107 protein-coding genes, 1 tRNA gene and 1 other RNA gene (1 of these 109 running past the window's edge) are annotated in these 115,343 nt (G+C 30.6%); 46 read left to right on the top strand and 63 right to left on the bottom strand.

Annotation, left to right across the window (positions count from 1 at the left end; translation table 11 throughout):
• From ACSHW5_RS04140 to ACSHW5_RS04100, 9 genes are all read right to left on the bottom strand, one after another.
• Window positions 1–64, bottom strand: partial view of a heme-binding domain-containing protein gene (locus ACSHW5_RS04140; protein WP_435674843.1) — the beginning only. The gene continues 389 nt to the left of window position 1, outside the view; only the first 64 of its 453 coding nucleotides appear in the window; it begins with the start codon at window positions 62–64; its stop codon lies off the left edge, out of view.
• Window positions 65–655 carry a DUF3347 domain-containing protein gene (locus ACSHW5_RS04135; RefSeq protein ID WP_435674842.1) on the bottom strand — a complete coding sequence of 197 codons (591 nt, stop codon included), beginning with the start codon at window positions 653–655 and terminating at the stop codon, window positions 65–67.
• 2 nt (window positions 656–657) lie between these two features.
• On the bottom strand, window positions 658–1,875 hold the full coding sequence (locus ACSHW5_RS04130; protein WP_435674841.1) for a TolC family protein: 1,218 nt from the start codon (window positions 1,873–1,875) through the stop codon (window positions 658–660).
• A complete protein-coding gene (locus ACSHW5_RS04125) occupies window positions 1,875–5,579 on the bottom strand; it encodes an efflux RND transporter permease subunit (protein WP_435674840.1) in 3,705 nt (1,234 codons plus the stop codon). The genes ACSHW5_RS04130 and ACSHW5_RS04125 overlap by 1 nt, the downstream gene beginning before the upstream one ends.
• Before the next feature lie 110 nt (window positions 5,580–5,689).
• On the bottom strand, window positions 5,690–6,106 hold the full coding sequence (locus ACSHW5_RS04120) for an HYC_CC_PP family protein (protein WP_435674839.1): 417 nt from the start codon (window positions 6,104–6,106) through the stop codon (window positions 5,690–5,692).
• Between the two features lie 92 nt (window positions 6,107–6,198).
• A complete protein-coding gene (locus tag ACSHW5_RS04115) occupies window positions 6,199–7,449 on the bottom strand; it encodes a site-specific integrase (RefSeq protein WP_435674838.1) in 1,251 nt (416 codons plus the stop codon).
• A gap of 237 nt (window positions 7,450–7,686) precedes the next feature.
• A tRNA-Ser gene (locus tag ACSHW5_RS04110) sits at window positions 7,687–7,771 on the bottom strand.
• 77 nt (window positions 7,772–7,848) lie between these two features.
• Window positions 7,849–8,373, bottom strand: a complete 525-nt coding sequence (gene rimM / locus ACSHW5_RS04105) for a ribosome maturation factor RimM (protein WP_435674837.1) — start codon at window positions 8,371–8,373, stop codon at window positions 7,849–7,851.
• A gap of 19 nt (window positions 8,374–8,392) precedes the next feature.
• The gene (locus ACSHW5_RS04100; RefSeq protein ID WP_435674836.1) at window positions 8,393–8,926 is read right to left on the bottom strand and encodes a 30S ribosomal protein S16; all 534 of its coding nucleotides are present in this window, start codon (window positions 8,924–8,926) and stop codon (window positions 8,393–8,395) included.
• A 491-nt stretch (window positions 8,927–9,417) separates the two neighbouring features.
• Between ACSHW5_RS04100 and dnaE the strand changes: the two genes are divergently transcribed.
• From dnaE to ACSHW5_RS04070, 6 genes are all read left to right on the top strand, one after another.
• On the top strand, window positions 9,418–13,755 hold the full coding sequence (gene dnaE / locus ACSHW5_RS04095) for a DNA polymerase III subunit alpha (RefSeq protein WP_435674835.1): 4,338 nt from the start codon (window positions 9,418–9,420) through the stop codon (window positions 13,753–13,755).
• Window positions 13,756–13,837: 82 nt separating this feature from the next.
• Entirely contained in the window at window positions 13,838–15,151 is a 1,314-nt protein-coding gene (locus tag ACSHW5_RS04090) for a D-arabinono-1,4-lactone oxidase (RefSeq protein ID WP_435674834.1), read from the top strand.
• A complete protein-coding gene (locus ACSHW5_RS04085; protein ID WP_435674833.1) occupies window positions 15,151–15,804 on the top strand; it encodes an HAD family hydrolase in 654 nt (217 codons plus the stop codon). Before ACSHW5_RS04090 ends, ACSHW5_RS04085 begins: the two co-directional genes overlap by 1 nt.
• A 137-nt stretch (window positions 15,805–15,941) precedes the next feature.
• Window positions 15,942–17,009, top strand: a complete 1,068-nt coding sequence (locus ACSHW5_RS04080) for a peroxiredoxin family protein (protein WP_435674832.1) — start codon at window positions 15,942–15,944, stop codon at window positions 17,007–17,009.
• Window positions 17,010–17,011: 2 nt separating this feature from the next.
• Entirely contained in the window at window positions 17,012–18,040 is a 1,029-nt protein-coding gene (locus tag ACSHW5_RS04075; RefSeq protein WP_435674831.1) for a TlpA family protein disulfide reductase, read from the top strand.
• 419 nt (window positions 18,041–18,459) lie between these two features.
• Window positions 18,460–20,295 (top strand): RICIN domain-containing protein, encoded by a 1,836-nt coding sequence (locus ACSHW5_RS04070; protein ID WP_435674830.1) that lies wholly within the window; start codon window positions 18,460–18,462, stop codon window positions 20,293–20,295.
• Between the two features lie 59 nt (window positions 20,296–20,354).
• Here ACSHW5_RS04070 and ACSHW5_RS04065 read toward each other — a convergent pair whose 3' ends face one another.
• From ACSHW5_RS04065 to rpsL, 36 genes are all read right to left on the bottom strand, one after another.
• A complete protein-coding gene (locus ACSHW5_RS04065) occupies window positions 20,355–21,269 on the bottom strand; it encodes a dimethylarginine dimethylaminohydrolase family protein (RefSeq protein ID WP_435674829.1) in 915 nt (304 codons plus the stop codon).
• A gap of 68 nt (window positions 21,270–21,337) precedes the next feature.
• A complete protein-coding gene (locus tag ACSHW5_RS04060) occupies window positions 21,338–22,624 on the bottom strand; it encodes a citrate synthase (RefSeq protein ID WP_435674828.1) in 1,287 nt (428 codons plus the stop codon).
• 181 nt (window positions 22,625–22,805) lie between these two features.
• Window positions 22,806–24,092: a phosphopyruvate hydratase gene (eno, locus tag ACSHW5_RS04055; RefSeq protein ID WP_435674827.1), complete on the bottom strand. Its 1,287-nt coding sequence runs from the start codon at window positions 24,090–24,092 to the stop codon at window positions 22,806–22,808.
• A gap of 275 nt (window positions 24,093–24,367) precedes the next feature.
• Entirely contained in the window at window positions 24,368–25,486 is a 1,119-nt protein-coding gene (carA, locus tag ACSHW5_RS04050; RefSeq protein ID WP_435674826.1) for a glutamine-hydrolyzing carbamoyl-phosphate synthase small subunit, read from the bottom strand.
• Window positions 25,487–25,591: 105 nt separating this feature from the next.
• On the bottom strand, window positions 25,592–26,065 hold the full coding sequence (rplQ, locus tag ACSHW5_RS04045; protein WP_435674825.1) for a 50S ribosomal protein L17: 474 nt from the start codon (window positions 26,063–26,065) through the stop codon (window positions 25,592–25,594).
• Between the two features lie 58 nt (window positions 26,066–26,123).
• On the bottom strand, window positions 26,124–27,116 hold the full coding sequence (locus ACSHW5_RS04040) for a DNA-directed RNA polymerase subunit alpha (protein WP_435674824.1): 993 nt from the start codon (window positions 27,114–27,116) through the stop codon (window positions 26,124–26,126).
• A gap of 93 nt (window positions 27,117–27,209) precedes the next feature.
• Window positions 27,210–27,815, bottom strand: a complete 606-nt coding sequence (gene rpsD / locus ACSHW5_RS04035) for a 30S ribosomal protein S4 (protein ID WP_435674823.1) — start codon at window positions 27,813–27,815, stop codon at window positions 27,210–27,212.
• Window positions 27,816–27,940: 125 nt separating this feature from the next.
• Complete coding sequence (gene rpsK / locus ACSHW5_RS04030) at window positions 27,941–28,324, bottom strand: 30S ribosomal protein S11 (protein ID WP_299012248.1); 384 nt, start codon at window positions 28,322–28,324, stop codon at window positions 27,941–27,943.
• Between the two features lie 78 nt (window positions 28,325–28,402).
• Window positions 28,403–28,768 (bottom strand): 30S ribosomal protein S13, encoded by a 366-nt coding sequence (gene rpsM / locus ACSHW5_RS04025; RefSeq protein ID WP_435674822.1) that lies wholly within the window; start codon window positions 28,766–28,768, stop codon window positions 28,403–28,405.
• Entirely contained in the window at window positions 28,768–28,884 is a 117-nt protein-coding gene (ykgO, locus tag ACSHW5_RS04020; RefSeq protein ID WP_004568720.1) for a type B 50S ribosomal protein L36, read from the bottom strand. The genes rpsM and ykgO overlap by 1 nt, the downstream gene beginning before the upstream one ends.
• Window positions 28,885–28,959: 75 nt before the next feature.
• Complete coding sequence (gene infA, locus ACSHW5_RS04015; RefSeq protein ID WP_004568721.1) at window positions 28,960–29,175, bottom strand: translation initiation factor IF-1; 216 nt, start codon at window positions 29,173–29,175, stop codon at window positions 28,960–28,962.
• Window position 29,176: 1 nt separating this feature from the next.
• A complete protein-coding gene (gene secY / locus ACSHW5_RS04010; RefSeq protein ID WP_435674889.1) occupies window positions 29,177–30,499 on the bottom strand; it encodes a preprotein translocase subunit SecY in 1,323 nt (440 codons plus the stop codon).
• A 13-nt stretch (window positions 30,500–30,512) separates the two neighbouring features.
• Window positions 30,513–30,962, bottom strand: coding sequence for a 50S ribosomal protein L15 (gene rplO, locus ACSHW5_RS04005; protein ID WP_435674821.1), 450 nt, complete (start codon window positions 30,960–30,962; stop codon window positions 30,513–30,515).
• Window positions 30,963–30,975: 13 nt separating this feature from the next.
• Window positions 30,976–31,158, bottom strand: coding sequence for a 50S ribosomal protein L30 (gene rpmD, locus ACSHW5_RS04000; protein ID WP_435674820.1), 183 nt, complete (start codon window positions 31,156–31,158; stop codon window positions 30,976–30,978).
• Between the two features lie 11 nt (window positions 31,159–31,169).
• Window positions 31,170–31,694, bottom strand: coding sequence for a 30S ribosomal protein S5 (gene rpsE, locus ACSHW5_RS03995; RefSeq protein WP_435674888.1), 525 nt, complete (start codon window positions 31,692–31,694; stop codon window positions 31,170–31,172).
• 3 nt (window positions 31,695–31,697) lie between these two features.
• Window positions 31,698–32,048 (bottom strand): 50S ribosomal protein L18, encoded by a 351-nt coding sequence (gene rplR, locus ACSHW5_RS03990; RefSeq protein WP_435674819.1) that lies wholly within the window; start codon window positions 32,046–32,048, stop codon window positions 31,698–31,700.
• Between the two features lie 11 nt (window positions 32,049–32,059).
• Window positions 32,060–32,605, bottom strand: coding sequence for a 50S ribosomal protein L6 (gene rplF / locus ACSHW5_RS03985; RefSeq protein WP_435674818.1), 546 nt, complete (start codon window positions 32,603–32,605; stop codon window positions 32,060–32,062).
• Between the two features lie 9 nt (window positions 32,606–32,614).
• The gene (gene rpsH / locus ACSHW5_RS03980; RefSeq protein WP_435674817.1) at window positions 32,615–33,013 is read right to left on the bottom strand and encodes a 30S ribosomal protein S8; all 399 of its coding nucleotides are present in this window, start codon (window positions 33,011–33,013) and stop codon (window positions 32,615–32,617) included.
• Window positions 33,014–33,176: 163 nt separating this feature from the next.
• Entirely contained in the window at window positions 33,177–33,446 is a 270-nt protein-coding gene (gene rpsN, locus ACSHW5_RS03975; protein WP_331365201.1) for a 30S ribosomal protein S14, read from the bottom strand.
• A 3-nt stretch (window positions 33,447–33,449) separates the two neighbouring features.
• A complete protein-coding gene (gene rplE, locus ACSHW5_RS03970; protein WP_435674816.1) occupies window positions 33,450–34,001 on the bottom strand; it encodes a 50S ribosomal protein L5 in 552 nt (183 codons plus the stop codon).
• 5 nt (window positions 34,002–34,006) lie between these two features.
• A complete protein-coding gene (gene rplX, locus ACSHW5_RS03965) occupies window positions 34,007–34,309 on the bottom strand; it encodes a 50S ribosomal protein L24 (RefSeq protein WP_435674815.1) in 303 nt (100 codons plus the stop codon).
• A 13-nt stretch (window positions 34,310–34,322) separates the two neighbouring features.
• Complete coding sequence (gene rplN, locus ACSHW5_RS03960; RefSeq protein WP_068451523.1) at window positions 34,323–34,691, bottom strand: 50S ribosomal protein L14; 369 nt, start codon at window positions 34,689–34,691, stop codon at window positions 34,323–34,325.
• Window position 34,692: 1 nt separating this feature from the next.
• Window positions 34,693–34,950 carry a 30S ribosomal protein S17 gene (rpsQ, locus tag ACSHW5_RS03955; protein ID WP_018943599.1) on the bottom strand — a complete coding sequence of 86 codons (258 nt, stop codon included), beginning with the start codon at window positions 34,948–34,950 and terminating at the stop codon, window positions 34,693–34,695.
• Between the two features lie 20 nt (window positions 34,951–34,970).
• Window positions 34,971–35,162, bottom strand: coding sequence for a 50S ribosomal protein L29 (gene rpmC, locus ACSHW5_RS03950; protein ID WP_435674814.1), 192 nt, complete (start codon window positions 35,160–35,162; stop codon window positions 34,971–34,973).
• A gap of 11 nt (window positions 35,163–35,173) precedes the next feature.
• Window positions 35,174–35,605, bottom strand: a complete 432-nt coding sequence (gene rplP / locus ACSHW5_RS03945) for a 50S ribosomal protein L16 (protein ID WP_435674813.1) — start codon at window positions 35,603–35,605, stop codon at window positions 35,174–35,176.
• Between the two features lie 22 nt (window positions 35,606–35,627).
• A complete protein-coding gene (rpsC, locus tag ACSHW5_RS03940; protein ID WP_435674812.1) occupies window positions 35,628–36,356 on the bottom strand; it encodes a 30S ribosomal protein S3 in 729 nt (242 codons plus the stop codon).
• Window positions 36,357–36,368: 12 nt separating this feature from the next.
• On the bottom strand, window positions 36,369–36,773 hold the full coding sequence (gene rplV, locus ACSHW5_RS03935; RefSeq protein WP_435674811.1) for a 50S ribosomal protein L22: 405 nt from the start codon (window positions 36,771–36,773) through the stop codon (window positions 36,369–36,371).
• Window positions 36,774–36,779: 6 nt separating this feature from the next.
• Entirely contained in the window at window positions 36,780–37,058 is a 279-nt protein-coding gene (gene rpsS, locus ACSHW5_RS03930; RefSeq protein ID WP_435674810.1) for a 30S ribosomal protein S19, read from the bottom strand.
• Between the two features lie 7 nt (window positions 37,059–37,065).
• The gene (rplB, locus tag ACSHW5_RS03925) at window positions 37,066–37,890 is read right to left on the bottom strand and encodes a 50S ribosomal protein L2 (RefSeq protein ID WP_435674809.1); all 825 of its coding nucleotides are present in this window, start codon (window positions 37,888–37,890) and stop codon (window positions 37,066–37,068) included.
• 9 nt (window positions 37,891–37,899) lie between these two features.
• Window positions 37,900–38,190 carry a 50S ribosomal protein L23 gene (gene rplW, locus ACSHW5_RS03920; RefSeq protein WP_435674808.1) on the bottom strand — a complete coding sequence of 97 codons (291 nt, stop codon included), beginning with the start codon at window positions 38,188–38,190 and terminating at the stop codon, window positions 37,900–37,902.
• 9 nt (window positions 38,191–38,199) lie between these two features.
• Complete coding sequence (gene rplD / locus ACSHW5_RS03915; protein ID WP_435674807.1) at window positions 38,200–38,829, bottom strand: 50S ribosomal protein L4; 630 nt, start codon at window positions 38,827–38,829, stop codon at window positions 38,200–38,202.
• Window positions 38,829–39,446: a 50S ribosomal protein L3 gene (gene rplC, locus ACSHW5_RS03910; RefSeq protein WP_435674806.1), complete on the bottom strand. Its 618-nt coding sequence runs from the start codon at window positions 39,444–39,446 to the stop codon at window positions 38,829–38,831. The genes rplD and rplC overlap by 1 nt, the downstream gene beginning before the upstream one ends.
• A gap of 341 nt (window positions 39,447–39,787) precedes the next feature.
• A complete protein-coding gene (gene rpsJ / locus ACSHW5_RS03905) occupies window positions 39,788–40,093 on the bottom strand; it encodes a 30S ribosomal protein S10 (RefSeq protein WP_004568745.1) in 306 nt (101 codons plus the stop codon).
• Window positions 40,094–40,111: 18 nt separating this feature from the next.
• Entirely contained in the window at window positions 40,112–42,229 is a 2,118-nt protein-coding gene (fusA, locus tag ACSHW5_RS03900) for an elongation factor G (RefSeq protein ID WP_435674805.1), read from the bottom strand.
• A gap of 5 nt (window positions 42,230–42,234) precedes the next feature.
• On the bottom strand, window positions 42,235–42,714 hold the full coding sequence (gene rpsG, locus ACSHW5_RS03895; protein ID WP_435674804.1) for a 30S ribosomal protein S7: 480 nt from the start codon (window positions 42,712–42,714) through the stop codon (window positions 42,235–42,237).
• Between the two features lie 138 nt (window positions 42,715–42,852).
• Window positions 42,853–43,227, bottom strand: a complete 375-nt coding sequence (rpsL, locus tag ACSHW5_RS03890; protein WP_018943587.1) for a 30S ribosomal protein S12 — start codon at window positions 43,225–43,227, stop codon at window positions 42,853–42,855.
• Between the two features lie 538 nt (window positions 43,228–43,765).
• Between rpsL and ACSHW5_RS03885 the strand changes: the two genes are divergently transcribed.
• The 8 genes from ACSHW5_RS03885 (at window position 43,766) to rlmB (ending at window position 58,467) form a co-directional block, all read left to right on the top strand.
• Entirely contained in the window at window positions 43,766–45,157 is a 1,392-nt protein-coding gene (locus ACSHW5_RS03885; RefSeq protein ID WP_435674803.1) for a hypothetical protein, read from the top strand.
• A gap of 124 nt (window positions 45,158–45,281) precedes the next feature.
• Complete coding sequence (locus tag ACSHW5_RS03880) at window positions 45,282–48,521, top strand: SusC/RagA family TonB-linked outer membrane protein (RefSeq protein ID WP_435674802.1); 3,240 nt, start codon at window positions 45,282–45,284, stop codon at window positions 48,519–48,521.
• Window positions 48,522–48,533: 12 nt separating this feature from the next.
• Window positions 48,534–49,973, top strand: coding sequence for a SusD/RagB family nutrient-binding outer membrane lipoprotein (locus ACSHW5_RS03875; protein WP_435674801.1), 1,440 nt, complete (start codon window positions 48,534–48,536; stop codon window positions 49,971–49,973).
• A gap of 830 nt (window positions 49,974–50,803) precedes the next feature.
• Window positions 50,804–53,869: a SusC/RagA family TonB-linked outer membrane protein gene (locus tag ACSHW5_RS03870; RefSeq protein ID WP_435674800.1), complete on the top strand. Its 3,066-nt coding sequence runs from the start codon at window positions 50,804–50,806 to the stop codon at window positions 53,867–53,869.
• A gap of 13 nt (window positions 53,870–53,882) precedes the next feature.
• Window positions 53,883–55,331 (top strand): RagB/SusD family nutrient uptake outer membrane protein, encoded by a 1,449-nt coding sequence (locus ACSHW5_RS03865; protein ID WP_435674799.1) that lies wholly within the window; start codon window positions 53,883–53,885, stop codon window positions 55,329–55,331.
• Window positions 55,332–55,350: 19 nt separating this feature from the next.
• On the top strand, window positions 55,351–56,256 hold the full coding sequence (locus tag ACSHW5_RS03860) for a hypothetical protein (protein ID WP_435674798.1): 906 nt from the start codon (window positions 55,351–55,353) through the stop codon (window positions 56,254–56,256).
• Between the two features lie 18 nt (window positions 56,257–56,274).
• A complete protein-coding gene (locus ACSHW5_RS03855) occupies window positions 56,275–57,633 on the top strand; it encodes a hypothetical protein (protein WP_435674797.1) in 1,359 nt (452 codons plus the stop codon).
• Window positions 57,634–57,714: 81 nt separating this feature from the next.
• Window positions 57,715–58,467 (top strand): 23S rRNA (guanosine(2251)-2'-O)-methyltransferase RlmB, encoded by a 753-nt coding sequence (gene rlmB / locus ACSHW5_RS03850; RefSeq protein ID WP_435674796.1) that lies wholly within the window; start codon window positions 57,715–57,717, stop codon window positions 58,465–58,467.
• Window positions 58,468–58,495: 28 nt separating this feature from the next.
• Here rlmB and ACSHW5_RS03845 read toward each other — a convergent pair whose 3' ends face one another.
• Window positions 58,496–59,167, bottom strand: coding sequence for a rhomboid family intramembrane serine protease (locus ACSHW5_RS03845; protein ID WP_435674795.1), 672 nt, complete (start codon window positions 59,165–59,167; stop codon window positions 58,496–58,498).
• Window positions 59,168–59,243: 76 nt separating this feature from the next.
• Here ACSHW5_RS03845 and ACSHW5_RS03840 point away from each other — a divergent pair, with 76 nt between their 5' ends.
• Window positions 59,244–60,515, top strand: coding sequence for a replication-associated recombination protein A (locus ACSHW5_RS03840; protein WP_435674794.1), 1,272 nt, complete (start codon window positions 59,244–59,246; stop codon window positions 60,513–60,515).
• A 58-nt stretch (window positions 60,516–60,573) separates the two neighbouring features.
• On the opposite strand, the gene ACSHW5_RS03835 is transcribed toward ACSHW5_RS03840, so the two are convergent.
• The gene (locus tag ACSHW5_RS03835) at window positions 60,574–61,386 is read right to left on the bottom strand and encodes a hypothetical protein (protein WP_435674793.1); all 813 of its coding nucleotides are present in this window, start codon (window positions 61,384–61,386) and stop codon (window positions 60,574–60,576) included.
• Between the two features lie 258 nt (window positions 61,387–61,644).
• On the bottom strand, window positions 61,645–62,331 hold the full coding sequence (locus tag ACSHW5_RS03830) for a YjjG family noncanonical pyrimidine nucleotidase (protein WP_435674792.1): 687 nt from the start codon (window positions 62,329–62,331) through the stop codon (window positions 61,645–61,647).
• Window positions 62,332–62,404: 73 nt separating this feature from the next.
• Here ACSHW5_RS03830 and ACSHW5_RS03825 point away from each other — a divergent pair, with 73 nt between their 5' ends.
• The 3 genes from ACSHW5_RS03825 to ACSHW5_RS03815 are packed head-to-tail and all read left to right on the top strand — an operon-like array spanning window position 62,405 to window position 66,705.
• Complete coding sequence (locus tag ACSHW5_RS03825; protein WP_435674791.1) at window positions 62,405–63,541, top strand: glycosyltransferase family 4 protein; 1,137 nt, start codon at window positions 62,405–62,407, stop codon at window positions 63,539–63,541.
• Between the two features lie 3 nt (window positions 63,542–63,544).
• Window positions 63,545–65,437 (top strand): asparagine synthase (glutamine-hydrolyzing), encoded by a 1,893-nt coding sequence (asnB, locus tag ACSHW5_RS03820; RefSeq protein WP_435674790.1) that lies wholly within the window; start codon window positions 63,545–63,547, stop codon window positions 65,435–65,437.
• Between the two features lie 2 nt (window positions 65,438–65,439).
• The gene (locus ACSHW5_RS03815) at window positions 65,440–66,705 is read left to right on the top strand and encodes an oligosaccharide flippase family protein (RefSeq protein ID WP_435674789.1); all 1,266 of its coding nucleotides are present in this window, start codon (window positions 65,440–65,442) and stop codon (window positions 66,703–66,705) included.
• On the opposite strand, the gene ACSHW5_RS03810 is transcribed toward ACSHW5_RS03815, so the two are convergent.
• The 4 genes from ACSHW5_RS03810 to ACSHW5_RS03795 form a co-directional block, all read right to left on the bottom strand.
• Entirely contained in the window at window positions 66,685–67,590 is a 906-nt protein-coding gene (locus tag ACSHW5_RS03810; RefSeq protein WP_435674788.1) for a hypothetical protein, read from the bottom strand. The two genes, ACSHW5_RS03815 and ACSHW5_RS03810, sit on opposite strands and share 21 nt — an antisense overlap.
• Before the next feature lies 1 nt (window position 67,591).
• Complete coding sequence (locus ACSHW5_RS03805; protein ID WP_435674787.1) at window positions 67,592–68,896, bottom strand: polysaccharide deacetylase family protein; 1,305 nt, start codon at window positions 68,894–68,896, stop codon at window positions 67,592–67,594.
• Between the two features lie 235 nt (window positions 68,897–69,131).
• Complete coding sequence (locus tag ACSHW5_RS03800; protein WP_435674786.1) at window positions 69,132–70,628, bottom strand: hypothetical protein; 1,497 nt, start codon at window positions 70,626–70,628, stop codon at window positions 69,132–69,134.
• A 41-nt stretch (window positions 70,629–70,669) separates the two neighbouring features.
• The gene (locus ACSHW5_RS03795) at window positions 70,670–71,257 is read right to left on the bottom strand and encodes a hypothetical protein (protein ID WP_435674785.1); all 588 of its coding nucleotides are present in this window, start codon (window positions 71,255–71,257) and stop codon (window positions 70,670–70,672) included.
• A 352-nt stretch (window positions 71,258–71,609) separates the two neighbouring features.
• Between ACSHW5_RS03795 and ACSHW5_RS03790 the strand changes: the two genes are divergently transcribed.
• The 11 genes from ACSHW5_RS03790 (at window position 71,610) to ACSHW5_RS03740 (ending at window position 80,457) form a co-directional block, all read left to right on the top strand.
• Window positions 71,610–71,762, top strand: a complete 153-nt coding sequence (locus ACSHW5_RS03790) for a hypothetical protein (protein ID WP_435674784.1) — start codon at window positions 71,610–71,612, stop codon at window positions 71,760–71,762.
• Between the two features lie 117 nt (window positions 71,763–71,879).
• Complete coding sequence (locus tag ACSHW5_RS03785) at window positions 71,880–72,794, top strand: IS1595 family transposase (protein ID WP_435674783.1); 915 nt, start codon at window positions 71,880–71,882, stop codon at window positions 72,792–72,794.
• A 92-nt stretch (window positions 72,795–72,886) separates the two neighbouring features.
• Window positions 72,887–74,476: a tetratricopeptide repeat protein gene (locus ACSHW5_RS03780; protein WP_435674782.1), complete on the top strand. Its 1,590-nt coding sequence runs from the start codon at window positions 72,887–72,889 to the stop codon at window positions 74,474–74,476.
• A 182-nt stretch (window positions 74,477–74,658) separates the two neighbouring features.
• Window positions 74,659–74,916 carry a hypothetical protein gene (locus ACSHW5_RS03775; RefSeq protein ID WP_435674781.1) on the top strand — a complete coding sequence of 86 codons (258 nt, stop codon included), beginning with the start codon at window positions 74,659–74,661 and terminating at the stop codon, window positions 74,914–74,916.
• 9 nt (window positions 74,917–74,925) lie between these two features.
• On the top strand, window positions 74,926–75,201 hold the full coding sequence (gene yidD / locus ACSHW5_RS03770) for a membrane protein insertion efficiency factor YidD (protein ID WP_435674780.1): 276 nt from the start codon (window positions 74,926–74,928) through the stop codon (window positions 75,199–75,201).
• Between the two features lie 20 nt (window positions 75,202–75,221).
• On the top strand, window positions 75,222–76,133 hold the full coding sequence (locus ACSHW5_RS03765; protein ID WP_435674779.1) for a hypothetical protein: 912 nt from the start codon (window positions 75,222–75,224) through the stop codon (window positions 76,131–76,133).
• Window positions 76,133–77,095, top strand: a complete 963-nt coding sequence (locus tag ACSHW5_RS03760; protein ID WP_435674778.1) for a hypothetical protein — start codon at window positions 76,133–76,135, stop codon at window positions 77,093–77,095. The genes ACSHW5_RS03765 and ACSHW5_RS03760 overlap by 1 nt, the downstream gene beginning before the upstream one ends.
• Window positions 77,096–77,098: 3 nt before the next feature.
• Window positions 77,099–77,719, top strand: coding sequence for a hypothetical protein (locus tag ACSHW5_RS03755; RefSeq protein ID WP_435674777.1), 621 nt, complete (start codon window positions 77,099–77,101; stop codon window positions 77,717–77,719).
• Window positions 77,716–79,074 (top strand): hypothetical protein, encoded by a 1,359-nt coding sequence (locus tag ACSHW5_RS03750; RefSeq protein ID WP_435674776.1) that lies wholly within the window; start codon window positions 77,716–77,718, stop codon window positions 79,072–79,074. Before ACSHW5_RS03755 ends, ACSHW5_RS03750 begins: the two co-directional genes overlap by 4 nt.
• 3 nt (window positions 79,075–79,077) lie before the next feature.
• On the top strand, window positions 79,078–79,887 hold the full coding sequence (locus ACSHW5_RS03745; protein ID WP_435674775.1) for a hypothetical protein: 810 nt from the start codon (window positions 79,078–79,080) through the stop codon (window positions 79,885–79,887).
• Between the two features lie 156 nt (window positions 79,888–80,043).
• The gene (locus tag ACSHW5_RS03740) at window positions 80,044–80,457 is read left to right on the top strand and encodes a hypothetical protein (RefSeq protein WP_435674774.1); all 414 of its coding nucleotides are present in this window, start codon (window positions 80,044–80,046) and stop codon (window positions 80,455–80,457) included.
• Between the two features lie 72 nt (window positions 80,458–80,529).
• Here the strand turns inward: ACSHW5_RS03740 and radC are convergent, their stop codons facing one another.
• Complete coding sequence (radC, locus tag ACSHW5_RS03735) at window positions 80,530–81,216, bottom strand: RadC family protein (protein WP_435674773.1); 687 nt, start codon at window positions 81,214–81,216, stop codon at window positions 80,530–80,532.
• Window positions 81,217–81,317: 101 nt separating this feature from the next.
• Window positions 81,318–83,576 (bottom strand): tetratricopeptide repeat protein, encoded by a 2,259-nt coding sequence (locus tag ACSHW5_RS03730; protein WP_435674772.1) that lies wholly within the window; start codon window positions 83,574–83,576, stop codon window positions 81,318–81,320.
• Between the two features lie 183 nt (window positions 83,577–83,759).
• Here ACSHW5_RS03730 and trkA point away from each other — a divergent pair, with 183 nt between their 5' ends.
• The 6 genes from trkA to ACSHW5_RS03700 all read left to right on the top strand — a co-directional run bounded on the left by trkA (window position 83,760) and on the right by ACSHW5_RS03700 (window position 92,329).
• Window positions 83,760–85,106 carry a Trk system potassium transporter TrkA gene (trkA, locus tag ACSHW5_RS03725; RefSeq protein WP_435674771.1) on the top strand — a complete coding sequence of 449 codons (1,347 nt, stop codon included), beginning with the start codon at window positions 83,760–83,762 and terminating at the stop codon, window positions 85,104–85,106.
• Between the two features lies 1 nt (window position 85,107).
• Window positions 85,108–86,610, top strand: a complete 1,503-nt coding sequence (locus tag ACSHW5_RS03720; RefSeq protein WP_435674770.1) for a TrkH family potassium uptake protein — start codon at window positions 85,108–85,110, stop codon at window positions 86,608–86,610.
• Between the two features lie 192 nt (window positions 86,611–86,802).
• Window positions 86,803–89,796, top strand: coding sequence for a lamin tail domain-containing protein (locus ACSHW5_RS03715; protein WP_435674769.1), 2,994 nt, complete (start codon window positions 86,803–86,805; stop codon window positions 89,794–89,796).
• A gap of 54 nt (window positions 89,797–89,850) precedes the next feature.
• On the top strand, window positions 89,851–90,018 hold the full coding sequence (locus tag ACSHW5_RS03710) for a hypothetical protein (RefSeq protein ID WP_435674768.1): 168 nt from the start codon (window positions 89,851–89,853) through the stop codon (window positions 90,016–90,018).
• A gap of 84 nt (window positions 90,019–90,102) precedes the next feature.
• Window positions 90,103–91,242, top strand: a complete 1,140-nt coding sequence (locus ACSHW5_RS03705) for a hypothetical protein (RefSeq protein ID WP_435674767.1) — start codon at window positions 90,103–90,105, stop codon at window positions 91,240–91,242.
• Window positions 91,232–92,329 carry a nucleotidyltransferase family protein gene (locus ACSHW5_RS03700; RefSeq protein WP_435674766.1) on the top strand — a complete coding sequence of 366 codons (1,098 nt, stop codon included), beginning with the start codon at window positions 91,232–91,234 and terminating at the stop codon, window positions 92,327–92,329. Before ACSHW5_RS03705 ends, ACSHW5_RS03700 begins: the two co-directional genes overlap by 11 nt.
• Here ACSHW5_RS03700 and ACSHW5_RS03695 read toward each other — a convergent pair.
• Window positions 92,313–93,665, bottom strand: a complete 1,353-nt coding sequence (locus ACSHW5_RS03695; RefSeq protein ID WP_435674765.1) for a UDP-N-acetylmuramate--L-alanine ligase — start codon at window positions 93,663–93,665, stop codon at window positions 92,313–92,315. The genes ACSHW5_RS03700 and ACSHW5_RS03695 overlap by 17 nt on opposite strands.
• 174 nt (window positions 93,666–93,839) lie before the next feature.
• On the opposite strand from ACSHW5_RS03695, the gene ACSHW5_RS03690 reads away from it, so the two are divergent.
• Entirely contained in the window at window positions 93,840–100,466 is a 6,627-nt protein-coding gene (locus ACSHW5_RS03690) for a carboxypeptidase-like regulatory domain-containing protein (RefSeq protein ID WP_435674764.1), read from the top strand.
• A gap of 98 nt (window positions 100,467–100,564) precedes the next feature.
• Window positions 100,565–101,047: a hypothetical protein gene (locus tag ACSHW5_RS03685; protein WP_435674763.1), complete on the top strand. Its 483-nt coding sequence runs from the start codon at window positions 100,565–100,567 to the stop codon at window positions 101,045–101,047.
• A gap of 22 nt (window positions 101,048–101,069) precedes the next feature.
• Here ACSHW5_RS03685 and ACSHW5_RS03680 read toward each other — a convergent pair whose 3' ends face one another.
• Genes ACSHW5_RS03680 through ACSHW5_RS03670 form a run of 3 tightly spaced genes read right to left on the bottom strand, consistent with a single transcriptional unit; the run spans window position 101,070 to window position 103,030 of the window.
• Window positions 101,070–101,426 carry a TfoX/Sxy family protein gene (locus ACSHW5_RS03680; protein WP_435674762.1) on the bottom strand — a complete coding sequence of 119 codons (357 nt, stop codon included), beginning with the start codon at window positions 101,424–101,426 and terminating at the stop codon, window positions 101,070–101,072.
• Window positions 101,427–101,434: 8 nt separating this feature from the next.
• Window positions 101,435–101,953 carry a DUF4136 domain-containing protein gene (locus ACSHW5_RS03675; protein WP_435674761.1) on the bottom strand — a complete coding sequence of 173 codons (519 nt, stop codon included), beginning with the start codon at window positions 101,951–101,953 and terminating at the stop codon, window positions 101,435–101,437.
• Between the two features lie 42 nt (window positions 101,954–101,995).
• Window positions 101,996–103,030, bottom strand: a complete 1,035-nt coding sequence (locus ACSHW5_RS03670; protein WP_435674760.1) for a M20/M25/M40 family metallo-hydrolase — start codon at window positions 103,028–103,030, stop codon at window positions 101,996–101,998.
• Window positions 103,031–103,098: 68 nt separating this feature from the next.
• Between ACSHW5_RS03670 and kdsA the strand changes: the two genes are divergently transcribed.
• Window positions 103,099–103,917, top strand: a complete 819-nt coding sequence (gene kdsA / locus ACSHW5_RS03665) for a 3-deoxy-8-phosphooctulonate synthase (RefSeq protein ID WP_435674759.1) — start codon at window positions 103,099–103,101, stop codon at window positions 103,915–103,917.
• Between the two features lie 253 nt (window positions 103,918–104,170).
• Window positions 104,171–105,124 carry a transglutaminase domain-containing protein gene (locus ACSHW5_RS03660; protein WP_435674758.1) on the top strand — a complete coding sequence of 318 codons (954 nt, stop codon included), beginning with the start codon at window positions 104,171–104,173 and terminating at the stop codon, window positions 105,122–105,124.
• Between the two features lie 13 nt (window positions 105,125–105,137).
• Here ACSHW5_RS03660 and ACSHW5_RS03655 read toward each other — a convergent pair whose 3' ends face one another.
• Complete coding sequence (locus ACSHW5_RS03655) at window positions 105,138–105,515, bottom strand: DUF1801 domain-containing protein (RefSeq protein ID WP_435674757.1); 378 nt, start codon at window positions 105,513–105,515, stop codon at window positions 105,138–105,140.
• A gap of 48 nt (window positions 105,516–105,563) precedes the next feature.
• On the opposite strand from ACSHW5_RS03655, the gene ACSHW5_RS03650 reads away from it, so the two are divergent.
• The 6 genes from ACSHW5_RS03650 (at window position 105,564) to ACSHW5_RS03625 (ending at window position 109,586) form a co-directional block, all read left to right on the top strand.
• Entirely contained in the window at window positions 105,564–106,118 is a 555-nt protein-coding gene (locus tag ACSHW5_RS03650) for a hypothetical protein (protein WP_435674756.1), read from the top strand.
• Between the two features lie 84 nt (window positions 106,119–106,202).
• Window positions 106,203–106,811 (top strand): hypothetical protein, encoded by a 609-nt coding sequence (locus ACSHW5_RS03645; protein WP_435674755.1) that lies wholly within the window; start codon window positions 106,203–106,205, stop codon window positions 106,809–106,811.
• Window positions 106,812–106,837: 26 nt separating this feature from the next.
• Window positions 106,838–107,134, top strand: coding sequence for a winged helix-turn-helix domain-containing protein (locus ACSHW5_RS03640; protein ID WP_435674754.1), 297 nt, complete (start codon window positions 106,838–106,840; stop codon window positions 107,132–107,134).
• 53 nt (window positions 107,135–107,187) lie between these two features.
• Window positions 107,188–107,661: a Coq4 family protein gene (locus ACSHW5_RS03635; RefSeq protein ID WP_435674753.1), complete on the top strand. Its 474-nt coding sequence runs from the start codon at window positions 107,188–107,190 to the stop codon at window positions 107,659–107,661.
• A 2-nt stretch (window positions 107,662–107,663) separates the two neighbouring features.
• The gene (creD, locus tag ACSHW5_RS03630; protein ID WP_435674752.1) at window positions 107,664–109,052 is read left to right on the top strand and encodes a cell envelope integrity protein CreD; all 1,389 of its coding nucleotides are present in this window, start codon (window positions 107,664–107,666) and stop codon (window positions 109,050–109,052) included.
• Window positions 109,053–109,166: 114 nt separating this feature from the next.
• Entirely contained in the window at window positions 109,167–109,586 is a 420-nt protein-coding gene (locus tag ACSHW5_RS03625; protein ID WP_435674751.1) for a DUF2809 domain-containing protein, read from the top strand.
• Between the two features lie 35 nt (window positions 109,587–109,621).
• Here the strand turns inward: ACSHW5_RS03625 and ACSHW5_RS03620 are convergent, their stop codons facing one another.
• The 4 genes from ACSHW5_RS03620 to ACSHW5_RS03605 form a co-directional block, all read right to left on the bottom strand.
• Complete coding sequence (locus ACSHW5_RS03620; protein WP_435674750.1) at window positions 109,622–111,634, bottom strand: thiol-activated cytolysin family protein; 2,013 nt, start codon at window positions 111,632–111,634, stop codon at window positions 109,622–109,624.
• A gap of 245 nt (window positions 111,635–111,879) precedes the next feature.
• Window positions 111,880–112,755: a mechanosensitive ion channel family protein gene (locus ACSHW5_RS03615; RefSeq protein ID WP_435674749.1), complete on the bottom strand. Its 876-nt coding sequence runs from the start codon at window positions 112,753–112,755 to the stop codon at window positions 111,880–111,882.
• Window positions 112,756–112,811: 56 nt separating this feature from the next.
• The gene (locus ACSHW5_RS03610) at window positions 112,812–113,036 is read right to left on the bottom strand and encodes a DUF3820 family protein (RefSeq protein WP_435674887.1); all 225 of its coding nucleotides are present in this window, start codon (window positions 113,034–113,036) and stop codon (window positions 112,812–112,814) included.
• Window positions 113,037–113,242: 206 nt separating this feature from the next.
• Window positions 113,243–114,448 (bottom strand): NAD(P)-dependent oxidoreductase, encoded by a 1,206-nt coding sequence (locus ACSHW5_RS03605; protein ID WP_435674748.1) that lies wholly within the window; start codon window positions 114,446–114,448, stop codon window positions 113,243–113,245.
• Between the two features lie 344 nt (window positions 114,449–114,792).
• Between ACSHW5_RS03605 and ssrA the strand changes: the two genes are divergently transcribed.
• Window positions 114,793–115,186: a transfer-messenger RNA gene (gene ssrA, locus ACSHW5_RS03600) on the top strand.
• Window positions 115,187–115,343: the final 157 nt, after the last annotated feature.

The following is a 115,343-nucleotide window of genomic DNA, read 5'->3' as shown; positions in this document are numbered from 1 at the left end:
GAATAAATTGTATTCCCACTGAAGCAACCAAAAAAAGCAATGCTATGATTTTAACAGTTTTCATTTAATTTATTTGCTTTTTTACACTACCACATTTTAACATTCTTGCACCATAATATGGATTCTTGATGTCCTTAATTTCACTCAACCAAAAACCACCTTTGTTGTTATTAGCCATTGGACAAAAGTCTTTGTAAAGTGTTTTTTCTGTACCTAGCAATGCTACCAAATCAATAATATCTGTGCTTAAAGCAAGAAAATGTTCTCTTTGATGCTTTAGATCACTTTTTATAATATGCTCTGCGTGTTCTTTAGCACTTTCCATAATTTCCATATATTCTTTGTGAGTTTCAGCTGATAATTTTGTCATTTCAAAAACTGAAAATGCTTTTACTAAAGCAGTTCCTCCTTTTGCAGCGTTCTTATTATTATCAGTTGCTAAACCATTTTTAATTTCAATATAAGCTCCTATAATTAATGTTGTTGCGGTATTCTTTTGATTATTTACTTCAATTGCTCTTACATCTTTTTTGGATGATTTATTATGATGCATCTTGCTATGGTCGTGCTGTGCATTAATAACATTAGTTACACTCATTACTAATGCAATTAGTACTGTTGATAAAATCCTTGTATTTATTTTTAAGTTTTTCATTTTTATTGTTTTAAATAATTAATAATTGTTGATTGTATGTAATACTTTCTAATTGACTCTACTTGATTTAACTGAAACTTTAATTGTAATTCTTGAATGTCTAAAACATCATTGAAATCTATTGCACCAGTTTCGTAATTTTTAATTAAAATGTCCTGAGCATTTTTAGCTTGCATCAAGTTTTTAGCTTGCGTTTTATAACTAATACGAGCCGAAATTCTATCATTTACAGCTTTGTCTAAACGCATTATAAGTTTATTAAGACGATCTTGTTTCTGAGCTAAAATTTCTTGTTGTAGTAATTGGTTTTGTTTGGTTTTAGATTTGTATTTGCTGTTGAATATTGGAATTGATATGGATAGCATTGGCATTATGATATCTTTACCATTTTCACTAAAATCTAAACTTGGACGCTTTTCTACATTTATATAATCTAACCCAAAACCAATCATAGGACTGCTTTCTTTTTGGTTTAATAATTCAGACTGTTCTACTGAATAATAAAGCTTATCGAATTTTAATAACTCAGGATGTAATTTTAAAACCTTTGAATTATCATCAAAAGATTCTGATGGAATTGACAACTCATTAACAACAGTAACTTTTACAGATTTATCACGATTTAAGAGTTTATTAAAAACAGTCTGTTCCGCAATAAATTGTTGGAACAAAACTTCTAATAATTGTTGCAATTCATTTTGACGCATTTGTAATCTTAAAACATCTACTAAAGAAGCATTCCCAACTTCAACAGATGTTAAGGCTAAAGTTTCATAGGTTTTTAACAATTCAATATTTTCAATCAATACTTTTTGTTTTGCTTTATTTGCAAACAAATTGTAATACGATTGTGATACAGATGTCATTAATTTACGTTTTGAAATTACAATATCTTCATACTTTGCTTTGGCTAATGAACCCACATAATTCTCACGAGCAGCAATCGTATTAAACCAAGGGATCATTTGTTTTGCAGATACCTTAAAGCGTTGAGCTCCTGTTCTTGTTTCTGGTTCACTCACAAAATAACCTACACCAAATTCAGTATTCGGAATTGTATTCACTTCATTTATTTTTTCAGAAGCAATTTTATACCTTAATTCGAATTTTTGAATCTCTGGATTATTTGTTAATGCAACTTCAATAAGGTTCTCTAACTGTTGTGCTTTCGCAAAAGCGGAAACAAACAATAAACAAATTAAAATTTTTATATGTTTCATTATGCTGTTTTTTTAAGTTGAATTTCAGCTTTCCAGCTGTATAGTACTGGAACAATAAATAAGGTGATTAGTGCAATTAACATTCCTCCAAAACTAGGGATAGCCATAGGAATCATAATATCACTACCACGACCTGTTGAGGTTAAAACAGGTAATAATGCTAAGATTGTTGTCGCTGTAGTCATCAAACAAGGTCTGATTCTTTTTTCTCCGGCTTCTACAATAGATGCTCTAATTTCCTTTTTGTTTTTAGGTGTGTCTCTTTCAAAAATTTGAGTTAGGTATGTTGCCATTACAACACCATCATCAGTTGCAATACCAAACAACGCTATAAAACCGACCCATACCGCTACACTTAGATTAATAGGATGCATTTGGAATAATTCTCGAAGATTTTCTCCGAATAAGTTGATGTTTAAAAACCAATCTTGACCATATAACCAGATCATTATAAATCCACCTGAAAATGCAACTGCAATACCTGTAAAGACCATTAAAGATGTTCCTACTGAACGAAATTGAAAGTATAAAATTAGAAATATAATTGCCAATGCTAGCGGCACAACAACAGACAGTGTTTCTTCTGCTCTTAATTGATTTTCATACGTTCCTGTGAATTTGTAGTTAATTCCTTTTGGTACAATTAGCTCACCATTATCTATCTTTTCTTGAATGAGAGCTTGGGCATTTTCTACTACGTTTACTTCAGCAAAACCATCTAACTTGTCAAATAATACATAACCAACTAAAAAAGTATCTTCACTTTTAATTACTTGTGGACCTTGTTCATATCTAATGTTTGCTAATTCACTTAATGGGACAGAACTTCCTTTTGCAACGGGTATGTAAATTTGCTTTAAATCTTCTGGATTACCACGTAATTCTCTTGGGTATCGAACACGGATACCATATCGTTCTCTACCTTCAACAGTTTGGGTTAAGACCATACCACCAACAGTTATTTTAAGAACATTTTGGACTTCTTCGATAGTAATTCCATAACGTGCAATTTTCTCTCTATCTATATCAATTAATAAATAGGGTTTACCAACAATACGATCTGCAAAAACAGCTTCTTGTTTCACACCTTCTGCTTGCTTTAAAATATCTTCCAATTGAATACCAAAATTTTCAATTTGTTTTAAATCTTGCCCTTTTACTTTTATTCCCATTGGTGCACGCATACCAGTTTGTAACATTACCAAACGTGTTTCAATAGGTTGTAATTTTGGAGCAGAAGTAACACCAGGAAGTTTTGTTACTCTAACAATTTCTTTCCAAATATCATCAGGTGATTCAATTTTTGGACGCCAGTTTCTATAAAATTCACCATCATTATCTTCAATTAATTGAGAATTTTTAATACTACTGAAAGTAGTATTCTCAGAATTGTTAGGGTTTGCTACGAATTGACCATTTTTTAAAGCAAACAAACCTTCATCATTTACTTTATATCTCTGTCTCTTTCCATTTTCATTCAATGCGTATTCTGACTTGTATTGAATAACATTTTCATACATTGATAATGGAGCAGGGTCTAAAGCAGATTCTGTTCTACCTGATTTACCAACAACTGTTTTTATTTCTGGAAGAGTTGCAACAGCCATATCTAATTGTTGCAATACTCTTTTGTTCTCTTCAACACCAGAATGAGGCATTGAAGTTGGCATTAATAAAAACGAACCTTCATTTAAGGATGGCATAAATTCTTTACCAGTATTTTTCATAATGAAAACACCTGCAATTACAATAGCAGTAGGAACAGATAAGAATAATAATTTATGATCTAAACACCACTTTAAAATACGAGTATAAAACTTTATGAATAATGAGAAAACACCTAATAAACCAAAACAAATAATACTTACAAAAATCAGGTTCCAAAAGATACTTTTATCAACTCCTAATGGTCTCCAATATTCTGCTAATAGAATTACAATTGCTGAAACAGAAATAATAATATTAACAAGGTTTGCTTTCTTTTTATTTATTTTTTCTTGAAGTTTTAAGACTCCAGTAATTCCAAAACCTATTAAGATAATTCCTAACCAATAGCCATATAACATAGCTATAAAACCGACAATTATTAAGATGCTATTTACTACATAACTAAAACTCTTTTTTACGGTTTTCTTTCTGAATAAAAACGCTGCGAAAGGTGGAATTAAAAATAAGGCAACAATTATAGAAGCTGTTAAAGCAAATGTTTTTGTAAATGCTAATGGTCGGAAAAGTTTTCCTTCTGCACCAATCATTGTAAATACAGGTATGAAACTGATAATCGTTGTCATTACTGCTGTAATAATTGCACCAGAAACTTCTGCGGTTGCATTATAAACCACTGTATTTATTGGTAGTTTTCCATCATCTTCATCTAGGTGACGAATAATGTTTTCTGAAAGTATGACGCCAACATCAACCATCGTTCCAATAGCAATTGCAATACCAGAAAGTGCTACAATATTTGCATCTACATTAAATATTTTCATCGCAATAAATACCATTAACACAGCAACAGGAAGCAGGCCAGATATTAAAATAGAAGCTCTTAAATTAAAAACCATAATCATAATAACTAGGATTGTTATCATAATTTCTAATGTTAAAGCTTCGTTTAGCGTTCCTAAGGTTTCTTGGATTAGTTCTGTTCTATCATAAAATGGAACAATAGTTACTTGTGATGTTCTACCATCTGCTAAAACTTTAGAAGGTAAACCTGAACTTAATTCGTTAATTTTTTCTTTAACGTTATTAATAACTTCCATAGGATTTGCACCATATCTCGCTACTACAACAGCACCTACAACTTCTGCACCTTCTTTATCTAATAAACCTCTACGAGTTGCAGGGCCTAAAGACACTTTACCAATATCTTTAATTTTTATAGAAGTAAATTTTTCTGAAGTTACTACTGCATCTTCTATATCTGAAATCGATTTTACATACCCTAAACCACGCACTAAATATTCAGCTTGATTGATTTCTAAAGTTTGAGCACCTATATCCTTATTACTTTGTTTTACAGCTTTTACCACTTGACTTAAAGTGATATTATACTGTCTCATTAATTCTGGATTGACATCAACTTGATATTCCTTTACATATCCACCAATAGAAGCTACTTCAGAAACCCCGCTTGCAGAGGATAAAGCATACTTTACATAGTAATCTTGAATACTACGTAATTCTTGTAAATCCCAACCACCAGTAACATTTCCTTTTTCATCTCGACCTTCTAAAGTGTACCAAAATATTTGACCTAAACCAGTTGCATCAGGCCCTAAAGCAGGATTAACACCTTCAGGTAATAACCCACTTGGTAATGAATTTAGTTTTTCTAGAATTCGACTTCTACTCCAATAAAACTCAATATCTTCTTCAAAAATGATGTAGATACTAGAGAAGCCAAACATAGAAGAACTACGAATGGTTTTTACTCCAGGAATTCCTAGTAAAGAAGTTGTTAAGGGATAGGTAATTTGGTCTTCAATATCTTGAGGAGAACGACCATCCCATTTGGTGAATACTATTTGTTGATTTTCGCCAATATCAGGAATTGCATCAACAGCAACAGGATCACTTGGTAAAAATCCTGTGTCCCAATTAAAAGGCGCATTTACAGTTCCCCATCCTATAAATAGGAAAAGTAATAGAACTGCTACTAGTTTATTTTCTATTAAAAATTTTATACTTTTATTTATCATTTTTTTGATAATTAAACAATTAGACTATGGTGTTCGAAAAAAACACCGAATACAGCAAATTATCCTTATAACTATGCAGTTATAGGACAAAACGGTCTATTGTTTAAAAATCAAATTAAATAACTCTCGTCAATCTTGTAGATCTGATTTGTGACGATGGGTGGTGCGTATTCTTCAAAAGAAGACACCTTTTTATCTAAACCTTCAAATAGGTTTATATAAGAATAAATGAATGAAGCAATAAATACCTTTTGCTCAAAAGAAATTTTATCTACTGAAGATTGTAGTTCATCTTGAGCATTTTTTACAATTTGTTGATCACTGCAGCAGTCTATGTTTAAACTTGAGCAATCAGACAAAGAAGATGTGTTTTGAACTTCCATACCACAAGAAGTGGCTTTTTCAAAAATAGCTGTATCCACAAGGGTATCACCACAAAAATGTTTTGTGATAGCAAACGAAGTTGTAGAAAATAACACTACAAACGACATTAAAACAGCTAATATTTTATGTGATAACTTTGACATTCTAAAAACAAAGGTACGAAATAGTAATAAAAAAGATTAAAATTAATGTTGAAAAATTTTTTATTAATTTAGTGAATAGGATTATATATAAATTAATTAGTTGCTCTTTTAGTAGAAAAACCTTCATTACGTTTTCTAAATTTATCTTTTAGAACTTCCATATCCTCACTAACTTTTCTATCAATTATTTTAGCATAATGCTGTGTTGTTTTCAAAGATTTATGCCCAAGCATTTTACTAACAGATTCTATTGGAACACCATTAGTAAGTGTTATAGTGGTTGCAAAAGTATGACGTGCTAAATGGAAAGTTAAGTTTTTATTTATTTCGCATATATCAGCAATTTCTTTTAAGTAAGCATTCATTTTTTGATTACTTAAAATTGGTAATAACTTATTTGAATTTAAAACATCAGAATCCCCTTCATATTTTTTTAAAATTATTTCTGCAGAAGGCAATAATGGTATATTACTTTTGGTTTTAGTCTTTTTTCTGGTTGTTTTTATCCAACGACCACCATCAATACCAATCACAATATTATCTTTATTCAAAGCTTTTACATCTGCATAAGCTAAACCAGTAAAGCAGCTAAACACAAAAATATCTTTCACTAAATTTAAACGATGTATAGAGAATTCTTTTTCAATTAATCTTTGAATTTCTTCTTCATCCAAAAATTCTCTTTCTACTGTCTTTAAAATGCCTTTCCAATTAAAAAACGGGTCTTTAACTATCCAATCATTAGCGTAAGCAATTCTAACAATTTTCTTAAAATTAGTAATGTATTTTATTGTTGTATTGTGTGCACATTTTTTTTCTGTTTTCAAATAATATTCAAATCCTGTAATAAATTTATTGTCAATCTCGGTTACTGGTATATCTTCAATTTTATATTCGTGATTGATATAATTTTTTAAATGTTTTTTTGCTGTTTTATATCTTTCTGAAGTACCTAAAGCATAATCTTTACCAACTAACTTTTCCATTTGAATATTATGATTTTCAAAAATTTCTAAAGTCATTTTTCGAACCTCATTTTTACCCTGGTAAATATTTCTAATATTAATAGCAGTAATTAATTTATTTTCTTCTACTAATCTTTGGTGTATTTTATAAATTCGATTAGCAATACTATCAATATATTTATTAAGTTGTTGAGCCTCTCCAGAAGAACCTTTCATTTTGCCAGCAGAGGAACTCCACTTTTGAACATCAACCTTTCTTGAAATACTTAATTCGGCTCTTTTACCATTTACAGTAATCCTTAAATAAATATTTGCTTTTCCATTTTTGTCTGCTTTACTACGTTTGATGTAGAAAATGAATGAGAATAAATGTTGCATAGGTGTCAGTTAACTATTATAGCATAAATATACGAAAATTAAATTAAAAAAACTCATAACTAATTAAATATCAGTATATTTAGTTTGATTCGGTGTCAGTTATAAATTTAAAAAATAGACCCCTAATTAGCATCTTACACAACAATTTTTGATGATTTTGATTGGTATGCTTTAAATAGAAAAAACCCTACAAACATAGCGTTTGTAGGGTTTTGACTCTAATTAGTACTCTTTTAGCAGAGAGGAAGGGATTCGAACCCTCGATACGTTGCCGTATACACACTTTCCAGGCGTGCGCCTTCGACCACTCGGCCACCTCTCTAAATACTGAACAACTTTCAGTAATGTATAACATTACCACTCACACATTTTATAGCGTAATTTAGCAACCTTATTATCTTACAAATACAATGCTATCAACCCTTCCGGAGTATCTACATGTATTGTATTATTCTCTCTATCTACTTTTTTAATGAACTCATCAACCATAGGAATAAAAATTTCTTTTCCATCCCTATCAATTTCAAAAAGTGGCTGTGCAGCTTTATCGTTTATATGTACAATAGTTCCCACTTCACCAAAATTTGCATCAACAACGGTAAAACCAATTACTTCATGAAAATAAAATTTATCTCCAGTTAATTTTGGCAACATAGTAGAAGGTAAATAAATGCCACATTTTAAAATAGCATCTGCTTCTTCTTCAGAATAAACATCTTCAAACTGAACACGTAATTGATTTCCTTTGTGAAGCGAACTTTTTTCAATAAAAAATGGAACCAGGTTTGTGCCAAACTCGACATAAACTGATTCCATTTCTGTGTACAACTCAGGTTCGTCAGTATCTAATTTGATAACAACTTCACCCTTAAAACTATATTTTGTAACGATTTTGCCTAAATAAAAACAATCTTCTTTACGCATTTTCGTATAAATTTATAATTTATTCTGATGCTTTTTCTTGTGCTTCATCAATAGTTTCAGGAGCCGCTTCAACTTCTTCAACTACTTCTGCAACCTCTTCAACAACTGGTTTAGCTGCTTCAATTCTTGCTTCGTTTACTGCTTTTTCTGCTGCAAATGCTGCTGCTTTTGCTTCAGATTGTGCTTTAGACAAACCTGCTTCTTTATCAGAAACTTTAGTTGCTTTTTCTTCTATCCAAGCTGCAAATTTTGCATCTGCTTGTTCTTGAGTTAAAGCCCCTTTTCTTACTCCACCAACTAAATGATTTTTCAACATAGCTCCTTTATAAGATAAAATTGCTTTTGCAGTATCAGTTGGTTGCGCACCGTTTTGTAACCAAGTTACGGCAACATCAACATCTAAATCAATAATTGCTGGGTTTGAGTTAGGATCATAAGTACCTATTTTTTCTAAGTATTTACCATCTCTTTTTGCACGTGCATCAGCGGCAACTATCCAATAGAATGGTTTCCCTTTTTTACCGTGTCTTTGTAATCTAATCTTTACAGACATAATTTGTTAATTTTTTAAGGTTCTCGACCTTGATTATTAATAATCCTACCATCTCGTGATAAGTGGGCGCAAAAGTACAAAAACCTTTTTAACTAAAACTCTAATTTTTAATATTTTTTTGGGCGTTACCACAAGGGTCGGGCTTTCGCTACTCGCTTCCCACAAAAAATGTGGGAGAGCTCAAACAAACCGCTCTATCCCTAACGCAAATGCAGTATTAAGTATTAAGTATTAAGTATTAAGTATTAAGTATTAAGTATGCAAAATTAAAAATTCTACCTAAACAAACCATAAAACATTAAAACTTTGAACCTTGAAACTTTGAAACTTTGAACTTGAACCTTTGAAACTTTGAACTTTGAACCTTTGAACCTTGAATTTTAAACAATAAACCTAAAACCGTTAATAACTTATCCTCATAAATTCCAACAAAAAAATGTAAATTTACAGTCCGTTTAAAACGAACATCCTCATTACAAAAAAAGCCATTTATGTACTTAATATTTGATACTGAAACCACCGGTTTACCTAAAAGTTGGAATGCTCCAATTACAGACACAGACAACTGGCCAAGGTGTATACAAATTGCATGGCAATTGCATGATGAGATGGGTAATGTATTAGAACACAATAATTTTCTAATTCAACCAGACAATTTTAACATTCCGTATGATGCAGAAAGAATTCACGGAATATCTACAGAATTAGCCGCAGAACAAGGAATTTCTTTAGACGAATGTTTAAGGAAATTTAATGAAGTTTTAGATAAAACAACCTTTATTGTTGGTCAGAATTTACAATTCGACCTTAATATTATGGGCTGTGAATTCCATAGATTAGGCGTAGAAAACAAAATGCTTTCCCTACCTGTTTTAGATACCTGTACAGAAAAAACGGCTACAATGTGTCAGATTCCTGGTGGTCGTGGTGGTAAATTTAAATTACCAACCTTAACAGAATTACACCATCATTTATTTGGTGTTGGTTTTGGTGAAGCACACAATGCAACCGCCGATGTTGAAGCAACTACACGTTGTTTTTTAGAGTTGATTCGTTTAAGAGAATTTACCAAAGAACAATTAGATGTTGATGCAGATTATTTTAAAAATTTCTCTGAAGCAAATCCAAAACCAATTCAAGTAATTGGTTTAAAACACATCAATCTAAAACAAGAAAGCGAAAAAATTCGCAAGCGTTTAGAAAAATTAAAAGGTACTGCAGAAACCAAATCTACCTCAGAAGGTTTAGCCGAATTAAAAGATGTACAATTTTCGCATTTACACAATCATACACAATATTCTGTTTTACAAAGTACCATGCAACTTGGTAACATTGTAAAAGCTGCAGCAAAAGATAATATGCCCGCAGTTGCCATGACAGATACTGCAAATATGATGGGAGCTTTCCATTTTGTAAATGCCGTATTAAATCATAATAAAGACGCAGAAACTCCTATGAAACCAATTATTGGTTGTGAGTTTAACATCTGTGAAGATCATAAAAATAAATCGCAAAAAGACAACGGTTATCAAGTTGTGTTATTGGCAAAAAATAAAAACGGGTATCATAATTTAGCTAAAATGTCTTCTACTGCCTTTGTAGATGGTTTTTATTATGTACCAAGAATTGATAGAGCGCTTGTAGAAAAATACAAAGAAGATATTATTGTTTTAACAGGAAACTTATATGGAGAAGTTCCTAGTAAAATTTTAAATCTTGGAGAAAAACAAGCCGAAGATGCTTTAATTTGGTGGAAAGAACAATTTAAAGACGATTTATATATTGAGTTGATGCGTCACAACCAACAAGACGAAAAAATTGTAAATGAAACTTTATTAAAATTTTCTAAAAAGCACAATGTTAAAATTATTGCCACAAATAACACCTTTTATTTAGAAAAGAAAGATGCCAATGCTCATGATATTTTATTATGTGTAAAAGATGGCGAAAAGCAAGCAACTCCTATTGGTAAAGGTCGTGGTTATAGATATGGTTTGCCAAATGACGAGTATTATTTCAAGTCTACCGAAGAAATGAAAATGCTCTTTGCAGACCTACCAGAAGCCATTAGCAACATACAAGAAATTGTAGATAAAATTGAAATTTTTACCCTTGCAAGAGATGTGCTTTTGCCCGCGTTTAATATTGGTGATGAATTTAAAGATCCGGAAGATGAAAAAGATAACGGTAAACGTGGAGAGAATAATTTTCTAAAACACTTAACTTTTGAAGGTGCCAAAAAACGTTATGGAGAAATTACAGAATCTATTAAAGAACGTTTAGATTTTGAGCTTTCTGTAATTGAAAAAACAGGATACCCTGGGTATTTCTTAATTGTAGAAGATTTTATTAGAGCAGCAAGAAAAATGGATGTTGCTGTGGGTCCTGGACGTGGTTCTGCCGCAGGTTCTGTAGTTGCCTATTGTCTTTGGATTACAAATATAGACCCAATTAAATACGATTTACTTTTTGAGCGTTTCTTAAATCCAGAACGTATTTCTATGCCAGATATTGATATTGATTTTGATGATGAAGGTCGTGGACGTGTCATGGATTATGTAATTGATAAATATGGTGCAAATCAAGTAGCACAAATTATTACCTACGGAACCATGGCGGCAAAATCTTCTATTAGAGATACCGCCAGAGTTTTAGATTTACCGCTTTTTGAAGCCGATAGAATTGCAAAATTAATTCCCGGTATCAAACTAAAAAATATATTTGGTACGGACGCAAAAAGTATCGGAAAAGTTGCTGCTTTGCGTGCCGAAGAAAAACAATTAGTAGAAGAACTAAAACAAATGTCTTACGGAAATGATTTGGTTTCCGAAACAATAAACAAAGCCACCATTTTAGAAGGTTCTGTAAGAAATACTGGTATACACGCCTGTGGTGTCATTATTACACCTGGTGATATTACCAATTATGTACCCGTTTCCTTAGCAAAGGATTCCGACATGTATGTTACCCAATTTGATAACTCTGTGGTAGAAACGGCAGGTTTATTAAAAATGGATTTCTTGGGATTAAAAACACTGACTTTAATTAAAGACACCGTTAAAATTGTAAAAGCAAGACATGGCATCACATTAGACCCAGAAAATTTTTCTTTAGAGGATGAAAAAACCTATGAGTTATTCCAAAGAGGAGAAACCGTGGGTGTTTTTCAATATGAATCTCCCGGAATGCAAAAACACATGCGCTCTTTAAAACCAACGGTTTTTGCAGATTTAATTGCCATGAATGCCTTGTACAGACCTGGGCCAATGGAATATATTCCGTCTTTTATCAACAGAAAACACGGAACCGAAGATATTGAGTATGATTTACCTGCCATGGAAGAATATTTGGCAGAAACATACGGAATTACAGTATACCAAGAGCAAGTAATGCTTTTATCGCAAAAATTAGCCGATTTTACAAAAGGTGAAGCCGATGTTTTACGTAAAGCAATGGGTAAAAAACAAATTGCGGTACTCGATAAAATGAAACCAAAATTTGTAGAACAAGCTGCAGCAAAAGGTCATGATCCAGAAAAATTAGAAAAAATTTGGAAAGATTGGGAAGCCTTTGCTAGTTATGCCTTTAACAAATCTCACTCTACTTGTTATGCGTGGATAGCTTATCAAACAGCCTATTTAAAAGCGCATTATCCGGCAGAATATATGGCATCTGTTCTTTCTAATAATATGAATGATATTAAATCTGTTTCTTTCTTTATGGAAGAATGTAAACGAATGGGCTTACCAGTTTTTGGTCCAGATTTAAATGAATCTTTTTTAAAGTTTTCTGTAAATAAAGAAGGTGCTGTGCGTTTTGGAATGGCTGCAGTAAAAGGTGTTGGAGCCGGAGCTGTAAGAGCTATTATAAAAGAACGTAAAGAAAACGGAAATTATTCTTCAATTTTTGATTTGGCAAAACGTGTAGATTTACGTGCTGCTAATAAAAAATCTTTTGATAGTTTAATTAAAGCCGGAGCTTTTGATTCTTTTACAGACACACATAGAGCTCAGTATTTTGCAACAGATGAAAAAGGATTAACCTTTTTAGAACGTGCCATGAAATTTGGAAGTAAATATCAGGAAAACGAAAATTCTGCGCAAGTTTCTATGTTTGGTGAAGCTTCTTCAGTACAGTTTCCAGAACCAGATATTCCGCAATGTGAAACTTGGGGAACCATGGAACTTTTATCGCAAGAAAAAGAAGTAATTGGTATTTATATTTCTGCACATCCGCTTGATGATTTTAAAAACGAAATGATTTTTTGCAATGCTGCATTAAAACATTTTAAAGGAGACATCTCTAAATATGTAGGTATGAATTTAACCTTTGCTGGTATTGTAACAGATGTACAACACAGAGTTTCTAAGGCAGGTAAAGGTTGGGCTATGTTTACCATGGAAGATTATGGAGATAGTAACGAATTTAGAATTTTTGGTGAAGATTATTTAAGAATGAAACACTTTTTATCTTTAAATTCTTTCTTGTATGTACGTGCTACCATACAACCAGGTTGGACCAACAAAGAAGGTGTTACCGGTGAACCTCGTTTAAAATTTACAGATTTTAAATTGTTACATGATATTATGGATGAACTCTGTAAAAAAGTAACCATAAAAATTCCTTTGGAAGAAGTAAATGAAAAAAATATTCTAAATTTAGAAAGTATTCTTAAAAACAATCCAGGAAAACAATCTTTACATTTTACCATTTGGGATGCCAAAGAAAAAATTGAAGTAAACCTGCCAAGTAGAAACACAAAAATTAATATTACGAATGAATTATTGGCCGTTTTAGAAAGTCAGCATATAAATTTTAAGTTGAATTAAGACTAGTTTAAAGAAGAAACTAAAAAACATACACGCTAAAAAAAGAGGATTGCTTACTTTTGCTGATGATTTAAAAAAGTAAATGAAACAAGATAAAAATGGACTTTGGGTAAGTTGGAACGAAAATCTTACACACAATTACAAGTCTCTTTATAAAATCACTTCTGAAAAAGAATTACAAGAAGTTGTAAAAAATTCAGACCAAATTCGTGTATTCGGAAGCAAACAGTCTTCTGCTGATATTGCTTCTGGTGCTGCCACTTTAATTGATATTACTACCTACAATAAAATTATATCTTTTAATGATTCTGAACGCACAATTACGGTGCAAGCCGGTGTAATTTTAGGAGATTTGTTAGAAGCAATTGAAGCTAAAGGTTGGTGTATACCATGTTTACCAGACATTAATACGGTTACCATTGGTGGCGCTTTGGCTACCGGAACTCATGGTACAAGTGGACAACTTTTATGCGAATACATGACCAAATGCACCCTTGTTTTAGCCGATGGTTCTGTGAAAGAAATTTCTGAAAAAGATACACTTATAAATGCTGTAAGAGTTTCTTTAGGTGTTTTAGGAGTATTTTCTGAAATCACGTTTCAATGCCAACCTATTTACACCTTACATGTAAAAGAAGGCCCGGAAAAAGATAAAGAATGGCTTCCAAAAATTGAAGAACGATTAAAAAAACATGATTTTCTACGAATTTTATGGCTTCCTCATACCAATAAAGGATACATCATTACAGGTGATAAAATTGATCCAAACACAAAAATTACAGAAGATTTAGGACCTAAATATCTAAAACATCGCAGAAAAACTTCTAAAATATTATATAAATACACACATATTTTTCCTTGGATTACCGCAATAGCAAACAAACTTTTATACCGTGGTTTTTTTAGTTCAACAAAAGAACACAAAGGTTCTTTATACCAAGCTACCGTAACTAAATCTAGAGGTTCTACTTTAGAATTAGCAGAATGGACTATTGGTTTAGACATATTTCCCACTGTTTTTGAAGAATTAAAAACAGAAATTAACAAGTGGTCTAATAAATCTTTTATTCATATTCCTATGGATGTACGTTTTGTGTACAAAGACACATCTTGGCTAAGCTATGCCTACGGAAAAGATACGGTAACTATGGGATGCGTTTCTAGAAATGCAGCCACTGCAAATACGTACGAAGCCTTTAAAAGTATTGAGAAAATTTTTCTAAAACATGGAGGGAAACCTCACTGGGGAAAACGCTTTACTGCCAAAAATACTGAACTCTCAAAAATTTATGACAAATGGGAAGATTTTAAATTACTAAGACGAGAATTAGATCCAACCAACAAATTTCTAAATCCATATTTAACAGAACTAATCAACGAAAAAAAGCACAATTAATGGCATTACCCAAAGGATTTTTATTTGATTTTGACGGCGTTGTAGTAGATAGTTTTGACAGCCATTATTCTGCTTGGACATCTGCATTTAGAGAATTATTTAATGAAAAAATAGCTCCTTTTCCTAAAAGTTATGCAGGAAAATCTCCAATGATAATAGCCGAATACTTTTGTGGTGTTATTGGCAAGGAAGCACAAACTAAAGAATTATTTTTTTTAAAAGATGAACATATAAAAACGCGTTTTAAAGTTCCTAAATTATTACCTGGCGTAAGAGAATTTACAAGTCTTTTATCCAAAGAAAACATCCCTTACGGCATTGCAAGTAACGCAACAAAACAGTTTTTAAAGAATAGTATTTATCATTTAAACCTAAATTTTCCTACGGTATTTGGCGTAGAAGATTATATAAAACCAAAACCTGCACCAGAAGCTTATATTTTATTGGCAGAAACCTTAGGTTTTATAGAGGATGATTTTAAAGATATCTGGATTTTTGAAGACAGCTTAACCGGAACCAAAGCTGCAAAATCTGCAGGAATGATTCCTATTGGAATTACAACTCAATATTCTGAAGAAGAACTAAAAAAAGCCGGAAGTTTTTTACTATTTCCTACCTTGCTAGAAGCCTATCAACATTTAACAGCTAAGTAGTATTTTATAATGAAAAGTACTATTACGCAGTTTGTTGATGATCAAATGTGCTTATTAGATCCTGTTTATGCCACCACTTTAACTATTTTTATTTCTTTATATGTGCTATATTTGCACTTCCTTTAAAAAACATAAAAGTGAAGCATTTTTACTATTTACTAGTTCTCTTAATTTTTTTCATTTCTTGCAATAAAAAAAAGGAAGTAATTTCTAAAGATTATGCTATTTTTTCTGGGGTAATTACCAATAGCACACAAGACCATTTTAAGCTTTATGGAAAGCATATTAATAAAAGGATTGCCATTAATAAAGACGGTAGTTTTCTTGATACTTTAAAAATAAAAGTAATCACAACAAATGCTTATAAAATTAACAACAATCAACTTACTATTTACATTAAAAACGGCTATCGATTAACATTACAAGCAGATGCAAATAATTTACATAATACCGCTATTTATACAGGAATTGGCGCAGAAGAAAACAACTATTTATTAGCACAAAACAGGTACGGCGCACAGGCCGGAAATGTAGGTGAAAATGGGCTTTTTTCCTTATCCGAAGAAAAATTTAATCTAAAGATGAATGAATATAAAGCAGGATTAGATAGTATAAATTTAGTGCATAATAACATAGACAAAGACCTATTAGAACTCACCAAAAAACAAAACGTTAAAGCGTTACAACTAGTAAAAAATTTATACAACACATCTAAAGACAAGCTTAACGCACAACAAGATGCTTTACAAAAATTAGTACGAGGTACAGTATCTCCGAGATTTACTAATTATGAAAGTTTAGACGGTAAATTATACAATTTAACAGATTTTAAAGGTAGTTATGTTTTTATAGATATTTGGGGAACTTGGATAAAAAAATATACAGATAAAGCAACCGAAATCAATAATTTCAAGAAAAAAAACGCAGATAAAAATATTCAATTTCTAACTTTGTGCGCAGATAATGTGGCAAGTGCTGGTACACTTTCTTTTGCGAAACAAAAATGGAAAACGGCTGTAGAAAAGTATCAGTTACAAGGCCTTCATCTTTTTATTGGAGATGATAAAGAGTTTCTAAAAAATTATAAAGTATTATTTTTACCCAGATATATATTAATAGATCCTAAAGGAAATATTATTTCTGCAAATGCGCCAGCACCTAACACCTTTGAATTAAATAATTTATTCTCTATACTAAATTTATAATAATGAAAAAAATAAGTCTCTTTTTAGTAACCATAATTGCTCTTTTATCATGCAAAAATGAGCACCCAGCTAATTACACTACTTTATCTGGTAAACTAGAAAATAACACAGATTCTATAATTACAATTTCTAGCAGAGGTAAGGTTCTAAAAACAATTAAAATTAATAAAGACGGTACTTTTAAAGATACCCTAAAAATTAACAATGCTGCTGTTTATACGTTTCAAACAAGCAAAGAAAAAATAGCGCCAATTTACTTAAATAATGGTTTCAATTTAGTACTAAATGGCGATTTAACTGATTTTAAAACCCAAGTTTCATTTAAAGGTGAAGGTTCTGAAAATAGTAAATATCTTTTATCGCAAATAGCATTAAGTGAAGAAATAGGAAATCCTGCTTTAATTTTAGCTTTAGAAGAAGAAGAATTTAATAAAAAAATAGGCTATTTAGAAAACAGTTTCGACAGTATTCTTACTTCTTATAAAAACTTAGACAGCTCTTTGGAACAAACTGCAAAAACACAAAATGAAAAAGTAATTGCTTATTTTAAGAAAAGTTATGAAGCTAACCTTTCTGTAAAAAAAGGAAAAGCATCTCCTAAATTTGAAAATTATGTTGATGTAAAAGGAGGTACAAAATCTTTAGATTCTTTTAAAGGAAAGTATCTATATATTGATGTTTGGGCAACTTGGTGTGGTCCTTGCATTCAACAAATTCCTTATCTACAAGAATTAGAAAAACAATACCATGCTAAAAATATTGAATTTGTTAGTATTTCTACTGATGAAAGTAGAAGAAGCGGTGGTAGTTGGGAGGCTGCAGAAAAAAAATGGAGAGATTTTGTAAAAGCAAAACAAATGACCGGAGTACAACTTTGGTCTGGACAAGACATTTCTTTTCAAAGAGATTACCAAATAAATGGTATTCCTAGATTTATTCTTATAGACCCAAATGGAAATATTGTTGACGCAAATGCGCCAAGACCTTCGGACCCAAGGTTAAAAGAATTATTTACTTCTCTAGGAATTTAAAAGATTTCTTATAAAAATTACTGATTATACTTTCTAATCAAAAAAAAAACACCAATATTTTGGTGTGTTTTTTTTTTGCAATAGAATTAACTAATGAAATTTACTTTGGTAAATAATTATAAAAACTTGTATTTCATCTGATGATTTTAAACCAAAATTGTATAAAAACAATCTTCGAAATTATTCTTAAAAAGTAAAGTATCCTTGCATATTTTTTAGAAAAAGAACAAAAAAAATCTAAACAACTTAATTTCAGTTGTTTATGTTTTGTGAAAATTTGATTTAAAACACAAATTATGTATCTTTAATTGCTGAATAAAAAGAACGACTTCTTACCCCCTACTTTCAGCTTCAAATTAGAAACCACTTGAACTAACTAAATATACATATTAATAACGTTGAAATCTAAAACTACTACTATGAAAACAGCTGTTCTACTCAATTACCTAAAAACAAACTATTCTCTAATTATTTTAACTTTTCTAATCTTTCTACAAACAAATCCCATAAATAGTCAAAATCTAGATAATGACTATTATTATAGGTTAACCACCCGTTGGCAGGGAGATTCTAAGTCTTTAGATATTCTTAATGACAGTAAAAAAAACAAACCTATTTTGGCAAAAACAGGTGCCTATACTGGTCAATATTGGAAAATAACTCCTGTTGGTGGCGGTTATTATCGTTTATCAAACCAATGGCAAGGAGAATATAAATCTTTAGACATTGTTAATGACGGAAAAAACAACAAACCTATCCTAGTAAATACTGGAAATTATACCGGCCAATTCTGGAAAATAACATCCGTAGGTGGTGGTTATTATCGCTTAACAAATAAATGGCAAGGTGCTACTAAATCTTTAGATATTATTAATGACAGTAAAAAAAACACGCCTATTTTAGCCAAAACAGGTTCCTATACTGGGCAATATTGGAAATTTACCAAATTACATAAAGTAGTGGAAGACCCTGGTATAAGTATGGTTTTTGCTTCAGATCCTCAATGGGCTTGGACTGCTAAAACCGATGCAGGAACAACTGAAACAGAAGCAGAAAAAGAGAAAGAAGCCACTACTTTAAATGAAAACCATGTAAAAAGTATGAATTCATTAATTTCATCTCTTAAAAATGTAAAAGGTGTTATCATAAACGGAGATTTAACTGCTTATGGTCATTCTAAAGAATTTGAACCTTTTAAAAAAATATATGCAAAACTTAAAGCCCCCATGTATCTTGGATTGGGAAATCATGATTATGGTAATAATGTTGATAATACTTATGAAAATAATTCAGCCAACAGAATGGTAAATTATATGGTAGAACACATTAAGAGCAATGGTGCTACTAATTCTGATTATAAAGTTTCTAGTGCTTACCAATTCCCAAATGTAGAAACCACAACCACAGGAAGCCTTTCTTATTCGTGGGACATTGGAAATATTCATTTTGTTCAATTACAAAATTATCCTATATATACACGTTCTTGGAGTAATTATGTTAGTATTGGTGCTGCTAAACGTAGAACCGTTAAAATTACTTCTTCTTTAAATTGGCTAGCTACAGACCTTGCAAAAGCACGAAACAGTGGTAAAATAATTGTGTTAAATTTCCATGATTCAGATGAACATTGGGGAGATTATTATGATAACACAAAACTAAATAGTTTATCCAATGAATTCAAAGGACTTCTTTCCACCTACAAAGTGGCTGCAGTTTTTGTTGGGCATTATCATTCTTCGTTGGGCAAACGGACGCCACCAAGACGCCCTAGCACTTATGGCACAACTCCTGTTTTCTATTGTGGTTCTGCTTCTCAAAGTAAATATTTATTAGTTAATTTTAAAGGTAATAAAATGAGTGTTGAAAAAGTATCTAGTGCATCTGGTGGTGCTACAAGAACTAACAAAACTGAGTACACTGTATTTAACAGCAAAGAAAGTGTAGCAATACCAAAACAAGATGGCTGGGTAACTTTTTTTAACCAAGCGGGTTATGTGGCAAAGTATTCTTTGTCCTATACCCTAAACGGATCTACAAAATCTTTTTCTACAGGCAATATTGCCTTGGGGAATAAAAAGCGTTTTACAATACCCGGAAAAGCCACCAATATTAAAATAAAAGGTGAAGGAAAAACAGGACTTTTATGGGAAATGTGGCGCACTACTTTTAGCAAAACCTATAACAGTCCGCCAAATAAATGCTTTAAATCTTATGGTACCACTTTAAATCAGAAATATAATAATAACTGCGATTAATAGTAATTCATATTCTTACATTTATAAAATTAGAGATTAATCTCGTAATAAAATTGAGGTTAATCTCTAATTAATGGTAAAGTAGAGCAACGTAACAAGCCTTCTTGTTTAGCTATTTCAGAATACGGTACTTCTTCAACAATAAAGCCATTGCTGCGTAACCATGTATTTAAACGCGTAAAGCTTTTTTCAGAAATAATTACTTCTTCAGAAATAGAAAAAACATTGCTGTTCATATTATACATTTCTTCTTTTGTAATTTCAAAAACATTTTCTTTTCCGAAGTAATTAAGCAACCACTCATATTCACTTTCTATCAAAAAACCATTTTTATGAAGTATTGCTTTGTCTTTTCCTATTGGTTGAAAACAACAATCTAAGTGTAGTGCATTTTCTTTTGGGTCTGTATTACTTTTTCTTAACTCAAATGCTTTTACAATTTTCTTTGGAAACAATTCTCTTAAAGCATGAACCGCTGCTGGATTTGTTCTAGCTGTAATATAATTTGCATAATCATTACCGGAATAAGTACCAACAAATAAATAGTTATTCCATGGCATTACATCTCCCCCTTCTACATGACATTCTTCTGGTAACACAATAATATTTTCCTTAGAAATTTGAGAGATAACATTGTCTATTGCTTCATATTCTTTCTTTCTATCGGGTAAAATATTTGCTTCTATAAATTTATCATCTATCACAAAAGCTATATCTCTAGAAAAAATCTGATTGTAGTTTTCTATTACATCAGGTCTGTAAACATCAACATTATACTTTTTAAAAACAGCTGCTACAGCCTCCATTTCTTTAATCATATCTTCTTCTGCAGGATAGGTTCCTGCTAAAACATGTTGTATGCTTTTAGGGTCATAACATTCTTCTACTTTAGGTATTGCACCATTGCTATTGGCAGTTCCTAAAATAACGGCGCGTAATTGAGAAGTTTCGTTCTTAATATTTAGTTTTAACATATATAAACGGATAAAAAAAGCTTCATATAATTATGAAGCTTTTTGGTCTGTAAATGTAATAATAAATTTTATCTTTTATCCACGGGAACAAAAGGTCTTAAATTTTCTCCTGTATAAATTTGTCTTGGTCTACCAATTGGCTCTTTTTTCAAACGCATTTCTTTCCATTGTGCAATCCAACCTGGTAAACGCCCTAATGCAAACATTACGGTAAACATATCTACCGGTATATCCATTGCTCTATATATAATTCCTGAATAAAAATCTACATTCGGGTATAATTTTCTATCTACAAAGTAAGGATCACTTAAAGCTTCTTGTTCTAATGCTCTTGCAATATCTAAGATTGGATCGCTTACACCTAAATCATTTAAAACTTCATCTGCAGCTTTCTTAATTATAGTAGCTCTAGGATCGAAGTTTTTATAAACTCTATGCCCAAATCCCATCAAACGGAAAGGATCATTTTTATCTTTGGCTTTTGCCATGTATTTTTTAGTATCTCCACCATCTTGTCTTATTGCTTCTAGCATTTCTAAAACAGCCTGGTTTGCACCACCATGTAATGGTCCCCAAAGTGCAGAAATTCCTGCCGATAAAGATGCAAATAAACCTGCATGAGAAGAACCTACAACACGTACTGTAGAAGTAGAACAGTTTTGCTCATGATCTGCATGTAAGATTAAAAGTTTATCTAACGCATCTTTTATAATAGGATTTACTTCAAAATCTTCATTGGGTTGTTTAAACATCATATACATTAGGTTCTCTACATACCCTAATGAGTTTTTACCATAATTTAAATGCAAGCCTTTTTTCTTACGCAATGTCCAAGCCACTAACACAGGAAATTTACCCATTATTTTAACAATTGCATGATACATTTCTTCTTTAGAATCAACATTTACAGAAGAAGGGTTAAAAGCAGTTAAGGCACTTGTTAATGAAGATAAAATCCCCATTGGATGCGCAGCTTTCGGAAAAGCATCTATAATCTTTCTAACATCATCATCAACTAAAGATTGCTTCTTTATATCATTATGAAATTTAGTTAATTCTTCACTTGTTGGTAAATCACCAAAAATTAAGGCATACGCTACTTCTAAAAAGTCAGCTTTTTCTGCTAATTCTTCAATAGAATATCCTCTATATCTTAAAATTCCTTTTTCTCCATCTAAAAATGTAATAGCACTTTCACAAGAGCCTGTATTTTTAAAACCAGGATCAATAGTAATCACTCCATTGGTTGCACCTCGTAGAGTTTTAATATCTATTGCAACTTCGTTTTCTGTTCCTTTTATGAGTGGAAATTCATAAGAATTTTCACCAATTTGAATTTTAGCTATTTCTGACATTTATAAAGGTTTTTTTGATGTATTTGAATATACCACGAATATACCAATTATTAAATAATATTGAAATGACTTCTTATAAAAATTTAACATTATAGTATAAAATTAACTGATATGATGAATTTATAATAAAAAAAAACCTCACAATAAAATTGTGAGGTTTGGTATTTAAAAAATATCTAATTTATAAGTTAAAAGCGTTCTCTCCTGGAAAATAAGCAGTTGCTCCTAATTCCTCTTCGATACGCAATAATTGATTATATTTTGACATTCTATCTGAACGAGAAGCTGAACCTGTTTTAATTTGACCACAGTTTAAAGCTACCGCTAAATCTGCAATTGTATTATCTTCAGTTTCACCAGATCTATGAGACATTACTGATGTATAACCAGCATTTTTAGCCATATTAACGGCTGCAATAGTTTCTGTTAAACTACCAATTTGGTTTACTTTAATTAAAATTGAATTTGCAATACCATTTTCAATTCCTCTAGCTAAACGCTCTACATTAGTAACAAATAAATCATCACCTACTAATTGAACTCTGTCTCCAATTAATTCTGTAAGATATTTTGTTCCATCCCAGTCATTTTCATCCATTCCATCTTCAATAGATATAATTGGATATTTAGTAGCCAATTCTGCTAAATAATCTGCTTGTTCTTTACTTGTACGGATAACACCTTTATCACCTTCAAATTTAGTGTAATCGTATTTACCATCAACATAAAACTCAGCAGAAGCACAGTCTAATGCAATTTTAACTTCTTCACCAAAAACATATCCAGCATTTTTAACTGCTAAAGCAATTGTTTCAATAGCATCTTCTGTACCATCTAAAGTTGGTGCAAAACCTCCTTCATCACCTACAGCTGTAGACAAACCTCTGTCATGTAAAACTTTCTTTAAGTTATGGAAAATTTCAGATCCCATTTTTAAAGCTTGAGTAAAAGTTTCTGCCTTTACTGGCATAATCATAAATTCTTGAAATGCAATTGGAGCGTCTGAGTGAGAACCACCGTTAATGATATTCATCATTGGTAATGGTAAAGTATTTGCAGAAACACCACCTACATATCTATATAACGGTAAACCTAATTCATTAGCAGCAGCTTTAGCAGCAGCTAAAGAAACTCCTAAAATAGCATTCGCTCCTAATTTTGATTTATTTGGCGTACCGTCTAAATCAATCATTAACTGATCAATTGCATTTTGCTCAAACACAGATGTTCCTAATAATTCTGCTGCAATAATGTTATTTACATTAGATACCGCTTTTAAAACACCTTTACCCATATAGTCTTTTCCACCATCACGTAATTCTACCGCTTCATGTTCTCCTGTAGAAGCTCCTGAAGGAACTGCTGCTCTACCTAAAATTCCATTTTCTGTAGTTACATCTACTTCAACTGTTGGATTTCCTCTTGAATCAAAAATCTGACGTGCGTGAACGCTAATTATAATGCTCATTTTATTTATTATTTAATTAATTTAAAATCTATTTAATTGCTGATGCTAAATTACGAAATGTCTTATATATTTAATAATTTGTGGTTAACTAATTACGAAAACGTTTGCTAAAATTAATTTGAATAAAATAAAAAAACCCACTCATAAAATGAATGGGAAATTTGCTATGAAAAAGAATGTGATTTTTACATCACGTGGTAAAATTAATATTTAATATTGATTAAATATTGATTATTGGTTCAAGTACGTTAAAGTGACTACCATTAACCTAAAAGCTACGACATAACGTTTTTACCTTCTTTAATATTTTCTATAAATTGATCAAATAAATACTCAGAATCATGTGGTCCAGGACTCGCTTCTGGATGATATTGTACAGAAAATACATTCCTATTTTTTAAACGAATTCCTGCAACAGTATTATCATTCAAATGAATATGCGTAATTTCTACATTTTCATTCGCTTCTGTTTCTTCTTTATTGATGGCAAAACCATGATTTTGAGAAGTTATTTCTCCTTTACCCGTTAATAAATTCTTTACAGGATGATTGATACCTCTATGACCATTATGCATTTTATACGTAGAAATTCCATTAGCCAATGCAATAACTTGATGCCCTAAACAGATACCAAACAATGGCAAATTTCTTTTGATAATTTCTTTGGCCACTTCTTGCGCTTCTACCAACGGTTCAGGATCTCCAGGTCCATTAGAAATAAAATAACCATCAGGATTAAACGCAGATAATTCATTAAAACTAGCATTATAAGGGAACACTTTTATATAAGCGCCTCTTTTTGCTAAATTTCTTAAAATATTCTTTTTGATTCCGATATCTAAAGCAGAAATTTTAATAGCCGCATTTTCATCACCTACAAAATAAGGTTCTTTAGTAGAAACTTTAGAAGCCAATTCTAAGCCAACCATACTTGGTACTTCTGCCAATTGTTTTTTTAATGCGTCAATATTTTCAATATCTGTAGAAATAATTGCATTCATGGCACCATTATCTCTAATATAAGCTACTAAAGCTCTAGTATCTACATCAGAAATTGCTACTAGATTATGTTTTAAAAACCAATCTTTTAAATTTCCATCTGAATCTGCTCTAGAATGTGTAAAGCTAAAATTTCTACAAATTAAACCAGAAATTTTAATTCCATCAGATTCTACTTCACTCTCATTTACTCCATAATTACCAATATGAGCATTTGTAGCCACCATTAATTGTCCAAAATAAGATGGATCTGTAAATATTTCTTGATACCCTGTCATACCTGTATTAAAACAGATTTCTCCTGTAGACGTTCCTTCTATTCCAACAGATTTTCCATAAAAAATTGTTCCGTCTGCTAATAAAACTAAAGCCTTCTTACGCGTTTGATATTTCATTGATTGTAGTTAAATGTGCTTTTCTATTTGTTGGTGCAAAAATATAAAAAAAGGGATAAACGTAAACGCTTATCCCTTTTATATAATTTAAAAAATTCTCATTTCTTATTCTTCAGATTTTTCTTCTGTTACAGTTCCTTCTACTTGTGCAGCATCAGCTTTTTTGCTTCTTCCTCTACGTGTAGATTTCTTTGCTTTTTTCTCTTTAGGATTATAGATTTCGTTGTAATCAACCAATTCTATCATAGCCATAGGAGCATTATCTCCCTGACGATTTCCTAATTTAATGATACGTAAGTATCCTCCTGGTCTGTCTGCAATTTTAACAGAAATTTCTTTAAATAATTCTGTTACTGCAAATTTATCTCTTAAGTAAGAAAAAACAATACGTCTGTTATGAGTAGTATCTTCTTTAGATTTTGTAATTAAAGGTTCTACAAATACTCTTAACGCTTTTGCTTTTGCTACAGTGGTGTTAATACGTTTATGTTCTATTAAAGAACATGCCATATTTGCTAACATTGCCTTTCTGTGCGCTGTTTTTCTTCCTAAATGATTAAATTTCTTTCCGTGTCTCATGACTTTGTTTTATGCTTTCATCTTGCTCAACCCATTTTGAGGAGCAAAATATGAAAGGTTAATCTTTATCTAATTTGTATTTTGCTAAATCCATTCCAAAATTTAAACCTTTAACAATAACTAATTCTTCTAGTTCTGTTAATGATTTTTTACCGAAATTACGGAACTTCATTAAATCACTTTTGTTAAAAGAAACTAAATCTCCTAATGTATCTACTTCTGCTGCTTTTAAACAATTTAAAGCTCTTACAGATAAATCCATATCGATTAATCTAGTTTTTAATAACTGACGCATATGTAATGATTCTTCATCATACGTTTCTGTCTGTGCAATTTCATCCGCCTCTAAAGTGATACGCTCATCAGAGAATAACATAAAGTGGTGAATTAATATTTTAGCAGCTTCTGTTAATGCATCTTTAGGATTAATAGAACCATCAGTTTCAATATCAAAAACTAATTTTTCATAATCCGTTTTTTGCTCTACACGAAAATTTTCGATTGCATATTTTACATTCTTAATTGGTGTGTAAATAGAATCTGTAAAAATTGTTCCTATTGGTGCAGACGCTTTTTTATTTTCTTCCGCAGGTACAAATCCTCTACCTTTTTCTATGGTAATTTCTGCGTTTAATTTCACAGATTTATCCATATTACAGATTACTAAATCTGGATTTAACACTTGAAAACCAGAAATAAATTTCTGTAAATCTCCTGCAGTAAATTGATCTTGACCAGATAATGAGATAGAAACTGTTTCTCTATCTGTATCTTCTATTTGTTTCTTAAAACGAACTTGTTTTAAGTTTAAAATAATTTCTGTAACATCTTCTACAACTCCTGGCACCGTAGAAAATTCATGCTCTACACCATCTACTCTTAGAGATGTAATTGCAAATCCTTCTAATGAAGATAAAAGAACTCTTCTTAAAGCATTACCAACGGTTAAACCAAATCCTGGTTCTAGAGGTCTGAATTCAAATCTACCAATAAAATCAGTAGATTCAATCATTATTACTTTATCGGGCTTTTGAAAATTTAAAATTGCCATTTTCTTCGTTTTAATTGCAATTCGGTTGCGCGGTTTATAAATGTGAAGAAATATTTATAAACCCTTTGGCCGAATTTCAATATGATTAAATTATTACTTAGAATATAATTCTACGATTAACTGTTCCTTAATATTTTCAGGAATTTGTAATCTTTCTGGAGCTTTTACAAAAGTTCCTGTTTTTGTATCTGAATTCCAAGTTAACCATTCAAATACGTTACTGTTATTTTGTAAAGCACTTTCAATAGCTACTAAAGATTTAGATTTTTCTCTTACAGCAACAACATCTCCATCTACTAAACTATAAGAAGGTACATTTACAATCTCTCCGTTTACTGTAATATGTCTGTGAGATACTAATTGACGAGCACCACTACGTGAGTTAGAAACACCCATTCTATAAACCACGTTGTCTAAACGAGATTCACATAATTGTAATAAGATTTCACCTGTAATACCTGAAGCAGATTGTGCTTTTTTAAACAAGTTACTGAATTGACGCTCTAATATACCATAGGTATATTTTGCTTTTTGCTTCTCCATTAATTGAGTTGCATATTCAGATTTTTTTCCTCTTCTTCTTGCATTTCCATGTTGTCCTGGAGGAAAGTTTCTTTTTTCGAAGTTTTTATCTTCTCCAAAGATTGCTTCGCCAAATTTACGAGCAATTTTAGTTTTTGGTCCTGTATATCTTGCCATTTCTTTTGTTGTTATAATAGGGATTATGAATTAAGGCTTACTCCTTCGATAATCTTATTCCTACTTTAGTTAAAAAATATAATATTTGTACACTCAAAAAAAGTGAAACTGAAAATTATTTCAGCTTAAACTCTTCTTCTTTTTGGTGGACGACATCCGTTATGAGGAATAGGTGTAACATCAATAATTTCAGTTACTTCAATACCTGCATTATGAATAGATCTAATTGCAGATTCTCTACCATTACCTGGTCCTTTAACATACACTTTTACTTTACGTAAACCTGCTTCTTTTGCAACATTTGCACAATCTTCTGCTGCTAATTGAGCTGCATACGGAGTGTTCTTTTTAGAACCTCTAAAACCCATTTTACCTGCAGATGACCAAGAAATAACGTCACCTTTTTTATTTGTTAAAGAAATAATGATATTATTAAAAGATGCAGTTACGTGCGCTTCACCAATAGCATCAATTATTACTTTACGTTTCTTTGTACTTGCTTTTGCCATAATTTTTCAGTTTTAGTAATTTAGTTTTCTAACTTTATAGTATATACTACTGTTAGATCTTTATTACTTTATCTAACTTTATTTTTTCTTGTTAGCTACAGTTTTTCTCTTACCTTTTCTAGTACGAGAGTTGTTCTTGGTTCTTTGCCCTCTTAAAGGAAGACCCAATCTATGACGAATACCTCTTTGGCAACCAATGTCCATTAAACGTTTAATGTTTATTTGAACTTCAGAACGTAATTCTCCTTCAATTGTGAAAGATCCTACTTGTTCTCTAATTGCTGCGATTTGATCATCAGTCCAGTCTTGAACTTTAATACTTTCGTCTACTTTTGCTTCTGCTAAAACTGCTTTAGCTCTGCTGCTTCCTATACCAAAGATGTAAGTTAAAGCAATAACTCCTCTTTTATTCTTTGGAATATCAATACCTGCTATTCTTGCCATTACCCTTGTCTTTGTTTAAATCTAGGATTTTGTTTATTAATCACATATAATCTACCTTTTCTGCGCACTATTTTGCAGTCGGCACTTCTTTTTTTAACTGATGCTCTAACTTTCATCGTTTCTTATTTTTTTAAAATTAAAAGATTTAAAATGTAAAATTACAACCTTTTAACCTTTTAATTATGAATACTTTAATACCTGTAAGTAATTCTTGCTTTTGATAAATCATACGGACTCATTTCTAATTTTACCTTATCACCAGGTAACAATTTAATATAATGCATACGCATTTTACCAGAAATGTGAGCCGTTACTATATGTCCGTTTTCTAATTCTACACGAAACATTGCATTTGATAATGCTTCTGTAATTGTTCCGTCTTGCTGAATTGCCGATTGTTTAGCCATATTATTTAGTCGATTTTCTATTGCTATTTCCCGCTTTCATTAAACCATCATAATGACGATTTAATAAATACGAATTTATTTGTTGCAACGTATCAATAGCAACTCCTACCATAATTATTAATGATGTACCACCATAAAACATTGCCCAACTTTGTTGTACTCCAAACTTTACTACAATAGCTGGTAAAATAGATAATGCCGCTAAAAACAACGATCCTGGGAACGTAATTCTAGACAACACAGAATCTAATCTATCTGCTGTGTCTTTACCTGGTCTAATTCCAGGAATAAAACCACCACTTCTTTTTAAATCTTCTGCCATCTTATTCGTAGGAATAGTAATAGCTGTATAGAAATAACTAAAAATGATTATTAAAAAAGCAAAAAGTAAGTTATACCCCAAACCATGTATGTCTTGCAATCCTGCTATTGCAGGAAATCTCTGAGCCAAAGCTACAGGTAAAAACATAATTGCTTGTGCAAAGATAATTGGCATAACACCTGCTGCATTTAGTTTCAAAGGAATGTAATCTCTTGATCCTGCAACATTTTGTATGTTTCCTGCAACTGTTCTTCTGGCATACTGTACTGCTATTTTTCTAACAGCAGTTACTAATAACACAGTTAATAAAATTATCACAAACCAAACAATAAGTTCAATTAAAATCATCATAATACCACCAGCTCCTGCATTTGTTGTTTTAGCAACAAATTCTTGCAAGAATGCCGCTGGAAAATTAGCGATAATACCTACTGTAATTAATAATGAAATACCATTACCAACTCCTTTGTCTGTAATACGTTCTCCTAACCACATAGCAAAAATTGTACCTGCAGTTAAAATAATGATTGAAGAAATCCAAAAAGTAGCTCCACTTACTAAAAATGCCTCAGGGCCTAAACCAAACTGAGTTTTAATAGCAGTAATATACGTAGGTGCTTGCACTAACGTAATACCAATGGTTAACCATCTTGTAATTTGCGTAATTTTTTTACGTCCACTTTCTCCATCTTTTTGTAATTTCTGTAAATAAGGAACCGCAATTCCCATTAACTGAACAACAATAGATGCAGAAATATATGGCATAATACCCAGTGCCATTACTGACGCTCTAGCAAATGCCCCTCCTGTAAATGCATTCAATAATCCTAAAAGACCTCCAGAAGTACTTTCTTTTAACGCTGCTAACTGTAATGGATCTATACCCGGTAAAGGTACAGCCGCCATAAAACGATACACAGCAATTAAACCGATAGTAAGAAGAATTTTGTTTTTCAACTCTTCAATACTGAATATGTCTTTTAATCTATTAATAAAATTCATCATTTACGTGTTCTTATAAAGTAACAGCCTCTCCGCCAGCTGCCTCAATAGCCGCTTTTGCTGATGCTGTAAATTTATGTACAGTTATACTTAATTTAGATTTTAATTCTCCACCACCTAATATTTTTACTAAGTCGTTTTTACCTGCTAAACCATTAGCAATTAAAATATCTAAATTAACTGTATCTGTTATCTTTCCACTATCAATTAAAGATTGTAATTTATCTAAATTGATACCTTGATATTCTTTACGATTAATGTTTGTGAAACCAAATTTAGGTACACGTCTTTGAAGTGGCATTTGCCCTCCTTCAAAACCAATCTTTCTAGAATATCCAGAACGAGATTTCTGACCATTGTGTCCTCTTGTAGCGGTACCACCTTTTCCAGATCCTTCACCCCTTGCAATTCTTTTTCCTTTTTTAATGGAACCTTCTGCTGGTGTTAAATTATGTAAACTCATTTTTATTTATGTCTTATTTAATTTCTTCAGAAGAAACTAAGTGTTTAACTGTATTTACCATACCAACTATAGATGGAGTTGCCTCGTGTACTACAGTTTGGTTCATTTTACGTAAACCTAATGCCTCTAAAGTTTTCTTTTGACTTTTAAGACGTCCGATTTTGCTTTTTACTTGTGTAACTTTAATTTTTGCCATCGTTCTTAGATTTATCCGTTAAATACTTTCTCTAAAGACACACCTCTTTGCTTAGCAATAGATGCTGCACTTCTTAACTGTAATAAAGCATCAAAAGTTGCTTTTACCACATTGTGAGGATTTGATGATCCTTGAGATTTTGATAATACATCATGTATACCAACTGCTTCTAATACTGCTCTTACAGCTCCACCAGCAATAACCCCTGTACCATGAGACGCAGGTTTGATGAATACTTTTGCACCACCAAATTTTCCTTTTTGCTCATGAGGTAAAGTTGCATCTAAAATAGGAATTCTAACTAAATTTTTCTTTGCATCTTCAACTGCTTTCGCAATTGCAGAAGAAACATCTTTAGATTTTCCTAATCCATGACCAACAACACCATTACCATCACCAACTACTACAATTGCAGAGAAACCAAATGCTCTACCACCTTTCGTTACTTTGGTAACACGTTGTACACCTACTAATCTATCTACAAGCTCTAATCCGCTTGGTTTAACTCTTTCTACGTTCTTATATCCTTGCATAATTTCTTAAAATTTTAAACCAGCTTCTCTTGCAGCGTCTGCTAATACTTTAACTCTACCGTGATATAGATACCCGTTTCTATCAAAAGCAACTGTTTCTACACCTGCTTTGGTAGCTTTTTCTGCAATTGCTTTCCCAACTGCTGTTGCCGCCTCTACTTTTGTAGTTGCTTTAATTTCTTTATTTCTAGATGAAACAGAGGCTAATGTTACTCCATTTACATCGTCTACTAGTTGAGCGTAAATTTCTTTGTTACTTCTATAAACCGATAATCTTGGTTTTGTAGCAGTACCAGAAATAATCTTTCTAATTCTACGCTTAATTCTAGCTCTTCTTTCAAGCTTTGATAATGCCATAATGCTATATATTATGCAGATTTACCTGCTTTTCTTCTTAATAATTCACCAACAAACTTCACACCTTTTCCTTTATAAGGTTCTGGAGCTCTGAAAGAACGAATCTTTGCAGCTATTTGACCCACTAATTGTTTGTCAAAAGAAGTTAATTTAATGATTGGGTTTTTCCCTTTCTCTGATATTGTTTCAACCTTAACTTCTGGAGCTAATTCTAAAATAATATTATGAGAATATCCTAAAGCTAAATCTAATTTTTGTCCTTGATTAGAGGCTCTATAACCTACACCAACCAATTCTAAATCTTTAGACCAACCTTTACTAACACCTTCAATCATGTTAGCTATTAAGGCTCTCATTAAACCATGTTGTGCTTTATGGTCTTTACTTTCTGATGCTCTATCTAAAGTGATAATACCATCTTCTATTTCTATTGTAATTCCTTCGGATATAGTCTGAGATAACTCTCCTAATTTACCCTTTACAGTTACAACATTGTCTTTTATGTTTACATCTACACCTTGTGAAATGCTAACGGGATTTTTTCCTATTCTACTCATTTCCTTAGCTTAATAAACGTAACATAAAACTTCTCCTCCAACATTTTCTTGACGTGCTTTTTTGTTTGTCATTACACCATGTGATGTAGAAACAATAGCAATTCCAAGTCCATTTAATACTCTTGGCATCTCTGTAGACCCAACGTATTTACGTAAACCTGGTGTACTGATTCGTTGAATCTTTCTAATTACTGATTCTTTTGTTTCTCTGTCGTACTTTAAAGCGATCTTAATTGTTCCCTGAACTTTATCTTCATTGAACTGGTAGCTTAAAATATACCCTTGATCAAACAAAATTTTAGTCATTTCCTTCTTCAAATTAGAAGCTGGAATTTCCACTACTCTGTGTCCTGCTGCGATTGCATTTCTTACTCTAGTAAGAAAATCCGCGATTGGATCTGTATACATATTTATTTAAAATTGCGATTACGGTTTTCAAATACCTCTATTTATGCTACAGATTTCTCTGTGATATCTGAACCTATAATCAGTTAAAATTCTTATACTCAAAAAAAATAGAGCGTGCAAAGATACACATTCTATTTTTATATTTAAGATTTAATTTTGATTATTACCAACTTGCTTTTTTAACACCTGGTATTAATCCTTGATTTGCCATTTCTCTAAACGTAACACGAGACAAACCAAACTGACGCATATATCCTTTTGGACGACCCGTTAATTTACATCTATTATGCATTCTTACTGGAGAAGCATTTTTTGGTAATTTTTGCAAACCTTCATAATCTCCAGCTTCTTTTAAAGCCTTTCTTTTTTCAGCATATTTTGCAACCGTTGCCGCTCTCTTACGTTCGCGAGCTTTCATTGATTCTTTAGCCATCTCTTAATTTTTTTTGAATGGTAAACCTAATTCGCCTAATAATGACTTTGCTTCCTTATCAGTGTCTGCAGATGTTACAAAAGTAATATCCATTCCATTGATTTTTTTAACTTGGTCTATATTAATTTCAGGGTAAATGATTTGTTCAGTAATTCCTAAATTGTAATTACCTCTACCATCAAATCCTGTAGCTTTTATACCGTTAAAGTCTCTTACACGAGGTAAAGATGCAGTAACTAATCTATCTAAAAATTCATACATTTTATCACCTCTTAACGTAACTTTTACACCAATTGGCATACCCTTACGTAATTTGAATGATGCAACATCTTTCTTAGACATCGTAGATATAGCTTTTTGACCAGTAATTTTAGTTAACTCATCTATAGCGTAATCTATTAATTTCTTATCTGCAATAGCAGCACCAACACCTTTAGAAACAACAATCTTTTCTAATTTAGGCACCTGCATTACATTTTTATAACTGAATTCTTCAGTAAGAGTTTTAATAACTCTTTCTTTATATTCTGCTTTTAATCTTGGTATGTAACTCATGATTATTATTTTTTAGTTTTTTTAAAGATTCTAGTTTTAGTATCTCCATCAACTTTATAACCTACTCTTACAGCCACACCAGCTTCTACTAACATTACGTTAGATATATGAATTGATGCTTCCTTTTTTACGATTCCTCCTTGTGGATTTTGAGCGCTTGGTTTGGTGTGCTTAGAAATTAAGTTAACCCCTTCTACCAAAACTCTATCTTTATCCTTAAGTATTTGTAAAACTTTTCCTTCAGAATTTTTATTAATACCTGCAATTACTTTTACAGTATCTCCTGATTTTAATTTGAACTTCTTCATCTTATATAATGATTTAAAGCACTTCAGGTGCTAATGATACTATTTTCATGAATTGTTTCTCACGAAGTTCACGTGCAACAGGTCCAAATACACGTGTTCCTCTCATTTCCTCTGTAGGATTTAAAAGTACACAAGCATTGTCATCAAATCTAATGTATGACCCATCTTTACGTCTAACTTCTTTTTTAGTTCTTACAACAACTGCTCTAGATACTTGACCTTTCTTTACAGTTCCGTTAGGAGTTGCAGATTTAACAGCTACAACAATCTTGTCTCCAATACTTGCGTAACGTTTTCTTGTTCCTCCTAAAACTCTAATTACTAAAACTTCTTTAGCTCCAGTATTATCTGCTACTTTTAATCTTGATTCTGTCTGTAACATATTATTTAGCTCTTTCTAGGATTTCTACTAATCTCCAACGTTTAGATTTACTCATAGGTCTTGTTTCCATGATTCTAACAGTATCTCCTTCGTTGCAATCATTCTTTTCGTCGTGTGCAACGTACTTTTTCGTCTTTAATACGAACTTTCCGTACATTGGGTGCTTTACTCTTTTGGTTTCTGCAACTACAATAGATTTCTCCATTTTATTGCTAGATACAACACCAATTCTCTCTTTTCTAAGATTTCTTTTTTCCATCTTTAAAACTGACTATAGAATTATTGTAATTCTCTTTTTGTTAATTCTGTTGCAATTCTTGCTACAGTTCTTCTTAAGCTTCTTAACTCTAATGGGTTTTCCATTGGTGTTATGGCATGTGCCATCTTAAGATCGGTATAATTCTTTTGCAACGCTCCTAGTTTCTCATTAAGATCTACTATGGATAATTCTTTTATTTCTGATTGTTTCATTTTCTTTAGAATTAAGCGTTAATATCAAAATCTCTTGCTACCACAAACTTCGTTCTTACTGGAAGTTTTTGAGCTGCTAAACGTAAAGCTTCTTTTGCTACATCAATGGATACTCCACCAATTTCAAACAAAATTCTTCCTGGTTTAATAACTGCAACAAAATGATCTGGTGCTCCTTTACCCTTACCCATACGTACCTCTAAAGGTTTCTTAGTGATAGGCTTGTCTGGAAATATTTTAATCCATAACTGACCTTCTCTTTTCATATGACGTGTTGCCGCGATACGAGCTGCTTCTATTTGACGAGAAGTTAACAAGTTCTGGTCGATAGATTTAATACCAAACATTCCATTAGAAAGTTGATTTCCTCTACCAGAAATACCAGTCATATTCCCTTTCGACTTCTGTACCTTACGGTATTTTACTCTTTTTGGCTGTAACATTTTTAATTTCTACTTTTAAAAATTATTTTCTTCTACGAGGTTGTGGACGTTTTCCTCTGTCTCCTCCACCCTTATTTCCACCAGATTGTTTTTTAGACAATCCTACTAATGGAGATAATTCTCTCTTACCATATACCTCACCTTTCATAATCCATACCTTAATACCTAATCTTCCATAAGTAGTATGAGCTTCAACAAGTGAATAGTCTATATCTGCTCTAAAAGTAGAAAGAGGAATTCTACCTTCTTTAAAATGCTCTGAACGTGCCATCTCTGCGCCATTTAAACGACCAGAAATTTGGATTTTAATACCCTCAGCATTCATACGCATTGTAGCTTGAATAGCCATTTTAATTGCTCTCTTGTAAGAAATTCTATTTTCAATTTGCCGTGCAACACTAGTTGCAACCAATTTAGAATCCAATTCTGGACGCTTAATTTCAAAAATATTAATTTGAACTTCTTTACCAGTAATTTTTTTAAGCTCTTCTTTTAACTTGTCTACCTCTTGACCACCTTTCCCAATAATAATACCAGGTCTTGCAGTAGTGATAGTAACGGTTACAAGTTTAAGTGTACGCTCTATAATTACTCTAGAAACACTTGCTTTAGATAAACGAGCATGAATATACTCTCTTATCTTATAGTCTTCAGCTAATTTATCTCCGTAGTCATTACCACCATACCAGTTAGATTCCCAACCTCTGATGATTCCTAAACGATTTCCTATTGGATTTGTTTTTTGTCCCATGTTCTACTTTGATTAATTACTTTTATTTTTACTTCCTAACTCTAAAGTAACGTGGTTAGAACGCTTACGAATTCTATGAGCACGCCCTTGTGGAGCTGGTCTCAGTCTTTTTAACATTCCTGCACTATCTACACAAATAGATTTTACAATTAAGCCAGCTTCTTCTATTGCTGCATCTTCATTTTTAGCTTGCCAGTTTGCAATTGCAGACAATAACAATTTCTCTAAATTGATAGACGCTTCTTTAGGGCTGAACTTTAAGATTTGTAAAGCTTTTTCTACTTCAACGCCTCTTACCTGATCTGCGACTAAACGCATTTTTCTTGGTGATGTAGGACAGTTAGTTAGCTTAGCAAAAGCACGAAGCTTTCTGTCTGCCTTTAACTGATCTGCCATATTTTTTTTACGAACTCCCATTGCCTACTATTTTTTACCTTTATTTTTTGCACCCGCATGTCCTCTAAATGAACGTGTTGGTGAAAATTCGCCTAATTTATGCCCTACCATGTTTTCTGTAACGTACACTGGTACAAACTGACGACCGTTATGAACGGCAATTGTTTGTCCAACAAAATCTGGAGTAATCATACTTGCTCTAGACCAAGTTTTAATTACATTTTTGCTTCCAGCTTCTACATTAGCCAACACTTTTTTCTCTAATTTATAGTGAACGTAAGGTCCTTTTTTTAATGATCTTGCCATAACTTAATTATTTCTTTCTACGTTCTATAATGTACTTATTACTAGCCTTGGTTTTAGTTCTAGTCTTAAATCCTTTTGCAGGAATACCATTTCTAGATCTTGGATGACCTCCAGAAGCACGACCTTCACCACCACCCATTGGGTGATCTACAGGATTCATTCTTACAGGATTGGTTCTTGGTCTTCTACCTAACCATCTACTTCTACCTGCTTTACCAGATACTAGTAATTGATGATCTGAATTAGAAACCACTCCAATTGTTGCTAAACAAGTTAACAAGATTAATCTTGTTTCACCAGAAGGTAACTTTACAGTTGCATACTTACCATCTCTTGCCATTAATTGCGCAAAAGAACCAGCAGAACGAGCCATAACAGCTCCTTGTCCTGGGTGTAATTCTATACAAGAAATTGTAGTTCCTAAAGGAATTTCACTTAATGTTAACGCATTTCCAATTTCTGGAGCGATACCACTACCTGCTACAATTACTTGACCTACTTTTAAACCGTTTTGTGCAATTACATAACGTTTTTCTCCATCAGCATAACTAAGCAAGGCAATAAATGCAGTACGATTTGGATCATACTCTATAGTTTTAACTGTTGCGGGAATACCTGGTTTATCTCTTTTAAAATCGATAATACGGTATCTTTGTTTATGACCTCCCCCGATATTACGAGTTGTCATTCTACCCTGACTGTTTCGACCTCCAGATCGTTTTTTCGGAGCAAGTAAACTTTTCTCCGGCTTATCAGTTGTTATGGTGTCGAACCCATTTACAACTCTAAAACGCTGACCTGGTGTTATTGGTTTTAATTTTCTAACTGACATTTGTCTTTCTTAAAGATTGTTATAAAAATCAATGCTTTCTCCTTCTGCTACCTGAACGATTGCTTTCTTATATCCACTTTTAATACCAGTAACCAAACCTTTTTTGGTAAACTTTGTATTTCTTTGAATTGGATAATTTAAAGTTTTCACACTTGAAATAGAAACTCCGTAAGTTGCTTCAACAGCACCTTTGATTTCTAATTTATTAGCTTTTTTATCTACAACAAATGTATAACGATTTAATAATTCGCTATCGCTTGTTGCTTTTTCCGTGATAATAGGTTTTATTAAAATACTCATTTCGAATCCCTATTTGCTTAAGTTTGTATTAATTCCTTCTAAAGAACCCTCTGTAATAACTATCTTACTAGCATTTAAAATACCATAAGTATTTAAATCTGAAGCATTTATTACTGTAGAACCTTTTAAGTTTCTTGAAGACAAATACACATTAGTACTTGACCCATTTAAAACAAATAAAGATTTTCTAGCATCTAAAGCTAAAGCATCTAATAGATTCGTAAAGTTTTTTGTCTTTGGAGTTTCAAAGTCAAAATCTTCAATAACTACTAAGTTATTATCTGTTGCTTGAATACTTAAAGCTGATTTACGAGCTAAACGCTTTAAGTTTTTATTCAATTTAAAAGAATAATCTCTTGGTCTTGGTCCGAACATACGTCCACCACCTCTAAAAACACCAGACTTGATAGAACCTGCTCTTGCAGTACCAGTTCCTTTTTGTTTTTTAATCTTTCTTGTAGAACCACTAATTTCTGCTCTTTCTTTCGCTTTATGCGTTCCTTGACGTTGGTTTGCCAAGTATTGCTTTACGTCTAAATAGATAGCATGATCATTAGGCTCTATTCCGAATACATCTTTAGAAAGCTCAACCTTTCTACCTGTATCTTTTCCTGTAATATCTAAAACTGCTACTTTCATTATTTCTGAATAGTTACAAAAGCATTTTTGTGTCCAGGAATTGCTCCTTTAACAACAAGTAAGTTCTTTTCAGCAACTACTTTTAATACTTTTAAGTTTTGTACTTTCACTTTATCTCCACCCATTCTTCCGCCCATGCGCATTCCTTTGAATACTCTAGCAGGATAAGATGCAGCACCAATAGATCCTGGTGCTCTTAAACGATTATGTTGACCGTGTGTAGCTTGACCAACACCAGCAAAACCATGACGTTTTACAACTCCTTGAAAACCTTTACCTTTTGAAACACCAGATACATCAACGAATTCGCCTTCTTCAAAATGTTCAACTGTAATAGAATCTCCTAATTTGTACTCTTTGTCAAATCCTTGAAATTCAACAACTTTCTTTTTTGCAGTAGCGCCAGCTTTTTTAAAGTGGCCATCTAACGCTTTGTTAGAACTCTTTGCTTTTTTGTCATCGAAACCAAGTTGTAACGCACTATAGCCGTCAACTTCTTCAGTTCTGACTTGGGTGACAACGCAAGGACCTGCTTCGATAACTGTACAAGGAATATTCTTCCCGTTCTCGTCGAATAAGCTGGTCATTCCAATTTTTCTTCCTATTAACCCAGACATTTAGTTAAAATTTTAGACGATAGATCAATTATATCCAGCGCGTCTATTAATAATTATTTGTTTGAAACTATTGTTTCTTTTTTGTCTTTTGAGTTTCGTGCAAAAAAAACAGCGCAAAACAAAGTCAACGCTGATTTTGTTTTTTCCGTTTTTCCTTCGCGAAACGCTCTGGACATGTTACTATTATTCAATTTTACTTAAAAAATAGTAGTACCCTACTCTATTTCGGGTTGCAAAAGTATAAAAAACTTTCGGTTTAACAAAATTAAACCGAAAGTAAATATATAACTTACTCGTTTTGAGAGATTCCGAATAAATTCGGAATGTTGCATTAAAGTTAATTATACTTTAATTTCTACTTCAACACCGCTTGGTAACTCAAGTTTCATTAAAGCATCAATAGTTTTTGAAGAAGAACTATAAATGTCTAATAATCTTTTGTAAGAAGCTAATTGAAATTGCTCTCTTGATTTTTTGTTTACGTGTGGAGAACGTAATACAGTGAAAATCTTTTTATGTGTTGGTAATGGTATAGGTCCGTTTACTACAGCACCTGTACTTTTTACCGTCTTTACAATTTTTTCAGCAGATTTATCTACTAAATTGTAATCGTAAGACTTTAATTTTATTCTAATTTTTTGACTCATCTTGTATTATTTAGTGGATTAACCTTTAGCTTTTGCTATTACTTCTTCAGATATATTAGAAGGAGTTTCAGCATAATGTGAAAATTCCATAGTAGAAGTTGCTCTACCAGAAGACATTGTTCTTAAAGCTGTAACATAACCAAACATTTCTGATAATGGTACAATTGCTTTTACAACTTTTGCTCCTGCTCTGTCAGACATATCATTTACTTGTCCTCTTCTTCTATTTAAATCACCTACAATGTCTCCCATGTTTTCTTCTGGAGTTAACACTTCTAGCTTCATTAAAGGTTCCATAATTTTTGCTTTTGCAGATTTTGCAGAAGCTTTATAACCCATTTTTGCTGCTAATTCAAAAGATAGTGCATCAGAATCCACTGCGTGGAAAGAACCATCTCTTAAAGTAACTTTCATTGAATCCATTTCATATCCTGCTAAAGGACCATTTTTCATAGCTTCTTTGAAACCTTTCTCTACAGAAGGCACAAATTCTCTAGGTACATTTCCACCCTTAATTACAGAGTCGAATTGTAATCCTACAACACCTTCATCAGCTGGACCAATAGTAAATACAATATCAGCAAATTTACCACGACCACCAGATTGTTTCTTATAAATCTCTCTATGTTCTGCTTCTGCAGTAATAGCTTCTTTATACTCAACTTGTGGTTGCCCTTGATTTACTTCAACCTTAAACTCACGTCTTAAACGATCTACAATTACATCTAAGTGTAATTCACCCATTCCAGAAATAATAGTCTGACCTGAAGCTTCGTCTGAACGTACTGTAAAAGTAGGATCTTCTTCTGCTAATTTACCTAAACCGATACCTAATCTATCAACATCTGCTTTTGTCTTAGGTTCTACAGCGATACCAATTACTGGGTCTGGAAAATCCATAGACTCTAATACAAGAGGGAATTTTTCAGCAGTTAAAGTATCTCCTGTTTTAATAGATTTAAAACCTACAGCAGCTCCAATATCTCCTGCTTCGATATAATCGATAGCATTTTGTTTATTAGCATGCATTTGGTAAATACGTGAAATACGTTCTTTTTTACCTGAACGGTTATTTAACACATAAGAACCTGCATCTAAACGACCAGAATATGCTCTAAAGAATGCTAAACGACCCACAAAAGGATCTGTAGCAATTTTAAATGCTAAAGCAGCAAAAGGCTCCTCTACACTAGGTTTACGTAATTCTTTTTCTTCAGTATCTGGATTAATACCAACAATACCTTCTTTGTCCATTGGAGAAGGTAAATAACGACATACAGCATCTAAAAGAAACTGAACACCTTTGTTTTTAAATGCAGATCCACAAATCATAGGAATAATAGCCATATCCATTACAGCAGCTCTTAATGCAGCATGCACCTCTTCTTCTGTAATAGAATCTTCATCTTCCATGAATTTTTCTAAAAGATTCTCATCGTAACTTGCTACCTCTTCTATTAATAAAGCTCTGTATTTTTTTGCTTCAGCTTTTAACTCTTCAGGAATTTCAATAACATCGAAAGTTGCCCCTTGAGTTTCATCATGCCATACAATAGCACGGTTTTTAACTAAATCTACAATACCTTTAAAGTTTTCTTCATCACCAATGTTTAAAACGATTGGTACAGCGTTTGACTTCAGCATGTCTTTTACTTGCTGACAAACCATCATAAAATCTGAACCTTGACGGTCCATTTTATTCACAAAACCGATACGTGGCACTTTATAGTTATCAGCCAATCTCCAGTTAGTTTCTGATTGTGGCTCTACACCATCAACCGCACTAAATAAAAATACCAACCCATCTAACACACGTAATGATCTATTTACTTCAACAGTAAAATCAACGTGACCAGGAGTATCAATAATATTAAAATGATATCCTTTGGTTTCTGGAGTAGGTTGTGCATTTTCTAAAGGAAACTGCCATTCACAAGTTGTTGCTGCAGAAGTAATTGTAATACCTCTTTCTTGCTCTTGTTCCATCCAGTCCATTGTTGCTGCACCATCATGAACTTCTCCAATCTTATGAGAAACTCCTGTATAATACAATACACGTTCTGTTGTTGTGGTTTTACCAGCATCAATATGTGCTGCAATCCCAATATTTCTTGTATATCTTAAATCTCTAGCCATTTTTCTTAGAATCTGAAGTGAGAGAAAGCTTTGTTAGCTTCTGCCATTTTATGAGTATCTGTACGTTTTTTTACTGCTGCTCCTTCTTCTTTAGCTGCTGCTAAAATTTCTGCTGCTAAACGCTGTGCCATGGTTTTTTCATTTCTCTTACGAGTATATAAAATCATCCATTTTATAGCCATAGATACTTTACGATCTGGTCTAATTTGCATTGGAATTTGGAATGTTGCACCACCAACACGACGAGATCTTACTTCTACGTGAGGCATTACATTAGACAAACCTTCTTTCCATAATTCTAAAGCCGATTTTTCTTCGCCTTCACCTTTTCTTTCTTCTACTAGATCTAAAGCGTCATAAAACACTTTAAATGCTACAGACTTCTTACCACTCCACATTAAGTTATTCACAAAACGTGTTACTAGCTGATCATTAAATTTTGGATCCGGTAATAAGACTCTTTTTTTTGCTGCTCTTTTTCTCATGTCTTTACATTAAAAAAGTTAATTAATTTAGTTATTAGTTCTCAAATGCACACCCTTAACTTTAAACCTTACACTTAAGAAAAACTCTTAAACATAAAATATAAATTTTAAAGATCTACAACCGTTTACTTATAACTCTTACTTCTTTGGGCGTTTTGCACCATACTTAGACCTACGTTGGGTTCTACCCTCAACACCTGCTGTATCTAATGCTCCACGTACCACGTGATATTTAACACCTGGTAAATCTTTTACCCTTCCACCTCTAACTAATACTATCGAGTGCTCTTGTAAGTTATGTCCTTCACCTGGGATGTACGCGTTTATCTCATTACCATTAGTTAATCTAACTCTGGCAACTTTACGCATTGCAGAATTAGGTTTCTTTGGTGTTGTGGTATAAACACGAGTACATACTCCACGTCTTTGAGGACAAGACGACAAAGCAGCCGATTTACTCTTCTTAGTTATTTTGGTTCTTCCTTTACGAACTAATTGTTGAATAGTTGGCATACTAAATTATTACTGTTTTTAGTTTATATTAAACTTTTCTCTTTTTAAGAGTGCGCAAATGTACGATTTATTTCTAATTATCCAAATATCAGTACCTTATTTTTTTTATCTTAAATTAAATATAACTTTTTACAAATAGCTGAATAAATGTTTATCAAATTTATTTATAAAATTTAGCGCATTTTTTACGCCTATACCTCTATTATTTATATGTATATTTTTATGATTTTAGTTTACTTTTGCACTTAACAACCACTCAATTTTGAAGAAAAATCTTATACCTTATATATATACCTTTTTTTTAATTGTTTTTTCTAATGATTTTCTAGCCCAAGAATTTACTCTAGAAATCTCATCGAAAAAAGAAAATGAGACCGCATTTATAAAAAAAATAAATTTTAAAAAAACTCATAAAGACACAATTTCTTTAAAGCAAGAAATTAACAAGATATCTGATCACTTAACTAATTATGGTTATTTTACTCACACATTAGACTCTATTCTCAACAGAAAAAAAAAGTATATTGCATATTTTTCATTGAATGAAAAAATAGAAAAGGCAGTAATTCAGGTTTCTATAAATGATAATCTTAATCTTAAAAATCTACAACAGCTAGACAGCAGCTCTTTTACACTTCCTATAGAAAAACTAGCAGTTACTTTAGAGAATATATCAAAAGAGTTAGATGCCAAAGGCAAATCTTTTTCGAAAGTGCAATTAAAAAACATACAGCTGAAAGAAAAAACATTATTTGCTGATTTAGATGTTTATCAATCTGAAAAAAGAACCATTTCAAATGTTATTATAAAAGGTTATACCGATTTTCCTAGGTCTTTTGTAAAACATTTTTTTAACATCAACCAAAACACTATTTTTAATCAAGAGAAAGTTGATAACATTTCTAACGCCACAAAAAATTTACAATTTGTAAAAGAGATCAAACCTCCTGAGGTATTATTTACTAAAGATTCAACCGAATTATACATTTATCTAAAGAAACAGCAAAATAACAGTTTTGATGGTTTGGTGAATTTAACTACAAAAGAAAATGGAGACGTCTTATTTAATGGACATGTAGATTTAAAATTACAGAACGTTTTAAATACAGGTGAAACGTTTGAACTTTTTTGGAACAGCATTGGAGAAGACCGACAAGAATTTAGTATTTCTACTGATATTCCGTATATATTTAACACTATTATAACTCCTGAACTAACCTTTTCTATTTACAAACAAGATTCTACGTTTTTAAATACCACATTCAATTCAAAATTATTTTACAACTTAAATTCGAAATCGAAACTAGCCCTCACCTACACTTCTGAATCCTCAGAAAATTTAGAAGAAACGATACAGAACAATATTGAAACTTTTAAAAACTTCTTTGCAGGTTTTGAGTTTAAATACGCAATTCCTAAAAACGATTTCTTTTTTAACGATGTGTTTTACGCGTCTATAAACCCAACTTTTGGAAAAAGAACTACAGATACCATTAATTCTAATCAATTTAAAATTGAAGCTGAAGCCTCTTATATTTGGGATTTAAATACAAGAAGCAGTATTTTTATCAGAAATAAAACAGGGTATTTAAATTCTGACTTCTTTATAGATAACGAATTGTTTAGAATTGGAGGCGCCAATTCTATTAGAGGCTTTAACGAGCAAAGTATATTTAGTAAAAGTTATAGTTTCTTTAATCTGGAGTACCGTTTTTTAACTTCTGAAAAATCTTATTTTTATTCCATCACAGATTTTGCCAATATTAAGACCATTATTGGCAATGATAATCTATTAGGTCTTGGTTTAGGTTATCTTTTTTCTACTTCAAATTCTCAAATTAACCTTAGCACTGCCATTGGTAAAACTACCTCACAAAACTTTGATTTTAAAGAAAGTAAACTTATTATTAGTTGGAAAAGTTTTTTCTAATTCAAAAAAAACTAGTACTATTTACCCCTTTAACTTTACTTAAAATTAACAATAATTAACCATTCTGTTGTTTTCTTAACATATTATTAAGATATTTGGCCTAATTAATTCAAATTATATAAACATGAAAACAAAATTTAAAGGTATTCTAACGCTACTCTTAGCGTTTGTTGTGCAAATTTCGTTTGCACAAGAAAAAACAGTTTCGGGAACTGTTTCAGACACTTCAGGTACATTACCTGGCGTAAGTGTAATTATCAAAGGTTCTAACAAAGGAACACAAACTGATTTTGATGGTAATTACAAAATCAGTACATCACCAGGAGACATTTTAAGTTTTAGTTATGTTGGTTACAAAACTATTACAAAAACAGTGGGTAGTTCTAACACCATTAATGTTGCAATGGTAGAAGACAACAACGTTTTAGATGAAATAGTTGTTACGGCTTTGGGTATTTCTAGAGATAAAAAATCTTTAGGATATGCAACTCAGAAAGTTGGTGGAGAAGAATTAACTACAAACAAAAGTGGTAATTTTGTAAATGCACTTTCTGGAAAAGCAGCTGGTGTACAAATTAAAAAGAACAACAACTTAGGTGGTTCTACTAATGTTGTAATTAGAGGTAACGCTTCTTTAACAGGAAGTAACCAAGCGTTATTTGTAATTGACGGTGTACCAATTAATAACACAAACACAAATTCTGCTAATCAAGCACAAGCAAGTGGTGGTTATTATGATTATGGTAACGCAGCATCAGATATTAATCCTGATGATATAGAATCTGTAAACGTACTTAAAGGTGCAGCAGCTTCTGCATTATATGGTTCTAGAGCAGCAAATGGTGTAATAATGATTACCACTAAAAAAGGTAAAAATGCAAAAGGAATTGGTGTAACCATTAGTACGGGTATGACAGTTGGTAAAATTGACAAGAGTACTTTTGCTAAATACCAAACACAATATGGTGCTGGTTACGGGGCATATTATGATGGCCCAGGTGGTTTCTGGTACGAAGAAGACATTACAGGAGATGGAATTAATGACAGAACTGTTGTATATACAGAAGACGGATCTTACGGAGCTCCTTTTGATGGTAGTTTAGTGTATCAATGGGATTCTTTTGACCCAGATTCTCCAAACTATAAAAAAGCAACCCCTTGGGTAAATGCAGCAAACGGTCCTATTACATTTTTTGAAACACCAATTACATTAACAAATTCTATTTCTTTGGATAAAAGTATGGAAAATGGTTCTTTCAGAATAAACTATACACAATTTGATCAATCTGGCTTAATGCCAAATAGTGAAATTAAAAAACATAATTTCTCTTTCAGTGGAAACACTAAATTAAGTGAAAAACTTACAGTATCTAGTTTAGCTAATTATATTAAGACTTCAGGAAAAGGACGTAATTCAACAGGTTATGGAGACAACATTGTAGGTATGTTTAAGCAATGGTGGCAAACTAATGTTGATTTGCAACAACAAAAAGACATTTACTTTTCTACGGGAAGAAATGTAACATGGAACCCATCAACATCTGATGCTGGATCTGCTCCAATATTTTGGGATAATCCTTATTGGACACGTTACGAAAACTATCAAAATGATTCTAGAAATCGTTTTATTGGTAATGTATCTTTAACCTATGAAGTAAAAGATTGGTTAAGCATTACTGGTAGAGTTGCTACAGATACCTATTCTGAATTACAAGAAGAAAGAAGAGCAAACGGAAGTGTTGCAAGTAGTTTTGGTGTAAGTAGAGGAAATGTTGATTCTGGTTATGGAAGAAAAAATATCCAAAACACAGAAACAAACTATGACTTTATGGCTAATTTTAATACAGACTTAAGCGATAAAGTAAATTTAAAAGGTATTTTAGGAACAAATATTAGAAGAAATAATTTAAATATTATTCATATATCTACTGCCGGTGGTTTAAGTGTACCTAAACTATATTCTATTCAGAACAGTGTAAATGCATTGCCTTTACCAGATGAAAGAGCTGAAAAAATTGGAGTAGACGGTGTTTACATTAGTGCTTCTTTAGGATATGACAATATGTTATTTTTAGACGCTACTTACAGAAGAGACCACTCTTCTACTTTACCTGCTGATCATAGTACTTTTGGTTACCCATCTGTATCTGGAAGTTTCTTGTTTTCTAAATTAATAGAAAAAGATTGGATTTCTTTTGGTAAAGTAAGAGCTAACTACGCAGAAGTAGGTAACAGTGCTCCTTTTGATTTCTTATATGATAGTTTTGTAGTAAATACTCCTATTGGAAGCGCAAGCACATCTGTTGGTAATGTTAAGAAAAATCCAAATTTAAAACCAGAAACTACTAAAAGTATGGAACTTGGTTTAGAGATGAAATTCTTAGGCAATAGACTTGGTTTTGATGTTGCATATTATAAAAACAATTCAGTAGATCAAATTTTTGGAGTTCCTGTTTCTAGAGCAACAGGTTTTACTTCTAAAATATTAAATGCTGGAGAAATTGAAAACAAAGGTGTTGAGCTTTCTGCTTATGGTAGCCCAATTAAAACAGAAGACTTTACTTGGAACATGAATGTTAACTGGTCTAGAAACAGAAATACTGTAGTATCTTTAGTAGATGGTATTGAAAACCTACAATTAGGTTCTTTTCAAGGTGGTGTTACTTTAAATGCACGTGTTGGAGAACCTTATGGTGTAATTCAAGGAACAGATTACACCTATATAAATGGAGAAAAAGTTGTTGATGCGTCTAACGGACAATATGTTGCAACAGGTACTTCAGACCAAGTAATTGGAGACATTAATCCTGAATGGAATATGGGTATTTCTAACAGTTTTAGATATAAAAATATTTCTTTAAACTTTTTATTAGACATACAAAAAGGTGGTAGTATCTTTTCTTTAGATCAATACTATGGTCTTGCAACAGGATTATATGCTGAAACAGCATTTATAAACGACCTTGGTAACCCAGTAAGAAACTCTATCGCAGATGGTGGTGGTTTCATTAATCCTGGTGTTAATGCAGACGGATCTGTAAATACATCACGTATTAGAGCCGATAGATTTGGTGCTTGGGGATATAGAAGAGGGTTGCCAAATGCAGCTTTTGTTTATGATGCTAGTTATGTAAAATTAAGAGAATTATCTATTACCTATAACTTCACTAAAAACGTTCTTGATAGAACATTTTTAAATGACGCTTCTATTAGTTTTACAGGATCTAATTTATGGATTATTCATAAAAACACACCACATGAAGACCCAGAAGGAGGTTTAGGATCTGGTAACTTACAAGGATACTCAGTTGGTTCTTTACCAACAACAAGAGATTTCGGTTTAAATGTTAAACTTCAATTTTAAAAAATGAAAAACATGAAAAAAATATTAATATTAATCGCGGCTGTAGTAATTACATCGTGCTCTAACAACTTAGAGAATCTTAATCAGAACATTAAAGATCCTTCTGCTGTTCCAGGAGAAAGTTTATTTACTGGAGCACAGAAAAATTTAGTTGACCAAATGGTTGATTTAAATGTAAACAATAATAACACCAAACTTTGGGCGCAATTTTTACAGGAAACTACTTATACAGATGAAAGTAACTATGACCAAGTAGGACGTAATATTCCTGGTACACATTGGAGTGTTTTATACAAAGATGTATTAAAAGATTTAGATGAAGCAGGTACAGTAATTGCCGCTACAACCTACCCTTTAGCATCTGATGCTGTAGTAGTACCAAACAAACTTCAAGTAATTGAAATTTTAAAAGTATATACGTACAGTATTTTAGTTGAAACTTTTGGAGATGTACCTTATACAGAGGCTTTAGACATAGACAACCTATTACCAAAATATGATGATGGACTTACTGTATATAAAGACTTAATATCTAGATTAACAGCAGCTATTAACGCATTAGACACTACAAAAGGTAGTTTTGGCACGGCTGATAATATTTATGGTGGTGATGTAACAAGTTGGAAAAAATTTGCTGCTTCTTTAAAATTAAGAATGGGTATCTTATTATCTGATGTAGACAACGCTTTTGCTAAAAGCACTGTAGAATCTGCAGTTTCTGCTGGGGTTTTTACCAGTAATGCAGACAATGCCAACTTTAAATATTTATCTGCAGACCCTAACACACATCCTGTACATGCAAACTTAGTTTTAAGTGGAAGACATGATTTTGTTGCTGCAGAAACTATTGTTGATATGATGAATACTTTAAATGACCCTAGAAGAGCTTTATATTTTTTAGAAGTATCAGGTGGTGGTTATGTAGGTGGTGGAATTGGAGCAACTTCTAATTACTCATCACATTCTCATGTTGCAGCACAAGTTGAAGCAGCTGAAGCACCAGGTGTTATTTTAGATTATGCCGAAGTTGAATTTTTACTATCAGAAGCGCGTGCTAGAACCTTTGCTGTTGGAGGAACTGCAAAAAGCCATTATGATGCTGGTATTACAGCCTCAATAGAAAATTGGGGAGGAACTGCAGCAGATGCTACAACTTACTTAGCAATGCCTTCTGTAGATTACACAACCTTATCTGGAACTAAAACATGGAAAGAGATTATTGGAAATCAGAAATGGTTAGCATTATATAACAGAGGTTTTGAAGCTTGGACATCTATAAGATTATTAGATTTCCCTGTAATGAAAACTCCTGCGGATGCTTTATCTGGATATCCAAATAAATATACATATCCTGTAGTTGAACAAACATTAAATGGAGCAAATTATGCTTCTGCAGCTTCCGCAATTGGAACTGACACTGCAGAACAAAAATTGTTCTGGGATAAGAACTAAACTAATATAACTTAGTAATACTTATTATGTAAGGAGGCGCAATTAAAAATTGCGCCTCCTTTATGTTTTATATAAATTATGAATACGATACCTTAGAAATAACAACATAAATATATCTACACATTTAAAACAACTATTTTGCAACAGATTATATACAATTGTAAACACATCAGTACATAAACTAATTCTGAAACTAAAAAAACATCACAATTTATTTACAAAATTTTAACATAAAAAGCTCTTAATTTAATCATCAACACCAATTAACCTTTACAAAAATTGAACAAAAAAGACAATAAAGTATCTTTTTCAACCATATTCACCTCTAAATCAACCGGTAAAATTCAACAATAATTCCCAAAAACAAATCCAAAATAAGTATTTAAAATGCATCAAAATAAGATTCGTAAAATCACTAAAAAATAGGATAAATTTTCAAAATTTTTTACTAAAAAATCCCATAAAATATGATTACGAATAACACAACAATATAGCAATATCATTAAATATTTAATTACAAAAAAAGGTTAAATAGAAAAAAAACTCCACCCAATTCAATAATTTTATAAAAAAAATTAAAATATCGCAAAAAATATTTTCGAATAATTCAAGGCGAATATCAAAAAAAAAAGAGGCTTAAAAATCACAGGAATACCTAGTAAAGAACACACTAAATAAGAAACCCTTTATAAAAAAAAGTAACCTTTTTTCTTAAATATTAAAACACTACTTTTATTATTGAAATTTTAAAAAAACTATTTATGTTAAAAAATTGTTTTATTAAGATATATTTAAGACTTTTGAAGTTAATTAATTCAAATAATTATACAATGAAGACAAAGTTTAATGGAATTTTAACGCTATTGCTAGCGTTGGTCGTGCAAATTTCGTTTGCACAAGACAAGACTATTTCCGGTACTGTTTCTGATGAATCAGGACCATTACCTGGAGTTAGTGTATTAATCAAAGGTACTACAAAAGGTACAGAAACAGATTTTGATGGTAAGTACACCATTAAAGCTAAGTCTGGTGCCGTTTTAGTCTTTAGATATCTGGGTTATAAAACCGCAGAAAAAAATGTAGGAGGATCCAATACCATTAATATTACCATGGTAGAAGGCGGAACACAACTAGAAGAAGTTGTGGTTATTGGTTATACCAATAAAAAAAGAGGAGAACTTTCTTCAGCTGTATCTTCTGTTACATCTGCACAACTAGAAAAGCAAACAAATTCAGTTAGTATCGATAATGCTTTACAAGGAGTTGCAACAGGTGTTCAAGTAACAGCTCAGAATGGTAAACCTGGTAATGCAGCGTTTGTTAGAATTAGAGGTATTGGTTCTATTAACGCAGGTAGTGAGCCACTTTACCTTTTAGACGGTATTCAGGTAGATGAAGACCAAATTATTGGTATAAACCCTTCGGATATTGCAAGAATGGATGTTCTTAAAGATGCTGCAAGTACAGCTATCTATGGAGCAAGAGGTGCAAATGGAGTTGTTGTTATCACAACTAAAAAAGGTAAAAAAGGTAAAAAAGCGCAAATTAGAATTCAGTCTAGATTAGGTATTGCTTCAGAAGCTAAAAGAAATTTTAGAGTGATGAATGCTAAGGAAAAACTAGACTATGAGAGAGCTATTGGTGTTGGTACTGGTTCTACAATTTTATTACAAAGTGAATGGGATCGTTTAATTTCTCAAGAACATGATTGGAATGACGATTTATTAAAAGATGCACATATTAGCTCTTATAACTTATCTGTTCAAGGTGGTGATGAAAAATTAACATATTTTATGTCTATTGCCAATGACTCTAATACTGGTATTATAGAATTAATAGAAAGTGCTTTTACAAGAACTTCTGCTAGATTAAATGTTGGGTATGATGCTACAAGTTGGTTAAATTTAAGTACAAATTTAGCCTTTTCTACTTCTAATGATCAAGATCCAAGAGATAGAAATAATATTCAAAACCCTGTTAACGGTCGTTTTACATTTAATCCTTATGAGCCTGTATATTTAACAGATGCTAACGGAGATCGTATACCTAACCTTAGAGGTTTAGATACTTTTAACCCTACACATCAAGGACTTAGTTCATTAGCACAAGTTAGAGCTAATGAAGATAATGATACAGACAATAGATTCTTTGGTACATTTAATGCTAACATTAAATTTTCTGATAATTTCTCTTATCAATTTGGATCTAACGTAAGTTACTTCAACAGAACTGCTAGAGGTATATTACATGCTGGTTCTGCTTTAGACTTAATTTTTAATGGAACTCCTACAGGAGAAACAAGTATTTTTAATTCTAATACTTTTCAGTATTCTCTTTTAAATAAATTAAACTTTAATAAAACGTTTAATGAAAGACATGCAGTTAATGCCACCGTATTTATGGAGTACCTAGATTGGTACAATGAAAACAATACAACAGGTGCTCAAGGATATGTTGTAAACGGACCAACTACTGTAGGGGCAGGTGCTACACCAGCTATTTCAAGAATTGCTGGTGCTAATAGCAGAAGAACATTGTTTTCTGTTGCAGCTAGTGCAGATTATATTTTAGATGACAAATATATTTTAAATGCTACTGTAAGACGAGATGGATCTTCTAGATTTGGTACTAACTCAAAGTATGGTACATTTTGGGGAGCAAGTGCTGCTTGGAATATAAGTAAAGAAGATTTCTTTAGCGGAATCTCAGACACTGTAGATAATTTGAAATTAAGAGTTAATGCAGGGACTTCTGGTAATGACCAGATTGGTACAAACCCTTCTATTACAACTTATGGCTTTAACTCTTATAATGGTAATACTGCCTCTAACCCTTCTAACTTTGGTGATCCAAATTTAGGTTGGGAACAAAGTTTTACTTATGGTGCTGGTATAGAATTTGGGCTATTTAATAGTAGAATTACGGGTGTAGTAGATTACTATAAGAAAAATACTACAGATTTATTATTACAAGTTCCTATTAGTTCTATTCAAGGAGGAGGTTCAATCTTCAAGAATATTGGAGAGGTAGAAAACTCTGGTTGGGAATTTGAATTAAGAGGTGATATTATAAGAAATGAAAACTTTAGATGGAATGCTGGTGTAACATTCAGTACTTATGACAGTAAAGTTCTTAAATTAGCTAATGACGATGATTTATTTGTTGATTATGCTAATTATACTACATTAAGAGTTGGTGAAGAAGTACATTCTTTTTACTTATCTAGATATGTAGGTGTTAATCCCGCAAACGGACAAGCGTTATTTTTAGATGAGAATGATAATGTAACTACAACTAATACAGACAACGTATTATTAAGTGGTAAAACTCCATTTGCTCAATTTGATGGTGGTTTTAATACAAGTGTTTCTTATAAAGGATTTGACATAACTGCAGACTTTTACTTTAAAGGCGGAAATTATATTTATAATGTCGTAGAACAACAATTACTTTCTGATGGTACCGGTGCAAACAGCAACCAAAGAGTAGATGCTTTTAATTATTGGAAAAACCCAGGAGACACAAATGTTTTACCTAATCCTGTAACAAATGGTTACAACGGGGCAGTAAACTTAAATAACAGAACTATTTCTAACGGAACAAGTACAAGATATTTACAAAGAGGTGATTATTTAAGATTAAGAAACCTACAAATAGGTTATAGTTTACCATCAAATTATTTAGAAAATAGTCCTTTTTCACACATTAGAATGTATGCTTCAGGTACTAATTTATGGACCTATGTACCATACTACAAAGGAGATCCAGAAGTAGGTATCGGTTCTGCGGAATCAAACCCAGGAAATACTACAAGAGACCAAATACCTGGAGAATATAGTTTAAATAGTTACCCTACTTTAAAAACTATTTCTTTTGGGATAGACCTTAAATTTTAAAAAAACAACAAAAATGAAAAAATATATTATAACACTATTAGTTTTAGTTGTCGCAATAACTTCTTGTGATAACAGACTTGATACTTTTCCTACATCAACAGTAGCTACAGAAGAAGCTTTTAAAGGTGAAGGAGATTTTACAAACGCCTTAAATGGTGCTTATGAATCTATGCTAATTTATAGACCTGGTGGCGGAACCGCTCCTACTGTTGATTACTATGGCGGTGTTACACAGGGTTTAGAAGTATTATCTGATAATTTAATTATTAGTAGAGATGGTAGATTTAGCCAACAAGCAAGGTATGATTGGAATTATGATCAAAATTCTGGGTATTTCTTTTCTAGAGCAGCTTATGCAACTATTAGAAATGCTAATGCTATTTTAGGTAGTATAGATAATTTAGAAGCTGGTACTTTTAAAAATAATGTTATGGGTGAAGCTTTAACTTTAAGAGCTTTAGCACATTTTGATGTTATTAAGTATTATGGAGAAATTCCAACACAAAATGCAGGTTCTAATGGAACTTTAGCAATGCCTTATATTGAAATAGCAGACATTAATGATTTACCTTCAAGAGATTTAACAATTGGAGAATTTTATCAGAAAATAGTAGACGATTTAACAACTGCTGCTAGTATTATTGGTTCTACAACAGCAAATGGCACCTATAGAACTAATGCAGATGCTGCAAATGGTATTTTAGCCAATGTTTATTTACACATGGGTAATATGCCTGCTGCTGTAACTGCTGCAAATAAAGTAACAACACCTGTTGTTTCAAGAACAAGTTTTACAGGTATTTGGAATGATTCTGATAGATCTGGTATTTTATTTGGATTAAGAAATGATGATGCTACAGAAGTAACTTTAGGTGTACCATATAGCCAAACTGCAGGAGGAATTAAAGATGAATATGTACCAGATTTTGCTTTTTATTCTTTATACGCTTCTAATGATATTAGAAAAACTGCTTATTTTGTAACAAGCCCATTTAGTGGTGAAAATTATAACCACATTATAAAATGGTACTCTAGTGTAAGTACTACTCAATTAGGTGTTGTAGATGCAAAAATTATAAGAGCATCTGAAGTAATGTTAATTAAAGCAGAAGCTTTAGCAGCACAAAACCTAGATGGTTCAGCTTTAACAGCTTTAGACGCAGTTAGGTCTCAAAGATATAGTGGTTTTACTTCTGGTGGAGAAACAGGACAAGCGTTAAAAGATGCTATTCAGTTAGAAAGAAGATTAGAATTAGCTTTTGAAGGTGTTAGATTTACCGATTTAAAAAGATTTGGTATGGCTATTACAAGATCTAATTTTGGTTATTTAGCAGATGGTAGTGGTGAACCTGCAGATGAATTAACTTTACCAGCTGGAGACTATAGATTTAACCTTCCAATTAGTGTTAATGAGTTAAATTTAAATCCAAATATGTCGCCAACAGCAGGTTATATTAAATAATAATTTAAAATTTTAAAAAATGAAAAAAATATTAACGATAATTACAGCCATAGTATTGTTTATGTCTTGTGATGAAAATAAAGAAACAATAGATTCTTTATCTTTTCCTGATGATGCATTTATAACATTTAGTGGATCTACAGCTTCTGTAGGAGAAGCTAGTACTGCACCGGTTACTTTAACTGTATTGTATGCAAATAGTTCTGCAAGTCAAGAAGATGTAACTATAGATTTTACAACATCTTCTACAAATGGAACAGAAGGTACAGACTATACAATTGTAAACAATAAAAGTTCTTTTACGTTTTCGCCAGCAAATGGTGTGTACTCAGATACTGTACAGATTATGCCAATTGACAACGTTACTTTAGGAACAGAAAATGTTGTAATAACATTTACTTTAGGATCATCTACATACACAACTGGTTATCCAGGACCTGATGGAATTGGGAAATCTGTAGAAGTTACCATTTTAGATGACGATTGCGCAAAAGAAGAAGCCTTAAGACCTTACCAAGGTACTTGGACAGGTGATGACAATTGTGGTGGCTATACTGGCATTACAATAACTACAGAATTACCTTGTGGTACTGGTCTTTGGATTAGAGGTGTAGGTTATAGCTGGTTACAGGACCCAACGTATTGGGATGAAATTATAATTGAAGAACACCCTGTATTTATTTCTATAGATGCAACAGCTGGTACTGTTTCAATTTCTTCTCAGTTATATGTTACAACAACATGGAACGGAAATGTACAACCTACCTATAACCTTGTTGGTGCAGGTACAATTGATACAAGCGGAGCAAAACCTGTTATACATTTAGAGTATGACTTGGTACAACCTGCAGGATCAGGAAGTATGGTTGCAACAGGAGGTACTACATGTGGATCTGCTTTTGTTACAGATTTTACTTTAGATTAATTTATACAAATTTATATTATGAAAAAAATAAACAAATTAATACTATTATGTGTCGCTAGTATATTTATGTACTCATGTGACACCACTAATGAATCTAGCTATGAGCCTGCAGTTTATGTTGCTCCAGCAACATTTAGCATCTCTGCACCTGCAGCAACAGTAGCAGATAACGACTTTGTTGTTACTTACGCTCCTTCTGCAAAAGGAAAAGGATATTACATGGTAGTTCCTTCAGGAACTGCTGCACCTACATCTACTGAAGTACATAGTGGTGGTGGTATGCAAAGTGGTAGTTTTAGTGTAGACGGTTCTACACCCGTAAGCATTACTGTAGATGAAGCTATTTATGGTGCATATACTTATGACGTATACGCAATTCATAAAAGTGAAGATAACTTTATTTCTGAAACTGTTACTAAATTATCAGTAACTACACCAGATACAGCTGCACCTACTTTTGATAGAGATAATACAACTCCTGCACATAATGTACAGCCAGGTACAAACAGCCCTTTTACAACTATTAATTTAGCATTTAGTGAGCCTGTATTTTACCAAGGTGGAGATGTTACTTTTACAGGATTCTTTGGTTCAAGAGCAATTACAGTAAATGGTGCTTCAAATTTCACACAAAGTGGAACTACAATTTCTATTGCAACTCATGGTACCTTTTCACCAGATGATGCTATTTTAGTAGGATGGGCAGATGGAACTTTTAAAGATAAATCTGGTAAAAACGTAGCTGCTTTAACAGGAATTGGTTATTACTTTTGGACAAGAACTTTTACTATTGCAGAAAAAGCAAAATTAATGCCAGGAATGTATGACTACTCTACAGTTTTTTATGGAGGGTTATCTGCTTTTTATTCAGGTTTATTTACTGATTTCCCAGGAGTTTTCTTGCCAGAGACCGGTACTTTTGAAATAACAGCTGATACAGACGATGCAACTGGTCATACTTTAAAAGGAGTCAATTTATTTAGTGGTTTTATTCCTTTAGGATTAACAGATGAGCCAGAAACACTACCAATTGTAATTCATCCTACAGATGCAGATGTATTAGATTTAATGCCTAATGTACCTTCTGTAATTACAGCAGGTCAAGCAACGTACTGGAGCCATTATGGTGGTGAATTCTTTGGTATACCATTTACAAACCCAGGATTTTATGATTTTGAGGCAGGAACAATTACTCATTGGGTAACATTGTATGGTGTAGATGGTAGTAGTATTGATGATATTGATTATATATACACAAGAATAGATACTTATGCAAAAGGTGGTACATCTAACATGGATGAAGCACGTAACAAATCTGCAGAACTTAAAGCTAAAAAACAACCTGTTCGTAGCTATAAAGGAACATACGGTTATTAATTAGTAAATTAATTATTATAATTTAACCACCTCTTTACGAGGTGGTTTTTTTATGCCCTTTATTTAACATACATTTGCAAAATGACAACAGAGACTACAACTATTTTTGGTATTAGAGCTATTATTGAGGCTATTGAAAGTGGATCTACTTTAAACAAAGTGTATCTACAAAAAGGACTTAGAGGAGAATTGTTTTACGAACTTAATAAGTTAATAAAAACACACAACCTAACTACAAGTATGGTTCCAGTTGAAAAATTAGACAGATTGTCTAAAAATAGCAATCATCAAGGTGCTGTTGCTCAAATTTCGCCAGTAGAATTTCATGATTTAGAAGCATTAATTGAAAAAACTATAGAAAGCGGGAAAACGCCTTTGTTCTTACTTTTAGATCAATTATCTGATGTCCGTAATTTTGGTGCAATTATAAGAACCGCAGAATGTACTGGTGTAAATGGAATCATTATTCAAAAAAATGGTAGTGCTCCTGTAAATGCAGAAACCATTAAAACCTCTGCTGGTGCCGCTTTTAAAATTCCAATTTGTAAAGTAGATCACATAAAAGACGCTTTGTTTATTTTACAAGCAGCAGAAATAAAAACAGTTGCTGCAACTGAAAAAACTGAAGATTCTGTTTATGACATCAACTTAAACCAACCTATTGCAATTGTAATGGGATCTGAACATAGAGGTGTTAATCCTTCTATTTTAAAAATGGTAGATTATAAAGCTAAACTGCCGTTGTTAGGTGAAATAGCTTCTTTAAATGTATCGGTTGCTTGTGGAGCATTCTTATATGAAACAGTTAGACAAAGATTGGTAGGTAATAGTTAGTAATTAATGGTATGAAGTTTAAATAATTTTATAATTCATTTTCTATCTCATCTTCTTTCTTTGGAGGAGAAAAGTTACCATTTTCATCAAATAATAAATCAAATTCTGTTTCTGTAAACTGATGTTCTATTTTAGTAATGCCTTTATTTCTATAGAGTACAGCGAAAATAAGTCCTACTAAAAAACCAGACAAATGTCCTTCCCAAGACATTCCTTCTTTAATTGGTAAAACATACCAAATCATACCGCCATATAGAAAAATAACCGTCAAAGAAAGCGCTATTAATCTGTAATGTTTTTTAATAATACCACTAAAGAAAACAAAACTAAAAAGTAAATAAACTATTCCGCTTGCGCCAATATGATAAGATTCTCTAGCAATAATCCACGTTAAAAACCCTGCAAAAAAACCACCTAAAAACAATACTTTGTACGCAACATCTTTATAAAAATAAAAAAGACTACTTAATAACACAAATAAAGGAACCGAATTATTAAAAAGATGACTGACGTTGCTATGTATAAAATGTGTAAAAAAAACGCCCCTAAAACCCACTAAAGTTCTAGGAAAAACTCCATATTTATTAAAATTAAAATCACATGTTATTTCAATAAGATAAAGAACCCAAATGGCAACAATATACACCATTGGTACTAGAAAAGTTGTGGTAGAAAAACCAAGTTTTTTATCTGCATTCATATACATAAAAATAACAAAAATCTAACCATTATCATTTTTTACAACTTCTGTCAGAAATCTTTATTATTTTTACTTTATGAATGAACCTTTGGCAGAAAGAATCCGTCCTAAAACAATTGAAGATTATATTAGTCAGCAACATTTGGTGGGCAAACAAGGTGTATTAACCAACTTGATAAAGAAAGGAATAATACCTTCATTAATTTTATGGGGACCTCCTGGAATTGGAAAAACTACTTTAGCAAATATTATTGCGACCGAATCTAACAGACCTTTTTATACGTTAAGCGCTATAAGTTCTGGTGTTAAAGATGTGAGAGAAATTATAGAAAAATCAAAAAAAAGTGGCGGTTTATTTACCGCTAAAAACCCCATTTTATTTATTGATGAAATACATAGGTTTAGCAAATCTCAACAAGATTCGTTATTAGGTGCTGTAGAAAAAGGTTGGGTTACTTTAATTGGTGCTACTACAGAAAACCCAAGTTTTGAAGTAATTCCCGCCCTACTCTCTCGTTGTCAGGTTTATATTTTAAATTCTTTTGATAAAAACGACTTAATTGCTTTGTTACACAGAGCAATGGAAAAGGACGCACTTTTATCAACCAAAAAAATAACATTAAAAGAAACTGAAGCTTTACTTCAAGTTTCTGGCGGTGATGCAAGAAAATTGTTAAATATATTTGAATTATTAGTTGTAGCAGATGATGAAATTGAAATAACGAATGCATTAGTTTTAGAGAAAATTCAGAAAAATACAGTGAGATATGATAAAACAGGTGAACAACATTACGATATTGTTTCCGCCTTTATCAAATCCATCCGCGGTAGCGACCCAAATGCAGCCGTATATTATTTGGCTAGAATGATTGAAGGTGGAGAAGATGTGAAGTTTATTGCCAGAAGAATGTTAATTTTAGCTTCAGAAGATATAGGAAATGCGAACCCAACGGCCTTAATTTTAGCCACCAACACTTTTCATGCAGTGTCTGTAATTGGCAACCCAGAATCTCGAATAATTTTAAGTCAATGTGCTATTTACTTGGCGAATTCTACCAAAAGCAATGCCTCTTATATGGCAATTAATGAAGCGTTAAGTTTTGTAAAACAAACGGGAGATTTATCTGTACCCTTGCACTTAAGAAATGCACCAACAAAACTAATGAAAGATTTAAACTATGGTCTTAATTACAAATATTCTCATAATTATCCTTCAAATTTTGTAAGACAAGAATTTTTACCTGAAGAAATTTCTGGCACAAAATTTTATGAGCCCGGAGAGAATGCAAGGGAACATCAATTTAGAGAAATTCTAAAAAACCGTTGGAAAGATAAATATGGTTATTAAAAAAAATTACTAAAAAGTAAACGCATACATCATTTACTTTTCAATAATCAACAAAAAATTAAAACTTTATAATATACTGTTTTTCTACCAATGTATTTCCTTCATAGTACTGCGCCGTCCACTCTGATCCATTTTTATAAAGAGTACCATTTTTGTCCTTTATAATAAATACATCTTTATTCTTCGTTTTTAAAATTTGAAAAATTACCGCAGGAGTTGTATCTATCAATTGAAAACCATGATCTGTAGCTTGCGCATATAAAATATTACTAGCAACTTTTACATCTGAAGAAATACCTTTTTTTACCGTAGTTTCTTTTGTAACAATAGGTGTTTTTTTAACAGGAATTTCTTTGTTCTCTACCACCTTTTTCTTAATTGGTTTCACTTTTTCAGTTACTTTTTCTAATGAGTTATTTACCTCAACATTTTCACTTGGTTGGAAATCTAACGTAAATTCTTCTAAAGTTTCATGCGCTCTTCTAATAGCTTCTTGATATCCTTTTTTATATTCTTTTTGTTTACTTTTTCCTACTTCTGTAGTGTACACAACATTTTCAAAACAATCTTTAAACTCTATATAGCTTTTTATGGTAAACATATTAGAATCATCAACAACAGTTGCCATTAATGCCAAACATCTATTTTTAAACAACTCCGTAGGAAGTTTTTCATTACTTAAAAACACCTCAAAACCATTTTTCTTTAATAAAAATTTGGTTAATGAACTTGTTTGATATTCATCTGAACTTTTTAAGTATTCAAATTTATCTGCAACAATTACATAATTATAATTGTTTAATTTTTCTATCTGACTGAAAGTTGATAACGTTGCTAAAAAAATAAACGTTATTGCTATATTTTTTATCATTTTTATTTAAATATTAAATTAACACCAAGTTGTGGTGATATACTATTTGCTGTTGCAATATCGTTAAATTGCACGATATTATCAATCATTCCGTATAAATTAATTTTTTTAAAATTGCATAGAAACACCTGCAACATTAGTATAATTAGAACAATTAGTAATAGAGAAACTTCAAAACTTAAAAAGTATAAAGCTAGTACTAAAAAAAATTGAACACACACATCTTAACTCATTAGTAACTGTTTAACGCAATCTTACTTAAAGATATTGCTTTAACTCTACCAGAGATTGCACAGAAATAAAATCTTGAGTTGTACTAAAAGTCTCCTGCTCAAAATTACAATGAATGGCTTTCATACCAATATTTAAAGCTCCTTGTACATCTGCTTCTATATTATCACCAATCATAATAGAATGCTCTTTTTTAGCTTTCGCTTTTTCTAAAGCGTACTCAAAAACTTTTGAATTTGGTTTTTTTACACCCACAGAATCTGAGGTTATAATGGCATCAAAATAATGATAGATTTTAGAATTTACCATTTTCTTACTTTGCACTTCTTCAAAACCGTTGGTAATAATATGTAATTTGTATTTCCCTTTTAAGTAATCTAAAATATCAAAAGTACCTTCAAAAAGATGATTAAAGTCTGGAAGAAACTCAATGTAATCAATGGCCATTTTATCAATTAAATCATCTGAAATAGTATAATTTACAGCATCAAAAGTTCTTTTTAACCTACCATATCTTAATTCTCTTTTGGTTACTTTTTCTTCTCTGTATAATTTCCAATATTCTAGATTTAAAGGTTTGTAAACACTTAAAAAATCATTTATATCTACTAAAATATTATTAGTTACAAATACTTTTTGAAACGCAAGTTCAGAATTTTTTTCAAAATCCCATAAGGTATGATCTAAATCGAAAAAGACGTGTTGTAAATTCATTTGATAAATGTAAAACTAATACCTAAAATAAACTCTTATAAGTTGTTATATTTGTGTAAATAAAAACAATTTTTTGAAACAGAAACGTAGCATCTTATTTCTTTGTGGTTGGTATCCTTCTAGGGTTTTGCCAAACAATGGCGATTTTGTGCAACGGCATGCAGAAACGGTTTCAAAAAAACATGCCGTAACGGTTTTACATATTATTTCTGACAAAAATTGCGTAGAAAATATAGCACTTATTTCTAAAGAAATTAATGGCATACCAACACATATTGCTTATATAAAAAAAACAAAGAATCCTTTTAAAAAAGGATTTCTATTCCTTAGTGCTTTTAAAAAACTACTTCAAAAAACAACAGCTTTTGATGTTGTACATGTGCATGAAGTGTTTCCGATGGGTGTTTTTAGCCTGTACTTAAAATGGTTCAAAAAAAAACAATTTATTATTTCTGAACATTGGACAGACTACAAATATCCGCTGTCAAAAAAAATAGGTTTCATTCACAAATTCCTTTCTAAAATTATAGTTAAAAATGCCACTTTTGTTTGTCCGGTAACTACAGATTTACAAAACTCCATGCAAATATTTGGTCTAAAAGGCAGGTATAAAATAGTTGAAAATGTGGTTGATACTCAAAAATTTTTCCCAATTACAACTAACAATGATGTTTATTCTATAGTTCATATTTCTAATATGAATGACCAACATAAAAATATATCAGGTATATTACATGTAATAGCTAAATTGCAAAAACAACAAACTAGTTTTAACCTGAAAGTGATTGGCGAAAATTCTATGCAATATAAAAATCTTGCTAAAGAGCTTTCTATTGATAAAAATTGTGTTTCATTTATAGACCAGATTCCGCATACAGAAGTAGTAACTCATTTACAAAATGCAGATCTATTTGTATTGTTTAGTAATTTTGAAAATTTACCTTGTGTAATTTTAGAATCTTTTGCTTGTGGAACACCCGTTATAGCTACAGATGTTGGAGGTATTAGCGAATGTTTTCCAGATAATTTTGGACGACTAATTAACGCAAAAGATGAAGACAAATTATTAGAAGAAATTCTTAATTTTAAACAACGTAAATACACTATTGCCAATAAAAAAGAAATGTACAACTACATACAAAAAAACTTTAGCGAAGAAGCAATTTGCAATAAATTTACAGTATTATACTCAAAATCTATAACCAATTAGTTTATGTGCGGCATTGCAGGAATTATTAATTTACACCAACCTTTACAAAATTCTGAAAGTCTTTTAGCCATGACCAAAAGTTTAATACATAGAGGTCCGGATGATGAAGGTTACTTCCTATTTTCTGATGCAGCAAAAACATATTTTGGTGAAGATTCTTTAGCTAAAAACACACAACATATTTGTACAACTTTTCAACAACCCGTTAAGGTTGGTTTTGGTTTTAGACAACTAAAAATAATAGATTTATCGCACAAAAGTTTCCAACCAATGACCGATATTTCTAAAAAATATTGGATTGTTTTTAATGGTGAACTCTATAATTACAAAGAAATAAAACATCAATTAATAGGTTTAGGCCATCACTTCTATTCTGATTCTGATACGGAAGTAGTTTTAAATTCTTATAAAGAATGGGGCGAAAAAGCATTGAATAAATTTAACGGAATGTTTGCTTTTGCTATTTTTGATATACAAAAAAATACCATTTTTTGCGCAAGAGATAGAATTGGTATCAAACCTTTTTATTATCATAAAAACGAACATCATTTTATTTTTGGAAGCAATGTACAATCCATTATAAACTCAAAATTATATACGCCTGAAGTTGATTGGGAAGGGCTTTGGCAAAATTTTAGATTTTCTACAGCACAAAGACCCAATACCGTTTATCAAGATATTATTGGGTTAGAACCTGGACATTACTTAACATTAGATTTAAATGATAATTCCTTTAATAAAGTACAATATTGGGAAATACCCACAAATACCCAAGATTTTTCATTAACAGAAAAACAGAGTCATAATTTAATTGAAGAAAGTTTATACAATGCAGTAAATTATCGCTTAATTTCTGATGTAGAAGTGGGTTCTTTTATGAGTGGCGGCATAGATTCTTCTTTAATTTCTGTGTTGGCATCAAAAAACAAACCCGATATTAAAATTCTTACCTTAGGTTTTAAAGAGTTTAAAGAATTAGACGAAGTGCAACAGGCAACTAATACAGCTAAAAAACACCATCTAAATCATATCATTCATTATACTGGGATTGCAGAAAATTTAAAAAACATAGCACCTTCTTTACAAGCTTATGAAGAACCTTATGCGCAATTATCTGCAAATTTAATTCTAGCCAAAATGGCTTCTCAAAATAAAACTACAGTAGTTTTAAGTGGTTTAGGTGGCGATGAACTTTTTGGCGGGTATGATGTGTATCAAAAAATATCTTTGTGGAAAAAATTACAAAAAAATAAAAAAATAGTACAAAAATTACCTGGAATTCATCACAAGATAAAGAAAGGAAAACTTTTGGCTAATTGTAAAACTTTAGGTGAGTATTATTCGCATTATCACACAAATTATTATGATTCGGAAATTGATGCTTTATTTACAGACCGTACATTTAATACAACCAACACTTTAGAAACATTATATTCTAATAATAAAAAATTTACAGATTCTTTTGAAGCAATGAGTTTTTACAACTTAAAATCTTATATTGGTAATCATCAAATGAGAGCCATAGATGTTACAACAATGGCGTATTCTATAGAAGGAAGACTTCCTTTTTTAGATCATAATTTTATTGAAGCCGCCTTTAGAATACCAACAAAATATAAGTATAAAAATAAAACTCAAAAGTATATTTTAAAAGAAATTGCTAAAAAGTACTTGCCAAAAGACACCTTAGAAATGCCTAAAAAAGGTTTGACTTTACCCTTAAAACAGTGGGTACATTCAGATTTAAAAAAGTTTATTTTTGAGACACTTCTTAGCTTAAAACAACGAAAGGAATTTGATACAAAAACAATAGAAAAAATTGTAAACTCTAAAAAAGAAGCTCAGATTTGGCAATTGGTTTCTACCGAATTATGGATGCAAAAATTTATTGATTAATTGTGAACCTACTAATAAATTATATAAAAGGCTTTTTAAGCAGGTCTGGCAGTTATGTTATTTCTGCTACTATTTTAGCCAGAGTTTTTTCTTTTATTGCTTCGTGGTTAGCCCTAAAATTTATTGAAAATGATGAATTAGGCGTGGTATTATTTGCTTACAATATTGTTATTTTTTTATTGCCCATAAGTGGTTTTGGACTGAATCAAAGTTTAATAAGATATGGCGCGCTTTTAAAAACAGAAGAAGAAAAAAACAGCTTGTTTCTCTATGTTTTAAAAAAAGGTGTGTTGGCTTCTTTGCTTTTAGTATTTCTACTAATTATAGGAAGTTTCTTTATCACGTTTAAATTTGAAAACACGCAAGTATACCTTATTATCTTATCATTTTTAATAATTCCCACATTTGTCTTTGAAATAATTAGAGCTCAATTTAGATTGCAACACAACAATAAATCTTTTGCCTACACAGAATTTATTCATAGCATTATTTTACTGATTAGCATCTTACTTTTAAGTTATTTTTTTAAAGAAATGGGCTATGCTATTGCACTTTTAGTAACTCCTTTAGCAACATCAATTTTATTTATAAATAAATTAAACATCAATTTTAAATCTACCATTAAAACAACAATTGCAACTTTTTCTTTTTGGAAATATGGCTTTTTTGCAAGTTTATCTAACGTAGTAACCCAGCTGCTTTTTGTAATTGATATTTTATTAATAGGTTATTTGCTAGAAGACACAGAAATGATTACCAATTATAGATATATTTCTTTAATTCCGTTTAGTCTTTTGTTTTTACCCAGAGTTTTTATTGCCACCGATTTTGTAACGTTTACCGAAAAAATTTATGATAAAAATTATATTGTAAATTATATAAAAAGTTATGTGCTTTTCTTTGTTTTTGCTAGTGTTTTTTTAGTACTGTTTTGTTGGTTGTTTTCAGGTACAATCTTAGGGTTATTAGATAAAAGCTTTATTCAATTTACAGAAACTTTTTTAATACTTATGTTTGGTATTACAGGCATTTACATTTTAAGAGGTTTGTTTGGCAACCTATTATCATCCATCGGCAAAGCCAATACCAACTATTATATTGCAAGTTTTGGTTTGCTTTTAAATATTATTAGCAATTACTATTTAATACCTAAATATGGCATAAAAGGCGCTGCAATTACTTCTGCACTTTTAATGTGGCTTACAGGTATTTTATCTGCTGTTTTATTTTGGTATTTGTATAAAAAACTACTTCTTAAAAAATTGTAATATAAAAGGTAAATTATTGTATTTAAGTTGATAATACTGCTTTGTTTTTGCCCCAAAACTTTTATAGTAATTGGCAATAGATTTCATTGAAGAACCTCCAAAATTATAAATACAAAAAGAAGATTGATACTTATAAATTGCTCTGTCATTAAAAAAAGTATGTGCGCCATTTTTTCTATTTTTTACATCTGAAGCGCATACTAATTGTGTTACTTCATTTTTGTGTTTTAAGAAAAATGCTGCGGCAACCAACTTATTGTCTACATCATAAATAGTAAGCAACTCTCCTACTCTTTTTTGCAAACAACAATTCATTAATTCTAATAAATTAATATAATCTTTCTCTGAGATATTTTTTACTCTACTAGCAATATTTGTTTTAAAAAGGGAAATTAATTTTTCTGGTTTATCATTCCAATTTTCAGTTAAATCACTTTTAACAGCCTTGGTAAGTTCTCGCTTTCTATTTCTGTTATAACTTTTAAAAACTGCATCATAACCAACGGTTAAAGATAAATACTGAAATTGTTTTGATAAAAAATAGTCGCTATTTTCTTTACAATTACTGGTATTTAATCTTGTTTCTATAAAACGATATTTTTTAAATAAAACATCTAAAAAAGGTGCGATTTTTTGATTTTCATCCAAAGAAAAAAGCCCCAACTCTAGTAACCAAAGAGGTGGATAACCATATTTTATTCCATATTTTTTACGCCAAGGAATTGGCATTACCGCTTTATAATTGTCTAAAACTAAAACATCCCAATGATCTGTAACAATATCTAAATACCAAGAGAATGCAAAAATGCGACTTTGTACTGCGTTCTCTATACAAGTATTGTATTTATCTATGTTTAAATCTTTTCTTTTTACAATTTTAATCATCTTAAGACAATGCTATTTTTACGGTAGATTCATACAAACGTTTCCAACCTTTCCATCGTAAATAATCGCTTAACGTTTCGTTATGAAACAAGGTAATAAAAGTTCCATTTACGGCTTTTACTTCGTTTTTCAAGTCTCTAATTCGCCCCATAGATTGTTTGGGTGTTAACTTCATATAATCATTTAACGTTGTATCCATTACTGCAAATGGGAATATTTTAAGCGGAGTTTGAATTTCAAAATCTAAGTCGTAAAAATAAAACGGCGTACAAGTACCTGCTCTAAAACCCACGTTGCTTGCATAGCCCATAGAATAATCTTCTAAAATTTCTAAATCTATTAAATGCTGATATGTTTCTGGCAAATTAAAGCGCAAGTAATGTTGTCTAGAACGAGTTGTTGGCATGTTTGTAATTTCTTGTAATCGTTCTTTTTCTTTTTTTAGAAGCACCATATTGTGCATGGTAAAATAAGATGGATGTAATCCTACAAGTGCGTAATCTACCATTTCTTTAATAAGCAGTCTATATTTGGTTTTAGATGCAGAAATATTGGTATCAAAAGTGGTATAATCTCCAACTAAAAAGAAAAAAATAGTTTTAATTTTATTTTCTTTATTAATATCAATAATTCTCCGAAACGTATCAAAAGGATCTTTTTTAATTCTTAAAACTACAGCCATTCTGTCCCAAACATTAAAGATTCTTAATTTAAAAAGATCTGTGAAAAATCCGCCAACACTTCTAATTAAGTTTTTATATTTATAAGCATACGCATTGTCTATATCTATTGTAGAAATAAACTCATACTTCCTGTCCTTGTAGTTATATTCTGGAAATTTTTCTTTTAAAGCCTCTAAAAATTTATAGGCCCAAATATCTACCACTGGTTTTTCTAAAAAATGGTGTTTAAATGCCAAACTTTGATCAGCTGTAAATCGGCCATGAATATCTTTTACATGTGGTAAATATTCTTCGTATCTCGAAATTAAATAGAAACTTGCTGCAAAAATATCAAAAGGAATAACAGATTTTGGCCCTGTTTTAAAAAAGCACGGAATTTCATCCCATTTTTGGATAGAAATTTCCATATCATTCACACCTTGTTCAAATAATAAATTATTACATTTTATAAAAAACTCATTTCCTAAGGGTGTTTTTGTGTAGCTTATTTTTGGTCCATTAAAGGCAACAAACTCTTCTACTTTAGAAGTAAAATTAACAGGAATAAGTAATGTTCTTGTTACAATATGTTTAAATATATAACGTATTCTGGGCGTTATTTTATGTGTGTAGACTAATATCATGTTTTATTTAGTTGGCAGTATTTGGTATTCAGTGAACTACAAACTGAAAACGATCTTCATAAGTTTTAGGACTATAATTGCCCTTCATCTGCAAAGCTAAAATACGCTTTCTTAACTAAAAAAAATAGCACTAAAATATTTTAAAGTATAATATTATAGTTTCCGTTTTTGTATTATACATTTATTTCCAATAATTATTGTTTCATATTTGTTTTTTCATTTTAGCCTAACAAATTTAGCCTATTTTATTAACTTGAAAAGATTGGGTGTTTTTTATTCCAAACAGAATAATTTGATTAACAATTAAACCATTGTTTGGTTTACAGTTAGGGGGTAATGTTGTGTTGAGTAAATGCGATATTTCTTCCTTTGTAATTAAGCCAAAAGGAATTCTTGAACCAATTTTTAAGACTAAACTAATTAAATTTATCATAGTATCAGTTGCGTTAATTATTTTAGAAGGCAAATTATTTTTTGGTAGTTGAGTGCTTAAATTATCACCTTCTACTTTAATTAAACGCCACATATTTTGTTCACTTTTTTGAAGTTGTGTTTCAAATTTATTGTATGTTATTATTTCATCTGAAAAATAAAAAAATTGAATATTTTGATTCGTTTTACTTACAAACTCAACCCCCAAATTAAATCCTCCATTCTTGGTAAAATAATCAATAAATGTATTGCACAATTCCAATACTAAATTTTGATTTTCATCATCTATTTCAATAGATTTTAAAGCTGTTCTATTATAATATTTCTTGCAACCAACCCCAATAATAACCTTGGCATTTTCTACTTTTGTTGCACCAATCAAGCGTTCTCTAGATAATGGTGTAAACTTTGTAAAATCTGTATATTCAAAAAATAACTTCCCTTGAATTTCTTCTTGAAAAAAACTAACATCTTGTACCTTGTTGAACATTTTATTTTCTAGACTTCCTCTAAACTCTAGTCTACCTTTTTCTTTAATATAAATCTGTTCAAAAGTTACAGATGATATAATTGGTAAGGGTTCGTTATAATTAAATTGAGTGTTGTGAAAAACGAGTACTTTATGTATTATTATTTTTTTAAAATCTACTACCGAATTAAATTCGGAGAGTTCAAACGTTGTGTAATTTTTAAAATGAATATTTTTAAAAGAAACTCCTTGATTAATTGATTTGTCAAGATTTGTTTTAATGTTTTGAAAAAAGGAGTTTGAGTTAAAAATAGAATTTGAAATAGAAAACCCGCCGTTAAAAAGGGTATTCAACATAAAAAAGTCATTAAAATTACTTTTATCTATAATTATTTTTGATTTGAAACAAGTATTTTTAAACACCACATCATTGATAATCAAATTATTAAAATAAACCGATTTTTTGAATATTACAGAAGTAAAATCTATATTTTTGAATAATGAAGACTCTAAAGTTAAGACTCCATTAAATTGCGAATGATTGAACTTTATATTTTTTTTAAACTCTCTATTATTAAATAGATTGCCAATGTCTGTTGTAAATATAATGTCTTCAAGAAAAATATTTTTTTGCAAAGAATCTTCTTCAAAATAACAAATTATTTTTTCTAAGTGAGTTCTAAATTTATTTTCATTTTTCCAAGTTTCATTTTTGCTATGAAAAATACAAAACCCATTTTCATCAATTAGTATTTTATCTATTAAATAATCTATTTTTGAGAAATAACAATCTACTTGTTTTTCTTCAACCTCTTTTTTAAATACACACATTTTAATCTATAGATTTTTTTTTCTTTTTACAGTTGCATCCTTTACTTATTATCCTTTTCCACTTTTTGCTTATTTCCAATTCCTAAAAAATTAAACTGCCTCACTGTACCTTTAACTATGTTGATTAATGAAGAATTAAATGCACTTAATATATTCACTTGATTAGTCTTAATGTAGGCTTTATTTTGAGTGTCGTTTTTATTATTTGGTGTTTTTTGGTTAAGTTTACTCTGTTTATGTTCAATTAAATCATTAAACTTTTTTACATTTTCTTGAACATCATTATCTTTTATATATATTGAAAACGGTCTATACTTAAAATCTATAAGCCATGCTACAAAATTATATGCCTCCTCTTTATTAAGTTTTTTTGTTTTATTATTCAAATAATTAAGAACCGATTTGAATGTATCTGAATCTTTATCTGTAATTTCTTTAATTAAGTTTTCTTCACTTATAATTTTAAAATAATTTTTAACAATTATTTTATCACATTCTTTAAGATTTTCATTTAACAAAAACAAACACCTACTTTTTATTGAAGAAGTAGTAAGATCTGGTAGAATTCTGTTTTTTACGTTAAAAAAATACTCTTTTATTTCTTTATTATAACTCTCTTTATTTTTCATTTTCGCTTTCATTTAGAACAATTACAATTAGTCTTTAGTGAATTTAAAAGAACCTAAAGGAATTTAAAAGAATCTTAAACATAGCACTTGTTTATTCACTTTTCTTTATACCAGAAATATTTCTGAAACTAGTTTCTGTTTTTAGTTGCAACTAAAAACAAATGTACAAAAACAAGTGAAAACGGTACAACTTCACTTTTTTAAAATTAGAGAGCGGTTGGTAGTAAGGAAGTAATTACAAGCCTCTCTCTTTTTAGCACTTCCAAATAATTAAATACCTGAAAGGTAAAAATTGATTTTCAAAAAAAAATCGAAAGGAAATCTATTGTCTAAAAATTTAAACACAAATAGTATGAAAATTATTAAATATGTATTCGCAATAATGTTATTAAGCAGTTCTTTTATTTCTTGCACAGATATTGATGAGTCTTTAAATGAATCTATAGAACTACAATCTACAACTGGGGAAGATATGGATGATCGTGGAGAACCTGATGAAGATTAGTTTTCTTAAAAAAACCTCACAATACGTGGGGTTTTAATTTTTAATAAAAAAATTGATTGTATATCCGTAAACACTAATAATTAAATATTAGTGCTTATCTTTATGAAAATCTGAGTTATGAATATTTTTAGTTTTACAGCAGAATTTGACAGTGAAGAATCTTGTCGCAACCACTTTAAATCAAAGCGAGATAAAATAGGAGTTTCTTGTAAAAAGTGTTCTCACAAAGAACATTATTGGATAAAAAGCCAATGGAGTTATGAATGTAAAAAGTGTAGAAGTCGTACATCTTTGAGGAGCGGTACAATAATGCAGAGTTCTAATCTTTCATTTATGATTTGGTACAAAACAATGTTTTTATTAACAGCAACTAAGAAAGGTTTTTCCTCAAAAGAGATTCAACGTCAATTAGGTTTAAAACGTTACGAGCCAGTTTGGGCAATGGTTCATAAATTGCGTAAAGCAATGGGAAATAGAGATGACCGCTATACCTTAGAAGGAATGATAGAAATGGATGAAGGTTATTTTACAGTAGAAGCATCTGAACAAGAGCATAGTACACAAAAAGCTGGTCGTGGTAGTAAAACAAAATCCAATGTTATGGTTATGGCTGAAAGTACAGTTCTTGAAGATATTGAAACAGGTAAAGTAGAGAGACAATGCCGCTATTTTAAAGCTAAGGTTTTAGAAAACCATCAAGCTGATGGAACAGATACAGCTTTACACCAAGCTATAGACAGTGAGAAAACAATTGTATTTACTGATAAAAGTACTTCTTATATTAATATTGCAGATTATGTAGAGTTGCATATAAGTGAAAAATCAAGTGAAACAACAACAAAGGAAACCTTAAAATGGGTACATATTACAATCAGTAATGCAAAACGAAATTTTGTAGGTACTTATCATAAAATCAAAAAGAAATATCTTCAATTGTACTTGAACGAATTTATATATAAGTTGAATCGAAGATACTTTGGTGAAAAAATATTTGATAGGTTAGTAATTGCAAATATTACAGGCTATGTCTAATTACGGATATACAGAAAAAATTGTGATTAATTATGGTTTTTTGTAAAAATTTTGAGAAGAATTAAAAAAAGAAAAAACCTATATTTATGCCTATGAAAAAGGCCTACAAAACTATTATATTTATTTTTATATTCTTTTTATTACTTTCTTGTATTTCCAATCAACTTAAAAACGAGAATAAAGAGTTAAAAGCCAAAAACTTTAATGATGTAAAAACTCTATATCTAAAATATAAAAAAGAAAAAAACGATTCTTTATATAGTGAATCTCTTTTAAATTTAGTGCGTTTTTCTTACAAAGAAAAAAGATGGCAGCAATTTCATCAATACCGTTTAGAACATTTAAGTTCTAAAACTCTAAAGAACTTTACAAAAACGAATGCAAAAATTTCCGACTATAGTGGTTTCTATTTTTGGGACATAAATAAATTAGACAGTGCTTATGCTTATTACTATAAAGCTTTTAAAATTTATAATGAATTAAACGACTCTTTAAAAGCGAGTAAAGTACTTTTAAATATAGCTATTATTCAAAAAAATATTTTTAATTTTAATGAAAGTGAAACTACTTCTTTTAAAACTTTAACTTATTTAAAAAATTCTAATAAAAAACAAAGAGTTGCTTCCATTTACAACAATTTAGGAGTTACCTATAAAGGTTTAGATGATTTTAAAAACTCCCTAAAGTACCATACAAAAGCTTATAATATAAGAAAAAAACTTAAAAACGGGTTACTTGAAATACATTCTTTAAACAATATAGGCAATGTGTATAAAGAGCAAAAAGAGTATAAAAAAGCTATTATAAACTATGAAACTGCTTTGAGTTTTGATAGTATTTTACAAGTAAACATTGAAACAAAAGCAATATTATTAGATAACTATGCTTTTGCCTTATTTTTGAACAAAGAAACCACTAAAATCCCGAAACTTTTTTTTGAGGCTTTAAAAATTAGAGATTCTATACAAAATATACCTGGTCAGATTGTAAGCAATATTCATTTAGGTATTTATTACAAAAGTTTAGGTGAAAAAGAAACTGCATTAAAATATTTAGAAACTGCAAAAAATCTTTCTAAGTCTATAAATTATAAAAAAGACGAGTTAGAAGCTATGGAGTTGTTATTAGATGTGTACCCTCCAAAACAGGCTTTAGAAACTGCTAAACAGATTTTATTGACAAGAGACAGCCTAAAAAAAGTAGAACGCAAAATAAACGAAAGTATTTCAAGAATTCAATATGAAACTTCTGAAAAAGAAAAAACAATATTAGTGCAAGAGAAAAAAATTCAAAATGAAGTTTTAGCAAATAACAAGAAAAAAATAGTAATTCTTGTTTTTGTAATTCTCTTTATTTCTATTCTTTTGATACTTCTATATCTATGGTTTTTAAACTACAAACAAAAGCAACAATTTAAAAACGGTTTTACCCAATATTTAAAAAACAAATATTCCTTAACAACAACAAATTTAGAATTTTGGGAAAATCTTATTATGGGTTTTACACAAGATGAATTGGCAGATAAATTGTGTATTTCTATTAACGGTATAAAATCTAGAAGAAAAGCATTGTTTGCTAAAATTAAAACAACAAATAACAACAATGGTTCTCTTGATAAAGCAAAAGCCATCTTACTCTATAAAAAAGAGGCAGAATTATTCAAAAAAAATACTTCAAAATAGAAAGAGGTTACGCCTGTAACTTTCTCTGAAATATTCTGTACTAAATTTTTAAATTACAAAACTTGTTTACAGTAGCACCCCTAGGGGTGAAATTGAATATACCTCTAAAATTAAGCGTTTAGAGAATTGTTGCCGTTATAAAAAGTTGCTATTATTGGAGTGCTAAAAAGTTTGTTTCTGTATTGAAATGTAAATTAAAGAACAATTTAACTATAAAAAACCATAAAATTATAAGCTACAAAGTTGTACCATTTAATCAAACAAAAAACATTAATCAAGAACTACAAAACATTTTAGACTCAAATGCATCTGAAGAGTGGGAATATATAAACCATAATTACCAGCATTATTTACGCCCCGGAAAAAGCGGTTGTTTTGGTTTAGGTTCAAGACCAGATGAAATTTGGCATGTTGGTCATGTAGTTTTCAAAAAGAAATAATAATAACACATGAAATATTTTCTAATATTTATTATAAAAATATACTGGAAAACTATACCTGTAAGCAAAAGAAATAAGTGCTTATTTAAAGAATCTTGCTCAAATTATGTGTTTAAAATTACTAAAAAAGAAGGTTTTATTAAAGGTTTTAAAGCTTTAATTAAAAGAATAAATAATTGCAAGCCTGGGTACAATATTATAGATATAGAAAGCCAAACTTATATAATTACCGCAAATAATGAAATGTATCAAATTGCAGAAATGCGGAGTGATATTTTAGATTAAACACAAACGATAAAAATAATATGCCATATTCTAGAAATACTTTTTTTAAACCAAGCGATAAGTATAAAAATGCTTGGTCATTGACACCACAAGGCAGGTCTCTTTCAGTATCAGGTTATTCTACGGGTTCATTGTACGCTACATTATCATCCTCAATACCAATTTTTTATGTACTAATGTTTTTAGCCATTGCATTTGACATTTATTTAGGTTTTTCTGTTTTAGCAAAATCTGGTGTAAACATTATGCTTATTGTTGGAGCAATTTTGTTTGATTTCTTTTTTGCCGTTGCACCTGTACTACTTAGTCCGTTTTCTAAAATATTTAATCATACTTATATTAATAACAAAATTTTTAAAGGTGAATTAGAAATGATGACTAAAAGAAAAGAAAACAATGATGCGCATCATAAAGACAGAATTTACCTTGAATTAAAATCTTATAGGAATAAAAAAATAGTATCAAAATTAATAAGTTTAATTTTTGCTGTTCTAATTTTTGCAATTGCTGGATGGAAGATTTTTACTTACTATAGCGTTCTTCCTCCAGGGTTTAGTATTTTTAGTATGGTAAATGGAAAAATAGTAATCATTTTTTCTTTTTTATGTGCTGTTTTTCATCTTATTGGGTCAGAAAAAGCGTTAGCTCATTTTAATTTTTGGCTAATAAAAAATAAAGAATATAATAACTACATAAGAAAAACAGATATTGTAAAGCCCGAAAAAACAATAATTCCATTAGATTTTGAAGCAAATTTTAAAATAGCTAATAGTGGTAATACTGAATTAATTATAAATGAAAAAGGTGAAGCAGAATTAGCGTTTATTCACATCATTTGGGATGATGAAATAAAAGAACTTATAGAACATCAGACAGATCAAAACGCAATGAGAGCAATTGCTATAAAATCCAAAGAAAATCAATTACAATAATGAGAAAAACAATACAATTTTTATCTATCGGACTAATTATATTTACCTTTCTTTCATGTGGTAATGAAACAGTTTCAGTACCAATTACTTTTGTTTTTGATAAACCATTAGAAGAAGGCAAATACCCAGATTATTTTAAAGAAATAGTAACCCCTTTTTCCGCAAATAATTGTGAATTTGATTATTTAATGAAGCCTATTAATGTTGCACGGTTAGATATTAAAAAAACACCTGTAGAAACCAATGCTTGGTATTTTGAACAAATGGGAGATAATACAGTTGAGTTTAGTAAAAACTGGCTTTCACAATTCTACAAAGACAGTATTGTTGATAAACATTTAACATTACCAGCAAAACGAGTAGTAAGTAAAAAAACAATAGATTCTTACCTAAAAAAAGAAGAAGTATTAACACTAATATATTCAGAATATTCTGACGGTGAAACCTATAGCGAACACACTATTTTTACTAGTGCAAAAGAAATAAGCGAGCAAATTAAAGAAAGCATCTGCGGAAATAATTATAAGGAAATAATTGTACTTGTTAACCCTTCTATTTTAAGCACCACACATGCTGAATTACTTCCTGAAGATGAAACTATTACCACACCTACACAAAACCCCTGCAACCAAAAAACAACCTCAAAAGCATTAGAACTAAAAGACGATCTTTTAAAAATAATTGACACAAAAAAAAGCGCCAAAGAAAGAGATTTTATTGCTAAGGAAGTGTGGGCAAAATATTTCGATAAAAATGCTTCTGTAAAAATGTATGTAAACTTAAATGATAAATACCCAGACAAATGGGAAAGTGGCGATGGAAAAAATTATTTAGTAGACAGATTAGCATATATGAGTTCTATTATAGATATAAATATAACCCGTGTAGAATTCCATAGAGACACCAATAAAATATCTAGCATTACTACAGTTGAGTGTCATAATGCTAGCGAAATTCAGTAAATAATGAGAAAAAATACATTCATTTTCATTTTTTGTTTCTTGTCTTTTAACTCTTTCAGTCAAAAATTAGAACTAACAAAAGAAGATAAAGAAGAGTTTAAAAGAAGAACCGTTAGAATGATTGAATTATTTAAAGAATCTCTTAAAATAATTCCCACTTTTAATGCAGAACCTTTATTAAAGGACAAAGCAATTAGCAACGTATTAAGAATGTTTGTTAAAAATGCTAAAATTGAAATAGCAATTGCAAGTCAGCCCAAAAAACCTATTTCTAAAAAAATAGGAACGTATTTACATAGTTTAACAAATTATGAAGCAAAAAGAGAATTAGTACACATAGATATTATCGATTTTACAGTGGAGGATATTAAACCTCACCCAACACAACTTGGTAGTTATTCTATGAAATATACATTTGTACAACGTTTCTATAAAAAAAAGAACTATATAAATACTTCAATTCCTGGAGAAGAAAAATTAGAAACTATAGAATGGGATTATGTGGATGACACAACCAAATCTGGCGAAGCTATTGTAAAAAAAGTATCTACCAGAAATGGAACAAAGTGGATGATGTTATTGGGAGATATAAAAGTTAATGACATAAAGGTATTAACAAAATGAAACAACTAATTCTTATTTTATTTATTGTTGTATCAAAGCCAATTATAGCCAACAATAATGCAAGTTTATCAAGTAATGTCAATGAAAATTTAATTTTTTCATTAGCAAGTAATTATATAACACTTTTACAGCATACAATTAATGAAAAAAATGAGAGTTATTCTGGAAAACTTCAAGAACATTTTTATGACCCTTTAGTTTCTGAACATATTTATGATTTAAATGATCCAAAATTTTCAAATTTAAAAATGGATCAAGTTTGGAGTTATTTTTCTTATGCAAAAAATGCTAATAATATTGAGAAAATAGATATTGATTTTGAATCTATTAAAATTTATGATTGTACATATTACAATCCAAAAACTTCAACAAACTATAGTTATGTTAAAGTAACAAAGGATTTTTATTATAAAAATTCCTCAAGAAAAAGCTCTGTTAATCATTTGCTAGAAATTAATATTAACAATCCTTCTTCATATAAAATTACCAATGTTTATGAACTTAATGATACGAATGAAGACCTTTATGTAAATAAATGTTTAAAAATTAATACAAATGCAGCACAACTTAAAAAGCTTGCAATAAGAAACGATAAACTTTATAAAGAAGTTGTAGCATTATATGCCCAAAAAGAATATTTAGAAGCTTTACAGTTAATAGAAGATATTTTAAATGTAAACAATCAATATACCCAAGCAATAGATGGTAAACAAGCTATTTTAGATTTAGTAGATTATTCTTATTTAGAAGAAAAAACACAAGCCGTTCTTGCCAAAGACGACTTTATAAGTGCTTCAAAAATAGTAGCGATTAGCAAAAAAAACTCTATTGGCAGCATTAGTGAAATTAATAAATTAGAATCTTTAATATTTAAAGCAAAAGAAAAGAAGAAACAAGAAATAGAATTTAAAGAAGCAGAGAACTATTTTAACCTAGAAATGTACGCAAATGCTTTAAAAATTTATACTTCATTAGAAATAAAAGGGTTTCAAAATACTTTATTGGCAGCAAGAATTTATACATGTAAAGAGGCAGACCCTAATCTTATCAAAAAAAGAATAACTTCTGCATACAACAATGCAGTTTCATCAGACCAACACTACAAAAACACTTTTAAAACCTATTATAAATATGAAAATAGCGGTTATTTAAAAGGAAGTAATTACAGGTTTATGTGTTTAATGATGATTGGTAAAGGAAATAAATCTTTATTAAGAAAAATGAACATCTCTAAAAACCAAGCAAAGAATATGGCTATCAACTATTTTTTTAAAGCAAAAAAATATGGTATGGATATGAGAGATATAGAGTTTATAGTATTTACAAAAAACTTTAACAAACAACGAAAAAAATAACCAATGAAAAAAAGTGTATTATTATTTGTTTTAGGGCTAACAAGCATAACCGTTTTAGGACAAGATATTGCTGTAAAAAAGAAATTTTTTACTACTGAAAACTTTAGACTAGGTGCCGTCTTAGGTGCTGACTTATCTTGGGCTGGAGATAATGGAAAAACAGCGTTAATAAGTCAAAAAGGTACAATTGAAGAAGAAAACATCTTATATTCTAAAACACCAAACACCAGTTATTTTTTAGGTTTTGATGCGTATTCGCCAACTTCAACTTTAGGTTTTATGGCTGGTGTAAGCATTAACTTACAAGAATATTCAATAAAAAATAAAAATTTACAAGTAACAGATTCTATAAAAACAACCAATATAGAAATTCCTGTGTATGCAAAATTAAGAATGGGTAATGTTATAAAAGGTGGGCAATTTTGGTTGGCACTTGGTGGTGGTTATAGTTTAACTACTCAAGCAACTGCAACCAGAGTTACTAATTCTAACAGTATTACTAAATATGATGTTAAAAATTCTTTTCAATCAAATTTATTTATTTCTAGTATCGTTGGTTATGAATTCTCGCTTGATAGTAAAAGTAAGGATTTTTTAAATAGAGATTCTTTTAGAATTCTTTTATACGCTAAAGGAAATTACGATTTAGGGAATAGACTAGATGAAACTACACTAAACAATAACGCTACATTAAACTCTTATACAGATCCTTCATTAAAGTTTTTAAGAGTTAGTTTAGGTCTTAAAATATTACTACGCTTATCTAAAGCGGGAGAAGTATTAACAAATGCTGCAAAACTTAAGTATCAATAGGTGGTATTCAAAATTGATAGAAAGAATAACTAATATATTCAAGAAACATTTTATTAACAAAGCAATAAGTTTCTCATCAAAAAATGGAGTCCAGAAACCATTAAAAACGGGGTGTCACCAAAAAACCTTACGAGTAGGAAAGCTAACCATTTAATTATGAAAATTAAAAATTTATTTATTTTAACTTTACTAACATTAGTATTAAGCAGCTGTTCTGCTAGACTAGTAGATTTTACTATAATTAGTTCTAAAAACCATTCCGTAAATTTTAACCTAGAAAATGGTGTAGTAACCAAAGGTAAAAGCATGGGGTTTTTAGCTTTAGGGACTAATATTAAAGATGCTATGGATAAAGCCTTAGAGAACGCGGGGCCTCAGTATGATGTACTTGTAAACGGTGTAGTTCGTTCTGAAAATTACTTTTTTTATGGTGGTTTTGAGGTAGAAGGTACAGCAGTAAATTCTAGAAAACTAATTGCAGAACTTGGTCAAGAAGGGTATAAAAACTGGCTTTCAGAACAAATTGTTTTCAATCCTATAAAAGAGATTGAAAAATCTAAACAAAATTAGTAAAAAGGAAAAGTAGTTTATAAAACCTCAAAGATGTAAAAATTTTTGAGGTTTTTACATCAAAAAGAAATTTTACAAAACCCCTTCATCTGCAAAGCTAAAATACGCTTTTTCGGTAATTATTAAATGATCTAGCAGTTTTATATCTAAGGTAATTCCTGCTTCTTTAATTTTTTGAGTAAGTTGTTTATCTGCATGGCTAGGTTGTAATTTTCCTGAAGGATGATTGTGACAAACAATTAATGCAACAGACGCCAATTCTAAAGCTCTCTTAAACAACAGTCTTACATCTACCACAGTAGCTGTTAACCCCCCTTTACTAATCTGACTTTTAGCTAAAACTTTGTTAGAATTGTTTAAAAATAACACCCAAAACTCTTCGTGTTCTAAATCGCCAATAACCGGTTGCATTACATTAAAACCATCTTTACTACTTGTAATTTTTGGTTTTTCTAAAGCAATTTCTAATTGACGTCTTTTGCCTAATTCTAAGGCGGTAATTATAGAAATTGCTTTTGCCTCTCCTATTCCTTTAAAAGTGCTTAATTTTTCTACAGACAATTTAGCAAGTTCATTAATATTGCCATCAACAGATTGTAAAATTCTTTTTGATAGCCCAACTGCACTTTCTTCTCTATTTCCAGAACCAATTAAAATGGCAATTAACTCAGCATCCGACAAGGCCTTTTTTCCTTTTGCTACTAATTTCTCTCTTGGCCTATCATCTAACGCCCAAGATTTTATAGTCAACTTTTCCATGTATCAATTTTTTATAAAAATACAAAAATGGAAATTAACGTTCTCTTACTTTATTAGCGAACTTACAGAAAGCCTTTTTTTACCAAGTTACTTCGGTAAAATTATAATTGATTTAAAAAATTTCTATATTGTTGATTATTCGGATATAAATCTATCAACCTATTTACAATATTTCTAGCCTTTTCTTTTTGATTAGATTTAGCATATAAATACGCCAAAGCATACAATAAGCCCTCATTAGTTCCTTCTACTTTTAAACCGGCAACTAGCACTTTTTCAGCATTTTTAAAATCTTGCTTTTTATCATATAATAATCCCAGGTTATAATACACTCTAATGTTTTTGGGTAATAATTTACTTGCTTTTTTAAGTTGAACAATGGCATCATCTACTCTATTTAATTCGGCATACATTAAAGCCAATGAATAATAAACAGGTCCGTAAGTAGGCTCTTGTTCAATGATTGTTAAAAAGGCATCTTCCGCTTTTTTATATTCTTTATTGTTATAATATAATGTTGCTAAACTTAAGCGAATTTGATTATTAATATTATCAATTGCCAAGGCACTTTCAAAACTCTCTATTGCTTTTGCCGTATTTCCTTGCTTCAAATAATAATCTCCTCTTTTCATTCTTATGCCAACAAAATCTGCATTTGTGTTTAGATGTAGAAAAAATTCTTCTTTTACTTTTGTGTAGCTTTCTTTGTAAACTTCAGGAATTTCTGCTTCTGTTACTCCTCCCAACCCAAAAAAAGCTTTAATTCTAATACTTCTTTTTGGATCTTCTAATAAGGGTAAAAAATAAGCCGTATAATCTTTAGAGTTCACACTACTTAAAACATCTACACTAGCACCTCTTACCAATGCAGAATTATCATTTAATAAAGTAATATACTCTTGTACAAAATTTTGTGCATTGTAATTAGACAATACTTTAGTAGCAGACGCTCTTACAATTTCTGGTTGATGTGTATCATGCATTAACTCAATTAAACCTACATGTCCATTAGGTTGCATCGTAATTCCTGGTGCTAATTTTTCTGAATAATGAATAGAATCTACTTCTCCAAATAGTGTTTTAAAGTTTTTTGCTGCCCAAACATCATCTTTATCTTTATGACAGCCTGCACATGCATTTGGCGTTCCGTATTTAACGCTTAAATCTGGTCTTGGTATTCTAAAACTATGGTCTCTTCTAAAATCATTCCCCATATAAAATCTTCCTGGCATATGACAGTTTATACATTTTGATCCGTCTGTATTTGGTTGATGAAAATGATGTTCTGCTGTATCATATTTTTCTGGAACATGACATTGTGCACACAATTTATTACCATCAAACTTTAGTTTTAACGTATGCGCATCATGACAATTAGTACAGGTAACATTATTTTGATACATCTTACTCTGTAAAAAAGAGCCATACACATAATCTTCATCTAAAATTTGACCGTCTGCCTGATACAATCTCTCTTCCAATAATTGTGGATAATAATGGTCTAACAACGTTCCTTCAAAATTAAAAAGCTCAGAAAACTGTTCTCTTCTCATGTGGCAACGTGCACATTGGTCTACCAACTCTTTGGGTGCTGTGGCAGTTGTCATTTGAAAAGAACCGCTTGCTACATATTTTTCACCAAGTTCTGCAACATCAGCAACATGTTGTTTTCCAGGACCATGACAAGCTTCACAGTTTACATTAATTATTGCAAATTTAGTATCGTAACTATGCGTTTTCTCATCGTAATTTTTACGAACATTTGTAGAGTGGCAATCGGCACACATGTTGTTCCAATTTAAACCACCTCTAGACCAATGCAACCATTCTGAATGTACCACCTTAAAATCTGGATATAAATCGAACCATTTATTTTTAACAGAATCCCAAGCAGTTCTTAAACATTGAAAATGTCCGTTAGGGAATTGAACAATATATTGTTGTAAAGGCGTAATACCAAAAGTATACACAATTTTATAATCATGATTTTTACCATCTGGTCCTTCTGTATTTACGTAAAAATCTGTATCTTTTTTATAAAAACGAGACACAACACCCTGGCTAACAAATTTTTGATTGTTGAAATTTCCTAAAATTGAAGCACTATCTGCCAGTTGCATCGCTTTATCATGATGAGATCCTTTCCATTTTTTAAATTGATCTTGATGACATTCTTGACATTTTTTATCTCCTAAAAAATGATCATCCGGAATCATTTTTCCCGAAAGAAAAACGCCTTCATTCTTTGTGACCTCCTTGTATTCTGTTTTTTTAGTACAGGAAGAAAAAAATAATAGAGAAAGAAACAAAAATGTTCCTATTTTAATTAAAAACCAGGAGTAAACGTATTTTGAATTCACGAAAAGTGTTTTTGTATAAATTGTAGCTGTAAAACTAAAGTTTCTATTTGCTATAAAAAAAGATATTTATCAGTTTTTATTCAAAAAAAAAGTTAAAAAATTATTAAAAATTGAAAAGCAATATTTATTTGCATTTGCAACAAAACTCTTTATATCTTTGTATCTTATTCCTATTATTAATATATGAAAATTATTATAGCCGGAGCTGGAGACGTTGGTTTTCACTTAGCTAAACTTCTTTCTTACGAGTCTCAAGATACATACATCATTGATTTTGATGGTGAAAAATTAGAATACCTTAGCAGTCACTTAGATGTTATTACTAAAAAAGGCGATGCCACTTCTATTAAATTATTAAAAGAAATTGGAATAGAATCTGCCGATATACTAATTGCAGTTACCGATAGCCAAAATACTAATTTTACCATTTCTGTAATTGGAAAATCTTTAGGCGTAAAAAAAACAATTGCTAGGATAGACAATCCGGAGTTTTTAAATGAATGTGAAGTTGATTTCAAGAAATTTGGTCTAGACTTTATGATTTCACCTAGAGAATTGGCGGCAAATGAAATAAAGATGCTGTTAAAGCAATCTTCTTTTAATGACACTGTAGCCTTTGAAAGTGGTATTTTTAATGTATTAGGAACCCCATTAACCTATAAATCTCCCATTGTAGATTTAAACGTAAAAGAAGCAAAACATAAATTTCCGGAAGTACATTTTACAACAATTGCTATTAAAAGACAAGGTGTTACGCAAACAATTATTCCTAGAGGAGATACTGTTTACCAAGTAAATGATCAGGTATATTTTTGTGTACCCAATTATAGCATGAAAGATCTTTATCCTATAACCGGCAGAAAACCATTCGAAATTAAAAATGTAATGATTCTTGGTGGTGGAAGCATTGGCGAAAAAACAGCCCGGAAACTTAGTAAAGATAACTTTAAAGTAAAACTGATTGAAAAAAATAAAGATCGTGCAGAAGCGCTTGCAGAACAATTAAGTGATACTTTGGTTATTAATGGTGATGGTAGAAATTTAGAACTATTAGAAGAAGAAAATATTAGACAAACTGATGCTTTAATTGCGGTTACAGGTAATTCTGAAGCCAATATAATGTCTTGTTTAGTAGCCAAATCTAAAGGAGTTAAAAAAACAGTGGCGCTCGTTGAAAACATGGATTATATTCATATTTCTCAAACCATTGGTATTCAATCTTTAATTAACAAAAAACTACTTGCTGCAAGTAATATTTTTAGACATATTAGAAAAGGTGAAATTTTGGCTTTGGCCAATTTACACAACATAGATGCAGAAGTTTTTGAATTTGAAATTCAAGAAAATGCAAAAGTTTCTGAATGCCAAATTAAAGATTTACGTTTTCCTAGAGAAGCTGTTATTGGTGGTGTTATTAGAGATAAAAAAGCAATTATGCCTCATGGAAACATGCAAATTCAAACGGGTGATAAAGTAATTGTTTTTTGTTTACCAGAAGCCATAAGTGCCGTAGAACGTTTATTTAAATAATATGACGAGTACTCTAAACACCAAAATAATATTTCGCTTTTTAGGTATTACTGCAATCTTAAACGGGTTTTTTATGTTTATCGCATATCCCTTTAGTGTGTATCATAATGAAAATGCAAAATGGGGTATTCTAAAAGCAGGAATTGTAACGGTAATTATAGGACTTTTACTCTATTTCTTAAACAAACCTAAAAACACAAATATTCAAAAGAAAGATGGATATTTAATAGTAACCTTAGGATGGTTAATTCTTTCCTTTACAGGAATGTTACCATATTTATTTTCAGGAACAATACCAAGTGTTGCAGATGCCTTTTTTGAAACAATTTCAGGATATTCTACTACAGGTTCTTCCATCTTAGCAGATATAGAATCCATGCCAAAAGGAATTTTATTTTGGCGAAGCGCAACACATTGGATTGGCGGAATGGGAATAATTGTACTTACCATTGCAATTTTACCTCTTTTAGGAATTGGAGGAATGCAACTTTTTATGGCAGAAGCCCCAGGACCATCTGCAGATAAATTACACCCAAGAATTACAGATACGGCAAAACGTTTGTATTTAATCTATATCTCTTTAACTTTTGCCCAATTCTTTTTATTAAAAGTTGCTGGTATGACCTGGTTTGATGCTATTAATCATGCAATGGCAACAATGAGTACAGGAGGTTTTTCTACAAAAAATAACAGTGTAGCTTTCTTTAATAATTTACCTTGGGTTCAATATATTATTATCTTTTTTATGTTGGTAGCAGGAACAAACTTTGTATTGACCTATTTTGCTTTGAAAGGAAAAATTAAAAAAGTATTTGAAAGCGAAGAATTTAAATATTACTTTTTTGGAACCATAGGTGTTACTGCAATTATAGCGATTATTATCATCTTTTTTCAAGACCCAAATTTACAAACAAGTATTGCGCATCCAATGGTGTATGGACAAGTAGAAAGTGCTATAAGGCATTCTTTATTTATGGTTACCTCTGTAGTAACCACCACTGGTTTTGTTTCTGCAGATTTTACCATGTGGCATTTCTTTGCTACGGGAATTTTCTTTGCATTATTTTTTACAGGGGGTTCTGCAGGTTCTACAAGTGGTGGCATAAAAATAGTAAGACATATTGTAATGCTTAAAAATAGCTTTTTAGAATTTAAAAAAGCATTACACCCAAACGCCATTATTCCTGTAAGACTAGACGGAAAATCCATACCACATACTATTGTATTTAACATACTTTCCTTCTTTATTATTTACATGTTAATTTTTGTTTTATCGTCCGTTATTCTCACGCTTTTGGGACTAGATTTTATATCTGCTTTAGGAGCAGCGGCATCTTCTTTAGGAAATATTGGCCCTGCAATTGGCTCCGTAAGTCCAGTAGATAATTATGCTCACTTATCTGATGCTGCCAAATGGTTTTGTTCCTTTTTAATGTTGATAGGGCGTTTAGAACTTTTTACTGTTCTTATTTTATTTACACCCTTCTTTTGGCGACGAAATTAAGGTTCTCTTTAAAATCATTTCCACGTATTTTTCTTTATTAGGGTTTTTTTATAGGATTTATTTTTTGATAAGATCTCTGAAAATGTTATAACCTCTTTAAACTAACATTATTATACGGTTAAATAAGCCTTTACATTTTAAAGTGTTTGTTTTTTTTCCTACTTTAGAGGTCTAATATTTAATTAAAAAAACATGAAACAAAAAGACATTTTAAAAATTGCAATGCTATTTATTTTTGCATTAACCACAAATTACAGCTTTTGCCAAACAACAATTGTATCCAACGGATTTGAAGGATCGGATACATGGGCAATAAGTGCAGGAACACCGTCAATTAATTCTAATGCGGGAGGATCGGATACACCAAGTAATGCTAGAATTAAATCTGGATCAAATTCTTGGACAATTAACAATGGAAATGAAACAGTAGAATTTGCTTCTCAATCTATAGTTGGAAAATCTAATGTGAAAGTTTTAGTGTATTTATCCAGTACAGCAGGAACTAGTGGTAATGGTGCTGATGGGGCTGACTATATTAAAGTTTATGCAAATATAGATGGAACAGGATTTCCTACTTCTGCAGACATACAAATTGATGGAAACAGTAATGCAAGATGGGATTATGCAGCTTCCTTAACTGCAACGACTATTGCAGGTACTAGTATTAATCATGCCGCGCCTCAAGGAGGAACAAATGCTAATAATTATGCTACTTTAGAAATCACGATTCCAGATGGTTCAACTTCTGTAGCTTTAAAAGTAGAAGGAAAAAATAATAGTGGAAATGAGTATTGGAATATTGATGACATTACTTTAGTAGGAGAAGTTGCCTCAACAGATACCAACGTTTCTTTTAGTAGCGCTACTTCTTCAGTAACAGAAAACGGAACATCTATTGATGTTTGTGTTGCAATTACCAATGAGGATACGAACCCAACTTCTGTAGAACTTGCACTTACAAGTGAAACAGCAACAAATGGTACAGATTACGCTTCTAAAACATATCCTATTACCTTAACCTTCCCTGCAAATAGTAGTGCAAATCAATGTGTTACCTTTACAATTATTGATGATGGAGATTTGGAAGGAGATGAAACAATTGTATTAAGTTTACAAAATGTTTCTGGAGGAAACTCAGCTGTATTAGGATCAACTACACAACACACCCTTACTATTACTGACGATGAAGTACCTCCTGTACCTAATATAGTAATTAATGAAATTCTAGCTGATCCAACTGGCATCGATGCGAACCAGGATGGTACTGTAAGTACTACTCACGATGAATTTGTAGAATTAGTAAATACGGATCTAATTCCTCATGATTTAACTGGCTATACAATATCAGACCTAATTAGTGTTCAATATACTTTTGGAGCTGTTACGCTACCTGCAGGTGCATCAGTAGTTATTTTTGGTGGAGGAAATGCACCTTTTACTAATATTCCAGGAATTTCAGACAAAGGTTCTGGTAATGGTTTATCATTTAATAACACAGGAGATACAGTTACCCTTAAAAATTCTTCAGGAGACATTATTGCAACATATTCTTATGGAAGCGAAGCTAATAGTGATGAATCAATAGGAAGAAATGAAGACCTAACTGGTACAACACTTGTAAAACATGAAACAATTTTAACCAATCCTGTTTTAGCCTCTCCTGGAAGATATAACGTATCTAATGTACCTTTTACAACCAACACATGGAAAGGAATTACCAACAATGATTGGGATACAGCATCTAATTGGAGTACAGGCGTAACTCCAACAAGTGGGGATGATGTTCATATATTAAAAGTTACCAATGGAGCAACAGCTTCATCAGCTATAACAGTTAATTCAATGATAATAAATCATGGAGCTTCATTTATTGCACAATCAACGGTAACAGGAAACATTACTTATAACAGAACTTTAACCGCAGATGCATCATCATCAAAGGCATGGCATTCAGTTTCTTCACCTGTAACCGGACAAACCGTAGCAGATTTTATGTCTAATCATACCTTAGCATCTGGCTCTGTAACGGCTTCAAATAGAGGTATTGCTTCTTATAATAATGCAACACCAGCTTGGAATTATTATCAAGATGGATATTCAGGTACAGATTCTTTTGATACGAAAGGATATGTAGTAAAATTAGTTACTGCAGGTAATGTAGCTTTTACAGGAACATATACTTCTGGTGATAAAGATTTTACTATCGCACAAGGTGCAGGTAATAACTATAATTTGGTAGGAAATCCTTTTACAGCTTTTGTAAATGTTGGAAGTTTCTTCTCAGATAATGCTGCTGCGAATAGATTAGATGAACAGACCTTATATATATGGGATCCTGCTACAGAAATTTATGTGCCAAAATTATCTGGTACTGATGATTCTTTTGAGATTGCACCAGGACAAGGATTTTTTGTAACTGCAGGAACTGCATCATCAAACAAAGTAACTATTACGGCTACAAATCAAAGTCATCAATCAGATACTTTTTTAAGAAATTCTAGAACTGAAATAGTTTTAAATGTAGCACAAGCAGATACTAAACACAATACTGAAATATACTATTTAGAAGGCGTTACTAAAGGATTTGATAATGGTTATGACGGTTCTATTTTTAGTGATTATGATTATAAATTGGCTATTTACACACAATTAGTAGAAAACAATCAAGGTAAAAACTTAGCTGTACAATCTGTGCCAAAATCAGATTTAGAAACTACAATTGTTCCTTTAGGTATAATAGCAAAAGCAAATGAAGAACTTACTTTTACTGCGGATGCTTTAAACATTCCTTCTGGCGTATATGTATTTTTAGAAGACAGACAAGAAGGTGTTTTTACGAATTTAAATGAAATAAATGCTTCATATAAAGTTACGCTAACAGAAGCAGCAAACGGAATTGGTAGATTTTATTTACATACTTCTAATAGTGCTTTAGGTGTAACTAAGATAGATGCAACAAACATAAGCATCTATGCGCCTAACTCATCAACTTTAAAAATAGTTGGATTAGAACAAGGAGAAACAAGTTTAAAAATGTTTACAATTCTTGGAAAACAAATAGTAAACACTTCTTTTAATTCTAACGGAGTTAAAGAAATTGCATTGCCAAAATTGGCATTAGGTGTATATCTTGTACAATTAAAATCTGCTACAGGAACCGTAAATAAAAAAATAATTTTAGAATAAATAACACTAAATTCTGCCTGCTAAAAGCAGGCAGTTAATAAAAACCAGATAAATATGAACAAGCAAGAAACAGAAATGAACAATATTACTAGAAAAGATGCTCTAAAAAAAATTGGTAATTACGGTAAATATGCCGCATTAACAGCACTGGGTACTTATTTAATTCTTAACCCACAAAAAGCACAAGCTTCAAGTCCAGCAGCACCAGGTTTAGATTTTTAAAAAAAACCTTTTAAAATAAAACGCCTCAATATTTGAGGCGTTTTTTGTTTTGTATAAATAATAAAATAACTACTTTTATTTTTTATGAAAGACACTTCTCAAATGTTATATAAAGTAGTTGAAAACAAAACAATAGTTTGGTTTAAAAACAGTAATGAGTACCTAGTTTTAGAAAATGAAACTGCAGATATATTAAAAAGATTAAGTAAAGGAATTTCTGTAAAAGAGATAGCAGCTGCTTTATCTAAAAAACTATCTGTACCTGTTGATAAAACCTTTGACTTTATAATAGACCTAGAAAAAAGAGTTTACAAACCAAAATCTAAAAAAGAAACAAAAATTGTAAATGATTATAGAGATATTCAAAGACCAAAAGAATTTGAGTTTATAAAATACTATAAAATAAATAGCCTTGTTATTAAGGTTTCCTATTCTTCTGAATATGAATTGTATTTAGTTCATCCTAAATTTGCTTATTTAGAGACTAATATCACAACAGAATTCAACCATCAATTTACAGTTTTTACCAATAATAATTTCACTTTTTTATTAATTGATAATCTTTTTATTGGTGCATGGAGTCAAAAAGAAATTCATTTTTTTCAAGGAAAATTTTCAATGGAACTCATTCAAAAAATTCATCAAAAAGATGAAAAACAATGGTTGGGCGTTTTTCATGCATCCGCAGTGAGTAATGGTAAAAAATCAATGTTATTCTTAGGGGATTCTGGTAATGGAAAAAGTACTTCCTTAGCACTTTTACAAGCCAACGGATTTACTTGTTTAGCCGACGATTTTGTACCAATGGATGCTAAAAAACAAGAAGTATACAGTTTTCCGGCTTCTATATCTGTTAAAAAAAATAGCTTAGACTCTTTACTTCCTATTTATCCAGAATTAAAGAATTCTGCTGAGTTTCATTTTAAAAGACTTAATAAAATAGTACGATACATACAACCAAACAACGAAGACCTTTTTGCCCATTTACCATGTAATGATGTCGTTTTTATCAAATATGAAAAAGGATCTGACCTAATCTGTGATAAAATTTCAAAAATTAATGCTTTTGAGCGATTAATTCCAGATTCTTGGTTATCACCAGAAATAGAAAATGCACAAATATTTTTAGACTGGTTTGCCAACCTAAATTGCTATCAATTAACCTATTCTAATAATAAGGAAATGATACAGACCGTTTCTAATATTTTTAATAATGAATTATAAAGAAACCCTGTTTTTTGTTGCAAAATGTTTAACAATTTCTTTGGAAGAAAAGAACAAAAAAGAAATTGAAATTCAATTAAAAACAACTGAAATTGATTGGGATTCTGTTGTAAAAGCAAGTACCGGTCATTTTGTTTTTCCTGCTTTATATTGCAATTTAAAAAGAGCCAATTTTCTTCATTACTTACCAGAAGAATTGGTGAATTATATGATTCATATTACTGATCTGAATAGAGAAAGAAATTTGCAAATTATAGAACAAGCCAAAGAAATTAATGAATTACTATTAGCCAACCATATCACACCTATATTCTTAAAAGGAACCGGAAATCTATTAGAAGGTCTCTATGAAGATATTGCGGAAAGAATGGTGGGAGATATTGATTTTATTGTTTCTAAAAAAGACTTTAAAAATACTGTAGAGATTTTAAAGAAGGAAAAGTATAGTGCCAAAAATGAAACTTATATGGACTTTCATTGGCATTATCCCAAAATGGTTAAAGAAAACAGAATTGGAGCTGTAGAAGTTCATAACAAAGTTTTAAAGAAACCCTACACCAGTTTTTTAGATTATAAAACTCTAGAAGAAAATTCATTTTCTTCTAGTAATTGTAAAGTTGCTTCTTTCGAAAATCAATTTTTAATTACAATTTTACAAAAACAAATTAATGATAATCTCTATTTTTCTAAAACGATTACTCTAAGAAATGTTTATGATAGTTTTTTATTGTCTATTAAAACAATTTCCACAAAAAGAATTATAGAAAATAAGACGATAAAGAAATATTTGAATGACTATAAAATTTGTGCATCAGAAATTTTAAACGCACCTAAAAGTTTAGAATACACAATTAATAACGAATCAAAAAAATATCTAGAATCATATCTTAAAATTATAGGAAATTCTAAAAAAGAACTCAGAAAAATTAAATTGATTAATTCTTATATCAAAATTAAAGATAAAGTTAAAATTCTACAATATTCTTTTATAGATAAAGAGTACCGTTCATATACATTTAGACGGTTTAAGGATGTTGGTTTTTATTTAAAACAATTCAGTTTAGATAAACCTAAACCAAACTCTTAACCTCTTCAAAATCTAAACCTCCATAATTACCAGAACTCATTAACAAAACGGCAGTTTTCTCTAAATTCTGATGAAACAAAAACTCCTTAAATTCATCCGGATTTGTGTAAATAATTAAATCATCTCTTTCAAATGCATTTGCAATTTGCGCTGCAGTTACTTCTTGCAATTGTTTAATTTTAACCGCATGCGGAGAATAAAACACCACTGCCTTATCTGCAGGATCTAAAGCTCCTTTATATTCAGATAAAAACGCTGCATTTAAACTAGAATAGGTGTGCAACTCTAAACAAGCCAATACTGTTCTTTCTGCATATTGTTCTTTTACCGCTTTTGTAGTTGCTGCTACTTTTGAAGGCGAATGTGCAAAGTCCTTAAATATAACTGTACTTGTACTTTCTGCAATTTTTTCTAAGCGCTTACTTGCTCCATTAAAACTGGCAATTGCTTCATAGAAATCATCTTCATCAACTCCCATGTGCTGACAAATCCATTTTGCACCCGCCAAATTTTGTAAATTATGATTTCCAAAAATTTCTAAAGGCAAATCTCCATCAATGGTTTTTAAAAAAGTAATTCCATTTTCAATATAATGTTCTGGAGTTTTATAAGGATATTTTTTTATATGATTTTCCGAGTTTTCTACCACATCCTTTACTATTTCATCTTCCTCATTATAAATCATACTTCCTCCATGAATCATAGAATCTGTAAATATTCTAAATTGATCAACATAATTTTCGAAAGTTGGAAACACATTTATATGATCCCAAGCAATGCCGCTTAACAGCGCAATGTTAGGTTTATATAAATGAAATTTAGGTCGCATATCTATTGGAGAACTCAAATATTCATCGCCTTCTAAAACAATAAAATCGTTTTTTTCTGTTAAATGAACCATGGTTTCAAAACCTTCTAATTGTGCACCAACCATGTAATCTACTTCTTTTTCATGATAGTTTAATACATGTAAAATCATAGAAGTAATTGTTGTTTTTCCGTGAGAACCACCAATTACCACCCGTGTTTTATCTTTAGACTGCTCATATAAAAACTCCGGATAAGAATAAATTTTTAATCCTAGTTCTTGTGCTTTTAACAATTCTGCATTGTCCTTTTTAGCATGCATTCCTAAAATAATAACATCTAATTCTGATGTAATTTTTTCTGAAAACCAACCAAACTCCTCTGGTAATAATCCGTATTTCTCTAACCTAGATTTAGACGGGTTGTGAATTGTATCATCAGAACCAGAAACTTGGTATCCTTTTTGTTGTAATGCAATTGCAAGATTGTGCATGGCAGAACCGCCTATAGCAATAAAGTGAATGTTCATTTAATAAAATTTATAAAAAAAGTAAAAATACAAAAGCTTAAAACAATATTGATTATCTTTAGACTGAAACTCATTCAAAAAATGGTTTTACCTGCTTAAAAGACGTGTTCACTAATTACAGATTGTTTTTTGCTTAAATTTTAACGTATTTTGAGAACATCAAATCTTTAAATTATGAAAAAAATTGCCTTTATTCTAACTATGACTCTACTCTTTTCTTCTTTAACCAATGCCCAAGATAATTATAAACAACTATGGTTAGAAGTTGAACGTTTTGAAGTTGATAATTTACCAAAATCTGCATTAAAAATTGTGGATAAAATATACCTAAAAGCAGAAGACGATAAAAATTCTGTTCAAATTATTAAATCCCTTTTTTATAAAAGTAAATTTTCTTTAATTCTTGAAGAAGATGCACAATTAAAGGTTATTTCTGAATTTAAAAAGCACATTGCAGAAAGTTCTATTCCAACAAAAAATGTGTTAGAAAATGTATTGGGTAACTTATATTGGCAATACTTTAATCAAAATAGATATAAATTTTACAACCGAACAAAAACTGATTCTTCGTCAAGCTCTGTACTTAAAAAAGGTGATTTTAGAACCTGGGATTTAAATACCTTGTTTGAGGAAATTCATACAAATTTTAAAAATTCTCTTTTAAATTCTTCTGCTTTACAAAAAACAGACGTGTATGATTTTGCAGATATTATGCAAATTCAAAAAGGCTCTAAAACGTATAGACCTACGTTGTATGATTTTTTAGCAAACAATGCACTTGAATTTTACAAATCTTCAGAAACAAGTATTACAAGACCTTCTTATAAATTTTTACTTGATAATGTTGATTTTTTAAGTGATTTAAAAACATTTTCAACGTTAAATTTAGTTTCAAAAGATACCTTGTCTTTGCAATTTAATGCTTTAAAAATTTATCAAAACCTCATTCAATTTCATCAAAAAACCAAAAACTCTCAAGCTTTAGTAGATATTGATTTACAAAGAATTAGTTTTGTAACACAACATGCAACCTTTACAAACAAAGAAACTGTTCTAAAAAACACCTATCAGAAATCATCAGAAGTTTTTAAAAAGAATGAATTAAGTGGTTTGTATCTATTTGAAATTGCTAAAATTTATAGAGCGCAAGCAACTACCTACACAAACGATAAAATTGAAGAAAACCGCTTTAAAAATAAAGATGCAGTTTCTTTATGCAACCAAATCATTCAACAGTTTCCAGGAAGTTTAGCAGCGAGAAAATGCAACATCTTACTAGCACAAATAAAAAAACCTACGTTAACAATTACTGCGGAAGAATATATTCCTATCAATAAAAATTCAAGAGTATTAATTCAGTATAAAAACATTGACAAACTATTCTTTAATGCCTATAAAATTAGCAAAGAACAATTAAACACATTTCAAAAAACGTATAATTATAACGATAAAATAAAATTTATCAATTCTTTAGAAAAAATCAAAAACTGGGAAGATAATTTGCGTAATGAAAATGATTACTTACAACACACAACGGAAGTAATTGTACCCAAATTTGCAAACGGACATTATTTACTTGTTGCATCTGAAAGCAAAGAATTATCTGAAGATAACATATACGGAACAACCAACATTCAAGTAACCAATTTAACGCTAATAGAAAATAATTTCGACAATAGATACAACTATCAAATAGTAGATAGAAATACCGGAAAACCTTTTTCAGGAGCAGAAATTCATTTAAAAAACGAAAAAAGAAACAGAGGATCAAACATCAATAAAAAATTAATTACAGATAAAAACGGATTTGCTTTTTTTAAGAGTACAAACTATTATCAGAATGTAGAAATCACTGTAAAAACTACAAATGACAATGCCACTTTCGGGAATTATTATTTATATGAAAACAATAGAAATAATAACATAAATGATGATGGTAAAATAACTATAAAACCATTTATTTTTACCGATAGAAGTATTTACAGACCAGGACAAACTGTCTTTTTTAAAGCTATTGTACTCAAAAAAAGCGATACAACTTCTGAAGTTCTTACAAATGAATATGTTGCTATTACGTTAAAAGATGTGAACAATCAAGTTGTAAAAACATTTACTTTAAAACTGAATGAATTCGGATCAGTAGCTGGCGAATTTATATTACCAAACAATGGGTTAACAGGAAATTTTTCTATAGGAATTGAAAAAAGTACTGAACATAACAGCAAGTTTTATAACCAAGCAAATTTTAATTATAATGCGCATATAATTGCCGTAGAAGAGTACAAAAGACCAAAGTTTGAAACTGAATTTAAACCCATTACAGAAAGCTTCAAAATAAATGATTCTGTAACTATAAAAGGATTTGCGAAAGCTTTTTCTGGTGCAAATATTACAGATGCTAAAGTTGTTTATCGCGTGCATAGAAAAGTGCAATATCCAACTTGGTGGTATTGGTATAGACCAACCGCAAGTTCGCAACCGCAAGAAATTACGCATGGAGAAAGTATTACAGATGCAGCTGGCAACTTTACCATACAATTTAAAGCAATTGCTGATGAAAGCGTTTCTAAAGAAAGTCTGCCCATTTTTAATTATGAAATTACAGCCGATGTTACCGATGTAAATGGAGAAACTAGAAGTGCAACAACTATTGTAAAAGTTGGTTATCATGCCTTGTTAGCAACCATTTCTTTGGATGAAAATATAGATAAAAACAACAAAGAAAATACCGTAGCACTTACTACAAAAAACTTAAACGGAGAGTTTGTTGCCGCAAAAGGTACTTTTAAAATTTACAAGTTAGAATCGCCACAAAACCCACAAAGAAAACGTGTTTGGAATGCACCTGATTATCAAGACATTTCTGAAAAAACATTTAGAAATTTGTTTCCTAATGAAGCATTTACAGAAGAAGAAGCTGATGAAAAAAACTGGAAAAAAGGCAGCTTGGTTTTCAACACCACTTTTAACACCAAGATTTCTAAAGAAATTAGTTTAAAAAACATAAAAAACTGGGAATCTGGAAAATACATTTCAATTTTAGAAAGCTCAGACAAATTTGGACAAGCAGTAAAAGATCAGAAAAAATTCACCGTTTTTTCATCCAAAGAAAAACAAGTTCCAGACAATAATTTGTTTGTCATAAATACTGATAAAATTGCGTATAAAGTTGGTGATGTTGCAGAAATTAAAATTGGCTCTGCCTCAAAAAACATTACCGTTATTGTTCAGGTTGAAAAAAATCACACTATTGTAAATACACAACTAGTTCATTTAGATAACACTACAAAAATTATAAAAATTCCTGTAAACAAAGATGATATTGGTGGTTTTGCTATAAAATATCACTTTGTAAATTACAATTATTTTCAAAGTGGAAGTCTCATTATTAACGTTCCAGAAAAAGAGGAAAGTTCAATAGAAATTGTAACCAATATTTTTAGAGACAAATTACAACCAGGACAAAATGAAACATGGAGTTTTACCATAAAAAATGATAAAAATGATAAAGTTGCTGCAGAAGTTTTAGCCTCTATGTATGATGCTTCTTTAGATGAATTTAAAGCGCATAATTGGTTATTTAATCCTATTCAACCGAAAGCCAATTACTACTCTTATAATAAAAGTAATGCAAACCAGAGTTTTGGAAACAGCTACTTTAAAATTATAAATAATCAATATAGCTCAACTCATTTCCCGAGTATTTCTTACGATACTTATAACTGGTTTGGCTTTAGTTTACATACTAATAATTGGACTAACAACACCTATTTAAGAAATCTAAAAGCCAAAATAAATAGTACAAGAAAAGATTATGATGGTACTATTTTAGGAACAATTACTGACGAACAAGGAGAACCTATACCTGGTGTTACTATAGTTATAAAAGGCACAACTTATGGTACAACAACTGATTTTGATGGTAACTATACTTTAAAAATAAAGAAAGGTGACGTATTGTTTTTTAACTATTTAGGATATAAAACCAAAGAAATTGCCACCACTAATTTTAAGAATTTAAATGTTAAACTAGAAGAAAGTGCAGAACATTTAGAAGAAGTTGTGATGGTTGGTTACGCCACAAAAAATAAAAGTGCAATATCTGGCGCTGTTAGAATGGTAAACCCCGAAATGATTCAAGCAAAAGTAGCTGGAGTTGAAGTAGAAGACGAAATGGAAAGCGACAGCATTCAGATAAGAGGAGATGCATCAATTTCTGGTGACCAACAACCTTTATATGTAGTTGATGGAAATATCATATCTCCGGAAGAATTTAAAAGTATAAATCCTAAAAACATTGCAGAAATGCAAGTGTTAAAAGCTACTGAAGCAACTTCATTATATGGAGCAAAAGCAATAAATGGAGTTATAATTATTACAACAAAAGCAGGCTTAAATAAAGAATTATCTTCTATACAAGCCCGCAGTAACTTGCAAGAAACTGCGTTCTTTTATCCACAGTTAAGAACAGATAAAAACGGACAAATAAGTTTTAATTTTACAATACCAGAAGCGTTAACCCGTTGGAAATTGCAAATTGTAGCGCATACCAAATCATTACAGTCTGCCACTAAAACTTTACAAAGTATTACACAGAAAGAATTAATGGTGGTACCCAATGCACCAAGATATTTACGTGAAGGAGATCAAATAACTTTTTCTGCAAAAATTAGTAATCTTACAGAAAACGTATTAAATGGTGTTGCCAAGATTTTTTTAACAGACGCTATTACCGGAAAAGAAATAACAAACAACTTATTAACTAGTAAAAACAATGTAAATTTTACGGTTGATAAAGAAGGAAACACAAACGTATCTTGGAAAATAGAAATTCCAGAAACCGTGCAAGCTGTGCAGTATAAAATTGTAGCAAAAGCTGATGATTTTTCTGATGGTGAACAAAACGTTTTGCCTGTATTATCTAACCGAATGTTGGTTACAGAAACATTGCCAATGTGGATTCGCTCTAATCAAACAAAAACATTTACGTTAGATAAATTAGTAACCAATTCATCTGCTACCTTAAAAAATCAAAAGCTTACCTTAGAAATGACTTCCAACCCAGTTTGGTACGCCATTCAGTCTTTGCCATATTTAATGGAATATCCGTATGAATGTGCAGAGCAAACTTTTGCTAAATATTATGCAAATACTCTGGCAAGTTTTGTAGCAAATTCGAACCCAAGAATTCAAGAAGTATTTAATGCTTGGAAATCTTCGGATGCATTGTTAAGTAATTTAGAAAAAAATGAGGAATTAAAATCACTAATTATACAAGAAACTCCTTGGTTACGAGATGCACAATCTGAAACTGAACAGAAAAAAAGAATTGCTTTATTGTTTGATTTGAATAAAATGAAAAATGAACAAGAAAAAGCCCTCAATAAGTTAAAAGATTTTCAAATGAATTCTGGTGGCTTTCCGTGGTTTAAAGGTAGTAAATACGAAAGTATTTATATCACACAACATATAGCCTCAGGTTTTGGTCATTTACAAAAGTTGGGTGTTACTCAATTTGATGCATCTACAAAAAAAATGATACAAAAAGCAGTACTTTTTTTAGACAGAGAATTTGTAGAACACTATAAAAATTTATTAGAAAAAGCAGTTGAAATCAAAGAAAAAGCAAAAACTAAAAAAGAAGGAGATAAAAAATATAACGCGTATTTGGCAAAAAATAATATCGGTTATTTTACCATTCAATATTTATATATGCGTAGTTTTTTTACAGATATTACTGTAGATGATGCTACAAAAAAAGCCATAGATTATTATCAAAACCAAACAGCCATTTATTGGAATGAATACAATTTGTATGCGAAAGGTCAGATTGCTTTATCTCTTTTTAGAGCTGATGAAAAAATAACGGCAACTAAAATTTTAAAATCTTTAAAAGAAAACAGCATTTCTTCAGATGAATTAGGAATGTATTGGAAATCTAATACTGCTGGTTATTACTATTATCAAGCGCCAATTGAAACACAGGCTTTGATGATTGAAACATTTTCAGAAATAGAAAATGACACAAAAACCATTGACAATTTAAAAATTTGGTTGTTAAAAAACAAGCAAACAAATAGATGGAAAACCACAAAAGCAACCACAGAAGCTGTGTATGCACTTTTATTAAATGGTAGCGATTGGGTTTCGGTTACAGAAATGGTAACTATAAAAATAGGAGATAAAAATATAGATCCTTCTAACTTAGATGTAAAAGTAGAAGCAGGCACAGGTTATTTTAAAACTTCTTGGAATGCTTCTGAAATTACACCAAAAATGGGTAAAGTTACTATCAATAAAAAAGGAAATGGCATTGCATGGGGAGGTTTGTACTGGCAATACTTTGAAGATTTAGACAAAATTACTACTGCAGAAACTCCTTTAAAATTGAATAAGAAATTATTCTTAAAAGTAAATTCTGAAACAGGAAAAGAATTGCAAGCCATTACTGATGAAACCGTACTTAAGGTAGGCGATTTAATTACTGTACGAATAGAATTACGCTCAGATAGAGACATGGAATTTATTCACATGAAAGACATGAGAGCTTCTGGTGTTGAACCTATTAACGTTTTATCAAAATATAAAAGGCAAGATAATTTGGGGTATTATGAAAGTACAAAAGACGCTGCTACCAATTTCTTTTTTGATAAATTACCAAAAGGCGTCTATGTTTTTGAATATGATGTTCGCGTAAATAATGCTGGGAATTTCAGTAATGGAATTACTACAATTCAAAGCATGTATGCTCCAGAATTTAGCAGTCATTCTAAAGGGACTCGTTTACTAATTAGTGAATAAAAAAAACATCATTTGAGTTAAACAATCCTGCAATTGCGTTCATTTGATCGCTATAATAACGCTAATTTTGATTTATAAAATAATATAAATATATAAACATGAAAAAAACACTTTTAATTATTGGACTTTTAATATCAGGTGCATTTTCTGTAAAAGCACAAAGTATTTCTGACAACTCAATAGGTGTACGTTTGGGAGATAATGATGGCTTTGGAGCTGAAATATCTTATCAAAAAGCCTTAAGCAACAACAATAGGTTAGAAATAGATTTAGGTCTTCGAAATAATAAAAATTATGACGGCTTTAAAGCTACAGGGCTCTATCAATGGGTTTGGAATATTGAAAATGGATTTAACTGGTACGCAGGTGTTGGTGGTGGTTTAGGAAACTACAGTAGTAAAAACAATAATAATGTATATTCGGAAACATTTATTTTTGCAGCTGGTGATATTGGAATTGAATATAACTTTACAGAAGTTCCAATTTTGCTTTCATTAGACTTAAGACCAGAATTTGGTTTTGGTAACCACTTTAATGATTATGATAATGATGTTGCATTCAGCATCAGATATCAATTCTAAATAAAATAAAAAATCCTCTAAATTAATTTTTAGAGGATTTTCTTTTTTTACTCGCTTTTGCCAAAGGATTATAATCTAAAGCTAATTGTAGCCAATACTGTAAGTTTTCATCTAAATCTATGGCTTCCTCAGTTAAAAAAACGAAGCCTTTCATGGGGCTACCAGTAAAATTCATTTTTTTACAACCATCTTTTTTAAGAGCATCTTCATAAATATTTGGGTTAATGCGTGCCATTATTTCGTCTTTATTAACACCCACAAACATTTTATCATCTACCATAAACAACAAACCACCCATCATTTTTTTTGTGATAAAAGGAACACTTTTACCATTTAAAAATTGAGAAACTCTGTCTACCAAATATTCATTAAACGCCATATAAAATTTTATTTTTTTGGTGGAAATTCCTTTAATATCTTTCTAATAATTTCACCATAAATTATTTCTTTTTCCTCTGGTGTTCTTTTTTCTTTAATTTTGGTATTTAAAATTCCTTGCCAAAACAATGCTTCTTTTTTAGGAGTTACAAAGTCAATAGTAATTTCTTCATTCAACTTTTTACCACCAATAGGAATTCCGCCCGAAATACCAAAACCACCATTTCTTCCACCGCTACCAACACCAATTCCGATGGTATTATTATTTTGAACTTTAGAAATTTTTGATTTAAAATCAATAAAAAAATCTGGAACATCAGCAAACTCAAAACCTAAGTTTTGCATTTCTATGTCTATAGCAGAAAGTATTCTTCTTTTATCAAATTCATTTAAACTTTCACCAGTATTTTCAAAAAAATTATATGTTTTGTATTCAGAAAAGTTTGTTTGATCATCATAATCAACCAATACCTTTGAGCTAGAACAACTCATCAATAAAAATATAAGGCAATATTTTAAGCTTTTCATTTGTATATTTTTTAATCAACAATTACATGAAAAATACAGTTGTTAGTTCTTATTCAAATCTACTCTTGTAGGTGTGTCTTTACCGTTTATAATACTTTCTGTTCCCTTAGCAACTGCTTGTATGGTTTCAGTAATAATAGTCATATTTAAGGTTTCTGCTTCATCAGAAACTTTATGATAATCTTTATCTACATCAATTGGCGTTGTAGAAAATGTATGAGAAGGTACGCCTAAACGTGCCAACGAAGCATTGTCTGATCTAAAAAATAAATTAAAATTAGCATACGGATCTGGAAATAATTGATATCCTGTTCCTACCAAGTTTTTCTGAATTATTTTACCAAAGTCTGAACGTTCAAAACCTGTTAACCAAGCTGTATTTGCACCAAAACTTGGTGTTTTTCCTATCATTTCTAAATTAATACCCGCTACAAATTTACTAGCATCTATTCCTTTTCCAAAATGTTTAGAACCTACCAATCCCATTTCTTCTGCGGTAAATGCCACAAAAACAATAGTTCTTTCATTTTCTCCCTTATTTTTAAAATATTCTGCCAACGCTAAAACACCAGTAACACCAGAAGCATCATCATTTGCACCATTAAATATTCTATCTCCTACTCCATCTTTTTTAACTCCCAAATGATCATAATGTGCAGAAACAACTACATATTCATCTTTCTTACTTTTTCCTTCTAAAACACCAATAAGATTATACATTTTAATGCCCTTATGCTCAAAATTTTGTCTATAAGAAGTTAAACCTTTGTAGGTTTTTAAGCCTATTTTTTTAAACTCGTTTTCTATATATTGGCCGGCTTTCTCTATGCCTTCAGTGCCCGGTTTTCTACCTTCCATATCATCAGAGGCTAACGTATACAAATGTCTTCTAACGGTTAAGGAATCTATAAAGTTTATGTTTAAGGCTACTTCTTTGGTTTCAAAATTTGCGCCAGATTTTACACCTTCATTCCCATTAAGCGTAGTAGTATTTACTGTTTTTGTTTGAACATTTTTTACCGAAATACAAGAGCTAATAACTACTGAAGTAATAATAGTAAGTACTATTTTTTTCATTCTATTTTGTTTTATTTGAAGCATAAATATAGCGAATTTAAATTCGTACTTTTGTTAAAACTTTACAAATGATTCTATCAGAAATTCCAAAAATTAAACATACAAATGCTAACAACTTTTTTTTATTAGCAGGGCCTTGCGCCATTGAAAGTGAAGAAATGGCCTTAAGAATTGCCGAAAAAGTAATTGCTATTACAGACAAATTAGAAATTCCATATATATTTAAAGGAAGTTTTAAAAAAGCAAACCGTAGTAGAATTGATAGTTTTACAGGTATTGGAGATGAAAAAGCCTTAAAAATATTACGTAAGGTTTCAGAAACTTTTAACGTACCAACAGTTACAGATATACATGAGGTTTCTGATGCCATAAAAGCGGCCGAATATGTAGATGTATTGCAAATTCCTGCTTTTTTAGTACGACAAACAGATTTAGTAGTTGCTGCGGCAAAAACAGGTAAAGTTGTCAACCTAAAGAAAGGACAATTTATGAGTCCAGGTGCCATGAAACACGCCGTTCAAAAAGTAAAAGATGCTGGTTCTAATAAAGCTTGGATTACCGATAGAGGCACCATGTTTGGCTATCAAGATATGATTGTAGACTTTAGAGGAATTCCCGAAATGCGCAAATTTGCACCTACAATTTTAGACGTTACACATTCTTTACAGCAGCCAAATCAAGTTGCAGGAGTAACTGGCGGAAGACCAGATATGATTGAAACTATTGCCAGAGCCGGAATTGTAAATAATATTGATGGTTTGTTTATAGAAACTCATTTCGATCCTGCAAATGCAAAATCTGATGGCGCAAATATGTTGCATTTAGACAATTTAGAAGCTTTGTTAACCAACTTAGTTGCCATTAGAAAAACAATAAATAATTTATAAAAGGAATATTTTTTGGGCGTTTTAACAGGCTTTCGCTACTCGCTTTTTTTCCGAAAAAGAAAAAAGAGCTCAAACAAACCGCTCAATCCTTAACGCGCTTACTCAATCTCAATAAAAAATTAATTACATAAAATCCTGCAAGGTCTTTTTTTTGATCTTGTAGGTATTATTTTATTGACAACTATTTTAGGTTATAAAACTAAAACGGTTAAAGGCACAATTATTGCAACTTATAATTGTTAACTTTTAAACCATGAAAAAACTCTTATTATTCACTTTATTACTTTCTTTTTCAATACAAAGTCAAGATTTCACAAAAGTTGACGAACTTGTAAAAACATATCCAAGATATTCTAAAGTTGAATTATTAGCCTCTAAAATTGCCCAAGATTTTACCTCAGATGAAGACAAATTACGAGCAGCTTTTTTTTGGCTCGCAAAGAATATACGGTATAATTTAAAAGAATTTTACAATCCTAAACAAAGAAGTATTCAGTTTAGTTATACCAGTGAAGAAGAAAAAAACAGAAAATTTCAAGCAGCTATAGACCAAATGGTCTCAGAAACTTTTTTAACCAAACAAGGTGTTTGCGAAGAATATGCACAATCATTAAAAAAAATATGCGATTTATTAAAAATAGAATCTGAAGTTATTAAAGGTTATGTTAGGTATGATATCAATGAAATTGGAAAAACTGCCACAACCACAAATCACGCCTGGAATGGCGTAAAAATAAACGGAAAATGGATTGTTTTAGATGCAACTTGGGCTGCTGGTTACGAATTAAATAGAAAATGGATTCGAAAATTTGACAATTATTTTTACAATATTCCGCGCAAAAATTTATTTAAAACCCATTTTCCGGAAGATTCTTTGTGGGTATTACGTTTTGGTAGAATGAGTTTAGATGAGTTTTATCAACAACCAATTTACGGATTAAACATACTAAATACGAACATAAATTTACTTGGCAATAAAAATGGAATTTTAACGGTAGATACTTCTAAAAACATAGAATTACAATTAGAAAATTTAAACCCAAAATCGGTTATTTATTATACTTTTAAAGGAATGAAATACGGTAAAAAGCCTTTAATAACTAAAGATCAAAAAATTTCAACACTTAAAATTCAACGGCCTCAAAAAAATTCTGAATTAATTATTTTTATAGATCACAAAGCGGCACTTCAATTTAAAACTTTATAGCAAAGCCTTTTATTTAAGTAGACGTTCTTTTATAAAACCCTTTTTCTTTTAGTTCATGAGCTTCTTGTAAAACAGATATTAAAATTTCTTCTTGTATGTCTTCCAATTTAAAATAGCGTAAAGATTTTATAACTTTTCTATTTTCAGAAATTAAAAACTCATTGTATTTTGTTAAGTGTGCAGAAACCCAAAAACCAACATCTACATAGCCTTTTTTCTTAGAAGCATTTAAATAACAAAAAGGTTTTTCATTTAAATAATAAAAAGGCATTTTCCATTTAAACTGTAAATCAACCTCTGTAAAACTGGTCTCAATTAAAATTTGCAAATGCAATAAAATTGATTTGAAAGGTTCTGGTTGATTTAATATGTATTCTTCTGCTGGTTTCATTTATGTATCTTTGCGAAAGTTAAAAAAAATCAGCTAAAGAAAAGATATATGCACAATAATTTTAAAATAAATTTCTCATTAAAAGGATTCACAAGTATTCTTATTGGAGCTTATTTTTTTATAAGTAGTTATTTGATAAAAACTATTTTAGATGGTTTTTTAATAGATGACAATCCGTTGGGTATGTTATCCGCAGAAATTATAGAACTACTAATTATTGCAACAACATTATTGCTTTTTATATTTTCTTCTTTGGCGCTGTATTTTAGTGGTAAAAGAAATGCAAAAAAACTTGAACACAAACTTTGGAACGATACATCAAAAACAGCTTTTAGAAAATATCTACTCAGTTTTTTAATTACTTTTATCGTACTTATTATTTTATGGAAACAAGGGTTTATAGACTACATCACTCCTATCTTTCTAATTTCTTATGGTGCTTTATTGCTTTTATTTAGAAATAAAGAACGTAAAAACTTATTGGTTGTAGCCGGTTTATCTCTTCTTTTGGCAGTAATGTGTTTCTTAATTCCTACATATTGGTATTCTTCGCTTACTATTTTAGCAATAGCCCATGTTACATACGGCGTTGTAGAAAAATAATCTCTTAAAAAACAAAACTTTTATAAAATTATATTGCACAAGTAATAAATTTCAACTTACTTTGTATTTCAAAGTTCTTTAAACATGAGTTCAAAAGATTATTTAAAAGACATATCAGAAATTAAGACATTAATGAATAAATCGTCAAAATTTATTTCATTAAGTGGCTTGTCTGGTATTTTAGCAGGAATCTACGCATTAATTGGCGCAGGTTATGCCTATTGGTTGGTTAAAAATAGCGGACAAGATTATTTACTCTTAGACGGTGAAGTTTTTCAATTAGTAATTATTGATTTACTAGTAGTAGGTGCACTTAGTATTGGAACCGCAATTTTATTAACCACTAGAAAAGCAAAACAAAATAATGAAAGAATTTGGGATTCTTTAACAAGAAGGTTGTTAACCCATTTTATTGTTCCGTTATCCGCTGGAGCTATTTATGTGATTATCATTTTAAACCAACAACGTTACGCACAAACCGGCGCATTAATGCTTTTATTTTATGGTTTGGCTTTGTTAAACGCATCTAAATATACCTTGGGAGACATTAAATACTTAGGTTATACACAAATAGTGCTAGGGTTAATTAGTGCCATGTTACCTGGTTATGGTTTTTGGTTTTGGGTACTTGGTTTTGGTGTAATGCATATTATTTATGGTAGTATTATGTACTTTAAATACGATAAAAAATAATAGTATATTCACCTAAAAAAATTAGTTTGAAAAACATTATTTTAAATATTAATAAAGCTTTTGATCATAGAATACGACTAGGAATTATGTCTATTTTAATGGTGAACGAATATGCCGATTTTAATACCTTAAAAGAATTATTAGGCGCAACAGATGGCAACTTAGCAAGCCATACAAAAGCCTTAGAAAAAGTAGCGTATATTAAAGTTGAAAAACAATTTATTGGAAGAAAACCAAATACAAAATATATAGCCACCGAATTAGGAAAAATGGAATTTAAAAAACATATTGAAGCACTAGAAAAATTAATTAAAAACAAATAAGCATTTTTTTTATCCACTTACTTTGAAATTCAAAGTTCTTTTAAAAAACAATTATGAGAGAAAAATTTATATACTGGGCATTTAGAAATTCGCAAAAAACGTATTTAAAATATACAGATAGAAAACCTTGGGTAGTAACAAAAGAAGAATTGATAAACTATCCGCCAGAAAGTTTTGGGTATCATTTGGGAAATTATCTACTAAAAAACAATTTTGAATTACTACCAAAAGCAGAAAGACATGACGCCTACCATTTAATAACCGGTTATGGAAATAAAGTTGAAGACGAAATTGCCTTACAATTTGTATGTTTTGGTAATGGAAAAAAAAGTATTTACATGCTAAGTGCCATGATCATTGGTTTTCTAGTTTTTCCAGAACATCTAAATTATTATCTAGATTCTTACAAATTAGGGAGAAATAGCAATCCTTTTCATCAATTTAAATATCAAAACTTATTAAACTATACTCTTATAGAATTAAGAGAAATCATCTTTAATAAACAGCAAATTCTAAATATTCAATAACTATGGAAACGAACAATCAGCAACAAGGAAAATTTGGTAAATGGGCAAAAAAGTCAATAACTGCAAGAATGTTAATGGTAGGAATTTTAATACTTGTATTAATGATTCCGCTCACTTATATTAAAAGTTTAATTTACGAACGCATGCTTCGTCAGCAAGAAGTTGTACGTGAAATCAATCAAAAATGGGGAGAAGAAGTATTGATTTACGGTCCTATTTTAAAAGTACCTTACAAAACGTATTCTGAAAAAACGCTGAGAAACACGGTAACCAAAGTAACTAGAAAGGAAACTATAGAAAACATAAAATACGCCTATTTTTTTCCAAAAAAACTAAACATCACCTCTACAATTAATCCAGAAAAAAAAGAAAGAGGCATCTATAAAACAGCTGTATATAAAAGTAATATTCACATAACTGGTGATTTTTCTAAACCAGATTTTTCTGAAATAGAAATTAAAGATAAAGATATACTTTGGGATAAAACGCGCGTAATTGTACAGTCTTCTAACTTAAAAGGTGCCGCAAGTTTGTTTGAAATTAAATTTAACAACAATAAGTATCAATTAACATCTAAGAATTTTAACAATAGCACTTCTTCAAAATTAAACCACTCTAAATATCTAAATTTAAACGAATTAGAAAGTAATAATCTACAATTAATAGACGCGCCTAAAGAAAAGGAAATTTCGTTTTCTATGGAAATTAATATGAAAGGAAGCGAACAAATTAGATTTATTCCTATAGGAAAAGAAACGGATGTAAACATAAAATCTAATTGGAAAACCGCCAATTTTATCGGCGAATATTTACCACACAATTCCGATAAAATTACAGCCGAAGGTTTTAATGCCAAATGGAGAATTTTAGATATCAACAGGCCTTTTTCTCAACAGTATTTTAAAGGAATTCCCAATTTAAAAAACTATGCTTTTGGTGTAAATTTTTTAATTCCTGTAGATGAATATCAAAAGAGTGAACGTTCGGTTAAATATGGTTTTTTGGTAATCGGATTAACGTTCTTAGTATTCTTTCTCATTCAAACGATGAGCAAAATTAGCATTCATCCTTTTCAATATTTAATGATTGGTATTGCATTAACCATGTTTTACACCTTGCTTATTTCTATTTCTGAACATAGTAGTTATTTTAAAGCTTATTTAATTGCCGGAATTTCTGTAATCACATTAATTACAGCCTATTCAAAATCAATTTTAAAAAACAATAAATTTACTCTCTTTATTGGCATTTCATTAACTGCTTTGTACACTTTTATTTTTGTAATCATTCAACTAGAAAATTATGCTTTGCTTGTTGGTAGTGTTGGTTTATTTCTAATTCTTGCAGCCGTTATGTTTGCTTCAAGAAAAATAGATTGGGAAAATAGTTAGAAGTTTACATATTAAAAAAGGTTGTCTAAAAAACAAAAAAAATGTCATCCTTAAATAATTTCAGGTTGACAAAAAAATAATTTTTAAGACAACCTTTCTTATAAAATATAAAAAATGCTACAATTTAAATACAACTATTTTATATACTTTGTTCTTCTGTTGATTACAGAAATACTCATTGAAAAATATGCCACAGGCTTTGTAAGATACACACTTGGCGATTATTTATGTGTGCTATTGTTATACACATTAATTAAAAGTTTTCTGAAAATAAGCACACTAAAAGCGGCTGTTTTCGTTTTAGTAATTGCATATACTGTTGAGCTTTTACAGCTTACAAATTTAGAAAAAATGTATCCTACTGAATATGCTAAAATTCTACGAATTATAATAGGAACCTCTTTTAGTTTTGGCGATTTATTAGCCTATACTTTTGGTTTTATCACTCTACTAATGCTAGAAAATTATTTCAAATTCGGCAAAAAGGAAGAACCTAAAACCATTAAAAATAAGTTTGAGCAAAATCATAATTAATTTTTACAATTTTGCTCAATAAATAAATAAATATTTTAATCTACCAACCTAAACTCATACCAAGCTATGGCAGTAGCATTTGTGCCAGGTTTATTTAATCTAATTGCCCCAATTAATGATTTTCCATCGTTACCTTTTGCAAAAGGCATGTCTACATTAGCAGTTCCTGTAATCATAAATTGACTATCATTTTGCAAGTTAGTATCATGAAAACGCTCATTGAACACCATACCGGCATTTGGATCTAACAAATATTGAACTACAACTTTTAAATCTACATCAATATAATTCCAATCTACCAATACCGTAGGATCTACATTCTTTTTTGTACCTCGTTTAAGTTTAGTATATTCTTTTAACCAAGAGTGAATTCTAAAACGAGTATTTACAGTTTCATCAAATAAATTTGGTTTAATGGTAAAGGTTAATGAGTTATTAATATTAAATGGATTTTGAATTTTATTTTCCTGAACTGCAATTTTATGGTCTCCATTTCCATTAATAATTTGGTTTACATGCACTTTACCATCTTCATTAGCAACCCCAATTCTATTCGGAAATAATCTAAATTCATTCTTACTTTTAATACTTTGCTTATTCATTGTCCCTTCCTTAATATCACCTCTACTCTGCTTATAATCTATATATTGTTGAAGTCCATAAGAATCAGATTTAGTTTGAGAGCTTCTGGTATTTATATTCTGAATTCCTGTAAGAGTTACTTTTAACTCAAGATTAGCTGTAAGTTTAGGTGTACAGCTTCTAATATCTTGAGTAAAAACACTCCGCATTCCTAACCTATCATTATTTAAGTTACGTAACTCATAACTTATTGGTAGCGCTTGTTCTGCATTAGATTCTAATTGTGTAAAATAACTTTTAAGACTTTTATTGGCATCTAAGTTTCCAGATTCAATTAAATTACCAACCAATCTGAAATCATTGTCTGGATCTCCACCATAAAATATTGCTTTAATATCTAAATTCCTTTTTATTCTTAAACGATTGTAGTCAAATTCTGCAACTCCACCTTGAAACAATCTATCAATTTCAACTCGTAATTCAGACTCTTTAGATGTAAATTTAACATCAGATTCTAGAATAATAATTACGCGTCTTCCATAATTAACTTTAGAAACATACAACAGATCTTGCAAGTTTGGTTGTTTATCAACAAAAATATCTTCTGCTACTAGGGCATCAACACTAATGCTAAACATATTTTGAAAAACCTCTACCTTATAATAATGTTTTTCTTTTCTATTTCTAGTAGCATAACCTGCACTGGTCTCTAAACCTATTAAATTGTTTCTATATTCTCCATACACCCCTATACTAAGTTCATCTATATTGTGAATTTCTGAATAATCAAAACTAAAATTAGAAGCCACATTTCCGCCTTTTTTTAACGTATTTAAAGCATCTTGAATATTACTAACAGATTGCGGATTTTGAATGACCAACTTTGAAGAACCACTTCTAGTTAAATTGGTTGAAATTGTTATCGGATTTCTTGCTGCTATAAACGGTTTTCTGTTAAAGTCTAAAAAATCTTCAACATTTAAAATAACACCAGGATTAATCCAATCTGAATTACCTTCATTTACAAACTCTTTAAACGAACTACTATTGGCATCTACAGTAATGGTTTGATTAACACATTCAAGCCCATTATTTTCCTCTTTTTTTCCTTTATCTACTACTTTAGTATCAATACCATTTTTTTCATCATCACTAATAATACTAATTTTTCGTTCTCCATAAGTATCAGAAATACTTGTAAACTTATCTTTAACTTCATAATTTTTTAAAAAAGAAATATTTGAATTTATAGGACGAACAACATTTAATTTTCTTCCATTTAGGCTGTAAATCTTTTTAGTTTTTTCTTTTTCTTCAGGTTTCTTTTTAATCAATTTCCCGTTAGTTTTTATTTTTTTTAACCGTACATTTTTATACGATTTTTTGACAGTGTCAGTTGCTTTAATTTGAGCATGAACTCCTAAAGCAAAAAACATAATTAAGGAAATACTTAGTAGCTTTTTCATAATTATTTTTTTTAAAGTTAGAATACTCTAATATACAAAACATTGACTTACAAAGTGTTAAAATTTTAAAATACACAAAAACTGATACATAGAAGCTCACAAAATATGTATTAAAATAATACTATATTCAAAATTAAAAACTAAAATTAAACATTTTAAAAACATTTTAAAAACATTTTAAAAACGTATTAAAAACCTAAAAATAAGCGAATTAACACTTTAGAGAGCAGAAAGGTAACTGAGAGCTATTTCTTAGAAAAAGCAGTAATTTCAATGGCAGCAGAAGCCACTTCAATTCTTCCTTCGGATGCATTAATTGCGGATAAAATTTTATCGTACAAAACAGATTTTGTACCTCTTCTAGACTTATAATCTACCACATAACGCAAAGTAAAAGTAATCCAGTTTTCATCAAAAGTCATAGAAACCATAGGCGTTACTTTTGCATTTTCTATGCTGTAAGTTCCTATCATTTTATCCCAAGCAATTTGTGAAGTTTTGGCAAATTCGCCCACTTGTTCTTCTAAAATTTGAGTAAAAGTTTCTTTCGCAAATTTATAATCGCCTTTTGTTTTTATAGGGATGGTTATTTCATCCCACAGAAAAGGAAAATCTCCAGAATAATTATAAACGGGCTCTTTAAAGACAAAACTATTGGCAACTCTTACCAATTTTCCGTTATATAAATCGCCATTTACCCAATCGCCAATTTCCATTAAGGTAGTTCTTAATAGGCCTATATCTATAACATCTCCTTTTGTACCGCCGAGTTTTACCCGATCTCCAACTTTATAAAAATTACTAGAAAAAACAGTTACATAACCTGCAATACTTACAATTACTTCTTGCAAAGCAAACGCAATACCTGCACCTGCAACACCTAAGGCTGTACCTATTCCGGAAAGTTTTGTGTTAAAAATGTACAAAATACCAAATACGATAAAAAGATATCCTATAAAGTTTATGAGTTTTTTAAACTTGTATTTAGAACTATTATCTTTTGCTATTTTAAAGGTTGCTTTTTGTACAAGTTTTACAAAGATATACACCAAAAGAAATAGAAAAAATATAGCAATAGATTTTGTAAATATTTGATTATTTAATAATTCATTAATATCCACTTTGTTGTTAGAAACTGTAGAAGTTAGACAGTTACCCTAACAAATATATCATTTTTTTAAGTAAAATCTTGTTGAATTTTTCTAATAATATCTTCTAATCCATTTAGTTGTAATTCGTAAACCAACTCCATTTGTTTTCCCAATTTTCCGTTAGGAAACCCTTTATTTTTATACCAAACTATATAATGTTCTGGTAAATTGATTAAATATCTGCCTTGGTATTTTCCAAAAGGCATTTTCATTTTTGCTAAATCGATAAGAAATTGTCTGTCTTGCACTATTTTTTTGTTGAATTAAACCTGTAAACTACCCTATAAAGAGACACAAAAAACCATAAACCTTGTACTCAATACTCAGTAGTCAGTAGTTAGTACTTAGTACTTGATACTATATACTTGTTACTTGTTACTTGATACTTGATACTTGTTACTTGATACTTGATACTTGTTACTTGATACTTGATACTTGTTACTTGAACCTCAAAAACCTACTCCACGCCATCTACATAATCTTGCAAATAAGAAAAACGTGCCGTTAATTTTCCGTTTTCTGTCATTTTTGCTCGCTGTAACACTCCGTCTTTATCATTATTAAAAAAAGCAGGAATTACATTTTGTAAGAACATTTCTCCAAAACCTTCACTGGCATCTTTTGGTAACTCGCAAGGTAAATTATCTACTGCCATTACAACTATTGCATTGTCATCTTTATAATCTACTTCTGATTCTGTTTGTGGATTGTATCCATAAATAGGATCTGCAATGGTAGAAGCCCTTAATGTTGATGCTACGGGTCCATCTACATCACAAGAAATATCTGCTACAAATTTTATATTAAAATCTGTAGATTTTGCATCTTCTCTAGTAAATAAATAAGGTGCTCCGTTTCCGTAAAAGTGACCGGCAATAAAGAAATGAGATACTTTTGCAAATCGCATAAAATCAGATTCATACTTTTCTGGATGATTGTAAAAATCGAAATTATCTAGTATTTGTCCGTCTTTGCGTTTGTTGTAATCTAACACATCTGCCAAACAATATACAGGCTGGTTAAACGAATTATGTACATACTCATTTACAGAAACTTCTTTAATAGACATGGCATCTAACATTTCTTTTGCTCCGTACGCAACTTTACCGTTTCCTGTTAATAGAATTTTAATGTTTGGTAACTTTATTTTCTTTAATTCGGCAATTAATTCTTGTTGGCTGTCTACATTTTCTGCCTTTGGTAAATTAAAGGTTTCATTTTTTAAACCTATGGCTCTAAAACCATTGTAAGCACCAACAATTCCTGCATAACGCCCAAAACCAATTAAGCGAGCTCCGTTTTCTTTGATGATGGTTTCATGGTCATATAATTCTATATTTTTTTCTAAAATAGCCAATAATAATTTTCTGTTATAAGGCTGTTTCTTTATAGTATGACTAAAGAAAAAGTATTTTTTATTGTTGATTAACGCCTCAATGGGTACTTCTTTTACTCCCAATAAAACATCACAGTCAGACACATTTTTAGAGACTTCCACACCCGCCTTTTTATAGGCTTCATCAGCAAAAACTCTAATATCTGAAGCTTCTACTTTTAGAATAGCACTGGGATATTTCTTCTTGAATTCTTGTAATTTTTCAGGTGAAAAAACGACTCTTCTATCGGGTGGATTTTTACGTTCTTTGATGATGCCAAACTTCATGTTTTTCTGTTTTAAATGATACGGAAACACTGACAAAATTTCAGTGCAAGCTTGTTGTTACTTCTTGGTATAATATTTGTTCGAAGATATTAGAATTTATAATGATAAGCAAGGGTATTTTTTTATACTTTTGCAGACCGCGTTAAGGATTGAACGGTTTGTTTGAGTTCTTTTGTGAAATGCAATGGAACAAAAAACGAGTAGTGAAAGCCTGACTTTAGCTTTAAATGTTTTTAAAGCAAAGTAACGCCCAAATTATAATTAATAAGAAATAGATTGATGAGTTCCTGAATCAAGTTCAGGATTAATTCAATAAAGCTAAATAAATTTAGCTATTTCATTAAGGGGACGACTGGTTTTGACAGCAAGGACAGTGAATTTGTAAGCATACCGAGTTATGAAATAACACTCGTTAAACCTAATTTCAACTTTTTAAACGGCGAAGATAACTACGCTTTAGCTGCTTAATCCGAATTACAGTAGGATTGGCCTCGGCACACTAGGTGTGCAAGCTTTATGTCCACGAATAGCCTTGGTTTACGGCGATTCACTTTTGGGCATCGTAAAAGTAAACATAGAAAACCTGGTACTTTGACGGGTTTTTGAAACTAAAAAAGTTAAGCTAACAGCAGATTGTTCTTAATCAGCTTTTGGTCGAAAATTAAGAAAGAACTATGTATGTAGAAAGCATTTTGGCTGCTTGTTTGGACCCGAGTTCGATTCTCGGCGTCTCCACTTTTAACCCTGTAATCAATTGATTAACAGGGTTTTATTTTTTAAGGTGCTGTTTAAGGTGTTGTTTTGTTTTTAACTCCTAATCTTTAATAACGTGAGTTCGAGCTAATCAATCGCAATACTCGGTAACATATTGGGTATTTTTATAGAAGGTTTTTTA

It is taken from the genome of Polaribacter sp., assembly GCF_051251875.1.
Lineage (GTDB): Bacteria > Bacteroidota > Bacteroidia > Flavobacteriales > Flavobacteriaceae > Polaribacter.
Note: the sequence above shows the minus strand (reverse complement) of the source record. Positions and strands in the feature narration are given on the sequence as shown.

Coding starts and splice junctions, on each gene's coding strand:
- ACSHW5_RS04135 (WP_435674842.1), bottom strand. CDS start 655: ATGAAAAACTTAAAAATAAATACAAGGATTTTATCAACAGTACTAATT.
- ACSHW5_RS04130 (WP_435674841.1), bottom strand. CDS start 1,875: ATGAAACATATAAAAATTTTAATTTGTTTATTGTTTGTTTCCGCTTTT.
- ACSHW5_RS04125 (WP_435674840.1), bottom strand. CDS start 5,579: ATGATAAATAAAAGTATAAAATTTTTAATAGAAAATAAACTAGTAGCA.
- ACSHW5_RS04120 (WP_435674839.1), bottom strand. CDS start 6,106: ATGTCAAAGTTATCACATAAAATATTAGCTGTTTTAATGTCGTTTGTA.
- ACSHW5_RS04115 (WP_435674838.1), bottom strand. CDS start 7,449: ATGCAACATTTATTCTCATTCATTTTCTACATCAAACGTAGTAAAGCA.
- rimM (WP_435674837.1), bottom strand. CDS start 8,373: ATGCGTAAAGAAGATTGTTTTTATTTAGGCAAAATCGTTACAAAATAT.
- ACSHW5_RS04100 (WP_435674836.1), bottom strand. CDS start 8,926: ATGTCTGTAAAGATTAGATTACAAAGACACGGTAAAAAAGGGAAACCA.
- dnaE (WP_435674835.1), top strand. CDS start 9,418: ATGTACTTAATATTTGATACTGAAACCACCGGTTTACCTAAAAGTTGG.
- ACSHW5_RS04090 (WP_435674834.1), top strand. CDS start 13,838: ATGAAACAAGATAAAAATGGACTTTGGGTAAGTTGGAACGAAAATCTT.
- ACSHW5_RS04085 (WP_435674833.1), top strand. CDS start 15,151: ATGGCATTACCCAAAGGATTTTTATTTGATTTTGACGGCGTTGTAGTA.
- ACSHW5_RS04075 (WP_435674831.1), top strand. CDS start 17,012: ATGAAAAAAATAAGTCTCTTTTTAGTAACCATAATTGCTCTTTTATCA.
- ACSHW5_RS04070 (WP_435674830.1), top strand. CDS start 18,460: ATGAAAACAGCTGTTCTACTCAATTACCTAAAAACAAACTATTCTCTA.
- ACSHW5_RS04065 (WP_435674829.1), bottom strand. CDS start 21,269: ATGTTAAAACTAAATATTAAGAACGAAACTTCTCAATTACGCGCCGTT.
- ACSHW5_RS04060 (WP_435674828.1), bottom strand. CDS start 22,624: ATGTCAGAAATAGCTAAAATTCAAATTGGTGAAAATTCTTATGAATTT.
- eno (WP_435674827.1), bottom strand. CDS start 24,092: ATGAGCATTATAATTAGCGTTCACGCACGTCAGATTTTTGATTCAAGA.
- carA (WP_435674826.1), bottom strand. CDS start 25,486: ATGAAATATCAAACGCGTAAGAAGGCTTTAGTTTTATTAGCAGACGGA.
- rplQ (WP_435674825.1), bottom strand. CDS start 26,065: ATGAGACACGGAAAGAAATTTAATCATTTAGGAAGAAAAACAGCGCAC.
- ACSHW5_RS04040 (WP_435674824.1), bottom strand. CDS start 27,116: ATGGCAATTTTAAATTTTCAAAAGCCCGATAAAGTAATAATGATTGAA.
- rpsD (WP_435674823.1), bottom strand. CDS start 27,815: ATGGCAAGATATACAGGACCAAAAACTAAAATTGCTCGTAAATTTGGC.
- rpsK (WP_299012248.1), bottom strand. CDS start 28,324: ATGGCAAAAGCAAGTACAAAGAAACGTAAAGTAATAATTGATGCTATT.
- rpsM (WP_435674822.1), bottom strand. CDS start 28,768: ATGGCAAGAATAGCAGGTATTGATATTCCAAAGAATAAAAGAGGAGTT.
- ykgO (WP_004568720.1), bottom strand. CDS start 28,884: ATGAAAGTTAGAGCATCAGTTAAAAAAAGAAGTGCCGACTGCAAAATA.
- infA (WP_004568721.1), bottom strand. CDS start 29,175: ATGGCTAAACAATCGGCAATTCAGCAAGACGGAACAATTACAGAAGCA.
- secY (WP_435674889.1), bottom strand. CDS start 30,499: ATGAATTTTATTAATAGATTAAAAGACATATTCAGTATTGAAGAGTTG.
- rplO (WP_435674821.1), bottom strand. CDS start 30,962: ATGAGTTTACATAATTTAACACCAGCAGAAGGTTCCATTAAAAAAGGA.
- rpmD (WP_435674820.1), bottom strand. CDS start 31,158: ATGGCAAAAATTAAAGTTACACAAGTAAAAAGCAAAATCGGACGTCTT.
- rplR (WP_435674819.1), bottom strand. CDS start 32,048: ATGGCATTATCAAAGCTTGAAAGAAGAGCTAGAATTAAGCGTAGAATT.
- rplF (WP_435674818.1), bottom strand. CDS start 32,605: ATGAGTAGAATAGGAAAAAATCCCGTTAGCATTTCACAAGGTGTAGAT.
- rpsH (WP_435674817.1), bottom strand. CDS start 33,013: ATGTATACAGATCCAATCGCGGATTTTCTTACTAGAGTAAGAAATGCA.
- rpsN (WP_331365201.1), bottom strand. CDS start 33,446: ATGGCTAAAGAATCAATGAAAGCTCGCGAACGTAAGAGAGCGGCAACG.
- rplE (WP_435674816.1), bottom strand. CDS start 34,001: ATGAGTTACATACCAAGATTAAAAGCAGAATATAAAGAAAGAGTTATT.
- rplX (WP_435674815.1), bottom strand. CDS start 34,309: ATGAAGAAGTTCAAATTAAAATCAGGAGATACTGTAAAAGTAATTGCA.
- rplN (WP_068451523.1), bottom strand. CDS start 34,691: ATGTTACAGACAGAATCAAGATTAAAAGTAGCAGATAATACTGGAGCT.
- rpsQ (WP_018943599.1), bottom strand. CDS start 34,950: ATGGAAAAAAGAAATCTTAGAAAAGAGAGAATTGGTGTTGTATCTAGC.
- rpmC (WP_435674814.1), bottom strand. CDS start 35,162: ATGAAACAATCAGAAATAAAAGAATTATCCATAGTAGATCTTAATGAG.
- rplP (WP_435674813.1), bottom strand. CDS start 35,605: ATGTTACAGCCAAAAAGAGTAAAATACCGTAAGGTACAGAAGTCGAAA.
- rpsC (WP_435674812.1), bottom strand. CDS start 36,356: ATGGGACAAAAAACAAATCCAATAGGAAATCGTTTAGGAATCATCAGA.
- rplV (WP_435674811.1), bottom strand. CDS start 36,773: ATGGGAGTTCGTAAAAAAAATATGGCAGATCAGTTAAAGGCAGACAGA.
- rpsS (WP_435674810.1), bottom strand. CDS start 37,058: ATGGCAAGATCATTAAAAAAAGGACCTTACGTTCACTATAAATTAGAG.
- rplB (WP_435674809.1), bottom strand. CDS start 37,890: ATGTCAGTTAGAAAATTAAAACCAATAACACCAGGTCAGCGTTTTAGA.
- rplW (WP_435674808.1), bottom strand. CDS start 38,190: ATGAGTATTTTAATAAAACCTATTATCACGGAAAAAGCAACAAGCGAT.
- rplD (WP_435674807.1), bottom strand. CDS start 38,829: ATGAAAGTAGCAGTTTTAGATATTACAGGAAAAGATACAGGTAGAAAG.
- rplC (WP_435674806.1), bottom strand. CDS start 39,446: ATGTCTGGGTTAATAGGAAGAAAAATTGGAATGACCAGCTTATTCGAC.
- rpsJ (WP_004568745.1), bottom strand. CDS start 40,093: ATGAGTCAAAAAATTAGAATAAAATTAAAGTCTTACGATTACAATTTA.
- fusA (WP_435674805.1), bottom strand. CDS start 42,229: ATGGCTAGAGATTTAAGATATACAAGAAATATTGGGATTGCAGCACAT.
- rpsG (WP_435674804.1), bottom strand. CDS start 42,714: ATGAGAAAAAGAGCAGCAAAAAAAAGAGTCTTATTACCGGATCCAAAA.
- rpsL (WP_018943587.1), bottom strand. CDS start 43,227: ATGCCAACTATTCAACAATTAGTTCGTAAAGGAAGAACCAAAATAACT.
- ACSHW5_RS03880 (WP_435674802.1), top strand. CDS start 45,282: ATGAAAACAAAATTTAAAGGTATTCTAACGCTACTCTTAGCGTTTGTT.
- ACSHW5_RS03875 (WP_435674801.1), top strand. CDS start 48,534: ATGAAAAAAATATTAATATTAATCGCGGCTGTAGTAATTACATCGTGC.
- ACSHW5_RS03870 (WP_435674800.1), top strand. CDS start 50,804: ATGAAGACAAAGTTTAATGGAATTTTAACGCTATTGCTAGCGTTGGTC.
- ACSHW5_RS03865 (WP_435674799.1), top strand. CDS start 53,883: ATGAAAAAATATATTATAACACTATTAGTTTTAGTTGTCGCAATAACT.
- ACSHW5_RS03860 (WP_435674798.1), top strand. CDS start 55,351: ATGAAAAAAATATTAACGATAATTACAGCCATAGTATTGTTTATGTCT.
- ACSHW5_RS03855 (WP_435674797.1), top strand. CDS start 56,275: ATGAAAAAAATAAACAAATTAATACTATTATGTGTCGCTAGTATATTT.
- rlmB (WP_435674796.1), top strand. CDS start 57,715: ATGACAACAGAGACTACAACTATTTTTGGTATTAGAGCTATTATTGAG.
- ACSHW5_RS03845 (WP_435674795.1), bottom strand. CDS start 59,167: ATGAATGCAGATAAAAAACTTGGTTTTTCTACCACAACTTTTCTAGTA.
- ACSHW5_RS03840 (WP_435674794.1), top strand. CDS start 59,244: ATGAATGAACCTTTGGCAGAAAGAATCCGTCCTAAAACAATTGAAGAT.
- ACSHW5_RS03835 (WP_435674793.1), bottom strand. CDS start 61,386: ATGATAAAAAATATAGCAATAACGTTTATTTTTTTAGCAACGTTATCA.
- ACSHW5_RS03830 (WP_435674792.1), bottom strand. CDS start 62,331: ATGAATTTACAACACGTCTTTTTCGATTTAGATCATACCTTATGGGAT.
- asnB (WP_435674790.1), top strand. CDS start 63,545: ATGTGCGGCATTGCAGGAATTATTAATTTACACCAACCTTTACAAAAT.
- ACSHW5_RS03810 (WP_435674788.1), bottom strand. CDS start 67,590: ATGATTAAAATTGTAAAAAGAAAAGATTTAAACATAGATAAATACAAT.
- ACSHW5_RS03805 (WP_435674787.1), bottom strand. CDS start 68,896: ATGATATTAGTCTACACACATAAAATAACGCCCAGAATACGTTATATA.
- ACSHW5_RS03800 (WP_435674786.1), bottom strand. CDS start 70,628: ATGTGTGTATTTAAAAAAGAGGTTGAAGAAAAACAAGTAGATTGTTAT.
- ACSHW5_RS03795 (WP_435674785.1), bottom strand. CDS start 71,257: ATGAAAAATAAAGAGAGTTATAATAAAGAAATAAAAGAGTATTTTTTT.
- ACSHW5_RS03790 (WP_435674784.1), top strand. CDS start 71,610: ATGAAAATTATTAAATATGTATTCGCAATAATGTTATTAAGCAGTTCT.
- ACSHW5_RS03785 (WP_435674783.1), top strand. CDS start 71,880: ATGAATATTTTTAGTTTTACAGCAGAATTTGACAGTGAAGAATCTTGT.
- ACSHW5_RS03780 (WP_435674782.1), top strand. CDS start 72,887: ATGAAAAAGGCCTACAAAACTATTATATTTATTTTTATATTCTTTTTA.
- yidD (WP_435674780.1), top strand. CDS start 74,926: ATGAAATATTTTCTAATATTTATTATAAAAATATACTGGAAAACTATA.
- ACSHW5_RS03765 (WP_435674779.1), top strand. CDS start 75,222: ATGCCATATTCTAGAAATACTTTTTTTAAACCAAGCGATAAGTATAAA.
- ACSHW5_RS03760 (WP_435674778.1), top strand. CDS start 76,133: ATGAGAAAAACAATACAATTTTTATCTATCGGACTAATTATATTTACC.
- ACSHW5_RS03755 (WP_435674777.1), top strand. CDS start 77,099: ATGAGAAAAAATACATTCATTTTCATTTTTTGTTTCTTGTCTTTTAAC.
- ACSHW5_RS03750 (WP_435674776.1), top strand. CDS start 77,716: ATGAAACAACTAATTCTTATTTTATTTATTGTTGTATCAAAGCCAATT.
- ACSHW5_RS03745 (WP_435674775.1), top strand. CDS start 79,078: ATGAAAAAAAGTGTATTATTATTTGTTTTAGGGCTAACAAGCATAACC.
- ACSHW5_RS03740 (WP_435674774.1), top strand. CDS start 80,044: ATGAAAATTAAAAATTTATTTATTTTAACTTTACTAACATTAGTATTA.
- radC (WP_435674773.1), bottom strand. CDS start 81,216: ATGGAAAAGTTGACTATAAAATCTTGGGCGTTAGATGATAGGCCAAGA.
- trkA (WP_435674771.1), top strand. CDS start 83,760: ATGAAAATTATTATAGCCGGAGCTGGAGACGTTGGTTTTCACTTAGCT.
- ACSHW5_RS03720 (WP_435674770.1), top strand. CDS start 85,108: ATGACGAGTACTCTAAACACCAAAATAATATTTCGCTTTTTAGGTATT.
- ACSHW5_RS03715 (WP_435674769.1), top strand. CDS start 86,803: ATGAAACAAAAAGACATTTTAAAAATTGCAATGCTATTTATTTTTGCA.
- ACSHW5_RS03710 (WP_435674768.1), top strand. CDS start 89,851: ATGAACAAGCAAGAAACAGAAATGAACAATATTACTAGAAAAGATGCT.
- ACSHW5_RS03705 (WP_435674767.1), top strand. CDS start 90,103: ATGAAAGACACTTCTCAAATGTTATATAAAGTAGTTGAAAACAAAACA.
- ACSHW5_RS03700 (WP_435674766.1), top strand. CDS start 91,232: ATGAATTATAAAGAAACCCTGTTTTTTGTTGCAAAATGTTTAACAATT.
- ACSHW5_RS03695 (WP_435674765.1), bottom strand. CDS start 93,665: ATGAACATTCACTTTATTGCTATAGGCGGTTCTGCCATGCACAATCTT.
- ACSHW5_RS03690 (WP_435674764.1), top strand. CDS start 93,840: ATGAAAAAAATTGCCTTTATTCTAACTATGACTCTACTCTTTTCTTCT.
- ACSHW5_RS03685 (WP_435674763.1), top strand. CDS start 100,565: ATGAAAAAAACACTTTTAATTATTGGACTTTTAATATCAGGTGCATTT.
- ACSHW5_RS03680 (WP_435674762.1), bottom strand. CDS start 101,426: ATGGCGTTTAATGAATATTTGGTAGACAGAGTTTCTCAATTTTTAAAT.
- ACSHW5_RS03675 (WP_435674761.1), bottom strand. CDS start 101,953: ATGAAAAGCTTAAAATATTGCCTTATATTTTTATTGATGAGTTGTTCT.
- ACSHW5_RS03670 (WP_435674760.1), bottom strand. CDS start 103,030: ATGAAAAAAATAGTACTTACTATTATTACTTCAGTAGTTATTAGCTCT.
- kdsA (WP_435674759.1), top strand. CDS start 103,099: ATGATTCTATCAGAAATTCCAAAAATTAAACATACAAATGCTAACAAC.
- ACSHW5_RS03660 (WP_435674758.1), top strand. CDS start 104,171: ATGAAAAAACTCTTATTATTCACTTTATTACTTTCTTTTTCAATACAA.
- ACSHW5_RS03655 (WP_435674757.1), bottom strand. CDS start 105,515: ATGAAACCAGCAGAAGAATACATATTAAATCAACCAGAACCTTTCAAA.
- ACSHW5_RS03650 (WP_435674756.1), top strand. CDS start 105,564: ATGCACAATAATTTTAAAATAAATTTCTCATTAAAAGGATTCACAAGT.
- ACSHW5_RS03645 (WP_435674755.1), top strand. CDS start 106,203: ATGAGTTCAAAAGATTATTTAAAAGACATATCAGAAATTAAGACATTA.
- ACSHW5_RS03635 (WP_435674753.1), top strand. CDS start 107,188: ATGAGAGAAAAATTTATATACTGGGCATTTAGAAATTCGCAAAAAACG.
- creD (WP_435674752.1), top strand. CDS start 107,664: ATGGAAACGAACAATCAGCAACAAGGAAAATTTGGTAAATGGGCAAAA.
- ACSHW5_RS03625 (WP_435674751.1), top strand. CDS start 109,167: ATGCTACAATTTAAATACAACTATTTTATATACTTTGTTCTTCTGTTG.
- ACSHW5_RS03620 (WP_435674750.1), bottom strand. CDS start 111,634: ATGAAAAAGCTACTAAGTATTTCCTTAATTATGTTTTTTGCTTTAGGA.
- ACSHW5_RS03605 (WP_435674748.1), bottom strand. CDS start 114,448: ATGAAGTTTGGCATCATCAAAGAACGTAAAAATCCACCCGATAGAAGA.